Source organism: Leptolyngbya sp. FACHB-321 (assembly GCF_014695975.1).
Lineage (GTDB): Bacteria > Cyanobacteriota > Cyanobacteriia > Leptolyngbyales > Leptolyngbyaceae > Stenomitos.
The window spans coordinates 114,767-230,109 of record NZ_JACJPI010000058.1 but is presented as its reverse complement, the minus strand read 5'-3'; the positions used below and the strand labels follow the sequence as shown (position 1 = coordinate 230,109).

Sequence of the window (115,343 nt, the reverse complement as noted above, 5' to 3'; positions counted from 1 at the left end):
CTGCGTTTAGCAACAATCGGGAAGTTTCGTGCTAAAGGACCCCACTTAACGCTTGCAGTACCTTTAAGCGTATCGCCTTCAATGCGTCCCTTAAATTGAATAGCGCCTTGCTGTCCCTGGATTTTTTCAGCGCGGCTAAATGAGAGTTGATCGCCCGTCAGCGTAATGTTGGGGATGCTGTACTTCTTGCCATCCGCGATCGCATCGCCCTTCACCTGCTGGAACTGCTGTGTAAACCGCAAGGTATAGGGTTGGCTGCGACCAGGCGCAAATTCGACCCGTCCCTGCCAGTCGCCCGCAACACGTTCAGGGACAACCCAATAATAGATATTGCGTGGCAACGAAGAGCCAGCGCTTGCAGGAACAGTAACCGTTTTATCTGGTTTCCAGTCGCCCATTGTGAAAGCGTGGGAGACAAGACGGGTGCCGGGTCGTAGGTCGTTTAAGAGTTTGGGGCGCAACTTCAAATTGATTTCAGGCAGTAGGTAAAGTGTTACCACGCTGGCATCACGAAGGTTAGTTTGAAAGAGATCTTGCTGGAGGAATTGAACGCGATCGCTCACTCCTGCTTTCTGTGCATTCTCATTACTTAAGCGCACTAGCCCTGGATTGATATCTACCCCTACCCCACGTCGGGCACCATAATCTTTAACGGCTGTAACCACTAGCCGACCGTCGCCAGAGCCGAGGTCATACACTACATCCTCACGGCTCACACCTGCTAGCTTTAGCATTTCTGTGACAACCGTTTCGGGTGTTGGCACATAGGGCACATCTGGTTTGATAGGAATAGGATTTTCTGTAGGGGTTGGGGTTGGCGCTGTTTGAGCGATCGTTGCAGTGCGCTCACTCCCTCCAAGAAAGGCAAGCGATAGGCTGACGACCGCTCCCATCACTCCTAAACCGATCTGTTTGCGTAACACCACAGGCTTTGCTCCCGACGAGTAGACCCAAGACAAATTTCTCGTAGCGTATCCTTTTATCGTTGCTTAGACATCTACTTCTGCATAGAACTGATCGACTGTTGATTAGTTCCCAAATACTTTCAACAAATTTAGTGCCACGATCGCAAACCTCGGACCGCTTTTTGCTATGCTGAGTAAGTCTCAAAGCAAACCAAACCTCAAGTTTGCGCCAGTTGAGTCATTCTTAGTCGAGTGGCTTGCTGTGTTACCTGATGTTGAAGGTTTTTTAATCAGAAACATCAGACTCAGAGACGTTGCTTAGAAGAGACTGGTTTTTGGAAGCCAGCTTGTGCGGATGTGGCGGAATTGGTATACGCGCACGCTTGAGGTGCGTGTGGCATAGCCCTTGCGAGTTCGAGTCTCGCCATCCGCATCTTTTTACGATCGTTATTTTTATCTGGTTGTAAGCCTAAGTTGTTTAGTTCAAACAGCTTAGGCTTATAGCTGTATTTCGCCTTGACATATCTTGCTGACGCTGCTTCCAGCAAACTCAGGGGATTAAAAGCGTTACTGCAATTGGTCCAAGCTCTTCAACAGTCGGTTCAACCGCTAGAGCGTTGTCATAGCTGGACTAGTTTTTCGCTGCGCGATCGAGTCTGCGTAAGGCAACGTGCTTGTACCAAGCCCAGTAAGAGTCTGGCTTGAACCGATCGCAACTTACAATATCCGTTGCCGAGCTTCAGCATCGGTTTAGCATTTTTGAAATAGACACCGTTTCGATCGCCTGTACAGCGATCGTTACGTGTGGTGACAGTTTATGCTTCGCCTGTCGCATCTCAGGCTAGACGGGTTCATACTCACTTAGTGAAAATGGGCTTGATTGCTCATGGTGCTCGTATAGATATTACGTTTCAGGGTATTCCAAAACCTGAGTCAGCCAAATAGCGTAAGAACCGACAACTCCAAAGATCGTAAGATCGGTTCCAACACTAGCTGTCGGCTTCAACACCAACGGCTGCACTTTTACCTCTAGCTTCGTTGCATTGTCTCATCTACCAATGTCACACGTTCCATTTATAGATCTGCTGCTTACGATCTGTGCCTAACCAGGAGCAAGCCAGTAGGCAGTTAGCACCCTGCGGTAACGTCACTTGCAAGACCTGTAGAGCTAGAAGCATAACGCAGGGTAAGCACGTCATTAAGCACAATGCACGCTTCCTTAACAAAAGAAACTGGCTAGGATTGATGTCTGCTCTTATTTCTAACCGTTAGCTATTGTTGCTTGCTAATCCGATTCATGACTCAACCACTACCAGAACCTCCGTTACCCTCGGTTCCTTTGCCTACTCATGAAGCGGAACGCTTAAAAGCATTGCGACGGTACAACATTCTTGATACACCGCCGGAAGCAGCATTTGATCGCATTACTGCTTTAGCTGCACGCTTGTTTGGGATGCCGATCGTGCTCGTTTCCTTAGTTGATGAGTCGCGGGGTTGGTTCAAGTCGGCTTACGGTTTTGATATCCAAGAAGTGCAGCGAGATGCCACTATTTGCAGTCTGACACTGTATTCCAGCGACGTTTTAGTTATTCCCGATACCCGCCAGGACGATCGCCTCCTTTGCAACCCCTTTGTGCAGAATGAACCTGGTCTACGGTTTTATGCAGGTGCACCCTTACTAACTCAGGATGGCTTTAACCTCGGTACCCTTTGTTTGTTCGATACTCAACCACGCACGACGTTAACTGACGAGCAGCAAGCTGTGTTGTCCGATCTTGCTGCAATGGTGATGGATGAACTAGAGCTACGCTTGGCAGCTCGCAAAGTCGCCCAGCTTGATACAGCATTGTTAGAAATCACGCAGGGGGTTTCTGTTGCCACGGGTGAAGCTTTCTTCTCGGCTCTGGTACAACATTTCACCAAAACTTTGGGGATAGATTACACCTACATTGGTCTGGTGGATGGGGCAAACCGGGATGCTATTAAGACGATCGCTGCCTGCGCCAACGGTCAAATCATTGCCAACTTTGAGTACTTACTGCGCGACACACCTTGCTGGCAGGTGATTCAAAAACAAAAGTTGTGTTGCTATCCCGATGGCGTGCAAGCGCAGTTTCCTCAAGCGCCGCTGCTAGCCCCTTTCAGGGTAGAGAGCTACGCGGCAATTCCATTCTTTGACTCGGCAGGTACACCGCTTGGGCTGCTGGGCATCATGGACAGCAAACCTTTAATCAATCTTCAGCTTGTAGAGTCTCTACTGACTATCTTTGCGCTGCGGATTGCTACTGAATTGGAGCGCCAACAAGCGGAGGTTGCCCGGCAACAAGTGCAGCAAGAGTTGCAGCGCCAGGTAGAACAACGAACGACTGCATTGTCTAAAGTAAACCAACGCCTTCAACTAGAAATTGTCGATCGCCAGCAAGCAGAAGCTGCCCTGCAAAAAGAACAAGAAATGCTGCGGGTGTTGCTAGATAACGTGCAGGCAGGTATTGTCGCCTGTAACGCCGATGGACTTTTAACGCTCTTTAATCGGTCAGCACGAAGATTTCATGGACTACCAGAGCAACCGCTCCCCCCTGACCAGTGGGCAGAATATTATGACTTGTATCTGCCGGACGGCAAAACGCGGATGCCTAAAGACGAGATTCCGCTGTTTCGTGCCTTACAGGGAGAAACCGTTGCCAACGTTGAGATGGTGATTGCCCCCAAAGCAGGAATGACGCGAACCTTGCTCAGCAGTGGGCAAAGCATTGCTGATGCTCAAGGCAATAAACAGGGCGCAGTGGTGGTTATGCACGACATCACCGATCGCAAACAAGCAGAAGCCGTTCGCTTAAGCCTTGCAGAGGAACGTGCCCAACTAATTCGAGAGCAAACTCAGGAACAAACGGCTCGTCTGGAAGCTGAAACGGAGCAGCGACGATCGGCTTTTTTGGTTGATGTCAGTACAGCACTGGCATCGTCATTGGATTATGAACAAACGCTTCAAAGCGTTGCCAAGTTAGTCGTACCTTATTTCGCAGACTGGTGTTCTGTAGATTTATTGAATGATGATGGCACCATTAGTCGTGTTGCAGTTGCGCATGCCAATCCCGATAAGGTGCAGTTGGGTTGGGAACTAGCACAACGCTTCCCCAGGCACTTAGATGATGGGTATGGCATCTCTCAGGTCATGAAAAGCGGGCAAAGTGAAATTGCGATCGACATTACCGATGAACAACTCACGGCGACTGTATTGAATCCTGAGTATCTAGCAATCTTGCAAAGTGTCGGCTTAAGGTCGTGCATTATTACCCCACTGCAAGCGCGTGGACGAGTTTTAGGCAGCATTTCTTTTGTGTTTACTGAATCAAATCGCCGCTATAGCCTCACAGATCTTGCTCTAGCTCAAGATTTGGCGCGTCAAGCCGCGATCGCCATTGACAACGCGTACCTTTATCACACCGCTCAACAGGCAAAGCAAGCGGCTGAAACCGCTGCTGATCGCACGACTCGCTTACAAATGGTGACAGCCGCCCTCTCAGAATCTCTGACACCCGTTCAAGTAGCGGCGGTGATTGTAGAGCAAAGCACTGCGGCTCTAGAAGCAGATGCAGCACTCATGGCACTTCTAAGCCCGGATGGAACCGTTTTGGAAATTGTGCAAGCAGTCGGGTATGCCGTAAATCCAGTAGAAAGCCATCGGCAATTTCCCCTCACTGCACCCTTTCCCTTAGCGGACGCAGTACGAAATAAGCAGCCTGTTTGGTCAGAGCCTCTAGCGGAACGCCTTGCCCGCTATCCTCATTTAGCAGAAATCTACAAGAGTCTTCCCTTCCAGGCATGGATTTCGCTGCCCTTAATGGTTGACGGCAGAGCGGTGGGAGGGCTGTCGCTTTCCTTCAAACAGTTCAAGCAACTCAGCCAGGACGATCGCGAGTTTATGCTCACTCTTAGCCGTCAGTGTGCTCAGGCAATCTTCCGCGCTCAATTGTACGAGGCAGAGCGCAGTGCTAGAGCAGAGGCAGAACAGGCAAGCCGGGTGAAAGATGAATTTTTGGCAGTGCTCTCCCACGAATTGCGTACTCCGCTTAATCCCATTTTGGGCTGGTCAACGCTCTTACAAAAACAGCAGCACGACCCTGCCACTCTGGCTCGTGGCTTGCAAACAATTGAACGCAATGCCAAATTGCAAACGCAGCTCATTGAAGATTTACTGGATGTTTCCCGCATTTTACGTGGCAAACTCATCCTTGATGTGGCTCCAGTAGACTTGAAGTTTACGATTGAAGCCGCAATGGAGACTGTGCGCCTAGCGGCAGAAGCGAAGGCAATGCAGATTCAGACCTACTTTGCCCCAAAGGTGGGATACGTTGCAGGGGATGCCAGCCGTTTACAGCAAGTAGTTTGGAACCTGCTAGCGAATGCGATCAAATTTACCCCAGACGGCGGACGAGTCGAGGTGCGGTTAGAGCAGGTCGAGCATGGGAACGTGGAGAATTGGGTGGGTGGGAGTGTAGATCAGCCATCCACTCATCACTCTTATGCTCAAATCACTGTCACCGACACTGGCAAAGGCATCACACCAGAGTTTTTTCCTTATATCTTCGATCGCTTTCGTCAAGCAGACAGTAAAACCACTCGTCAGTTTGGTGGCTTGGGCCTGGGTTTGGCGATCGTACGGCAATTGGTTGAACTGCATGGCGGTACGGTTCATGTAGAAAGCTCCGGCGAAGGGCAGGGAACCACGTTTACGGTCCACCTACCGCTAATGAAGGATCAAGCTAGACAGGTAAATAGTGAGACAAAGAGCCTTCAGCCTGCCGATGTTGCCTCACATCCTTTAGAAGGTGTTCGAGTGTTGGTGGTAGATGATGAAACTGATGCCCGTGAGTTAGTAATTTTTATCCTGGAGGATGCAGGTGCAATGGTTGTTTCAGCCGCATCTGCTGTAGAAGCACTGGAGGCATTAAAGAAGACAGAGGTTGATGTGCTGATCAGTGATATCGGGATGCCTATGATGGATGGCTATACGCTGATGCAGCACGTGATCGCTCAATTTGCAGAGAAAGGAGAGCCGCTTGCTGCCAGTAACCTGTTACCAAAGGCAATCGCCCTTACCGCCTATGCAGGGGAAATAAACCAGCAGAAGGCTCTTGCTGCCGGATTCCAGCGCCATCTTAGTAAGCCGATCGATCCAACTGAACTCGTTGCAACGATCACAAGTCTTAGTCAATCAGCTTAGTTGCTCGTGACTACCTTAGTTTTGGGTGGCACGAGTGATCCCACTTGTCGCCATTGGCTAAAGTCAACGACTTTGCAGACAAGGACTTTGCAGACAACTGACCAACATCCGTCAACGCAAATAGACAGGTGGGGCTGTGGTTGTGGTTAATGGCAGAACAACTGTAAAGGTAGCGCCCTGTCCTTCGCCCTGACTCTCTACCTGAATATCACCATTATGTAACTCGACCAGTTGCCGTACGATTGCTAGCCCTAAGCCCAAACCTCCATGTTGACGCGTGGTTGAACTATCCGCTTGGCGGAAGTAGTCGAAGATGTAGGGGAGAGCTTCTGCCCGAATTCCTTGTCCCGTGTCGCTAACTTGAATCACCGCCTCATTGTTCTGCTGCGCCAACCGGATCTCAACCTGCCCACCTTGTGGAGTGAATTTGATCGCATTCGAGAGCAGGTTTTCTATTAACTGTCGCAGACGATCGCCGTCACCAGAGACTTGCCCTACCGTCTCATCTAAGTAAGCATCTAAGCGGATTGACTTAGCTGTAGCGCTTGGTTGCACCGTTTGAATCGCCGCTGCAACCACTGCGCGTAGAGGAATAGGGTGCTTTTGCAGCAGCAGCTTTCCACGCAGTAGACGGGAGATGTCGAGCAGATTCTCAATCAGTTGAGTCTGCAAGCGGGCATTGCGCTCGATCGTTTCTAACGCACGGGCAGTAATGATTGCATCGAACTGGTGAGTCCGCAATGCTTCCGCCCAGCCCAGAATAGAGTTTAAGGGCGTACGAAGTTCATGAGAGACGATCGCTAAAAACTCGTCCTTCAAACGGTTGGCTTGCTCCAGTTCCTCAGCCTGATGTTGAAGCGCATTCAGGGCAACTTGTAGCTCTCGTCGCCGCAAGCTCACCTCTTCTACCAGCGCTTCTAAACTGTGACTCTGGCTGGCAAGCTCTTGTTGCAACAAGTCACGCACTCGCTTCACTGCGATTAAATTACCAACTCGCGCCTGTAACTCCTCAACCGAAAAGGGTTTCATCAGGTAGTCTTGAGCGCCCTGGCGCAACAGTTGCACCCGCAGTTCATCATCAGCTTTGGCAGTGAGCATCACAACTGGAGTCGTATCCAACTCTGGGTAAGTCCGAATCTGTTGCACAAGCTGAGCACCGCTGAGGTAAGGCATCATCACATCACTCAGGATTAAATCAGGCTTGAGCGCGATCGCCTGCTCCAAGCCCTCTTGTCCATTGACAGCAGTAGCAGTGCAATACTCAGATGCCAACGTTGAGGTGATGAACTGATTCATTTCTAGATTGTCTTCCACTACCAGCACTAACGGTTTGCCGACTGCTGGTGCCTGAAGCTTGGAGTCGATTGGCGCAACCGTCCGGAGTTCTTCGACTAATTGGTTTGCGATCTCTTCACCCTGATTCAGCTCAGTGGTTGAAGCAGTAATGCTGCTGCCAGACGGCATTAGCAAAGGTAACTCAACAGTGAATTGTGCGCCGCCTTCGGGTGCATCACTTATACCAATGGTGCCGCCTTGTAGCTCGGCGAATTCTTTTGCGATCGCCAAGCCTAAACCAGTGCCGCCAAAGCGACGGGTTGTGCCCCCCTCCCCCTGGCTAAACCGCTCAAAGATCGTTTCCCGTAAAGCAGCCGAAACACCCGGACCGCTATCGCGAACAGAAAGAATGGCTCGATCGGCCTGGACTGGCAAGTTGGTGGAACCACCGTCGGCAGCATTCATCTCAGCTTGATTGCTTTCCAGCGTGCAAGAAATGATGCCACCATTAGGTGTAAATTTGAACGCGTTGGAAATCAAGTTAAGTAGAATTCGCTGTACTTTTGCGGCATCAATTTCAGCAGGCAAAGATTCTGGTGCATCAATAGTTAAGGCAATGTTCTTTTCTTGTGCCAAGCCATCAAAGTTCGCGGCAGTAAGGCGCACCAGTTGAGCCAGATCAACTTGCGTAGAGTGTAGTGCCATCTTACCTGCCTCCAACTTAGAGACATTAAGGAGATCATTGACTTGCTTGAGTAATAGGCGAGCATTACGATCGACAATCTTTAAATCATGCTGGTGCTCCTGGCTCAGTGCTCCATGTTTGAGCAGTTTCTCAATAGGTCCCAGAATTAGGGCAAGCGGCGTTCGGAGTTCGTGACTAACATTGGCGAAAAACTGCGTCTTGAGTTGGTCAACCTCCTTAAGTTGCTCGTTCATTGCCTCTAGCTTATGGTTAGCCGCTTCCAGATGCGATCGCCGTTCTTCTGAAAGCTTGGCAGACTCGACCAGAGCTAACGCTTGGGGAACGAGAAAGGGAAGGATAAAGGCTGTAGTGACAGAGGCGATCGCCGTAATCACCTTTAACACTCCCGAAAGCCAATAAGTCGGATGCCATAACGTCCACACATCCATGAAGTGGGTACTGGCACAAGCAATAATGAAGGAGCCAAACGCCAAAAACATCCAGTGAAAGGGAATCTCTCGGCGAGTCTTGTAAACCAGGTAAGCCAGGGTTGCCGAAATAGCAACATAGGCAAGGGCAATAAACGAATCTGAAAGGACATGGAGCCATACCAGCCCTGGCTTCCACAAATAGCAATGCCCATGAGGAATAAACCCGTTGACTGCTAAAAGGGCGTTCCACCATCCCGGAAAGACCAGCAGGAGTAGGAGGGCAACAATGAATGCCGTTGCACCATAACTCAGGGTATTTCGATTAATGCTTATCATCAGTCTTAAATTTAGGAGCCCAGTCTCTTACTTATTCTGTAATTATTTTTACTTTCAAGCCCATAAGTCAGCTTTACGCTTCATAAAGACTAAATAAAAGAAAGTATTGCAGTAGAAATACGTATCTACTGCAACTTTGAAGCTCTTAATGGAGCGATAACAAAGCTTTCCTTATCACTTAATGTTAACCATAACTATCGTGTTAAAAACCTTATATATAGCCATCTGTAAAGGTCTATCCATTGATAGATAAGCAGACCTTTGCTTTTCAGGTAAAGCAGGAATCGCTCAACGTCATATGCCTGAAGCCGCTGTCTAGGCGTAGGAGCTAAAAATTGTCATAAGTCCATAAGCAGTCATAAATCAGTTGTGAGATTGAGAGGCTTTGTGAGCAAGAACTCCAGTGGAATCCTTGCTCACGATCCAGATAGGATCGCTACAGGAGCTAACGCTTTAGGTTATCGGGATCTGGAATGACGATCAACCTGGTTAAAGCTGAATGTAAACTGTTGAAGCATAAGACAACTAGTGAGTGATAAATGGGCGATCGCAAGTGACCCAACGGTGAGTTTATAGACCGCTGCGCTTACCCTTTTGATGAAGATGCATAGCCTCGCACTCAAGGCGTGGCATCACCATACACCTCCATTCATCACTTTCTTGCGAAACGTCAAAAAGAGATTAAAAGTTGACTAGAGATCACGAAACAGTTGAGCAAATTTTTAACGCTCGAGCACTCCTAGTGCTTTCAGCAAGCCGACGCAATGAACGACTGACTGCCTAACACTTCTCTCTGCTTGGCGTAGACTGCCTAACTGTCTTCAACCCTTGACGAGAAACTGCTACCTAAAAAAGCGAAGGTATCATCGTCCCAACAGGGTTCTGGCAAGAGCGACAGTAGCTTGTGTTTCACATCAGCTTCGATCGCATACATATCATCTCGCTGAAACAGTGCAGCCAGCGCTAAAATGTCTCGCTCTCTAAGGGGTGACAGCGGTGCCGCATAGCTACCTAACGACTCACTATCCTTCAGGTTATCAGGCGAGGTGGGTAAGGCAACCCTGCTCCACTTATTCGGTTGTGGTCGCCTTACTGTCTGCCGTTTTGCGACCTGCCGCAAGGCGTAGAGTCCATCTAGATCAGTTTCTGGCAGGCTCGTATTTTTTAGTGAGGCACTTTGATGGTGGGGTGACTGCACTAAGGACGAAGGCTGCACAACTGATCGGCTGACTGGCATCTCATAGCGATCGCCTGCCAAGAGCTTTGAGGCTATCGTTGCCGTTGCAGCTATGGGTGATGCTGGATCACGCTCCAAGTTGCTTTGATAGCCTGCGGTTAAGCCAGGCGGCTCTTGAGAAAGTTCAATAGGCACAAAGGCTCTATCGTCCTCTGGTGAAGTAAACAACATGGTAAGCACCAAAAAAACTCTGCCGTTGCGACCACTAAAAGGCGCTCGCGTCCCCTAGCCCAAAGACCGAACGTACGACAAGAGCAATTACAGAAAGCAACGTAATTTTCAGTAGATGCGCTGATTTCACGTAACAAACCAAGCATTTAAGCCTTTACACCCAGTGAAAGCTAACGTACTCATCCAGCAAACTTCGCCAATGCACCAGACCTCTAAGTATGACAGTTTCGTACCGAAGCAAAGGCCAACCTTACTACTCTGTAATCATGACTTTAACAACCACTACTACAGTCAATCTAAGATCGTTCAAGTGCTGATAGAAACCATCATCACTTTATTAAATATAGCGGTTATCAATTGTATGCACTACATCCCACAGCACTGTAGCATCAAAGCTAAGATCCGCTGCCTGAGCCATAAAAGAGGACTTTTCAAACGCAATTAATAGCTTAAATCTTACTAAGTTTTTGCACTTTTCATGCTTAAGAGGTAGGAGCACTTTTCATACTTAAGAGGTAGGAGCAACATAGTACGCACGTAGAGCAGTAGAAAAGTATGGCAGTAATCCAGTGATCATGCGGTTATGTCTTCAAGATGGGCACTCTAAGGTAGAAACGGGGGTTAGTTTCTGGCAGCGCTAGCCAGAGTTTGCCTTTATCGACAGAACGCTGACAAAAACTCTTGCATAGAGTATCTACAACCAAAGTGTCTGCCAACAATGCTTGCCCTTCAACGGTCATCAAACCGCTTTGGACACTAGGATGAAAGAAGATATGGAGGCAAGCAATGCTCTCAGTCGAGACAGACGCTTTACTAATAATGCTCATCCATCTGTCTAGTGCTGCACGTTCAAGCGCCCGTCTTAAATTGTGAGAGAAAAGTGCTTCGGTCTCACACTGCCTACATTTGGGGTTAGCTATGCTCGATTCACAATCATTGGCTGAATACTCTTCACAAGTGCTGAATGCCTCTGGCAATGCCGAGCTGGAGCAGCGCTTGGGGCTATACCGCGTCTTTTTGAAGCTTTATGAGCATCATCGCAGCCTGTTGGATGAAATCCTGGATTTAGAAAATACTGGCACAAAGTCACGTAAGCACACCGCCTTGCAGTATGTGCAGGGCTTTGTACAGGACCAACAGGTTCGCATTGTTACAAATTTACTTAATGGCAAGACGCAATCGGTGCTGCAACCTCAAAGCATTTGGGTGATCGGGCGCGATCGCAAAATGGCACTATCAATCCAAGATAAGCGCCTGTCTCGTCGTCACGCTGCAATTCAACATATTGCAGATCAAGGCTTTTACCTGATTGACTTCAAAAGTACAAACGGTACCTTTGTTAATGGTGAACCTGTGCAGCACTGCGTCTTGCTCAAAGATGGCGATCAAATTCGTCTGGGCAGTCTTGCATTTACGTTCTTTATCTGCCACAAACCCAAAATAGCGGAGGCACTGCCAGATAACCTGATCAATCAGGTGAATGACGCTCGGCACACGTACCACAGCAGCACGAATGATTCAACGGTTACAGAGTCTGGGTTGCCTTATCCCTCCGCTGACTGGGAAAAACCACTGACCGCTGATGCAAAAGAGACATCTATTTTCCTACGATCGCCAGGTTCCGGTAAGGCTCTGCCGCCAGAGCCACTACCTTACCCTATTAGCATGACCGAGCAGGCGGACATTTTAGACAGATTTATGCACCGCCCTACACCAGATAACCGCAACTAAGCACTTCACTGACTGCCTTTATTCATCGTCGTCGAGCAGTTCATCGTCTTCGTCGTCCACCTCAGCCGGGGCGACCGAGTTTGCCGAGACAACGGCACCAATTTCTAGCTTATGGCGCACTTCTTCCTCAACTTTTTGGGCAACCTCAGGCTTTTCTTCCATATATTTGATAGCGTTATCGCGACCCTGGCTGATATTCTCGCCGCCATAGCTGTACCAGGCTCCTTTACGAACCAGCACGCCTGTTTCTTCGGCAAGGTCAACGAGACAGCCGATCGTAGAGATGCCTTTACCAAAAATCACATCAAATTCAGCAATGCGGAATGGCGGCGCAACTTTGTTTTTAGCAACCTTCACCTTGACCCGAATGCCAAATTCGTCTGTCCCTTTTTTAAGGGTTTGAATCCGGCGGGTATCCAAACGGACGGAGGCATAGAACTTGAGTGCTTGACCACCAGTCGTGGTTTCGGGGCTACCATATGTAACACCAATTTTTTGCCGCAATTGGTTGATGAAGATGACTGTGCAGCCCGATTTACCCATGTTGCCCGCAATTTTTCGCAGGGCTTGGCTCATTAAACGTGCTTGCAAACCAACGTGAGAATCACCCATTTCACCTTCAATTTCAGCGCGGGGCACTAACGCTGCAACGGAGTCAATGACAATGATTTCGATCGCAGACGATCGCACCAACTGATCAACAATTTCGAGCGCTGCCTCACCTGTATCAGGCTGAGAGATGAGTAGATTGTCGATATCAACCCCAAGTGCTTTAGCATATACCGGGTCAAGAGCGTGTTCAGCATCCACAAAGGCAGCGATCCCGCCTGATTTCTGAACTTCTGCAAGGGCATGAAGCGCTAGCGTCGTTTTGCTTGAACTTTCGGGACCATAAATTTCAATTACCCGACCTTTAGGAAGACCGCCACCGAGGGCAAGATCCAGCGTTAGCGCTCCGGTAGAAATCGTTTCGACTCGCATTCGGGTCGCATCACCCAAACGCATAATGCTGCCTTTGCCAAAGTTACGCTCAATCTGAGTTAGGACGAGGTTTAAGGCTTTGTTCTTGTCGGAGTTATCAGTTTTAGTAGCCATGAGCGCCTCAGTGCGGATTTAGTAAAGCGGAGAGAGGGAGAGAGATCAAAGCCTTTAGACAACGAACCCTATGGCAGTTAGCAATTGCAATTCTACATACCCAACTGTAGAGGGAAAGGCTTTTGTCCTTCAGGATGACCGATGCCAGCAAGCATTGCTATGACAGCTTGGTTAGGCTAGCTGTCAGTCGAGCCATTAGTTGAAAAAACATGACTGATGCAGAGTCTATAGTTTAGGACGCGATCGGGGATTAGAGGCATTCTATGCTAACTGGTCAGCCGTGAACTGCTTACAGACGGCGATTAGTAGAGGGCAAGTGTACTATCGCAAGGCATCAAGTTTGGCTAGTCTAAAAGAGATGAATGGTAAGTAGGATCGTTTCACAACTCCTTAACGATCTTGCTGCCGTTGCTCAAGCTGCCATGCCAAGAAAACGCTGGTAGAACTGTATTAATGCCATTAGCAAGCCTCCAAATTACATACAATGACCTCCTATCTCCCTAACTTATTGATACCAGATACAGCGCTGTCGGTAGAAGGAATCACTGCTTATATCCAGGCATTGCTGGAGCAAGACAACCACCTCCAACAAGTTTGGGTGACAGGGGAAGTCTCTAGCGCCACCCGCTATCGCAGTGGGTTGTTCTTTACCCTGCAAGATCCTGATGCCAAAGCCGCCATCAGTTGTGTGGTTTGGAACAGTCAACTAGAGCGACTAACGACACTGCCTGCGCAAGGAGAGCAACTCATTGTGCTAGGGCGAATCCATGTGCATCCTCAACGGGGGCAGTATCAACTCATTGTCTGGCAGGCTTTACCAGCAGGCGAAGGTCTGCGAGCATTGCGCTACCGCCAATTACGATCGCGGCTGGAGGCAGAGGGTCTCTTTGATCCAGCACGCAAACGCTCGTTGCCAGTACATCCCCAAACGATCGCGGTTGTTACATCACCGCAGGCAGCAGCATGGGGCGATATTCAGCGGACGTTGCGGCGACGGTATCCGGGTTTGCACGTGTTGTTTGCTCCAGCGTTAGTGCAAGGTGATCAGGCTCCAGTCTCGATCGGCAATGCCATTCGACACGTTGGACGAGACGGTAGAGCGGATGTACTAATTCTATCACGTGGCGGCGGTGCGATCGAAGATATGGCGTGCTTCAATGATGAGCGTGTAGTCAGGGCGATCGCTGAGTGCCCTATACCTGTCATTGCTGGAATTGGGCATCAGCGCGATGAGACGTTAGCAGATCTAGCAGCCGATGTTTGCGCCCACACACCCACTGCTGCCGCAGAGCAAGCTGTGCCCCAGCTAGCTGACCTTCGGGCGGCACATCAAGAGCGCGTAGTAGCGCTTAGAGACACTATTACTGATCGCCTGCAAGCGGCACAACGGCAACAGCAACGGCTCGGCGATCGCCTGTCCAAACTGCGACTCGATCGCAAGCTTCAGCAAGAGCAACAACGACTTGATTGGATGCGTAAACGCTTGATGCAAGGTAGTGCGCTGCAAATTCAACAGGCAAACCAGCACTGTCAATCGCTCCGACAAAAACTAGCCACGCTCGACCCAGCAGCCGTCCTCAAACGTGGTTATGCAGTAGTACGAGCAAATGGCGCGATCGTCCGTACGGCTCAGGCAGTGGCACCCGGACAAACACTCGACCTTCAGCTAGGTCAGGGTCAAGTTACGGTTCAGGTGACAGCAGTCCTACCACAATCGCCAGAAAACGAGTAATACTAATTCCCTTTTGACACGCTACAAAGCAAAATCCCTCTGCCTGCGACTTCTATTAAGGGCAATAGAGGAGGATCAAGCGCGGGAAGCTGTAGGCAGCATTTTTTGAGTTGGTATTACACGCTCAAAAGAAACCTTAAGCAAATCTGCCAGGAGCAGCAAGAAGAGGTTTGTGCTTTCCAGGAGTGCCTGCACTTTAAGAGCGTTCCTCTGCTATATCAGCTTCCAAGGCTTCAGGGTTAGGCACATTTGCTGTAGGAAGGTCAGTAGCCTCTGAGCTAGAGGTACCAGGAACATGCTCCTCTGCTGTGCTAGGGGCAGGACCGCCAGAAGCGTTTGGACCTTCTCCTGCTGCTGCGTTCTCCCCTTCTTTGAGTGAAATTGACGGATCATGATTAACAGCAGTTGTTCTAGCTCCGGCATTTTGAGCAATATTATCTGGAATACCTTGATCGTCAGACGTTGTATCGGTTGCCATTTATTTAACCTTCTAATGCGAGTAAAGACACTACAGACGAAGCATTGCTTATCTATAGAAAAAGCAACGCTGTTGGGCAGCGATCGCAGGCGATGCGCTTTCTAAACAAACGTTTTTAGTTAAGACGTGTGCGTATTTAGAAAAGAAAGTTAACTAAAGCCCAGTAGCTGACCAAGCTGAGTAAAACAGCAAGCCAGATATATAGCGTCTTCATAGCCAACAATGATCAAATGAGGAGTGCATGAGTTCTACTCTCAGGGTAGAAATGGAAACCAATCGCTTCATCTCCTAAAAGATAGGGGTGAGCAATTCAAACAACTGAGGCACATTGTTTAGCCATGCTCTCAGTCCTTCAGGTCTAAACAGAAATAATTAAGTCGCTCTCAAAACCTTAGGTTACTCCTAAGATTGTCAATTTTTGTAAAGCAAAGTTTGTCAGAATAAGGGTAAGCAACATCGTCCCTCTTCATCCTATGACCGTCTCCTCATCGCTTCCGCCGACAAATTCTCCAACTGCGACTCAAACCTGGATGTGGCAAGGCTTTCCCATCACCTATCAGGCTCAAGGTACACAGGGAGCCGCCGTTGTGCTGGTACATGGCTTTGGGGCATCGCTCGGTCACTGGCGCAAGAATATACCTGTGCTAGCAGAAAGCTGCCGAGTGTACGCGATCGACCTCATTGGCTTTGGTGGTTCTGCAAAACCGACTCCAGGTGTACTCAAACTAGGCAAACAGGTGGAGTACACCTTTGAAACGTGGGGACAGCAGCTTACAGACTTTTGTAAGGAAGTTGTTGGAGAGCCTGCTTTTTTGGTCGGCAATTCAGTTGGCTGTATCGCCGTGATGCAAGCAGTGGTAGATCATCCAGAAATTGGGCGATCGATTGCCTTATTAAATTGTTCACTGCGCCTGCTGCACGATCGTCGTCGGGCAACGCAACCCTGGTTTAAGCGTATGGGCACACCGATCCTTCAGCGTGTGCTTAAGAATGAATGGCTGGGTCAGACGTTTTTTAACCAGCTTGCTAAGCCTGCAACAGTACGAAAAATTTTGCTGAAGGCGTATCGCAATGCCGATATGGTGACGGATGAACTGGTGGATCTGCTGATGTCTCCTGCAAGTGATGTGGGTGCAGCGGCAGTATTTATCGCGTTTACAGGCTACTCCCAAGGACCGCTGCCAGAAGATTTGCTGGAGAAACTGCCCTGCCCTGCGATTATCTTATGGGGCGACGCTGACCCCTGGGAGCCAATCGCGCTGGGTAAAGCGTTTGCCGACTATCCTCAAGTGGAGCAGTTCATACCGCTAGAAGGGGTGGGTCATTGTCCTCAAGATGAAGCGCCAGCATTGGTGAACCCAATTTTGCAAGACTGGATTGCGAGGCGATCGGTGCTTTAAACTTACGTTTGCTTAAGGAGCCGTTGCTGACAGGCACTCTTTATTTTGCAGCCCTGATTTCACAGCGATCGCTCTGACCCGATCAATGCCCGATAGAATGAGAGAGGGACCGTCAATTTAACGTGTGAGATGCGTGCCAGGTCGTGAATCTGGTGTCATCTGTAGGTTTATGTGCAAACGGTAGCCCGCTCTGGATGACCGCACCTCTACATCTTTGGCTATGACTGCGAACCTGCAACGCCTATTCATGCAACGTCCCCTTCTTGTTGGCGGTAGCCTGCTAGCACTGAGCGCTGGGGGTTTGGACATTCTCCATCACCTTGCAGGCGAATGGGGTCTTTATGCGGTGTTTGCGCTGTTGGGCGCAGCTGGTGTGCAGTGGTCGAACAAACGGTCAGAGCAGAAGCGAACAACCCCTCAAGCACCGCTGATGGTTGATTCTGCGACCATGAAGCGAACGCTGGCAGAGGTCAAGCAGGTGATTACTCACCTTAAAGCAGAGATTGATGATCCAGCCGAGAAAGTTAGTTGCGCGGCAGCACAGCCTCGTGTGTCGCGACTACAGTCCCAGGTCGCTCAACTGACCAACGACCTGAATCGGGAGGAGCTTCGCATTGCCGTGATGGGCGCAAAGGGCACAGGCAAGACCACTCTCTGCCAGTTGTTGCAGTCAGCCTGGGGTAACGAGGTGTCGCAAACACTGCATTTTACTGAGGTGCCTGGTTTTGATGCGACTACAACGATCGGCTTAACTGCTGACCTTTTGGCACTGCAAGCGGCGATCGGGGCAGATTTAGTGTTGTTTGTGATCACAGGCGACCTTACCGAGTCGGAACTGCAAGTTGTAAAACGCTTGGCTGCTAACAAGCGCACGGTGCTGGTCTTTAACAAGCTGGATCAATACCTGCCCACCGATCGCCAAATAGTCCTGGAGCAACTCCGCCTGCACATGGGGGCAGTACTCTCTGCTGGGGATGTGGTCACGATCGCTGCTGCACCCAACCCCATCAAAGTGAGGCAGCATCAGCCCGATGGGGCAGTGAAGGAGTGGCTAGAAGCACAACCGCCCGCTTTAACTGATCTGACACAGCGGCTAGAGCAAATTTTGGCACAAGAAAGCCAGCAACTGGTGCTAGCAAGCTCTCTCAATCATGCGGTCACTCTTAAAACCCAGGCAAAAACAGTGTTGAGTGATGTCCGTCGTACCCGTGCATTGCCTGTGGTGGAACAGTTTCAGTGGGTGGCAGCAGGCGCGGCGTTTGCTAGCCCAATCCCAACGCTGGATGTGCTGGCGACGGCTGCAATCAATGCTCAGATGATTCTTGACTTAGGCACGCTGTATCGACAAAAGTTTTCGCTCCAGCAAGCGCAGAAAATGGCAACAACGCTGGGTAGCCTGATCCTGAAGCTAGGTCTGGTAGAGCTTTCGACTCAGGCGATCGCTAGCCTGCTAAAAGTCAATGCCCTTACCTACGTTGCTGGTGGCTGCATCCAGGGCGTCAGCGCTGCCTACTTGACCCGTATTGTTGGCTTGAGCCTGATTGAATATTTCGATGCTCAGGAGCCAAATCTCACGCTTACGGAGGCTAGCCCGTTGGCGATCGAGCGTTTTAGTCAAATTGTGCAATCGGTCTTCCAAAAAAATCAGCAGTTGGCGTTTCTGCAAAACTTTGTCTGGCAGGCAATGGAGCGAGTTGTTTCGCCAGCAGCATCCCAGCAGGCTCCGCTTACGGCATTGCCGCCGCTCTCTACACCGACAGCACCAGCAGAACCCTTACGTCTGCCCCTAAAAACGGTGGTTGCCTTAAGTGAAGCGCTGGGTGAACGTCAAGAAGTTAGTATGCTGGATGAGAATAGATCTAGCGTTCGTCTTTCGGTTTCCAGCCTTGACCCAACCTCTATTGCCTCAAACTGAATTGCCTCCAACTGACCAGACGCCGCGATCGGGGTCAGCCATTGACCTGCAAGAATCGTACCTGAACCGCGCCCGGAGCAGTTTACGGCAGGCATTGACTCGCTACAACGCGTTCTTTCGAGCTGACAAAAATCGATCGCCCAGCGGCACCGATCGCGAAATGCTTCGCAGCGACCTGGAGCAACTGACCGTGACGCTAAATAAGCTGGAAAGCCAGGTGGTTCGCGTTGCTGTCTTTGGTTTGGTCAGTCGCGGCAAATCGGCAGTGCTGAATGCGCTGCTGGGTCAAAAGCTGCTGCCGACTGGACCGCTCAACGGCGTAACTCAGGCACCGCAATCGATCTATTGGTCGCCAGGAGGCACTGTGGAGAGCGCTGCAACGACCGTTGGCACGATGGCGCTAGCCTCTGATACAAAGAGCCTCACGGTTGAACTGATCGACACGCCAGGGCTGGATGAAATCGACGGGCAGGCACGGGCAAAAATGGCGCAGGACATTGCGCGGCAGGCGGACTTGATTCTATTTGTCGTCGCTGGTGATATTACACGCACTGAATATCAAGCGCTCTGTGATTTGCGTCAGGCACAAAAGCCGCTGCTGCTAGTGTTTAACAAAGTCGATCTCTATCCTGACCAAACGCGACAGGCGATCTACCAAAACCTACAGCAGCTTGCCGCCAAGCACGTTGGTGGCATGAAACTTCAGAGCTTGCTATCGGCAAATGAAATCGTTTTGGTAGCGGCTGATCCGGCTCCGCTACAAATTCGGGTTGAATCGCCAGATGGTCGCATCACTTATGAGTGGGAAGCTCCACCTGTAGAAATCGATCGCCTGAAGCACAAAATTCTGGCAATTCTGCGGCAGGAAGGACGGACGCTGCTAGCGCTAAATGCGTTGTTTCAAGCACGGGACGCAGAGGCAGCACTGGCAAGCAAAATTCTTGATGTTCGCAATGCCGACGCTGAGGCGCTGATCTGGAAGTTTGCCCGTTACAAGGCGATCGCAGTGGGCATCAACCCGATCGCAGTCGTCGATCTCCTGGGTGGAGCCGTATCCGATCTCGCCATGATTCGCGCTCTGTCGGAACTCTACGGTTTACCCGTCACCCGCCACGAAGCCCGCAAGCTTTGGCAAACCATCTTCTTAAGCTCTGGTAGCCTTCTTGTGTCTGAATTGGGCAGCGGTCTCTTGCTAGGGCTGGGTAAAAGTGCTGCCGCTGCTGCCGCCGGGATCGAAACCTCCACCAGTTTTTCGGCGTATGCAGGGACAGCGATCGTCCAGGGTGGCATTGCAGGCTACGGAGCCTACGCAGTTGGTCGCGCGGTGCAGGTCTATCTAGAACAGGGCTGTAGCTGGGGACCGCAAGGCTCAAATACCGTCATTCAGGACATTATCAATCAGCTAGAACCTAACACCATCATCTACCGCCTGCGACAGGAATTGAGCCAGCAGCTTGGCTTGCCAGGTTTGTAACCTCTGAAGCACAACACCAAGCAAACGTCCCGCCTTTAACTTTCCCTTCTTAATTTCTTAAGGAAGTAGTATTGTTCCGTAGCTCTGCAAGATAATTCTGAAAAATTAGACTTTTATCCAGCAGATGTGACGCTTAATACATAGTTAGCTAGCTGAGGTATTAATGTGGGCACAGCCATTCGTGTACCTGCTATTCCCACCAATTATCCAAAAGTATTCACAAAGGTAATACAACCCTTGGAATCTGTTTTAGACGCTGAAAGAGTTTATTGGTCTACCGTTAGTTAAACCGTAAAAATTCACTACCGGAGAGTAGTTTAAAGCAACATTCATGAAGGAGCCGCCTATGAATAAAGTTGCTGTATTTGGTAATGCTGGAGGCGGGAAGTCTACGCTCAGCAAACGCTTAGCAGAAATAACAGGTTTGCCTATGGTCGCTTTAGACCTTTTGAAGTATAAACCTGGCGATGGAGAAGTTCCCTACGAAGAATATAAAGCTGCTCATGATCAACTCCTCCAGCAAGAGCAATGGATCATTGATGGATATGGATCATTGATGGATATGGATCATTGGATACGGTATGGGAACGACTAGAGGTTGCGGACACCTTAATATATGTAGATATGCCAGTTCTCCAGCACTATTGGTGGGTAACAAAGCGATTCTTGAAAGGCTTTCTAGTTCCACCGGAAAATTGGCCTAAGAATAGTCCGCTCTTGAAGGGTACGCTGAACAGTTACTATACGGTTTGGCTATGCAATAAGAAGCTCACGCCAAAGTATCGAGAGTATGTGGACAAAGCGAAGGAAAGCAAGCGGGTCCATCATCTTCAGTCTCTTAAGCATGTGAAAGAATTCTACCGAACTGTCGAACTAGAACGCGCAAAATAAAGGTTATTTGCGGTACTCAAAAATGCTCAAAGAGCGATATACCGTCCCAAAGCTACTCATAAGGTTATCCGTCAGATAGTTATGGAGAGCAACGTTTTGTCACATTCGGTTTGTTGTAAGGGCGCCGTTGTCCATCCAGCACCTCTAGGGCACACAAGCAACTGTTGGCACGATCGTACACCTCTAAACCCCAATGAATCTTGATCTAGAGTATCTGTGAGGGAAAAGGCAAAAACACATTCCTCCTTCTCTTCCCAGCCTCTCTCAAGGCGTGCCATAATGATGCGACTGTCGTCCGAGCACGCTAATGGTACAAGCACCCCCAAGTTTAGACGCTATCCATAGCGTTTCTAGAGCCTTTGAACCGAATGTCGATATGCACTTTCGGCTGCCTGACCCAGAAGATGAGCTAATCCCCGAACTGGATTTTCAGGAGCAAGTGGAGCAGGCATGGCAGGTCTGCGATCGCTTCGACCTACAAACCAACATCTGGCGCGGGCGCATCTTGCGGGCAGTGCGCGATCGCGAAAAGCGACATGGCGATGGACGTGGCACAGGGTTTCTTAACTGGCTGAAAGACCGAGAAATCAGCAAAAGCCAAGCGTACTCAATGATTGAGTTGGCAAACAGCGCCGATACGCTGCTGGATGGCGGCTATCTAGAGCCAGAGGATGTCAACCAGTTTAGCAAACGCGCCTTTGTCGAAACGGCGCAGTCAGCTCCCGAAGTGCAGCAAATGGTCAGCGATGCAGCGCATCGGGGCGATCGCATCACTCGTCGCGAAGTCCGTCAGCTTTCGGATGACTGGACTGCTATGACCTCAGATTTGTTGCCCACAGAAGTCAAGCAGAAAGCGGCTGATCACACGATTCCGGCAAAATACCTGGCTCCGCTAGTGAAGGAAATGCAGAAGCTGCCAGAAAGCCACCAAATCTCCATTCGCGACGCGGTTGCCGAAACGCCCGATGTAGATACGCTGAAGCAAGCCACCTCCGAAGCCCGTTACCTGTGGCGCTATCTCGAAGCGGCGACGAACGTGCAGGCGCTCAATAACCCATCCCTAGATCTAGAATTGGCGCTCGAAGAAGCACTCCGTTTGGGTTGCCTTAGTTCCGCTGCCGATCTAGTCAACCATGCAGCCCAGCTTGAGCAGACAGTGACAAAACTCTACCTCACCTGGAAACGCCTCAATGCCTTGTCAGAACGGCTCTATCTCGATAGCGGTGCCAGTACGCCTCATTTGCGATCGCTCTTGAGTTGCCTTTCTCCGTTATCCGGTGACATCATCGAAACTGCCCTCACAGGAGGCGGCGATCGTACGATTCGCTTGCAGATGTTGACGGATACAGAAGCCGCTATGGCTTGAGCTACTGTTACGTCCGACTAAAACACGTCTGACACCAGACCGATACGGGCAACCGCTGTTCCTAAATTGGGAGCGGTTGCCCCGCCTAAAGTTCGCCTTGCCTAGCTCTCGTAAGCCTCCATCGGTAAGCAAGTGCAGACGAGATTACGATCGCCATACGCCTGGTCAATGCGCCCCACTGCTGCCCAGAACTTATTGTCGCGCGCCCAGGCGGTTGGATAAGCGGCTTGCTCGCGAGTATAGGGACGATCCCAGTGATCAGTGAGCAGCGCGGCGGCGGTGTGAGGAGCCTGCTTCAGGAGATTATTTTGGCGATCGACTGTGCCTTCTTCGATCGCGCGGATCTCGGCACGAATAGCGATCATGGCATCACAGAAGCGATCAATCTCCTGCTTCGATTCGCTCTCGGTTGGCTCTACCATGATAGTGCCTGCCACAGGCCACGACACGGTAGGCGGATGGAAGCCATAGTCAATCAGCCGCTTGGCAATATCATCCACTTCAATTTCAGCCGTCTTTTTGAACTGGCGCAAGTCTAGAATGCATTCGTGTGCCACCAGACTGTTTTTACCCTTGTAAAGCACAGGGTAGTGCCCCTCTAACCGTTTGGCGATGTAGTTTGCGTTCAAAATGGCAACCTGCGTCGCTTTGGTAAGCCCTTCGGCACCCATCAACGCAATGTACATCCAGGAAATTGGCAGAATGCTGGAACTGCCCCAAGGAGCGGCTGACACGGCACCAATGCCCTGCTTGCCCCCAACCGAGACGATCGGATGTTTGGGCAAAAAGGGTAGCAGATGCGCTGCCACGCCGATCGGTCCCATGCCAGGACCACCCCCACCATGAGGAATGCAAAAGGTTTTGTGCAAATTCAAATGGCAGACGTCTGCGCCAAAATCACCGGGACGGCACAGCCCAACTTGCGCGTTCAGGTTGGCACCATCCATGTACACCTGCCCACCATTGGCATGAATACATTCACAAATCGCCTGAATGCCTTCCTCGAAAACGCCATGCGTCGAGGGGTACGTTACCATCAGCGCGGCTAAATTGTCCCGATGCTGCTCGGCTTTTGCCTTCAGGTCTGCAACATCAATATTGCCATCACGATCGCACGCCACTGCCACTACCTTCAGCCCTGCCATCACTGCACTTGCAGGATTGGTGCCATGCGCCGACTGCGGAATCAGGCAAATGTTGCGGTGCGTCTCGCCCCGCTGTTCGTGGTACTGACGAATCACCAGTAGCCCTGTGTACTCGCCCTGAGAGCCTGCATTGGGCTGGAGCGAGATGCCAGCAAAGCCCGTAATTTCTGCCAGCCAATGCTCCAGTTGCCCGAAGAGTGCCTGGTAGCCATGGGTTTGATCCAACGGTGCAAAGGGATGGATCTGCCCAAACTCTGTCCAGGTAATAGGCAGCATTTCAGCCGTGGCATTGAGCTTCATGGTGCAGGAGCCAAGGGGAATCATCGCCGTGGTCAGCGACAGGTCTTTGGACTCCAGGCGATGCAGATAGCGCAGCAGTTCTGTCTCGGAGTGGTACGTGTTGAAAACTGGGTGTGTCAGGTAAGGCGTAGACCGTAGGAGCGATGCAGGAAGGAGGGAGCGGGAGGAAGCAGCCAGCAAGTCTTCTGGAGTAAAGTGGGTGACTTCTGCGCCTGCAAAAACCTGAAAAAGCGCCAGCAAATCATCCGATGAAACGGTTTCATCGAGAGAAATGGTGAAGGTGTGAGCATCCAGTTGCCGCAGGTTAATCTTATGAGAATGTGCCCGCCGGATAACTTCGGATGCTTTGCCATTGGGGACGGTCACTCGCAGCGTGTCAAAGAAGGGTTCGGCACTGGGCGCGTAACCCAACCGCCGCAGACCTTCTGCCAGAATAACTGTGAGCTGATGGACCCGATCGCCAATCCGCCGCAGACCTTCGGGACCGTGGTACACCGCATACATACTAGCCATGATCGCCAGTAGCACCTGCGCCGTACAAATATTGCTAGTAGCTTTGTCGCGTCGGATGTGCTGTTCGCGGGTTTGTAGGGCAAGACGCAGAGCAGGAGAGCCATGCACGTCTTTAGAAACTCCGACTAGGCGACCCGGCAACTGGCGCTTAAAGGCATCCTTCGTCGCGAAATAGGCAGCATGAGGACCGCCATAGCCTAGCGGTACACCAAAGCGTTGAGTGTTGCCGATCGCAATGTCAGCCCCAAATTCTCCAGGCGGCACCAGCAGCGTCAGGCTCAGTAAATCGGCTGCTACCGTGACTAAGGCACCAGCAGCATGAGCGCGATCGCAGAATGCTCGATAGTCGTAGATGGCTCCATCGGTTGCCGGATATTGCAGCAGCACACCAAAGACGGGCTGATCAAACTGAAACGTACGGTGGTCGCCCACAAACACCTCAATGCCCAACGGTCTGGCACGAGTTTGCACAACAGCGATCGTTTGGGGATGACACGCTTCAGAAACCCAAAAGGCATTTGCCTTCGTCTTGCTTACGCCGTAGCTCATTGCCATAGCTTCTGCTGCTGCCGTTGCTTCATCAAGCAGAGAGGCATTCGCAATTTCTAGCCCCGTCAGATCTGTCACCATCGTCTGGAAGTTGAGCAGAGCCTCCAGTCGTCCCTGAGCAATTTCGGGCTGATACGGCGTGTATTGGGTATACCAACCGGGATTTTCAAGAATGTTGCGCTGAATGACAGGTGGCGTAATGCAGTTGGAGTAGCCCATGCCAATGAAAGAGCGGAACACATGGTTTTCCTGCGCCAGTTCCTTCAGTGCTGCCAGTAACTCGTATTCGGCTTTGCCAGCTTCTAGACGCAATGGCTTCCGTAGCCGAATCCCACGCGGAATGGCTGCATCCATCAAAGCTTCGAGACTATCGAAGTCGATCGCAGCTAGCATCTGGTCAAGATCACTGTCGCGCGGACCAATGTGGCGATCAACAAAAGAATCAGTGTAAACGAGGGGGTTGAGTAAGGGATGCGAACTAAAGGATGAGGGCTGATGGGTAGAGCCGCTGACCGTTTTCGGATCGGTGCCCTTGACCTCCGATTGGCGTTCACTCGCACTGGGTTGGGACGGAGAAGGCTCTAACATAGACGGCTCTGGCATTAGGAGGGTAGCGAACAAGTAGCGCTTGATCGGGTGCAGTTAGCAATGCTACACACTACGGCAGACTACTTTCATATTCTGCAATATCTGAGCAAAAAGCGCTGGGAGACAGAGAAAAGGTAAAAACAGTGAGTCCGAAGAAGGAATAAGGCAAGCGAAAGGCTAAGAGGTCAGATTCAGTCAGCAGAGCTGACTCAAACGCTCCTCATCCCTCCTTTCGCCCAACTCAGAACATTTAGCCTTCATCCCTTATCCCTCATCCTTGTATCCCCTCATACGCCTTCAACCTGCTGACGATACTCATCTGCCGAGAGTGCATCATCGACATCACCTGGATCGTTTACTCTCACCTTCAGCAGCCACCCCTCACCATAGGGGTCGTCGGCTAGCTGCTCTGGTGCTTCAATCAGCGGTGCGTTGATATCAATAACGGTGCCAGTAACAGGAGAGTTGAGGTCTTCTACGGCTTTGACTGATTCGACCGTGCCAAATTTTTCACCTTTTGTGATTGCGTCTCCCATCTCTGGCAGCTCTAAGAACACAATGTCGCCTAGTTGATCAATGGCAAAAGCACTAATGCCGATCGTCGCAATCTCCCCCTCTAAACGGGCATATTCGTGCGAATCCAGGTACTTCAAATCACCGGGATAGTCAAAAGTCATGTCGTCTCCTTAAAGCAATTTTGCCTGACAGCTATCGCAAACGGCGGTAGAACGGTTTTTTGACCACTACAGCCGGATAAAGTTTACCGCGAATTTCTACGTCGATCGCCTGACCCGGTTTACTCAAAGATGCAGGCACGTAAGCAAGCGCGATCGCGTGACCCAAGGTTGGAGACTGGGTGCCGCTCGTGACCTCCCCAACAGGCTGACCATCGTGAAACACTGGGTAGCCGTGACGGGCAATGTTGCGTCCCTGCATTTGAAGCCCAACGAGACGTCGCTGCACGCCTGATTGCTTTTGCTGCTCCAGCACCGATCGCCCAATGAAGTCCCCTTTGTCCAGATGCACCAGCCAGCCCAAACCGGCTTCAAGCGGTGTCGTCGTGCCATCAATATCCTGACCATAAAGCGCCATTGCAGCTTCCAAACGCAGGGTATCGCGAGCGCCCAACCCGCATGGGGTCACGCCTGCATTAAGCAGCGATCGCCACAACTCTATCCCTACCGATGGCTCGACCATGACTTCAAAACCGTCCTCACCCGTATAGCCTGTCCGCGCCAGAAAACCAGGTTGTCCTAAGACGTTGCTCTCCAAATGACCAAACGCTGGCACTGGGGCTAGATCAGCCTGCACAAAGGGCTGCAAGTGCTTCACGGCATCGGGTCCCTGCACTGCCAGCAGCACATGCGTTGTGGAAAGATCCTGAAACGTCAGCCGACTCTGATCAAGCTGTTCTAGCATCCAGGTCTTGTCCTTCAGCAGTGTCGCGGCATTGACGATCGCAAACCAGCGTTGTTGACCCGCTGCATCCAACCCCTGATAGTAAAAAATTAGGTCATCGATAATGCCTGCCTGGGCATTGAGCAGCACTGTATATTGTGCCTGACCGGGCTGCAAACGGCTCAGGTCAGAGGGCACCAGTCGCTGGAGTTGGTTTACTAAGCGATCGCCCGTCAGCAAAAACTTGCCCATGTGCGAAATATCAAACATTCCAGCCGACGATCGCACTGCCTGATGCTCGTGGGTAATGCCGCTGTACTGCACGGGCATTTCCCAACCAGAAAACTCAGTCATGCGCGCCTTGAGGCTAATCCCAACATCAAAGAGGGGGGTCCGCGCCAGAGGCAGCGGTATGTCCGGCACCATCGCTGCCTTGTTTTCGTGAGGTGTCACAAGTTCTGTTTCCTTGCCGTGAACACTTTTAATCCTAAAGGAAACCCGGTTGTTATGGCTGTGTATGACGGAAGGGTTGCATTAGGGGTGAAATAGATTATACTAAGCGTAGTCGTTATGAGTTTGTATAGGGCAATGACCACTCCAACCGTTGAAAATGTAGTGATTATCGGCTCCGGTCCAGCCGGATATACGGCAGCTATTTATGCAGCTCGCGCTAACCTCAAGCCCTTTATGTTTGAGGGCTATCAGGCGGGCGGTTTGCCGGGTGGGCAACTCATGACAACCACCGAAGTTGAAAACTTTCCTGGATTCCCAGAGGGCATCACCGGACCGCAGTTGATGGATCGGATGAAAGCACAAGCGATTCGCTGGGGTGCAGAGTTAGTGACTGAAGATGTCACATCGGTTGATCTTAGCCAGCGTCCCTTTGTGGTGCGATCGGATGAACGCGAAGTCCTTGCCCACAGCATTGTGATTGCGACCGGTGCAACAGCCAAGCGACTGGGACTACCGTGCGAAAGCCAATTTTGGAGTCGCGGTATCTCCGCCTGCGCGATTTGTGATGGCGCTACCCCCATTTTTCGATCGGCAGAACTGGCAGTTGTCGGTGGCGGCGACTCGGCAGCCGAAGAATCAATTTATCTGACGAAGTACGGCTCTCACGTGCACATGCTAGTGCGAACCGAAAAGATGCGCGCCAGCAAAGCGATGCAAGATCGTGTCTTGAATAACCCAAAAATTACCATCCACTGGAATACCGATATCGTGGATGTGTTTGGTGAAGCAGACCACATGAAAGGGATCAAGCTGAAAGACACTAAGACGGGCGAAGAGAGCGAGCTGCACGTCAAGGGGCTGTTTTACGCGATCGGGCATACTCCCAACACATCCCTCTTCAAAGGACAGCTAGAACTGGATGATGTGGGCTACATCGTCACCAAGCCCGGTTCGGTTGAAACCAGCGTCGAAGGTGTCTTTACCGCAGGCGATGTGCAAGATCACGAGTTTCGTCAGGCAATTACAGCAGCGGGCACAGGCTGCCAGGCAGCGATGCTGGCAGAACGGTGGTTGTCTGTTAATCATCTGATTCAAGAGTTTCACCAGACTGATTCTGAAAAGCCAGCCGCAGAACCGACTGCTAAGAAAACAGAAGCCGAACAAGAAACCGAATTCAGTGGGGAACGTACCCGGCACGAAGGAGGCTACGCACTGCGCAAGCTGTATCATGCCAGCGATCGCCTGATCATGGTCAAGTATGCTTCCCCGCAATGCGGTCCCTGCCATACGCTTAAGCCGATTCTGAACAAAGTTGTCGATGAGTTTGATGGCAAGATTCACTACATCGAAATCGACATCGAACAAGACCCTGAAATCGCTGAGGCGGCTGGCGTTGTCGGTACGCCAACGATCCAATTCTTCAAGGATAAAGACAAGGTGGCAGAACTAAAGGGCGTGAAACCGAAGAGCCAATATCGCGAAACGATCGCGTCCTACGTGTAGGAGGGTGAAAGGCGGAGGGCAGAAGGCAGAAGGCGGAGGGTAGAAGCAATTCAGTTGCCTGCTTTTCGCCTTAGCTATCTGTAGTTACAGCCGTTTCTGCAATATGCCAGGCTCTTGTACTAATGAGCTGTGAGGGATGATGATCTGCGTGCGTAAAGGGCTGTAAAACTGACACAAATGGAGGATCGCTGTTTAAGCATCAAGAAACCAACCGCTTGTACGTGCTGCTAGCAAATAAGTTTTGCCAGGTTAAGTAAGGGAGACAATGCCCTTTTAGTGCAAGTCAGTAGAGATAAAGCTGTTAAAAAGCAAAACGCAGACGGTAAAATTTTGGACTCTGCCGCAAGTTTGCTTTTACACTTTTACTTTTGCACGTCATGGCTTTTTCCACTGAATTGCTGTGGGCGCTCATTGGTCTCATCCTGACGATCGGGGGTACGTTTTTGGAAGCCTTTATGACGACCCCATCTTTAGGGGCGATAGGCTATCAAACCCACTCGTTAGGAGTCACTTACCAGTTTGGGGCAGCCTTGCTGGTGGGGTGCCTCGGCGGTAAAAATGCGGCTGCTCTGTCCCAAATCGCTTACATCATGCTGGGGTTGACCTGGTTTCCAGTGTTCGCTCAGGGTGGTGGCTTGGGCTACCTTAAGGAACCCAGTTTTGGATACATTCTGGGCTTTATCCCCGGCGCTTGGCTATGTGGCTATCTGGCATTCAAAGCATCAGCCAAGCTAGAGTCACTCGCTTTTAGCTGCTTGTGCGGGCTGCTGAGCATTCATGTGACAGGTATGCTTTACCTGGCGGCTATGTATGGGCTAGGGTTTGTCAACCAGTCTGGCTTGCCGTTGCAGCAGTCGTTGATGAAATATTCGTTGTACCCGCTGCCAGGGCAACTGGCGATCGTCTGTGCTGTGACGGTCCTTGCCTTTACACTGCGTCAACTGATGTTTTATTGATAGTCTGAGATGATTGCTAGTCTGAGAGGGCGTTGAGTGATGAGTTTTGCATTGGTCGCTTTTAATGTTCTTTAAAAACCGCTTCTTTTGGCTTGCTGCTTTGGTTGGACTGGCGCTCGATCGCCTGACCAAGGTGCTGTTCGTCACTTACATCTTTCCGCCCATTTTGAACTACACCATTCCGGTTATACCAGGCGTCTTTCACTTTACGTATGCGTTAAACCCCGGAGCAGCCTTCAGCATCTTTCCTGGCGGTTCAGTATGGCTGCGCTGGCTATCCCTGGGAGTCAGCCTTGGACTGATGGTGCTGGCGTGGTCAAAAAGATTTACGCTCAATCGCTGGGAGCAGGTCGGCTATGGGTTTATCTTGTCAGGCGCGCTGGGTAACGGGATCGATCGCTTTCTAGTTGGTGAAGTCATCGACTTTTTGGACTTCCGGTTGATTCGCTTTCCGATCTTCAACATCGCAGATACGTTCATTAATGTTGGCATCGTCTGTTTACTCATTGCCAGCTTTAAGCCATCGCCACCCCCAGAGCGTGAAATCGTTCGCAAATGAGCGGTAAGCCTTGATAGTTAAGGGTTATAGGGCATGGTGTATTGATGAGAGCGACTAAAAATCCGGCATGATAGGAGTGTGGATTTTGGTAGCTAAGATTATGGGCGAAAAAGGCAATCACGATCTCTCCTCCGTGCCACCTACTGACTCAGACACCGTTCGCTCTCGACCCTGGGGTACTGTAACGCTGCTAGAAGAAAGTAACCACTACCGCATTAACCGGATTGAGCTAGCACCTAGTCAGCACATTAGCACCCAGATGCACTACCACCGGAGCGAGCATTGGATCGTTGTTTCGGGCACCGCTAAGGTTATCTGCGATGGTCAAGAAACAACCCTGACACAAAAGCAATCGACCTATGTGCCGATGTGTACGCCCCATCGGGTTGAAAACCCTGGCGTGATTCCTCTAGTCATGATTGAGGTGCAAAACGGCGAATATCTAGGCGAGGACGACATTACGCGGTTTGGTGATGATCCAGGAGAAGACAAAAAGTAGAAGGCAGGAGGCGAAAGGCAGGAGGCAAGAGGCAGAAGGCAGAAGGCAAAAGGCGGAAGGGAACAGAGGGCAGAAGGCTAAACGCTAAACGCTGAGGGCTGAACGCTAAACGCTAGGGATTGAAGGCTTTACTTTTGCCTTCTTGCTTTTACCTTCCTCCATCCCCTCTATGGCACAATAAAAGACTGTAATCCACTCGCTTTCACTAACATCAGGTAAGTCCGTGAGTCCAACTGCGAATCCCGTCATAGCTGAAAATGGTCGATCGGTGCAGCCCACTTCCACCCGTCGTCGTCCGGTGTTTCCGTTTACGGCGATCGTCGGGCAGGAAGAAATGAAACTGGCACTGCTGCTCAATGTCATTGACCCTAAAATTGGTGGGGTAATGATTATGGGCGATCGTGGTACTGGCAAATCCACCACTATCCGCGCTCTGGCAGATCTGCTACCCGAAATTGATGTAGTGGCAGATGACCCGTTCAACAGCCATCCCCATGACCTAGAGATGATGGGCGATGCGGTGCGACAGCAGGTAGAACAAGGGCTAGATGTACCTGTAGCAAAGCAAAAAGTTACGATGGTGGATCTACCGCTAGGTGCAACGGAAGACCGTGTGTGCGGCACGATCGACATCGAAAAAGCGCTCTCAGAGGGGGTAAAAGCCTTTGAACCAGGTCTACTGGCGAAGGCAAATCGGGGCATTTTGTATGTGGATGAAGTCAACTTGCTGGATGACCACTTAGTGGATGTACTGCTCGATTCCGCCGCTTCGGGTTGGAACACGGTTGAGCGAGAAGGCATCTCGGTGCGGCATCCGGCACGGTTTGTGCTCGTTGGCTCTGGCAACCCTGAAGAAGGCGAGTTGCGTCCTCAGTTACTTGATCGCTTTGGGATGCACGCCGAAATTCGCACGGTGAAAGAGCCAGCGCTGCGAGTCGAAATTGTGGAGCAACGGACAGAGTTTGACCAAGATCCGCAGGTCTTTCTGGAAGCCTGCCAAACGCAGCAAGATGAATTGCAACAGCGGCTAGTGCTGGCTCAAGAGCGACTGAAGACGGTGGCGATCGACCACGATTTGCGTGTCAAGATTTCTCAGGTTTGCTCTGAACTTGATGTAGACGGTCTTCGAGGCGACATTGTAACTAACCGTGCTGCTAAAGCGTTAACTGCCTTTGAAGGTCGGGATGAAGTGACAGTGCAGGACATTCGTCGTGTTGTCACTCTCTGTTTGCGCCACCGTTTGCGTAAAGATCCGCTAGAATCGATCGACTCTGGCTACAAGGTTGAAAAGGTCTTCAATCAAGTGTTTGGGCTGGAGGTCGGAGAATAGTTTTGAGTAGCACTTTGTGCCACTGCGCTCGACAGTATCAAGTTTTGAGTCTCCTGCTTAACTTAAAACCCTTAAGTTAACACTCTTAACTTTATGCAAAAGATTCTTGGTTTAGATCCAGGGCTGGCAACGTTAGGCTTTGGTGCGATCGCTTGTTCGGGTCTGGCAGCAGGCAGCACCGAAGCGCAGGTGTCTGTGCTGGATTATGGCGTGGTGCAGACTCCAGCAGGCAAGGAGATTGGGCAGCGCCTCATTATTATCCATGACGATTTGCATACGCTGATGAAGCAGTGGCAGCCAGATCTGGTAGCGATCGAGAAACTCTTTTTCTACCGGATGGGCAACACGATCGCCGTAGCACAGGCGCGGGGTGTAGTGATGCTGGTACTGGCGCAATACAGCGTACCCTATGTGGAGTTTACCCCCGCACAGATTAAGCAAGCGCTAACAGGCTATGGCAATGCCGACAAGCATCAAGTGCAAACAGCAGTTACGCGCGAACTGCATCTAGACCAAATTCCCAAACCTGATGACGCAGCGGATGGGTTAGCCGTCGCGCTCACTGCTTGGTATCAAAACTAGGCTATTGGCTACGTAACCCTGTGCTCATTCAGTACAAATCGTTTGCCTTAGTTAACTGCATAGGACAGAGTACAAACACAGACGTATCGGTTCCCTCAAGACCAGGCTCCATAACATTCATTACGCTTCCCCTTTATGTACAGCCCAATCGACCCGCGGAGCAAGGCGGAGCGATCGACAGCAGCATCAAGCATTTTCACAAATGCTTGCTCTTTCGCAAGAGGACATGAAGAAGGCGTTTTCGATACATAATGAACACAGAGAATAATCAGGTTAGCCGTTGCTAGTTAGCTATCTTCTTGCAGAGATAGACGAAGCGACAAATAACGCTCGGTCTCAAATCGGGTTAAGATGGAACACATGAACTAATCTAGAGGTTGGTCGTCATGAATATCTTTCGGCGCGTGTGGGATTCGTTTGGCTTCGAGGATCGCTACGACGAGAATGAGTACGAGTACGAGTACGAAGAAGAAGGCTCTCCCGCAGCCTACTACAGCTCAGAGACGATGGATGCTATGCAGCAATCAATGCCGCCTAGCAATGCCAGCAATGTAGTGGGTATGCCAAACCGAAAGACAGTGCATACAGAAATGTTTCTGATGGAGCCTCGATCGTTCGAGGAAATGCCCCAAGCGGTGACTGCTCTGCGTGAGCGGCGATCGATTATCTTGAACCTAAGCCTGATGGATGCTGACGCGGCTCAGCGTTGCGTTGATTTTGTCGCTGGTGCTGCGTTTGCCATTGACGGGCACCAAGAGCGCCTTGGTGAGCATATTTTCTTGTTTACGCCCAGCTTTGTACAGATCAGCAGCTACCCGTCTGTAGCACACCCAGCACCACAGCGAGGAGCTATGCCATTTACGCAGATCACGCAACCTGCACCTGCTTGGGGCAGTATGTCTCAGATGAGCTAGTGGCAAGAGTCTATATAGTAAAACCTGAGATATATACAATCCAGAGTTATAGCTAAGTTACCGTGCGATCGTCTCTGTAAAGTTAGTCGAGGTGATCGTTGCTGTTATGGACATTACTTTCACTATTTAATTACGCCCAGGTACTCACCATCAATCTGTTTGCTTGCTTCGACGTGATCTGCTTTACCACCTCATTGCTGCTGCAAGTGGAACAAAGGTAAGTGCTCAAACCAGATGTCAACGCAGGGAAAAGCTTCTGCTTCGTTCTCCCTTGTTTTCACGAATCTAGAGCATTACTACTCTGGTGCTGTTGTAAGCCGTATAAGCGAAGGTTGAACGTGTTGTCGTGGTTTTAACTACGAGATGCCTTGAGCAGCACGTTACAGCAAACCAGAAAAGGGTGATAAAAAGGCATTGAGTCAAACTCAATCAAATGATTCAGCCGCCTGGTAGATATTAGTAATGGTCTCTTTCGTTACATTTGTACATGGTTTAAGACCGTGCTGAGTGAGCCGATCGCGGGTTCAAACTCAGATAAGATTTACCTTTGGCAACGTTTAACCAGGAGAATGTCCTTGTGATTGTTCATCAGACTCAGAACGGCTGGCAGATCATTTATCATCGTGCTCATGCTTTGCTGGCCGCTCAAATAGCAGGGCATTGGCGACGTAAAGATTCACCCCCTCGACTCTATGAAACCGTAGCAGCGATATCGCATCATGATGATCTAGAGAAAGAGTGGGAACACGACAACCTGACAGAAGCAAAAACACCTAAAGACTTTTTGATGGATGAGGGCGGCTCTTTTGAACCATTACGGGAGCATATAGAGCGTTCTTTGTATCGTGGGCGGTGGGTGGCTTTGTTAAACTCCATGCATCAATCTCACTTAAACGCTAGTAAGCGTGGTACGTCTGCTGAAGCCGATGCTTTTTTGGATGAACAATTAGAAAACCAGACACGGTGGCGTGAAGACCTGTCAATATCGCAAGAAGATGCCGATAGTGCCTATGCATTTATGCAGTGGTGCGATCGCCTTTCACTCATTCTTTGTCAGCAAGAGCTACCAATGGATGAGCGTGCGTTAGAAATTAGCAAAGGTCCCGATGGCCAACGGTACTATGTAATCCAAAGCGATAACGGCTTGGTGACAGTCACGCCCTGGTGTTTTGAAGACGATCGCTTTACGGTCAATGTGGAAGCAACAGCGCTCTCGCAAGTAACCTTTAAAGATAACGAGCAACTAGTAGAAGCCTTAAAACATGCGCCCCGCAAGCTACTGGAATGGACGTTTGTAAAGGAAGCTCCTGAAGTAATGCAAGAGAATCCATTGAGTTAGCACATAACCACACTTGTCATTTGCGTCAGCCACACTGCCATCATTGATTGATTAGCAAGAAAGTGTGGTTGCCGAAACATATTGTCAGAGGATAAGCCATTGCTCAAGTCTAAGTTCGATCGCCTGCCTGCTTCCCTTGCTAACGTCCTGGCAACAACCTCAACGCCCGAAACGCTATTCAATGCTTTGATGCCTGCACTTGGAGATTATTTGGCGTGCGATCGCTGCTTTCTTTATCTGCGAGAGCCAAATACACGCTTGGGCAAAGTACCTTTTTACTGGGTACGCCATGCTGATATTCCAACGGTGTACGACGAAGACTGGAAGCTTGAGCCACCGTCCTTGCCTGATGATGATCCAATGTTTGCTGCTGCTTTACGTACAGAGCCTTCCATTGTGGTTGACGATGTAGAAGCTGCCAGTGCCGACACTGTAAACAAACAGTTTGAGCAGGAAAATTTTGGGCATCGTGCCCTCATTCATGCCCACATTTGCTGTGAAGGACAGCTTTGGGGTGTCCTACAGCCCAGCGTCTTTGGTCAGCCACGGCACTGGACACAGACAGAACAGGAAGCGATCGAGCAAGTAGTACAAGCCATTACACCGAGCGCTGTTGCTTACGTTAAGGCAGCAGTGAAGCCACCAGTGACGCAATAGGGTATCGCCTGATCGTGCGTCTTGCATCACAGTTGCTAAAAAGCGTTCGTATGTTGCGCTGAACCATAAGCGTTATGGAGCAGAGACTCGATCGGGCATGGCAGTGCTGTATCCGATCGAGTGCGATCGCACTCTGAATTTAGGCTGTATGAAAAATAACATTTTCTGGTTTGAGGAAGATTCAATAAACCTCCTGCACAGTCGTTAATGCCTTCTGATCAAAGGTGTTTTTGATTGTGTACATCTACCTATTTCGCTAAAATTGTCTCTACCTTTAGGTAGGAAAGCAGCCTGCATCGCTCTTTCGTTTGCCTGGCTGATTATGGTCCTGATAAATTTCTGTTTATCAAGCGCTCTCCTGAAGACAGCTTGCAAATGCCGCACGGAACCCGAATCAAAGCAGGACTATGACGCATGACATGAGAGTGGGCTTCTTGCAGAGACTGTTCCGGGTGCAGCGCTCTCAACTGTTTTACTATGGCAATGCAGTTGTAGCAGCAACGATCGCGCTCTTACTGACACAGCTACTATGGCCACTGCTAAACCCACTTGTGTTTACGCTGTTTTTTGGGGCAGTGGCGGTAAGCGCCTGGGCTGGCGGCATAAAACCAGGCTTATTAGCGATCGCGCTCTCCACTTTCTACAGCGTCTACTTTTTCATCGAGCCGATCTACTCACTGGAGCTTCCTAGTGTCAGCCGGGTGGTGCAAGTGGCAACATTCTGGCTCGTGTCCTTTCTTATTACTTTTCTCTGCTCACAGTTGCAGGCTGCTAAACGTAAAGCCGAAGCAAGCTTAAGGTTAGTTCGTCAAAGTGAACAGCGCTTTAGCCGCTTGGCAGAATCGAACCTGATTGGCATCATCACGAGTGACTTAAACGGCACACTGGTAGAAGCAAATCGTACGTTTTTGCAGAGTCTTGGGTATACCCTAGAAGACTTGCGTGCTGGACGTATGCAATGGCGATCAATCGCTCCCTCTGAAGCATTGAATCTGCATGAGCCGTTGCAACCACCAACCGCGATCGCCTACGCTACACCGCTTGAAACAACATATCTCCGCAAGGATGGTACGCATGTGCCTGTGCTCACTGGTTCTACCCTGGTAGATGAGGCAACGGTAATGAGCTTTGTGCTGGATATCAGCGCCCTCAAAGAGGCTGAAACTAGCCTACTTGAGACTCAGATCCATCTGGAACAGCAGAATACTGAGTTAACGCTCATCAACGAAGAGTTAGAAACAACGCTGGAAGAACTGCGACTCGCCGAAGAAGAACTGCAACGGCAGAATGAGCAGCTACAAACCGAACAGCAACGCTATCAAGATTTATTTAACCTGGCACCCGACGGCTATCTAGTCACCGATGTCGCGGGGCTAATTCAGGAGGCAAATCAGGCGATTAGAACCCAGTTGGCGATCGAGCTAGCAAGCTTATTGGGGCAGCCGTTGCTCAACTTCATCGCCAGCTCAGACCTGATGGTATACCGCGATCGACTTCATCACTTAGCGACACGGCAGCAGGTGGAACAGCCAGAGCCGCAGTCTTGGACGATGCAGCTACAAACTCGACAAAAGAAGCTCTTTCCGGCTGAGGTAACGGTTGGTTGTGTATATGACTCTACTGGCAGCGTGACTAGCCTTCGTTGGCTCATTCGTGACATCACTGAGCGTCAGCAGGCAGAGACGAAACTGCGCGAGAGTGAAAGTCTGTATCGGGCGATCGGCGAAACGCTGGACTACGGCATCTGGGTTTGCGACCCGGCTGGGCGTAATCTTTATGCCAGCGAATCGTTTCTGCAACTGATTGGGCTGACGCAAGAACAGTGTTCTGAGTTTGGCTGGAGCAAGGCGCTGCATCCTGATGATGCAGAATCGACGATCGCTGCCTGGAAAGAATGTGTTCGCACAGAAGGCACCTGGGATAGGGAACATCGCTTTCGAGGTGTAGATGGCAATTGGCATCCTGTCCTGTCACGAGGCTTATCAGTTCGCAATGAACGTGGCGAAATCATTCACTGGGCAGGCATTAACCTGGATATTAGCCGTCAAAAGCAGGCGGAAATCGCCCTACGTCAAAGCGAAGAGCACTATCGGTTTTTAGTTGAATCCATTCCCCAATTGGTTTGGACAGCTGAACCTAAGGGTATGCTGCTCGACGTTAATCAACGGTGGGTAGATTTTACAGGGTTAACGCTTACCGAGGTTCAGTTGGAGGGTTGGCAAGCGGTTATTCATCCCGACGATATACCAACTCTCAGCGATCGCTGGGTTACAGCTCAACAAAGTGGCAGTTACTACCGTGCTGAAGGGCGCATACGCCATCTTGATGGCTTTTACCGTTGGCATTTGCACCAGGCGATCCCGCTGAAGGATGAGCAGGGACAGGTAGTGAAATGGTTTGGCACTGCAACTGATATTGACGACCAAAAACGGCTGGAGCAGCAGCGTAATCGCAGTCTGAAACAAGAACAAGTTGCCCGCGAAGTTGCCGAACAAGCAAATCGCATCAAAGACGAATTTCTGGCAGTCCTTTCGCATGAACTGCGATCGCCCCTCAACCCCATTCTGGGCTGGTCGCGGCTACTTCAAACACGCAAATTAAACGAGGTTCAAACGACAGAAGCGTTGCAAGTCATCGAACGCAACGCTCGCTTACAAGCCGAACTAGTTGAAGACTTGTTAGACATTTCGCGGATTATGCAGGGCAAAATTAGCTTAGATGCTGTCCCAGTGGCTCTAGCAACCGTCATTCAAGCCGCGATCGAAACGGTGCGTCTGGCAGCGGAAGCCAAAGCAATTCAGGTGCAGATAGCGCTGGCACCGGACGTAAAACCTGTTGCTGGCGATCCCAATCGGCTTCAGCAAATCGTTTGGAATCTGTTGTCCAATGCTGTTAAGTTCACACCGTCTCACGGACGAGTGGCAATTCGACTAGAGCAACTAGAGAGTCAGGCTCAGATCACGATCGCGGATACGGGCAAGGGTATCCCGCCAGACTTTCTCCCCCATGTTTTTGACTATTTTCGTCAAGCAGAAGCAGCCACAACCAGAAAGTTTGGTGGTTTAGGGCTAGGGCTAGCGATCGTCCGCCGCTTTGTTGAACTACATGGCGGCACAGTCGAGGTTGACAGCCCTGGTGAAGGCTTGGGGGCAACCTTTAGGGTTAGGCTACCATCGCTAGAGAATGGCAGCAGCACTCCAGCAGAAACTAATGCTGCTTCCTGCATCACCTTTCACGATCGACCCCTTCAGCACGTGCGGATCTTGGTCGTTGATGATGATGCCGATGCACGTACATTTATCACCTTTCTACTTGAGCAATATGGTGCCACTGTTAAGGCGGTCACGTCAGCAAATGAAGCACTGACTGCGTTAAGCCAGTTTCAACCTAATGTTTTGGTTAGTGATGTTGGTATGCCGCTTACCGATGGCTATATGTTGCTACGTCAAATAAGAACCCTACCGCCAGAGCAAGGCGGTCAAGTGCTGGCGATTGCCCTCACTGCCTATGCTGGAGACGTGAATTATCAGCAAGCAATGGCAGCAGGGTTTCAAGAGCATCTGTCCAAGCCAGTAGAATCAGACACCCTCGTGGCGACGATCGTGCGCTTAATGCAAAGCAAGCAACAACCTTAATTCTCTCAATGTCTCTCCGTACTTCTTAGGACGTGGAGCCACGGGGTGTCAGTTAGAATCAGGGCAACATAATAGCTCGATCGCATGACGTTTTATCAGGCAGTGCAGCGCATTCTTTCGCAAAAGCGTACTCTTTTCAGATCGGCTCCTGCATTGCACCAGCCCAACCCACACCGGACCAGACGCTACTGGCTGGTGGGGGGTAGCACTTTAGCAGCCACGCTACTGTTGTTGGCAAGCCCCACTGCTTACAATGCTTATGTTGAGCGGGGCGTTGCTCTGGAAGATCAGGGCAAATTGGGCGAGGCGATCGCAATCTATGAAACTGCTCTGCGCTTTTACCCTAAGGATGCGTTCACCTACTACAACCTGGGGTCGGCGCTAGAGAAACAGGGGACGCTAGATGGCGCGATCGTGGCGTACAAGGCTGCCATTCAGCACGATGCTCGCTACGCTTTTGCCTACAACAACATCGGGTTCGCGCTGGAGCAACAGGGGAAACCGAATGATGCGATCGCGGCTTACCAAAAAGCAGTTGCCTTTAACCCAACCTATGCGTTTATACACACCAATATTGGTGATCTCTATAGCAAACAGCAGCAGTTTAGTCAGGCGATCGCTGCGTATCGGCAAGCCATTCAGACCAATCCCAAGCACATATTGGCTTACAACCATCTGGGTGTAGCGCTGAGAAAGCAAGGCAAATTACAAGAGGCGATCGCAGTCCATCAATACGTTATCCGGCTTGATCCTCGCTACATAGCTGCATACAGCGACCTGGGCAGCATTTTTGCGATGCAGGGCAAACTAGAGTCAGCGATCGTCGCCTATCGCAAAGCCTTACAGCTCAACCCTAAAAATGCCGCTTTCCACTACAGTCTAGGTGTGATTCTAGAACGGCAGGGAGAGCTAAAAACAGCACAGGCAGCGTATCAGCAGGCGATCGTCCTCGATCCGACAACTGCGGTTTACAAAAGTGCTCTCAGCAAGCTACAGCAGCTTGCCAACTAAAAAGAGTGACAAATAAAAGGGATTTCTTACTTGAGTTCCTGTCTGCGAAGGGCGATCGGTTGTTAGACTGCGCTTGAACACAAGCCGTTAGCCCCCGATTGATTATGTCTGAAGCATCCTGGCACCACGACACGATTCACACCAACGGCATCAAGCTGCATTATGTGACTCAAGGCGAAGGTCCGCTCATGCTGATGCTGCACGGCTTTCCAGAGTTCTGGTACTCCTGGCGACATCAAATTCCAGAGTTTGCCAGAGATCACAAAGTCGTGGCGTTAGACTTGCGTGGCTACAACGATAGCGACAAGCCAGAAGCACAGTCTGCTTATGTGATGGCGGAATTTATCAAGGATATCAAAGGTGTGATTGAAGGTTTGGGCTACGCTCGCTGCGTCTTAGTCGGTCATGATTGGGGTGGCGCGATCGCCTGGTCGTTTGCCTATGCGTATCCAGAGTTGATCGATCGCCTGATTGTGCTGAATCTACCCCATCCCGCCAAGTTTGCTGAAGGATTACGCACGCCCCAGCAATTGCTCCGTAGCGCTTACATCTTTTTCTTCCAGCTTCCTATCTTGCCCGAATTACTGATTCAGTTAAACGATTTTCAAGTGTTGGAAGCCGCCTTTAAAGGCATGGCTGTTGATAAAACGACCTTTAGCGATGACGATATTGAGGCGTATAAGAATGCGTTCGCAAAACGGGATACCTTAACGGCGACACTCAACTATTACCGCAATATGTTCGAACAAGGCTTAACAACCAGCGATTGGGGCATTCTTACCGTTCCCACGCTACTTATCTGGGGCGAAGCGGATGCGGCTTTGGGGAAAGAACTGACCTACGGCACCGAAAAATACGTGCAGGATTTCCGCATCCGCTACATCCCCAATTGCAGCCATTGGGTACAGCAAGAACAACCGCAGTTAGTCAATCAATTGATGCGAGAATTTCTTGGGGAGTCGGGAATAGGGAGTCGGGAATAGAGGTAGAGGCATGGAGAAAGATTTTAAGGGGCTGGCTAACCAGTATAAAAAGGCGCTGCTGGATGATGTGATTCCGTTTTGGGAGCAGCATTCGATCGACTGGGAGAAAGGTGGTTACTTTACCTGTCTCGATCGCGCTGGCAAAGTCTATGACACTGACAAATTCATCTGGTTGCAAAACCGTCAGGTGTGGCTGTTCTCCATGCTCTACAACCAGCTTGAAAACCAGTCTGAGCAGCGTGACCACTGGTTAAAAGTTGCGGCAAATGGTGCGAATTTTCTTGCCAAACATGGGCGCGATGCGGATGGTAACTGGTACTTTGCGCTCGATCGTGCGGGCAATCCACTGGTGCAACCTTACAACATCTTTTCTGACTGCTTTGCGGCAATGGCATTTAGTAAGTATGCGCTGGCATCCAATGAAGACTGGGCAAAAGAAGTCGCGTTGCAGGCGTATAACAACGTGCTCCGGCGCAAGGACAACCCCAAAGGAAGCTACAACAAAACGTTTCCTGGCACCCGTCCGTTGAAATCTCTGGCAGTGCCAATGATTCTTGCCAACTTATCTCTGGAAATGGCTTGGTTGTTGCCGAGCGACCAGTTAGAGGAAGTTCTGGCTGCTACGGTTCAAGAAGTCATGACCGATTTTTTGGATGGCGATCGAGGACTCATGTACGAAAACGTTGCGCCTGACGGTACTCATGTTGATTCGTTTGAGGGACGGCTCATCAACCCGGGTCACGGCATTGAAGCAATGTGGTTTGTGATGGATATTGCGAAGCGTCGTAACGATACCAACACCATTAACCAGGCAGTAGATGTTGTGCTTAATAGCCTCAACTTCGCCTGGGATAAAGAATACAACGGCTTGTACTACTTTATGGATGCAGAGGGTCATCCGACGCAGCAATTGGAATGGGATCAAAAGCTTTGGTGGGTGCATTTAGAAGCGCTGGTAGCACTGGCAATGAGCTATCGCCTGACGGGACGAGAGGCGTGCTGGGAGTGGTATCAAAAACTGCATACCTACACCTGGTCACACTTTGCTGATCCTCAATACGGAGAGTGGTTTGGCTACCTCGATCGTCGTGGCGAAGTTCTCTTAAACCTTAAAGGTGGCAAATGGAAAGGCTGCTTCCATGTTCCACGGGCGCTTTACCTCTGCTGGCAACAGTTCGAGGCGTTAAGTTAGATTATTCAACGCTCAGACGATTGTGTTCGCTATAATCGGGGTGCCTTTACAGAGCGATACATATGAGTACTGCTGTCGTTTCAACCGAACAATTACTGCAACAGCTACATTGGCGCTACGCTACCAAAAAGTTTGATTCGACAAAGACGATTACGCCTGATGTTTGGCAAGCCCTGATAGAGAGCCTAGTTCTGGCTCCATCTTCATTTGGGTTACAGCCCTGGAAGTTTTTTGTCGTCACCAACCCCGAAACTCGTCAGCAGTTACTTGAGCATAGCTGGGGACAAACCCAGGTCGTTGAGGCATCCCATCTAGTAGTACTAGCGTTCAAAAAGGGTTTGAATACAGACGACGTTGATCGCTTTATGCAAAATATGGCGGACGTGCGTCAGGTGCCGATCGAAAACTTGCAGGGATTCGCTAAGGTAATCAACGGCTTTATGGCTAAGCCTCCCTATCCTCTTGATATTGATGAGTGGTCGAAGCGACAGGTTTACATCGCGTTAGGGCAATTTATGACAAGCGCCGCTCTGTTAGGCATTGATACTTGCCCCATGGAAGGCTTCAACCCACCAAAATACGATGAGATTTTAGGGTTGACAGAGCAAGGCTATGCCTCTGTCGTGCTTTGTCCGGCAGGCTATCGAGCAGAGGATGATAAAAGTGCATCGCAGGCGAAAGTACGCTACCCAGCTCAACAGTTGGTACAGTACGTGTCGTGACAGCTGTTAGCTTCAACTCCCTGACATCGCCAGATCCCCAACTTCTTGAAGAAGTCGGGGATCTGAGTAGCGATCGTCCACCCAAAGCAGCACTGATTGTTGGAGCAGGTCAGGGTATTGGGTTAGAGTTTGCGCGACAGTTCTTGCAGGCAAACCGGGTCGATCGTCTCTATGCCACCTACCGCAACCCGCAAGCGGATCTATTGGCGATCGCCGATCCGCGTCTCCGTTGTTTGCCGATGGATATTACAGACGAAGCGCAAATTGTTGCGGTAAGGCAAGCGATTCAAGCAGAAAGCCCAGCCCTGCACTATGTCATCAACTGCGTCGGTGTGTTACATGAAGGCGTAATGCAGCCCGAAAAAAGCTTGCGGCATCTCAACACTGATCAGCTGCTCCATTATTTTCAGGTCAATAGCATTGGTGCTGTGCTGCTAGCAAAACACGTACAGCCGTTGCTCAAGCATAGCGAGCGCGCCGTTCTAGCAACTATTTCCGCAAAAATTGGCAGTATTGGTGATAATCACGTGGGTGGATGGTACGGCTATCGAGCATCCAAAGCCGCGTTAAATATGTTCATGCGATCAACCGCGATCGAATACAAGCGCACCTGCCCACGAGCGATCGTCGTCACCTTGCATCCTGGCACTACCGACACACAGCTATCGAAACCCTTTCAGCGCCATGTGCCGCCAGAAAAACTCTTTACCGTCGATCGCACCGTCAAGCAATTGCTTACCGTACTTGATCAACTTCAAGAAAGCGATAGTGGCGAGTTTTTCTCCTGGGATGGCAGTCGCTTGCCCTGGTAAATGCCTAGAAGCCGAACTTCTTAAAAAATCTGACGTCTGGTTAGCGCAGCAGCAGCACACCACTCTGGAGCAACCCAATTACAAACCCCAGAATTCCACCTAGATTAACGATCGCCTGTAGTTCACTTCGCACAATACCATTGATCGCATTTTCAAGGTCTTGGGGCGATGTCGCCTGAACGCGCTCAATAATCACCTGATCAATATTGAGAATGGGAATCGCTTGCATCACCAATGACTCCAAATCGCGCTCCAAATAGCGTTCCAGGATCAGCGCCAAATCCAGGCTAACTACTTCCAGCGACGCATTTACTACTTCAGACGTGCGTAAGCGATTGAGAATGATCGTGGCTACGTTCTCCCAATCAACAGACTTGCCCAATTCTTCCAGCACATCAGAACCTTTGTCCTGAATGTAAACGCGCACACTGTCACGCATGGTTTTTCGCAGTTGCCGCACGGTTGAAATAGGCAGGTTTTGCAACGATAGATTTTGCAGCCATTCCTGTAGCCGTCGCCGTAGGTTCAGTGTCGAAACCAAGTCTGCAATGCGGATATTGCTGGCTTCTTTCTCATCCAGACAGAAGGTACGGAGCCGTGTTAGAGAGTTGCGGACACCAAACAGGTTGGCAACTACCCAGTAAGTACCACTGGTGCGCTCACGAAAGCCTTCGTCAATGACCTGGATATTGCGATCGGTCAAAAAATCGATCAGCGCCAACCGGATCGAATCTGGCGGTACAACTACTTGCAGCAGCCAATCCGCCAATTTTACAGACTGCTCATCATTAAGCTGAAACTCCAGCAACACTTGATCAAAAACTTGATTCAACTGTGTCTCTAGAAAATCTTCGCGACGGGCTAGCACCTTCAGCAACCGTGGCAACGACTGACCTAATAGATCCTGCAAAATGCTTGCCAGCAATTTCGCTGTTTTTTGTTCCTTATCCGTTTGGATCTGCTCTAGCGCTAGCTTGAGCAACCACGAGATTGCCCCTTGTACCCGCTCTGTTTGTAACAACCGTTTCGCCAGTTTTTGCAGTTCGTCCGGCGTAAGCAACGACCCCATAATGGTGTCTGAAATGCGCTTTGCCAGCCGCTCTTGATTACGGGGAATCAGCCCCGGTGTAAACGGCACCTGTCGTCCGCCAATGTAGCGCGGCGTGTAGGGACGAAACAGCATTTTAATGGCAATATCATTGGTGAAATAACCAATAATGCCGCCAACTACAGGTGGAGCAACAAACAGCCAGAGCGTGGAGAGATTCAAGGAAGAGACGGATAAAGGATAAAGGATGAAGGATAAATACTTTAGTCTTTAGCTTTTAGCCTTTAGCTTTTAGCCTTTAGCTTTAACCTTTCATCACCACCAACACTCCCATCGTACCGCCAGCAATGGGATAGTGTGTGGCAGTAGCGAAGTCAGCCTGACGCGCCAACATTACCTGCTCACTGCCAGTAGGGAAGCGATCGAGGCTGGGAGCGATATAGGCATATTCGTCAGTCAAATCAAACTGCTGTGCGGCAGGTACGACGATCGCCTCTAGATACCATTGCTGAAGGGTGCGTATCATCGCGTTTGACGGACGATGGAAATCGAGAATGGCAGCCTTCGCGCCAGGTTTTAGGACGCGCTGGAGTTCGCGGAGGCTACGTGGAATATCAGTAACGTTTCGCAACCCGTAGCCCATTGTGGCAGCGTCAAAGTGATTAGCTGGAAATGGTAAAGCCAGGGCGTCTCCTTCTTGCCAGGTAACTGATGGCTGGGGGTAACGAGCCTGAGCGCGTTGCTGCGCGATCGCCAACTGTGCCGCTGCAAAATCAATGCCAATTACGTGTCCTTGCAAGCCCACGCACTCAGCTAATAGAAGCGCCAAATCACCACTGCCACAGCAGACATCCAGACAACGATCGCCCGTTGCGGCTCCGCTCCACTTCACTGCCATCTGCTTCCAAACGCGGTGCTGCCCCAGACTAAGTGAGGTATTTAGCTGATCATAAACAGGGGCAATGCGGTTAAAAAGTGTGCGAACGCGATCGGCAGTCATGCTAGCTGAATTCTCAGTACTGGACCTTTAAACAGTAGACGCTAAGTGCTGAACCTTTCGTCTAGTTCAACGCTTACAGTCTACCGTCTCTAGTCTTTGGCTCAGGTAACGGGACGGTAATACCGAACACAGGTTAATGCTAAAGCAACCTGCTGGGCAGAAAGGTGCAGCAAGACGAGTTCATCTTCCCGTAAGGTGCAGGGTTGGTGCCACTGCAACGAGAGTACTGCAAGCACTTCCTCACGGTAGCTAACAGGAACCAGCAAATGCGCTTGCACGCCAGAAGCCGTGTAGTGATCCAGTGCTGCAAGCGTTGCATCCCCCGGAATGTTAACAGCAACCTGCATTTTTTGAGATTCGATCGCCGCGGCTACTAAGGGATCTTTCTCTAGCCAATTGTCTAAAGCACCATTCAGGCTGAACTTGCCCTGACTGGCAACCAAGCTATTGCCTTCTACCAATTGCAAAATGCTGCCGTCTGCCTGGAAGCTTTTGCCAAAGGCTGTCGCGATCGGCTCTAAAGAGGCTTCTAAATGAGTGGCATCTTGGGCAGCTCGCACAATCGTTGTCAGGAGAGCCGTTTGTGCCTGCGATCGTCGGAGTTCTTCGGTACGCTGTTTCAACAGTTCGTAGGTTTCGGCAGCGCGTTGCACTACTGCTTTCAGTTCATTCGGGTCCCACGGCTTAGTAATGTACTTATAAACTTGCCCAGAGTTAATTGCCTCAACCAGATCTTCGACATCTGTAAAGCCTGTGAGAATGATCCGCATGGTATCTGGAAACTGAGGCACCGTACGGCTCAGAAACTCAGTGCCCTTCATCTCTGGCATCCGCTGGTCAGAAATGATGACCGCAACCTCACCTTCTGATGCCAGCAGTTCAAGGGCACGCACGCCGCTTTCTGCCTTCAGCACTTGAAAGTCGCGTCGAAAAGTCCGGTAAAGCAAGTCAAGATTGTCCGGTTCATCGTCAACTACCAGCATTTTTGCTTTTTTAGTCCGATCCAAGCTTGTTAACTGGCGGCTAAGGGTATCGAGATCGGGAATGGCGTAGTCCATAGTTCCAGCTAGCTCCTTTGGCAAGACTGAGAGAGGAAGGTATTCAAAGCTCTGCATAGCCACAGATACAGGGCAGTAAAGCAGTCAGGCAATTGAGTAAAAACGTCTTTATCATAAACGCTGCGTCTTGATGAAACGCAGCACAGCACCAAGTTAAATTACCTGATTCAACACTGTCCTACTGCCTGTATGAAACCTAGTCTTGCCACTTTTGCGACGTTTCTAACTCAATCGCAAAAATAACGCGACAATGCCTACCCTAAATAGTCAAAGCCGCGCTCGCTTCTCCTCACGACAAAGAAAGCGATGCTTACAATCGCTGCGGAATAAGCGCTACTAAGAAAGTGTTTTAAAGGCGAGAAATCACCAAAGCCAAGAGCTACAACCGAAAGTTACAACGATTTCGGCTCGCTGGCTGGGAACGTAAGCGGTGTCAGTGCACCGGACAGAAAAAAGCTGGTAGGGAGTTCGCTACCATCTGCCTCTAAAACCCATGCCGCAGAATCTGTAGAAGCATTACGAGAGTTAGCGATTGGTGCTGTAGCAGTAATATATCCAATGTAGTTGCCCATTAAAAAATAGACTACAAGCATTGCCGCCGCTGATGCCGCAACCAATGTACCAGCCAGCATCAGCGAAAACTCATCGCGATCGACTGCCTGCTGCATTAGATGCAACGAGCAAGCAACCAGAGCGATAACGAAAACGAGAATAAATATCAGCATACTTGAAGTATTGTAACAGATACTCAGATTCCGTCACCATTGCAAAGAAAAATAGACCGACCAACTCTAATCGCTAAAATCAGCTCCTAAGATTGAGTCAGATATAGTCAAGCGACATCGGCTTCAGCAGTGCTGCTGAAGCTAACCCTTTAGGAAGTGCTCGAAGAGTGATCGGGTAGAAAGAACACTTAGACGAGGCGGACAGGCACCTGTTGAGCTGCAAGATGAGACTTAATCTGAGCTACCGTTAGGTGCCCGTAATGGAGCAAAGAAGCAAGCAATGCCGCCTCTGCCTTGCCCTCTGTGAGGATGGAGTGGATATGTTCACAATTGCCTGCACCACCGGATGCGATCACGGGAATTTCTACCTGTTCGGCGATCGTGCGTGTTAGCTCCATGTCATACCCTGCTTGGGTACCATCTGCATCCATGCTTGTTACCAGCAGTTCGCCAGCACCGCGTTGCTCAACGTTCTTTGCCCAAGCGACCGCATCTAAACCCGTATTCTCTCGCCCACCCCGAACATACACATCCCAGCCAGGGTTATCTACATCCACACGACGACGAGCATCGATCGCGACCACAATACATTGGTTGCCAAAGCGATCGCTCGCACGATCAATCAGATTAGGATCACGTACGGCTGCTGAATTAATGCTTACCTTATCCGCCCCAGCTCTTAACAATTGTTTAATAGTTTCTAAGTTTTGGATGCCACCGCCTACTGTCAGCGGAATAAAAACCTGCTCTGCGGTGCGATACACCACATCAAAAATGATGCCCCGGTCTTCATGCGTTGCCGTGATATCCAAAAACACTAGCTCATCGGCTCCAGCCTGGTTGTAGACTTGCGCTAACTCAACGGGATCACCAGCGTCCCGCAAATCGACGAAATTGACTCCTTTCACCACGCGCCCTGCTTTGACATCCAAACAGGGCAGAATTCGTTTTGCCAGCATGGTGTTTTATAAACGGTTGAACTCTATGAATTCTAATGCGTTTAGGGATGCGGGAGAAAAGAGTGGGAAAAGCAGAGAGGCAGGGGAAGCAGAAAAAGCAAGGGAGGCAAGGGAAGCAAGGGAAGTAGTTTAAGTTTCAAAATGCTAAGCGTCCTCTTACTATTCGTACCGCACGTTCTGGCTACCCCTGCTCCCTTTTTCTCCCCCCATCTCCCCTGCTCCCTTTTCTTCTCCAAGCCCCAATTTCTCCCTGACGCTGATACACTAATCCTTGGTTTTAATAGTCTTGGAGTGACGATGGAAGTCGGTCAAAAAGTGTGTGTGTATCGGTTGCGGGATCGCGTGTCTCCATTAATTGCTAAGCGACTGGGGCAGATCGGCGTGGTTCAGGATTACAAGATGACGGATGGAAGCGGCGTTGGATTTTTGGTGAAGTTTACGGACAATTCAGCAACGTGGTTTTTTGAGGATGAGGTGAGACCTGCAACGGGGGACAATTGATCAAGTTTCGGCTCGTTTTTTGGGCTTAAACAGACGATCGCGCCATCGCAGTGCAATCGCTCATGTTTACAGATGTGCCACATTGCAGACAGATGTGTGCGGATTCTGAGCAATCGTTACCATAAGGGGAAATGCTGGCGATTTTTGGCTGGCACACGTTAGGCATTGGGCTTGGGGTTAGACACATGGCGCGAATTTTGACTTTTTTGGGTAAGGGTGGCGTGGGTCGGACGACGATCGCGATCGCGGCGGCTAAACGTTTCGCAGCCCAGGGGAAACGGGTACTGCTGGCATTCCAGGAACCAGAAGCTGCTGTAGGCATTCTTTTAGGTGAGGTCCCTGGTGTTGAGCCGCAGGCACTAGCGCCCAATTTTTTTGTGGTGCAGTTTCAAGCTTCTGCCCTGCTCGAACGCAGTTGGGAAGAAGTAAAAAAACTGGAAGCGCAGTACCTTCGTACGCCATTCTTTAAAGAAGTCTTTGGGCAAGAGCTAGGGGTTTTACCTGGCATGGACAATGCGCTCGTCTTGAATGCTCTCCGGGAGTACGATGCGAGTGGTCAGTACGATGTGATTGTGTATGACGGTGCGGGTGACCAGGCAACACTCCGGCTGTTCGGCATGCCTGAGATTCTAAGCTGGTATACCCGTCGCTTTCGTAAGGTTTTTGCTGATTCAGATTTGGGTAAGACGGTAACGCCCTTTTTGCAGCCGCTTGCCAGTGCTGTGTTGAACGTAAGCTGGACAGACGATCTTTTCAATCAGCCAGCCGCCAAGCAAGCAACCAATATTCTGGAGCAAGGTAGACAGGCATTAGCTGATCCCAACAGAGTGGCAGCGTATTTGGTGACAACGGAAGAGCCAGCCGCCATCGCCACTGCAACCTATCTCTGGGGTGCAGCACAGCAGGTAGGGCTGACCGTTGGTGGAGTCATTCTCAACCGAGCCCACGACAGTGCTGCTGTAGCTCAGACGTTTGCACCCCTCGCAGTCACGCCCATTCCGACGCAAGCAGTCGATGATTGGCAACCGCTGATTGATGCATTACCTGACCTGGAGCAAGCGTCACAGGCTCCCCGACCGATAGCTATTAATGTTGCAGAACGTAAAGTCAGCCTCTTTTTGCCTGGTTTTGATAAAAAGCAAGTCAAGCTCACACAGTCTGGGCCAGAAATCACGATCGAGGCGGGCGATCAGCGGCGCAACATCCTATTACCACCCGAATTAAGCGGCAGACCTGTAACGGGGGCAAAATTTCAAGACAGTTTCCTCATTATTTCTTTCTGATTGCTTCATTTCCTTGTAGCCCCTGGCTTCTAGCTCCTGAATTTTAAGGAAGAGCTTTAGCAAACAAAGTACCTTTAGGTTTGGCACTAAAGCCATTGGCTGCATACGAAGACGCTAGCAATCTGCCTCTAATCAAGCGATACATCTTCAAGCCCACTTAAGTTCTGATGCGGACATTGACACTGTATGACTGAATCGAATCCTGCTCCACTGTCAGACGAACCTGTTGCTGCCGATCTTGCTCCAGAGGCGGCAGTTGCGTCTGTTTCACCTGCGGATGATCGCAGCGCTAGAACACGTCAACTGCTTGGCATGAAGGGGGCGCAGACAGGCGACACCTCGATCTGGAAAATTCGGCTGCAATTAATGAAGCCTATCACCTGGATTCCGCTGATGTGGGGTGTTATCTGCGGGGCAGCATCGTCGGGCAATTTTCGCTGGACGCTAGAGAATGTGTTGATTTCAGCTGCCTGTATGTTTTTTGCGGGTCCGCTGTTGACAGGCTACACGCAGACGGTTAATGAATACTACGATCGCGAAATTGATGCAGTGAACGAACCGTACCGCCCGATTCCCTCTGGCGCGATCGCGCCGTCGCAGGTTGTGACGCAGATCCTGGTGCTGCTTGCCGCTGGCATTGCAATCCCTTACGCCCTCGATCAGTGGGCAGGTCATACGTTTCCAACGCTGACGGTATTGGCTCTGGGTGGCGCTTTCGTTGCCTATATTTATTCTGCGCCCCCTCTAAAGCTCAAACAAAATGGTTGGCTGGGTAGTTATGCGCTTGGTGCAAGCTACATTGCGTTGCCGTGGTGGGCGGGTCATGCGCTATTTGGCGATTTGAACGCGACGATCGTTGTGCTAACGCTGTTCTACAGCCTGGCTGGTCTGGGTATTGCTGTTGTCAACGATTTTAAGAGCGTGGAGGGCGATCGACAGTTTGGCTTGAAATCGCTGCCTGTCATGTTTGGCATCACGACTGCTGCCTGGATTTGTGTTTGTATGATCGACCTTTTTCAAGCTGGCATTGCGGCTTACCTGGTAAGCATTCATGAAAATTTGTATGCGGCAATCCTGCTGTTGCTGGTGATTCCGCAAATTACTTTTCAGGATATGTACTTTTTACGCGACCCTCTGAAGAACGACGTGAAATACCAGGCAAGCGCTCAACCATTCCTTGTATTAGGTATGCTGGTTGCCGCTTTGGCGCTTGGTCACGCTGGAGTGTGAATGATCATAATCAGTACTAACTGCGTTGAGGGCGTTAATCCAACCAACGATCCCCGACTTGACCTCTGCTAGGATTCTGTCAAGATATATCAAACCCCTCTTCTTTTATGAGTGGGGATCTGGCTACGGGTTGAAGCTGTCAGGGTTTGCTAATACCACAGGGTGGAGTTTAATCCCAACCCGTACAATGAAAACGGCGATCGCTTGGTGGTGATGAGGCTGTAGTGTGGAAAACTTTCTTTCAAAGCTCAAAAACTTATCGACCCGCTCAAACGGTGCGAGAGCACTTCAACGCTCTGACAATGCTGCTAATCGATCGCCAAAACCGCCGTCAGAGGCAGTACAGGAGGTCGATCGTCCTGCTTCCATCGCTCGACGCATCAAGCGTTTGCGACTGGGTAAGCTGCACCGTCAGCCCCTTTTCTGGGTAGCGCTGGCGTTAGGTAGTGGCGGTGCCCTAGCTGTTGGCGTTTGGGCAATTGATAAGGGTCTGCCCGATGTTTCAGACATTGCTAGCTTTGCTCAAAATGGGACGCTGACGATTAAAGCAGCTGATGGCGGTGTGTTGCAGCAGCTTGGACCTGCAACACGGCAAAAGCTCACGATCAAGCAAATGCCCGATCATGTTGTTAAAGCCTTTGTTGCGGCTGAAGACCGCCGCTTTTATCAGCACAATGGCGTTGATTATCAGTCGATCGTGCGAGCAGTGGGATCAAACTTGCTTGCCCGTGACCTGGTTGAAGGTGGCAGCACCATTACTCAGCAAGTGGCACGTATTATTTATCTGAATCAAGATCTCAACTTCGGGCGTAAGGTTCAGGAAGCGTTTTTAGCACAAAAGATTGAGCGCACCTTGAGCAAAGACCAGGTGCTAGAGAAGTACCTTAATCTGGTCTATTTGGGATCAGGCGCTTATGGCGTAGCAGATGCCGCCTGGGTTTACTTCAGCAAGACAGTTGATCAATTGACGTTGCCAGAAATTGCGACGATCGCTGGCTTGCCCCCTGCCCCCAGTGACTACTCCCCACTGGTAAATCTGCAAACTGCCCGCCAGCGGCGCGACATTGTGCTTGAGCGGATGCTGGAAGCAGGCTACATCACTGCCGCTGAGGTCGAGCAAGCCCGTGTGCAACCACTCACCCTTAAACCTAGTGCGCCCAAAAAACTCTACAGCGATACCCCGTACTTTACCTCCTACATCCAGCAACAGTTGCCCAAATTGCTCTCGAAAGAGCAGCTAGAAGCGGGTGGGTTGACCGTTGAGACCAGTCTTAATCCCAAATGGCAGAAGGCGGCTGAAAAAGCGGTTCAAGATGCCGTGAAAAACATTGGTCCGGCAGAAGGCTTTAAGCAGGCGGCACTGGTCGCGGTTGATCCCCGCAACGGCGAGATCCGGGCAATGGTTGGCGGAACTGACTTTATCAACAGTCAGTTTAACCGTGCGACTCAGGCGCAGCGGCAGCCCGGCTCGTCCTTTAAGCCGATTCTTTACACAACCGCGATCGCAACAGGCATTTCTCCCTATGCCTCTTATTTAGATGCGCCTTTAACGGTAGATGGTTACAAGCCTCAGAACTACGGCAGAAAATATAACGGTTGGATGACACTACGCGATGCTCTTACCAACTCGATCAATCTGGTTTCAGTCCGCCTACTCATTGAGGTTGGCTTTGATCCAGTGATCAAGCTAGGGAACAACCTGGGCATTCGATCGAAGCTACTGCCTACCTATTCTCTGGCATTGGGCGCATCTGAAGTTAACTTGCTGGAGATCACAAATGCCTACGCGACTCTAGCAGCAAAAGGCATTCATAGAGAATCGCACGGCATTCGTCGCATCCTTGATCGCAAGGGCAATGTCATTTACACGACTGAGGTGAAAGCGAAACGAGCGGTTGATGAAACGACCGTTGCGATCGTGACCTGGATGATGCAGAACGTCGTTAACAGCGGCACTGGGCGGGCAGCGCAGATCGGCAGACCTGTTGCTGGCAAAACAGGGACATCTGAAGAAGCACGCGATCTCTGGTTTATTGGCTTTGTGCCACAGATGGCTACTGGCGTATGGTTGGGCAATGACGATAACAGCCCCACCTGGAGCTATAGCAGCACCGCTGCTGAAGTTTGGCACAACTTCATGACCACAGTTGTCAAAGGGATGCCGCCTGAGAAGTTTCCTGAGCTGCCCAAGCTTGACAACCGTAAAGGAAGCCTTAAAGCAAAACCTGTGCGTCCCGCAAGTATGTATGATGGCGAAGCACCGCAACCGGAAAGTGGTTATTCAGACGGTTATCGCGAAGAGGAGCAATGGTCGGAACCTGCTGCCGAGTCATCAGGCGGCTCCGCAGATAGTGCCCCTGCACCCGAGGCTGCACCCGAGCCTGCACCAGAAGCAGCCCCTGAGCCTGCACCACCTCAAGAGGCTGCACCAGAGTTGCCCCCAGCCGAGCCAGCACCGCCATCGACGACTTCTGGTCCACCTCAAACTGAGCCACTTAATTAATTAACAACGGCTATAGCAAATTGGCTTGCTCTAGGAGGCTACAGGGCAGTTGTCGCTTGCTTCGAGACGCTTCTTCAGCTAATCACTGTACACCTGGTAAAGTTAGGTTGCTGGGTGCAATATTATCTGGATAAGAACCGCCATTACTTAATTCGCAAGGTAGGTGAAGCGGTTTTCGTAGACGATGCGGTCTGCGGTTTAGGAAGCAGCGATCGCCCTATGCCCCTGTTTACAGCGTATGCTAGATTACCGCTGCAACGCTGTTCCATTGAAGCCTGACCATGTTTACAAAGGTGCTGATTGCTAATCGGGGTGAGATCGCTTGCCGGATTATACGTACACTCGATCGTCTGGGTATTGCCTCCGTTGCCGTTTATTCCAAAGCCGATGCTCACTCTGCACACGTTGCGGCTGCAAGTGAAGCTGTTTGTGTAGGGGCGGCACCAGCATCTCAGAGCTATTTGCAGGCAGATACCATTCTGGCAGCAGCACAGTCAACTGGAGCCGATGCCATCCATCCAGGCTACGGTTTTCTGAGTGAGAATGTTGCGTTTGCCGAAGCCTGTATGCAGTCAGGGATTGCCTTTATTGGACCCAGCCCTAAGCAAATCCGGCAGTTTGGGCTAAAGCATGAGGCACGGGCGATTGCCCAGCAGGCTGGGTTGCCCCTGGTTCCTGGCACGCCCTTACTGGATGATCTAACACAAGTGAGACAAGCGGCAGCAGCGATCGGCTACCCCGTGATGATTAAAAGCACGGCAGGCGGCGGCGGTATTGGGATGCAGCTTTGCCGTGAGGAAGCAACGCTGGCAGGACTCTTTGAAACTGTGCAGCGCTTAAGCCGCAATAATTTCAACCAGAGCGGTGTATTTCTCGAAAAATATGTTGAACGGGCACGCCACATCGAAGTCCAAATTTTTGGCGATGGGCAAGGTACCGTTGTGGCTCTGGGTGAACGCGATTGTTCGATTCAGCGACGCAACCAAAAAGTCATTGAGGAAGCCCCTGCACCTAACATTCCCGAGGCGCTGCGGCAGCAGTTGTTTGTAGCTGCCATGAAACTCGGTAAAACGGTAAGCTATCAGTCGGCAGGCACCGTTGAGTTTATCTACGATGTCGATACTGAGCAGTTTTACTTTCTGGAAGTGAACACTCGCCTCCAGGTTGAACATGGCGTGACCGAAGCCATTACAGGTGTAGATCTGGTGGAGTGGATGATCCGGCAGGCAGCAGGCGAAGCGCTGTCCTTAGAGACGTACCGCTATCAACCTAACGGACACTCGATTCAAGTGCGGGTCTATGCTGAAGACCCTAACAAAAACTTTCAGCCTAGTGCGGGGATACTTACCAACGTCCAGTTTCCCAATGCCGTCCGCTGCGATACCTGGATCGCTACAGGAACAGAGGTTTCGCCCTTTTACGATCCATTGCTAGCCAAAGTCATTGTGCATGGAGAAACGAGGGAGGCAGCGATCGCTACCCTCCAAGCTGCCTTGGCTGACTCCCGTCTGGACGGCATTGAAACGAATCTAGAGTATCTACGCCAAATTATTGCGGGTTCTGCCTTTGCCGAGGCTGCTCTAACAACCCGTTTTCTCGATCGCTTTGCTTACCATCCCAGCACGATCGATGTTCTCGTTGCAGGGACTATGACGACTATACAGGACTATCCCGGACGGGTGGGTTACTGGGATGTGGGTGTACCGCCGTCGGGTCCAATGGATTCCCTAGCTTTCCGCCTAGGCAACCGTCTGGTAGGCAACCCAGAGACGGCAGCAGGGTTGGAATGTACGCTATCGGGACCCACCTTGCGTTTCAATACAGACACAGTGATTTGCCTAACGGGTGCCACGATGAAGGCAACGTTAGACAAAGAGCCGATCGCCTTTTGGACGGCAGTTCCCGTTAAAGCAGGCAGCACCTTACGCCTAGGCACTCTTCAAGGCAACGGCTTTCGGACATACCTTACTGTTCAAGGTGGCTTTGATGTGCCCGCTTATCTGGGGAGCAAAGCCACCTTTACCCTTGGTGGGTTTGGTGGGCACGGTGGCAGGGCGCTACAAGTAGGGGATGTGCTGAAGGTTCATCCAGTCTCATCACAGGAACCGCAAACGCTACCGCCAGAACTTATTCCTACCTATCCCACACACTGGGACATTGGCGTGCTGTATGGTCCTCACGGGGCGCCCGACTTCTTCACTGATACGGACATCGACACGTTTTTCAGTACGCACTGGGAAGTTCATTACAACTCGGCACGCACTGGGATTCGGCTGATTGGACCCAAACCCCAGTGGGCAAGGCAGGATGGCGGCGAGGCAGGGCTACATCCCTCCAATATTCATGACAATGCCTATGCCGTTGGCACGATCGACTTCACAGGTGATATGCCGATCATTCTTGGGTTGGATGGTCCTAGTCTGGGTGGCTTTGTGTGCCCTGCAACGATCGCCGAAGCGGAGCTGTGGAAAATTGGACAGCTCAAACCAGGCAATACGATTCAGTTCCATCGCCTCACCTTTAATCAGGCATTGCAGCAAGAGTTGCAGTTAGATCGCCAAATTCAAACTTTGCAACTCAGTCAGACTCTTACAGTGGACGATGACGGCACCCGCGACCGCGCTATTCTCGCCACGCTGCCTGCCACTGAGATGCAAGTAGCTGTCACCTATCGTCAGGCAAGCGATAAGTATCTGCTGATTGAATATGGTCCACTGGTGCTGGATTTGAATCTGCGCTTTCGGGTGCATGAGTTGATGACCTATCTACAAGCCAACCCGCTGGCAGGCATTTTGGAACTCACGCCCGGAATGCGATCGCTCCAGGTACATTACGACAGCCGCGTGTTGTCTCAACAAGACTTGCTGGCGGCACTACAAGCAATTGAAGTAAAGCTGCCTGCGATCGCCGCTTTAGAAACATTACCAACCCGTATTGTCCACCTACCCTTATCCTGGGATGACGAATCAACGCAGTTAGCGATCCAGAAATATATGCAGTCGGTGCGAAACGATGCGCCCTGGTGCCCCAGCAATATTGAGTTTATTCGTCGCATCAACGGGTTAGACAGCATTGAAGACGTGAAGCACATTGTGTTTAACGCCAGCTACTTAGTGATGGGGCTGGGCGATGTTTACCTCGGTGCCCCGGTTGCTGTACCGCTTGATCCCCGTCATCGCCTCGTCACTACCAAATACAATCCCGCTCGCACCTGGACACCCGAAAATGCAGTTGGCATTGGCGGCGCTTACCTTTGCATCTACGGCATGGAAGGTCCGGGCGGCTACCAGTTTGTGGGACGTACAGTGCCAGTATGGAATCGCTACAAGCAAACAGCAAATTTCAAGGATGGCAATCCCTGGCTGCTGCGGTTTTTCGATCAGATCCGGTTCTACCCCGTTTCCAATGCCGAACTGACGCAACTGCGCGAAGACTTTATTGAAGGCAAGTTTAAACTGACGATCGAAGAAACAACCTTTAATTTGCAAGACTATCAGCAGTTTTTACAAAGCATTGCTGAGGAAGCCGCCACCTTCAAAACTCGACAGCAAGCTGCTTTTCGTGAAGAGCGCGATCGCTGGGCACTGAACGCACTCGATGAAAGCACGATCGCTGACGAACCAGACTTGCCGCCAACAGCAACAATCACGGTTCCAGAGGGTTGCTATGCCATTACCGCAGCGACGACCGCTAGCGTGTGGCAAATTTTGGTCAAACCAGGCGAGCGCGTCACCGAAGACACAGGCATTGTGATTCTAGAAGCAATGAAGCAAGAAATGACGCTATTAGCAGAGGAAGCGGGCATTGTCACCGAGATCCTCTGCACTCCAGGTCAACTCGTTACCGCTGGACAGCTGCTGGCAATTATTCAGACCTAACTGCTGCGATCGGATGGGATTGCTTCTGGGGGGATGCTTGTTTGAGACGGACTCGCAAGTACGCTCTGTAGCTCTCGCCAAAGTTCGTCACGACGATGCAGCCCTTCTAACCGATGCACAACCTCACCCCGCTCAAAGAGGAGAATAGTTGGTAGGGTTGTAATGCGATAGCGAATCGAGAGCTTGAAGTTTTCGTCGGCATTGATCCCAATAAGCTTAAACCGCTTGCCCCATTCCGCCTGCAAGCGCGTTAAGAGCGGCTCGATCATCTTACAAGGACCACACCAGGGTGCTCCAAAATGCACAACGACAGGGGTAGGAGATTCCAAAACTTCTTCTACAAAAGTCTGTTCGCCCATTACAACTCTATGCTTCCTTACGATTTATAGATGCTTAATAATTGCCTTGGGATCATCCTACCAGCCAACGCTATTTGTTGCACGGATTAAAATTGGATGTGCCCACCAAAAAAGTAGAACAAAACCACCGACCCCTAGATAGGCAGGACGAAGAAATTCTTGCCATTTTAGAGTTTGCTTCCCTTGCACAATCGCCTGAAAGGGAATGACAGAGGTACGCGCCTTGACCGCTTCAAATGCAGTACCGTACCGGGCAAGCAGCCGACGATCCCCATGCCACACGCCAAACAAATGATGCAGAATTAACCCGATCGAAGTCACGACCATAAACGATGTCCCCACCCATAGCGTGTGCGCTACACACCAAATGATTTGCCCTACCATTTGTGGATGGCGCGTAACGCGAATGATGCCACTTTCAAACAGGTGAACTTCTGGTTTTTGAATCGCTGCTACTTCTAATAAATTGAACGTGGCTGGATAAAGGAAAAGAAAAGAAATTGCTGACAAAAGCCAAACAATGGTTTGTATTCCCGTGATGCCCTGCAACTGCCAGAGTTGTTTGCCATCGTAGCGGTGATTAAAAAAGTAAATAATCAGCACGACTGCCAGACTCAAGCTCACCAGCGCAAAGAAAACCCGGTAGAGTCGTGGACCAATCTGGCTTTCGCCCCAAGGACGTAATGCTGCCAGACCACTGTGAGCGATCGCAAAACTCAGCAGCAAGCCCAACATAATAAAGTGGCTAGGCGTTAACCAATCGAGAGACATAAGAGGCAAAAGGAAGTAAGGAAAGCGGTTAACCGTAATCTATCATTTCTCCTGCCTCTCCCCTCCTGCTTCTGCCACCAGTTGAGCAATCATTGCCTTGAGACATTGCTCTGCTAAGGAATGGGAACTAAATAAGTTCGAGGTAGGGGCGGGTTTTGCTGTCAAAGACATGGCAGGATGCAGTTTAGTCTACTAAGCTCGCCCCTACAGTTTGCGGATTAATCAAATTCACGATCCTAAGTTATTTGGGTTCGCTCCTGTGGTGTTTTCTTTTGAAGACTGCTGTCAAAGCCAAACATAGAGCTTGAGCCTTTAGCGTTCCACTTCTAGCGTCTGGCTTCCTCGATATAATCGATCGAGCTTCAAAAAATACACGTTTCATGACCAACCCTTCGCTTGACTTTGATCTTGCTGTCATTGGTGCCGGCATGGCAGGGCTGACCTGCGCGCAACAGCTGCAACAGGCAGGAAAGCGCGTAGTCATTTTAGAAAAGTCGCGGGGTGTAGGCGGACGGATAGCGACTCGGCGCTTGCATGAGACGTTGGCAGATCATGGCACCTGTTACCTCACGCCCAAAGGAGAAGCATTTCAGGCGTTGCTTAAGCGATTGGTAGCAGCAGGCGTTGTACAGTCCTGGACAGATACAGTACATGAACTGAGTGCCGCTGGCACCCTCAGCGCATCACCTGCGACAGACCGTTATCCTCGCTACGCTGCGCCTGCTGGCATGACGGCGATCGCCAAATGGCTTGCCAAGAGTTTGGACATTCGCCTGAGCCACCTGGTACAAGCGTTAGCGATTGTGGACGACCATTGGCAACTAACGATTCAAAAAACGAATCCAGATGCAACAAAAACAACTGAGACCCTAACGGCTGGGGCGATCGTCCTAGCGATCCCAGCCACTCAAGCTGCTGTTCTACTGCAATCCGTGCCTTCGGAGGTTTTGCCAGAAGCATTTTTGCAGCAGGTAAGAGCGGTCACATTTACGCCCTGCTTAAGCGTGATGGCTGGTTATACGCCCGATCGTCAGCAGGATTGGTTCTCGCAGTATCCTGAAGTGCGATCGCTGACTTTTATGAAGGATGCTAATCTTTCCTGGCTTGGCTTAGACAGCAGCAAACGGTCTCTCGTGCCCCAGACTGCATTGCCTCAAACGACATTATCTCAGACTGTCTTTGTGGTGCAGAGTACAAGTATGTTTGCCGAACAGTATTTGGATGCGATCGATCTGCAAGCGGCAGGCTATCAACTGCTAAAGCGATCGGCTGAAAAACTGGCTCCCTGGCTAGCAAAGCCAGACTGGCTCCAAGTGCATCGCTGGCGATACGCGTTTGCCAAAACACCCCTGTCACAGCCCTACCTTGCAGCAGCAACCCCAGTACCACTTATCTGTGCTGGCGACTGGTGCGGCGGCATGAAGGTGGAACAAGCCTTTTTGTCAGGGTTAGCCGTTGCAGAGCATTTTAACACCTGATAATTCTTAGCCCAAATATCCAGCCACAAAATTACCCGAAACTTTTTAGCTTCGGGTAATTTTGTTATTGCTTTACAGCGGCTTAACCGTTAAAGCTATGGCTGCGATCGCAACCAGAGACCGCTAGCAAACTAAGCAATGGCAAATACGTTTTCTGGCTTAAAAAGCGCTTTTACGCGTCAGCAGCGCCTTCACCAGCCCGATTTGCACCATCTTGATCACCACCCTCAGCCTCGTCACGCCCACCGCCATCAGTGCGTCGTCTACCAAAGCGACCTGTATTCGTTTTCTTACGGAACTTCCGGGCGTACGCCTGATTACGGAGAGCTTTTTCTTTCTTTTGGTTGCGGCGTTTAGCCATGAGTACCCCTTATAAGACAACCGACAGTAATAAGCCAATTAGCGCTCAAATTATCGCTAAAAAACGCAGCCTGTGTTTCAAGCTGGTTGGCGATGGCTTAAAAATTTGAGAAGCAAGATGATCACTTTAACACAATCTGCTGAACCTATTAGACATTAAACGTTGAAATGGTGTGAACTGAAAAACCAATGATGCTTTAGCGATCGTTGCTTCCAATTAGTGCTTTTAGTAGGGACGTTACAGGCATCGTCCTTAGAGGCGATCAACGGAGATTCCAGTACTTAACTCTCTGCGGCTGCAACCCATTGAGCGATCGCCTGAGCTAAACCATCTAGCGTATATGCCTGCGCTTCTGCATCTACTCTGCCTAACAAGCTAGTGCAGGCTTTGGTCGTTTGAGGACCGATCGACGCGATGCAGATTCCATCTAACCAGGCTTGCCAGGAGTTATCTACCTGTGATTGTTCTAACAGTTGACAAAAGTGCTTCACGGTTTTGGCACTAGCGAAGGTAATCACATCGACAGTGCGGGTTTGGAGGGCGGTCAGAGCTTCAGGGGCGATCGCCTCTGGGCAACGCGATTGGTATGCCGCTACTTCGGTAACAGCGGCACCGCGGTCGATAAAATCTTTCACCAACATATCCCGACCACCGCTTTCTACTCTGGGGAAAAGCACTCTGGCTCCCTGCAAGGAACCAGGGAAATGGCTAGCCAGCGAATCGGCAACAAACTCTGGCGGTACGAAATCAGGCTGCAAGCCGCGTTGCTCTAGCTTGTACGCTGTCTTATCGCCAATGACGGCAATTTTTAACCCTGCCAGCGCACGAATGTCACGAATCTGAGTCGCCAAACGTTCAAAAAAGTAATCGACGCTGTTTGCAGACGTTAGCAGTAGCCAGTCGAAGTCTGACAGCCGAGCCAGCGCGTGATCCAGTGGCTGCCAGCTAGAAGGCGGCACAATTTCGAGGGCTGGCATTTCGATGACCGTTGCCCCATCACGCTGGAGGCGTGCGGTAAATTGACCAGACTGGGTTGCCGATCGTGTCACTAGCACCGTTTTGCCAGCCAGGGGCAGAGCGGCAGTGGTAGCATCAGCAATGATCGCATCGGACGTTGAATCTGGAGTAGTAAGCACAGTCGAAAAGGGGGCAAAGGAACGGGGTTGAAGATAGGAACGTAGCTTGACGACTTCACCGATCACAATCACACAGGGAGAGAGTGCTGCGGTTGCAGTTTGCTGCAAGATGGTTTGCAGGGTGCCTTCCCAAAGCTGCTGCTGTGACTGACCAGCCCAGCGAACAATGGCGATCGGTGTTTGGGGCGATCGCCCATGCATCTGAAGGCGACGTAGAATCTCAGGCAAGTGCCGCCCACCCATAAGAATAACCAGGGTGTCGATTCGTGCCAGCGTCAGCCAGTCTAGCTCGTCTGGCTGATGACCACTAAGCACTGTAAAACAGCGACTTAAGACTGGATCAGTCAGCGGAATACCTGCCAGCAACGGTGCCACCAGCGCTGAAGATAACCCAGGCACTACCTCAAACGCACAGCCTGCTGCCGTCAACGCTTCGATTTCGGCATGGCTTCGACCAAAGATAAACGGATCACCACTCTTTAATCTAACCACGTGTTGTCCTTGCAAACAGTGGTGCACCAGCAAAGCATTAATCTCCGCTTGTACCATACTAAGCTCACCACCGCGTTTGCCCACGTTAAGCAGCAAGCAGGTTGGGGGTGCTAGCTGTAGCAAGGCGCTGTCTACCAGTGCGTCATAGACCAGCACCTCTGCCTTGGTTAGTAGCTGCTGTGCCTGTACAGTTAAATAAGCGGCAGCGCCCGGTCCCGACCCGACGAAATAGACGATGCCGATGTTCTTAGCCATGGGTCTCAACACTCTTTGCTTTCAAAAATTCGGAAAACTACGTACGCTATTTGGCGGATGGTCAGTTAGCCTAGACTCAATCTAATCAGCGATCGGGCGCATCTTCACAGGATATCCAGGATGACTACAGTTCCTAAACCTGCCCTGATTGGTTTTGGTGCAGCGATTTTTCTCACGGCTGCTAGTGTTACGGCTGCTACCTTGCACTTTCAACCGTCGTTGGTGGCAGGGCTACAAGCTGTCCGCAAAGCTGCAACAGCACCTAAAACGATTTGCAAAACAATAGCGACAGATCCGTCACCACCGCTGAATGTTCGCTCCAGCCCAGTCGTTGCACCTGATAATGTCGTGGGCACTGTGCGGAATGGCACCCAATTAACGGTTGTTGATCGCAATGAAGGCTGGCTACGGATCAAGCAGCCACAAGAGGGCTGGGTTTATGAGAATTTAACCGTAACAAGCTGCATTTCAGCGGCGGCAGAGACACAGACGAGCACACCCGTTGCAACTGATGATGGTTTAAGCGTTTTAGCCAAAGCAAATGAACGCTATCAAGCTGGCGACCTTGAAGCCGCGATCGCTCTGGCAAAAGCAATCCCCGCGACCAGCGTAGCGTATCAACCCGCTAAAGGTGCGGTCAACCAATGGCAGCGCGACTGGAAGACCGCAGAAACCACCTTTGCAGAAATGCAACGAGCGATCGCAGCTAAACGCTGGGAAGACGTACTGAGCAAAGTCCAAACGTTTCCAGAGAATCGCTTTTGGCGGGCAAAGTTAACCCCGATCGTTAAAGTTGCAATCCAGCGTCAGAAGGGCGGTTAGACAGGAGTCCTTATTCCAGGGCTGGCGCATCTACAGACCGCAGCACTCGACAGGGATTGCCCACAGCGACCACATTCGCGGGAATGTCTTTGGTAACAACGCTGCCAGCACCAATGGTCGTATTGTCGCCGATCGTCACGCCAGGACAGATAATCGCCCCTCCGCCAATCCAAACGTTGTTGCCAATGCGAATCGGTGCGGCAAGTTCGCGTCCTGTCAGCCGCACGGTGGGATTGGTGGGATGATAGGCGGCGTAGATTTGAACATAGGGAGCGCAAAGGACATCATTGCCAATGTGTACCTTGTTGCAATCGAGAATCACACCACCGTAGTTCATATAGAAGCGATCGCCGATCGTAATATGGCTGCCGTAATCGCAGTGAAACGGCGGCACAATTTGGGGCTTCTCACCGATCGCACCAAAGAGCGCTCGTAGGGTCTGAATGCGCTTGTCCCCTTCTGTTTCAGTTGTTTGGTTGTAGAGTCGCAAGAGCCGTAATGCCCGCTGGCTCTCTGCTACCAGCTCAGCATCATTAATGGGAAGGTACAGTTCACCTGCCAGCATCTTTTGCTTTTCGGTTTTTGATGTGTCGCTCATGGTGCTTTGGCAGGTATAGCGATCGTTCAACCATTCGGGGCGTTAGTGATCGTCAAGCTTAACTAGACATTTCCTGAATCAGCACATACGGCTGCACAATGAGCGCGTTGAAGCGCGTGGACTGGTTTATATTCCAGTCTGACAATTGCGTTGGAAACGGCTTATGGATCAGGTTTTCTTCAATCCAGGGTTGGACTCGCGCTGTGTCGTCGTTAGCGATCGCCACAGCTACATCCACCACATCCAGTCCCGACTCCACCACAATCAGAGAATCCCGACGGGCATGAGGGGCAAGCCAGTCCCATTCTGCTTCCGCTAGTGCCTCAGCCAGCTCTGCTCTTAAATCACTCATGTAGCAATCCTTTTTGCTGTATAAACGTTTTTAAGCTGTCAGCGATCAGCTTTCAGCCTTCAGCGTAGAGTTTACTCCTGACTTCAGCTATCGGCTTCCAGGCTTAAATCATACTATTGACCGCTAACCGCTAACCGCTAACTGCTGACCGCTAACACCCTAGCGTCCTAAATCATGCAGAGCGTTAATGGCAGCCGCACATTGCTGAGTAACGGCTTCTAGCGCCTCACGATCGCCCGCTTGCGGTGGTGGAATGACCTCACCAATACGGATCGTTAAAGGCACCGAACGGGGAGCGGCAGAACCTTTGCGAAAAATGGCGTGAGTACCCCATAAGCTAACAGGTAATAACGGAGCCTGAGTTTTGGCAGCGAGCCATGCTGCACCCAGCTTTGGATCAGTTACCTTGCCATCGGGTGTGCGTGTGCCCGTAAGAAAGACGCCTGCTGCCCAGTTTTGCTCTAGAAAACCCATTGCTGCTCGAAGGGCACTGCGATCAGCTGAACCCCGCTTGACCGGATAGGCACCATAAAGGGCGATCGCTTGTTTTAGCACAGGCACTTGGAACAGTTCCTCCTTTGCCATATATGCCACCGGACGACCGACACAGCAAGACAACAGCGGCGGGTCAAAATCGCTCGCGTGATTACTTACCACAACAAGCGGTCCCGTTTTTGGCACATTCCCTGCGCCATAGACACGTCCCCGAAAATAAAGATGCAGCCCTGGACTCACCACTGACCACTTAAACAAGTGGTAGAGCAACAGGCTGGCAAACGGCTCACGACTTCTCGGCATAATAATGGGTAAGTCACTGCTAATGTTTCAATTAGCTTTGATGGGCTGTTCCAGAAGTATTTGTAAGCAACAGTATCAGATTATGGGCGTTCAGCTATTTCCTGTTTTAGAGGGGTATGAAAGAGACTACTTTTTCATTCACCGTTCAGGAGATTGGAAATCAGTAGCTTCAATGTTGGAGGAGCTTGATGGAATAGCTGAGCAGATAGAGATTGAACCAATAAGCGAATTTATAAACTGTACTCGTAGCGAAAGTCCTCTGCCCTTCGATGACGAGGAGCTAGAGGAATTTGAACAATTAGGAGAACTTATAGATGGGGTCTGGTATTACGAAGGACGTGAATTATGGTCGATCGAACCTCAGTGGTCTTTGCCAGAACAAGGACTAAAAACTGTACGTGCATTGATTCATCATTTACGATCTCTTCTGCCTGAGTGGGATTTGCTCTCTAGTGACGATCGAGAATTAGATGAGGATACAGAAGACTATCAGGGGGCGCTTTCCGAGTTAGAGGAACTAGAAAGCGTCTTAATCAAAGCACAAAACGAAGGCAAGCGCTTCAGAATTTGCTTGTCAGGCTGAGCTTTGAGGGATGAAGGATGAGTTAATTCTGACTTCTGACTCCTGACTCCTGACTCCGCTCTTTTCACTAACAACTAACAACTAACAACTAACAACTTTTATAGCAGCGGTAATTCTGCCACACTGCCGATGTTCTCTAACGTCAGACTTGGGCAAGTGCGTTTGATCACACCCGTCAGCACTTTGCCGGGACCAATCTCAACGACACGACTCACACCTTCTTCGGGTAAGCGCAATGAAATTTCTCGCCAGCGCACGCTACTGGTCATCTGCTGGCTCAACCGCGTTTTCAACACGGCTGCATCAATGCTGGGAGTCGGATCAACGTTAGATAGTACAGGGACTTGAGCGGCGTTAAAGACGATCTCATCCAGCGCTGTTTGAAAGGCAGCGGCAGCGGGTGCCATCAAGGGTGAGTGAAAGGCTCCACTAACATTCAGCTTGACTGCCCGCTTTGCTTTGACTTGGCTCAATACGGTTTCAACAGCAGCAGGCGTGCCAGAAATCACCACTTGCCCTGCGTTATTGTCGTTTGCCAATACTACATCTGGGGTTTGCTGAAGCTGCTGCTCAAGCTGTTCCTGATTAAAGCCAAGCAGCGCTGCCATCATGCCATCAGAGGCTTGATCCATTAGTTCTGCCCGTTGCTTGACGAGTCGTAGCCCTGTCTCAAAGTCAAAGACTCCAGCCACGTAAAGCGCTACATATTCGCCTAAACTGTGACCGGCAACAAAATCAGGCTGCTGCCCTCGCGATCGCACAAGGTCTGCCAGAATGCTCTCGATCGCATATAAACATGGCTGCGTGTAGAGGGTACGCGAAACTTTATCCTCTGGATGCTGGCAAAGGTCAGGGATTGACCAACCCAAAATTTGCTCTGCTTGCTCAAATTTCACTGTCGCTTCGGGCAGATCGAAGAGGTCTATACCCATCCCGATCGCTTGTGAGCCTTGTCCAGGAAACACCCATGCAGTCTTAGTCATTGAAGTGATTAGTAGTTAGTGGTTAGTTGGTGAAGAGAGGCAGAAGGCAGGAGTCAGAATTAACTCATCCTTCATCCTTTCCCCTTACCGTCCCCACTGGAAAATTGCCGCGCCCCAGGTTAATCCGGCTCCAAAGCCTGAAGCGACGATCGTATCTCCAGCCTGGATTTTGCCCTGACGTATTTCTTCATCGAGCGCTAAGGGAATGGAGGCAGCAGAGGTATTACCGTGTTTAGCAAGGTTGCTAATGATTTTGTGTGAAGGGATGTTCAGGCGCTCGCCAACGGCATCCAGAATGCGCTGATTTGCCTGATGGAGCAGCAGCCAGTCGATATCTTCAACGCTCAAGTTGGCGCGAAAGAGGGCTTTTTCAATCACCTCTGGTACCCGTCGGATAGCAAAGCGATACACCTCTTGCCCATTCATCGTAATGGGCTGAAAACTGCCTTGCCCGATCGTCACGCCGTCCACTAATTCTTTTGGTTCGGGCTGGTATGCCAGGTTCAGACACTTATTTTGAGTGCCGTCGCTACGAAGCTCAAAGCCAAGGAGTCGATCGTGCTCATTTGCCTGTAGTACAACAGCCCCAGCCCCGTCACCAAAAAGGATGCACGTCCGGCGATCGTTCCAGTCCACCCAGCGAGACAGCACATCTGCCCCAATCAGCAGAATGTTTTGATAAGTACCTGTGCGAATAAACTGTGCAGCCGTCACCAAGCCAAAGACAAAACCAGAGCAAGCAGCCGTCAGGTCAAACGCTACAGCTTTTTGCGCCCCAAGTTCAGCTTGAATTTGACTGGCACTACCAAATAGATCATCAGCAGTTGACGTTGCCAGAATGATCAAGTCTAAGTCCATAGGTGTCAAACCCGCCATAACGATCGCGCCCTGAGCTGCTTGAGTCGCGATCGTAGTGACAGATTCGGCTGGGGTTGCTAGTCGGCGCTGACGAATGCCAGTACGAGAGGCAATCCACTCGTCAGAGGTTTCTACAAGCTTGCTTAGGCCCTCATTATCTAGGGCTGTCAGGGGAGACGCCGAGCCGCTTCCCGTAATTGCAACACCCAGACCTGATTGTTGTAAGTTCATGCTCTATCCATCGCTTGCGGGCTTAACCAGTGTGTCAACCATCATCACACTAACCGTCAGGCTGACCGCTGACCGCTGATTGCTTACCACCCTTTTGATAGCAAGACTGAATCCGGTCTAGCACATGGTTGTCAATCGCCTCTCTTGCCAGTCGCACTGCGTTGAAAATCGTTGGTGCCTGAGAACTGCCATGGCTAATAATGCAAACACCATCCACACCTAGCAGTAGCCCACCGCCGTGCTCTGCATGATCCATCCGTTGCTTAATGCGTCGCAGGTTTGGCTTCAGCACTGATGTTCCAATCTTGCCGCGAACACCCTGAGGTAACTCTTCGCGCAGAATTTGCAACGCGACCTCACCAACCGCTTCTGCAAACTTCAGCAACACATTGCCAACAAAGCCATCGCAAACAATCACATCAAAGTTGCCCGACAGCACATCGCGCCCTTCAGCATTGCCTACAAAGGGAATTTGAGGATTCTCTTGCAGCAATTGATGCGTGCGTAACGCTAGCTCATTGCCCTTACTCGGTTCTTCGCCAATATTTAGCAACCCTACTTTAGGGCTGTTGATACCCAGAACGTACTGAGAATAAACCGTACCCATTAAAGCAAACTGCTCTAAAAACTTAGGGCGACAGTCTACGTTTGCGCCTACGTCCAGGATAATGACAGGCTTGCCCGCAATCATCGTTGGCAACACAGCTCCGATCGCAGGACGATCAATGCCCCGTAGACGACCCAAGCGCAGCAGTGCGGCTGCCATTACTGCACCAGAATGACCCGCAGAAACAACAGCATCAGCCCGTTTCTGTTTCACTAAATCCATTGCCACATTAATCGAGGCGTTGGGCTTACGCCTGAGTGCGCTCAGTGGCTCTTCACCCATCTCAATCGTGCCCTCCGCAGCAACAATCTCAAGCAGAGAGGCGTTTGTATGGTGTTTTACAGCCGCCCGAATCTCCGCTGGATCGCCTACCAGCAACACTTTCACACCCAGTTCTTCCTGTGCACGGAGTGCCCCGGCAATAATCTCAGCCGGAGCATGATCCCCGCCCATTGCATCAATCGCAATCCGCGCCTGCGTCGATCCCATTGGTCAAAGTTATAGAAACCTTAGCAATTCTACCAGATGGTTATGCTTCTATGAAAAACCGAAAACGACCACATATTACCTGTTGCAAAAGAACGCTAATTAAGAGCTTTCTTACAACCACTGTAGGGATGTGCCAGCGTTAGCGGCTGTTAGAGAGCACAGCAGTATCAACGACAAGGCCGACATAGTTCGATGTAGAAGGAGCTTGTGCCAACGCCAGCAAAATTAAAGTAAGCGCAAAAGTACCAGCCTCAAGAGTCTTGATCAGTTCTGATCGTCCAATCTGCATAGGGATATATAAAGTGATTTGCTAAATGTGTGGAGCGAAAATATCGTAAATCGAGTTTAGAGTATTCAGCAACTGACCAAATCAATCTTTAGTGAGACCTCCTAGCCTAGGGCGTTGCAGCTGCACTAGACATAGCGTTTATGGCTGACCAACTCAAAGCATGTTTCAACTGGGTTAACCATAACTTCTTGTAAAGAGAAAAAGGGTTTAAAGAGCAGCCAGTTGCAGGGACGGTAGGTGCAGCTTATGAAGCTGGAGTTGGTCTTAAATAAAGGCTTATCGTTACCTGTACGCCATAATTCTACGTTTGAGAATTATTCAAGACAATTGTGCTTCTGACTGACTGCGTGGGCACTCTTGTACGAGAGAACGTTGTCTCAACCAAGACTGATCTACCGTTGCTACCGGTCCAATCGTGCCTCTATTACATCTACATCATCGTCTTCAAAGTTCACTCGCCGTCTTACTAGCTCTTAGTGTTTCTGCCTGCCAGCAGGGATACTCTCAGCCTGTCCGTCCTACGCCCCTCCCCCAGGATGACTTGATTCAGGTCTATACAAATCATGAACCTGCCGCACGCTACACCGAGCCATACCGTAAGCAGACGCGCGATGGAGATGACCTGGAACAAAAAATCGTTGACGCGATCGCGGCTGCCCAAACAACTGTAGATGTAGCAGTACAGGAACTACGTCTACCCAAAATTGCAGCAGCCTTAGCAGAGCGAAGCGCCGCAGGCGTAAAGGTGCGCGTGATTTTAGAAAATACTTACTCACGCCCCTTTAGCACAGTAACACCAGAAGAGATTGCTAAGCAGCCAGAGCGCGATCGCGGACGCTACGAAGAATTTCGCCAACTGGTCGATCGTGATGAGAACGGACAACTGAGCCAGGAAGAAATTGCTCAAGGGGATGCACTGGTTATCCTTGATCGTGCCAGAGTACCTCGTCTCGATGACATGGCTGATGGGTCGGCTGGTAGTGCCCTAATGCATCATAAATTCGTTGTGGTCGATGGTCGCACTATCATTGTCACCTCAGCAAATTTCACTACTAGCGATGTACATGGTGACTTCAAATCGCCTGCCAGCCGTGGCAATGCTAACAACCTGCTGCAAATCAACAGCCCCGAGTTAGCAGCACTATTTACACAGCAATTTAACGTTATGTGGGGCGATGGGCCTGGCGGCAAAACAGACAGCAAGTTTGGAGTCAAAAAGCCCTTTTACCCAGCGCAGCCAGTCAAAATTGGCGCAACCCTGGTTGAAGTCCAGTTTTCGCCCACCCGCGCCTCCCTTCCCTGGAGCAGCAGCAGCAATGGCTTGATTGGCAAAACCCTAAGTAATGCCAAAAAATCAGTAGACCTGGCGCTGTTCGTTTTCTCTGACCAAAAACTGGTCAACTTGCTAGACCCCATTCGCAAAAATGGAACCGAGGTAAGAGGATTGATCGAACCAGGCTTTGCCTATCGCCCGTATAGCGAAGCGCTAGATATGTTGGGCATTACGTTAGCGGATGACTGCAAAACTGAAGCAGAAAACCGTCCCTGGCAGAACCCGATTACTACGGTTGGCGTGCCCCGCTTACCACCAGGAGACTTGCTGCACAATAAGTTTGGCATTGTCGATCAAGAAACTGTTATTACTGGCTCTCACAACTGGACGGATGCTGCCAACACAGGCAATGACGAAACGGTGCTGGTTGTACATAGCGCGACCGTTGCTGCCCACTATCAACGGGAATTTGAACGGCTTTATACGAACGCCATTCTTGGCATACCACCCGCCATCCAAAAGAAAGTAGAGGCTCAACGACGGCAGTGCCAGTTAAATCAACCTAGCCCTCAACCTTTAAAGACGATCAAGCGCGCTCAAGTTGCAACAGCACCAACTCCTACTAAAGTTACTAGAGTCGCTAGGGAGCAAAAGCAGCTAGTCAATATCAACACTGCGACTCAAGCCGAGCTTGATGCAATTCCGGGTATCAGCGCTAAACTAGCAGCGCGTATCATTACTGCTCGACAACAGCGTCCAATTAAGTCCCTGGACGATTTAGACCGTATTTCTGGCGTAGGTCCCAAACTGCTGAAGCGATTAGAAACACAGGTAACATGGTGAAACGCTTGCTAAGGTGTAGTTCACCTCGAACTACACCTAGCCGTAAATTGCCTTAAGCCGCAAAGACATTGGCAATCCTGTACGAGAAGCAAATGCCAAAGCGCTGATTCTGCCCTGCATTGAATGCGATGGCTTTAGCCGTGGTGCTGTCCAACGGGTGCCACCACCAACTCGGCGACCCGGTACACCCTCTCTCTCCGCTGCTGTCGCAGTTGTCGCAAGCGATAGCATGAGGGTTAGCAAAGAAAAACAAATCGTAAGTTGACGCATAGGTAAGTGACGATAGGGATAGATGCACAGTATGTCTAGAATTACAGAGCTGAGTCTATCCTGCCAGCGTTGAACCACTGAAATGCTTACGTCTTTAAGGAAAGAACCTGCTTCATAATTGAACCTTGCCAAGTAGATACACGGTTTAGCTGCAAATTGCTAAGCGCCTTACAATAACGTGAGTTCGGGTTAAGCCGAAGGCTAAAACCCCTACTATGAATAGCTTGAGTTAAGTAGCCAGCCAGTCACCCTTTCTCAATAAGACCTGCTACTGCAAGTATTTGCAACTGTGAGACTTATTGACAAGAACTTGACCGAGAGCGTGGTGGCAAGCCGCAGAAAATCAGGGCTTCTAGCGATTCCTTATCCCGAACTCACGTTACAATAATTCGCAGATGGATGAAGTATGCTTCATTATTATTTGTTATTTAGTTCAACTTACTCCGACAGCTATCGTTGAAGCATTTTTCATGGGCTGTTCCGCTGCATAACCAACAGCAAACAGTTTTGTCCAAGGGTCTTTGGTTGAAAGACTTTGCTCAAAAGCTCTAATTAGTATTATTTCAGAGAGAATATGAGCTGCTTTGTTGCTCCGTCGTACAATGGCGTTGACAAATCGTCAGGGTTCTTCCCCAGCATTCTGTTTTCTAAAGGCACTCGCAGAGAGGGCGCAATTGTTATCCTGAAGGGGCAGCGTTAACAGCAGCCCCTGCGCCATCAGAATTCATGACTCAACAACCTGCCCGTATTTGCATTCTTGGTGGAGGCTTTGGTGGTCTCTACACAGCTCTACGCCTTAGTCAGTTGCCCTGGACAAAGCAGGAGAAACCAGAGATTATTCTGGTTGATCGCAGCGATCGCTTTCTCTTTTCGCCCTTGCTCTATGAATTGATGACAGGCGAATTGCAAACATGGGAGATTGCGCCACCGTTTGAAGAATTGTTAGCTGGCACTGGAGTGCGTTTTCATCAGGGCCATGTTACAGGTATTGATCTGTCAGTAAAACACGTACAACTTCAGGAAGGGCACGCATTACCCTACGATCGTCTGGTGGTAAGCCTGGGTGGTGAAACGCCGCTTGACCTAGTGGCTGGATCGGCAGAACATGCCTTACCCTTTCGCTCGATTGCGGATGCCTATCGTCTAGAAGAACGACTGCGGCAACTGGAAGAGTCTGAGGCTGACAAGTTACGAGTGGCGATCGTGGGTGCTGGTTATGCTGGCGTGGAACTGGCTTGCAAGCTTGCCGATCGATTGGGCAGCCGTGGACGCATCCGACTGGTTGAGCAAACCGATCTCATCCTGAGAACGTCACCCGATTTTAATCGTACTGCCGCTACAAAAGCCTTGGATGCAAGAAATGTATGGATCGATTTGGAAACGTCTGTAGAGGCGATCGGTGCTGACAACATTTCCCTGCTTTATAAAGGTAACGTCGATACTATCCCGGTTGACCTTGTGCTGTGGACAGTAGGCACTCGCGTCGCTGAAGTCATCAACGCTCTACCACTTAAGAAAAATGTGCGGGGACAGGTTGTGGTATCTTCCACGTTGCAAGCAATTGATTACCCGGATGTTTTTGCTTTGGGCGACCTTGTTGATTGCAAAGATGCTGACGGACAACAAGTGCCCGGTACAGCACAAGCCGCCTTCCAACAGTCCGAGTACGTGGGTTGGAATCTCTGGGCATCGCTTACAGAGCGTCCGTTACTGCCGTTCCGGTATCAGCATCTGGGCGAAATGATGGCTCTGGGCATTGATAACGCAACCTTGACTGGCTTCGGGCTTAAGCTAGACGGTTCTCTTGCTTACGTGGCACGTCGGCTGGCTTACCTCTACCGGATGCCCACACTCGAACATCAGGTTCGCGTTGGATTGAACTGGATTGCTCAACCTTTGCGTGATGCAGTAGCCGCGATCGATGATTAATTTATGCCATTGCTCTAGTAGTGGCACAGTCTGTTGCAAGCGTATTTGTGACGATCATAGAGAGTTCATCCATCATTACGGGCATACTGGCTAAGAGAACTAACGTCTTCACACGACAACTAGATCCTGGGCGAGCCGATCAAGCAATCTTCCACCCAGAAAGCCCTATTGCTGATGGTGGATGTTGACCCTGCTGCCGTTCCGTTTAACGCTACTTGAACGGACATTCGCTTAGTCAAGCATTTTAGCCCCTAACGCTTAAGACTTCCAAAGGTAGCAATTTCCTTAAGCTCTATTGTGAAGATTGTTGTCGCTATCCAGTCATTTTAGTCATAGGTGAGGTGAGAATTAGGCAAATTTAGACAGCACACATACTGAATTCAAAGAAGCCAGGGGCAAATACCAAAAGTATTGAGGGATAGCTAGATGCGTGCGAGTGAACTCCTGAAGCGTTACGCCGCAGGAGAAAGAGACTTTAGCCAGATTAGTCTGTGGGGGGTCAACCTAAGCAAAGCCAATTTGAAAGGCATTGATCTGCGCCAAGCTGACCTGAGAGGGGCAAACTTGCGCGGCATTAACCTGCGGGAAGCGTCCATCAATGGGGCAAAGTTGGCAGAGGCAGACTTAACTGGAGCCGAGCTTTGGGGTGCCGATTTACGCGGTGCCGATTTGCAAGGCGCAAACCTGACCGAAGCCAATTTAGCCGGAGCAGACCTGCGAACAGCGTGTTTAGTGCAAGCCATTCTAAACAAGGCAAACCTGAACTCAGTCAACCTTAGCGAAGCAGACTTAAGCGGTGCTCACCTTTGGGGCGCAAACCTCTGTGCGGCGAAACTGATTGATATTGATTTACGCACTGCTAATTTGCGAGGTGCTTACCTCTGCCAGGCAATTTTAAGTGGCGATTTGCGTGAAGCAAACCTGAGTGGTGCTAACCTAAGCTGGACAATTTTGGTAGGGGCAAACTTGCAAGATGCCATCTTAAGTGAGGCAGAACTGAGCAGTGCCAATCTCTCTGGTGCCAATTTGACTAGCGCTAAACTACGAGGTGCCGATCTGCGGGGTGCGGATTTGACCGATGCCAACCTCAGTGGGGTGAACCTGAATGAAGCCAATCTCTCCATGGCAAAGCTCACGGGCACCATCCTCAGCGGTGCCACCCTCAGCGGTGCCGATCTGCGCGGTACCAACCTGACTGAAACTAATCTTACCGCCGCTAACCTGCTTGGAGCCAACCTGCGCGGTGTCGTGATGCCAGATCTGCCAACGCCCGGTTAATGGAAACGGAGCGAGAAAGAGCCTGTTTTTATTAAGAGCAGAAGGTGGCAGCTCTTTGGAATATTGTGCATGAAGCGCTGGCATTCATTACACGAGCCAGACTATCGATGTCTCTTGCCCTCAGCGTATGATGGGGTCAGGCTATAAGGAAGAAGTAGCCAGGTTGATGAACCTTAAGCTTCATCCCAACCCTAGTAGTGAAAAAATGGCTCAACATGGCAAAGCGCTATACCCAAGATGTCTAAGCCGATGAGTGAGCGAAGCAAACTTCCAAACGTGATTTTTTTGGATGCGGTTGGTACGCTGTTCGGTGTAAAAGGGAGCGTGGGTGAAATCTATGCTGAAGTGGCGCAGCGGTTTGGGGTTGTAGTCCCAGCAACGACGCTCAATCGATCGTTTTCTCAGAGCTTTCGGGCAGCGGGAATGCCAGCCTTTGGGAGCACCGATCGCATAGCCAGACAAAGGCAAGAGTTTGAGTGGTGGTTAGCGATCGCCACCAATACATTTCAGCAAGCAGGTGTGTTAGAACAGTTTGCTGATTTTGCCGAGTTCTTTGCTGTACTCTATGCTCACTTTGCCACTGCTGACCCCTGGATTGTTTACCCTGACGTACTGCCTGCGCTGGAACGCTGGAAACACCTTGGAGTACCCCTTGGCATTCTCTCTAACTTCGATTCGCGGCTGTATGCAGTGCTAGAGACGCTTGCTTTGGCAGAGTTTTTCGCATCGGTAACAATCTCAACGGAAGTGGGTGCCGCAAAACCGGATCCGAGGGTGTTTGCGATCGCTCTGCAAAAACACAATTGCTTGCCCAGTGGTGCATGGCACATTGGTGACAGCTTTGAAGAAGACTACCAAGCAGCAAAAGCCGTTGGAATGCGTGGCATCTGGCTACGACGCCAGTAATTTTTAAGTGTAGAGTTTGTTTTTTTGGGTGTAGGGTAGTAGAGACTGACTGGAACGCCCGTACTGATAACGATTCTGTCCTACCGCTGCTTATGACTCTGAAACCGTCTCAAATCCTTAGCTTACTGAAAGAGAAGCGGGATGACTTTGCCTCGTTTGACCAAACGACAGTACAGGCACTAGAGAAATACCGCCGAGCTTTAGCATCGGCATCGCAGGAAACGAGTGAGGATCTGCTAGAGCGGTTGGCGGAGTATGTGGCGTACGATCGCGGTGCTGAACCCTTAGAAGCATTGGGCAATTATCCAAATTGGCAAATGACCTCTGGGCTTTCGTGGCAGAGTCGTGAGGAGAGCCATGAGTGGGTGCGTGCTTGCCTCACAGGCATTGCGACCTTTGCTGTCGATGGTTCCCAAATTTATCCCAGCAAAGATTTTTCGATTCCTGTGGCGCTGGTGCAAATCGGTTGGTTTGAAAATCGGCACCAACCAGGTGGGCAATACGAGAAGGATATCGCTGTAGATGTAATGACTCCAGCGGATCTGAGAGCAAATACCAGCGGCGATCCAGTCGATCGCCGAGTCAATATGCGCCGCTTTGAGATGGAAACAGAGCGGTTAGTACAATACATGGAAGACCGGGCAGGCTGTGGCACCTGTCTGGCGTTTTTGGATGGTTCACTGGTGGCAACGTTTGCCGAAGCCTTTGATGAAGCGACGCAGCAACACTACATTGATTGCGTCGTACGCCTCCTGCAAGCAAGCGAAAAGTATCAGGTACCACTAGTTGGCTATATTGACACGTCTTATGCACGTGACCTGACCCTGATGCTGCAACGGGTGTCACCCGGCTTACCCGATGCACCCGCTATTCATGATGCGTCGCTGCTGCGGGGAATGCAGTGGGGTGATCGCACTCCCTTATTCCGCTGTAGACGACCCGGCATTTTAAGGCAATACCCCAGTGCGATCGCCAGTCGAATCGGCTTTACCTACCTGAAAGCACACGATGGCTTTCCGGTGCGGCTAGAGTTGCCTACCTGGATTGCTGACGCAGGTTTGCTAGAAAACGTACTTGATTGGGTACGTGGCGAAGTGATCATCGGCAGCGGCTATCCCTATGTGATTGAAACCGCTGACCAAACCGCTGTGTTGAAGATGGACGATCGCCAAACGTTTTATCGTCTGTTGCAAGATTGGGCAGAGGACGAAAAGCTGCATTTGCGGCTTTCGCGCAAGATGGTGAGCAAGGCAAGGAGAAGGTAGAGGGAACGACACAAAGGGATGGTTACTAGCGATCGCCCAGCTTTAGAACTTCAGCTTGCCAAGCTCTTTCCTGGTTCCTGATTGATTCATAAAAGGCAAGATCGCCCTTATCGGTACCGCCACTATTTAGCTTGTTACAAACAGCTTTGCAGCACTAGGTTTACTACAAATAACCGTGCTCTGCTAAGAAGGTTGGCGTGAGGCTTTCTGGTGCAGATGGCTCTGACATACTTCCGCTACCCTTAGCGTGCCGCAGACTCTTCTCAACGTACTTACCGAGGATGTCACCCTCTAGGTTCACAACACTGCCCGGTCGGAGATAATGCAGATTCGTTTCGGCGTAGGTATGGGGAATCACTGCTACCATGAACCAGCTTCCCGCCGGGCCGCAGTCCGCTATGGTAAGGCTCACACCATTTACCGCAATACTGCCTTTTGGAATGATGTAGCGAGCAACCTGCTCCTGATCAGTCGTAAACGTCATTTCCCAGGAGGTAGCGGTTTGCACAGACGCTTGTAGGTAGCCGATGCCGTCTACATGCCCAGTGACAAAGTGCCCGCCCAGCTTACTTCCCACCCGTAGGGATGTTTCTAGATTGACTGGGACATCGTCGCCTTGCCCCAGGCTGGAGCGATCGAGCGTTTCTGGTGAAGCGTCTGCCATAAAGCCCTGCGGCAAACACTCAACGACAGTGAGGCACACGCCATCCACCGCCACACTATCGCCGATCGCCAAGTCTGACAGAATAAGCCCCGACGTAGAAGGCGCACAGGTGATCTTTAATCGATCAACTCCCAAGGGTTGCAGCGTCCCTAAACTCTGAACAAGACCAGTAAACACAGTTTTTCTCAGCTTTTGCTAATTTACAATTCGTTTTGCTCTATTTGCGCCAAAATGCCGCCCTGATCGATGCTTGAGAAACTTTTTCAGATTGTCAAATTTATCAATTGATCCATTAGGATCAGGGCAGAAATCAGGGCATACTTAAGATTAGGTTCCTTTCATCATGACATGGCTGGCTTCCGTCGGTCTTAGCTCTGTTCTTCTCGGTGCTAACGGTTTCTTTTGACCTCATGCCTTGGCTCATTTGGCTCCGCCTGCCTCGACAGGCTTCAAAGGTGGCTAAGCCCTAGAACGAAGAGTAAATCGGTTTAAGCCTGTGTTTCGTCCTGCTGCTTGGGTTGGTTTCGTTACTTGGTTTCCCGTTTGTTTCAGGTATTCTAGAGGCTAAGACAATGATTGAAATGAAAGTCGCTGGAATTGCATTGGATGCCGCTACGCGCAGCCCCATTGTGCTTCTGAGAGATGCCACCGAGCGGCGACAGTTACCAATCTATATCGGTCAGGATCAGGCAAAAGCCATTATTAATGCTTTAGAGAATCAAACGCCACCCCGCCCGTTGACCCACGACCTGTTTGCCAACCTCCTCGAAGAATGCAACATGAGTCTGGAGCGAGTGGTGATTCATTCTTTACAAGACAACACGTTTTACGCTGTGCTCACCGTGACTCACGGTGAAACCAAAAAAGAAATTGATGCGCGACCCAGCGATGCGATCGCGATCGCCCTCCGCACAAACAGCCCTATCTGGGTACTCGAAGAAGTCGTTGCCGATGCCTCTATTCCGGTCGATCGTGATGCCGATGAAGCCGAGCGCAAAGCCTTCCGTGACTTTTTGTCCAACCTTCGTCCCGAGGACTTTCTACAGCGTGGCAACCTCAGCAGTGAGGAAGCACAGTAAAGGAAGACGCACGACGGAAGGATCTGTTGGAGAGGATGCTTTAAAAGTCCAAGTTCCTGTGGCTTTGGCTAAAGTCGCAGCGACACAAACATTAGCGCAGCCATGCCCAAAGGGCTATAACCTACCGATATAGGCTGCAAGACCTTCGTGTTTCAGTAAGCCGCGACGATGAACGTTGTTTCTGTAGTCGCGGTTTTAACCACTAAATACTTATTCAAGCAGCCTCTTACAAGCAAGCTGCATCGCCTGCCATCGGTACGTACCACCATCCGCTAGAAATGATAGTGCTGCTGCAATTGCGGGGTAATCGCTTTCAGTGAGCTGTTGGTGTTGTCCTTAATTTGTAGGCAATTAGCTCCAGCTCGGAAATTGTTAGGTCGAGCCGCTCCCATTGCTGTGGGTCTGGCTGAAGCTGACCAAAAGCAGCTTCCGTCAGCAGCACTTCGCCCCGCCGAGCGAGATCTTCTCCCAATTTGCACGCTAGATTCATCTCGCTACCATACAGATCGGTTTCATCTATAACCAGCGTTTTGCCGTAGCCAATGCCAATACCAGCATACAAATCTTGCTCGTCAGGTAAACGAGTATTTACGGCAGCAAACCCTTTTAAGATCGCAACCGCGCTGTCGATCGCTCCTTGCACCGTTGGAAAGACTGCAAATAGATTATCTGCTTCTTGTTTGACGATTCTTCCGTGATGCTGCTTTACAAGGGGTGTAGCGATCGCGTTCATACGATGCACCATTGCCAAGAAGTGGATGACACCATAGCGCAAAGTAAGCCGCGAAAAGCCAGACAGATCCAAAATGAACATGGCGCAGTCTTGCTCAAAGATCGCGCAGATTTGAGTATCGATCGCAGTCGATCGCTCTGGGTAGTCGTTACGCTCTTGCAGCAATCGGTTAAGTTCAGCGCGGGTGTTGTGGAAGTGCGGCATGGGAGAAAGGTATGAAGTAACTGAAAGCTAAAAGTACTTTTTAGCCTTTAGCTTTTAGCGTTCCCTCTCTCACCGTCCGTTTCTACAAGGAGAAGGCAGCACCATAGGTTTCGCCAAAGCAAACTTGTTCCGGGCTGAACCGACCACCAAAGGCTTTGAATGGCTTGTCGGCATAGCCCAAACATAAAATACAGCAGACATCGACTGTATCAGGAATGTTGAACGCAGTTTTGACTTGAGCGCCCACAAACCCCTCCATCGGGCAGCTATCGACCCCAAAGCTTTTTGCCACAATCATCAAGTGGGCAACGGCGAGCATTGTATGGCGATTTGTCCAGGCTTCGAGGGACTCAAAACTGGGGTGATGTTCAAAAAAGGATGGGATTTGCGATCTCATATACTCCGCAAATGTCTCTGGCATCGCGTTGTTTGCCTGCCCTAGCTTAATGACGGCTTCGATATTGTCACTGTTGCCAGCAGTGCGATCGCCACAACAAAGCAAGACAACAGGCGCTTGGGCAATTTGGGTTTGATTAAAGGCAAAGTTTTGGAGCGTTTCTTTGCTCTGCTGCTCCCTTAAAACGACAAAACGCCAAGGCTGCAAATTGTACCCTGAGGGCGATCGCAGCCCAAGATGCAAGATTTGTTCGAGAATGACTTCTGGAATGGGATCTGAGAGAAAGGCACGAGCAGCACGACGCTGTTCAATCGAATCTTTTAACCCGGTCGTCGGCTGTAAATCAATAGTCATGCCAATCCTTTCGCAACGCTATCTGTTAGTTAAATCTGGACTATAAATGTTAGACGTTTTGCAGCCCTTTGGTTCATCTTTTGTGTTTTACCCTTGGAGCAAGCGTCTCAAGCCCCTAAGATTAACGTCAACAAGTCACGGCTGACCATTATTCTTGAGCCAACGTCCTGCTCAAGACACCGCTAAACGCGAGATTGCACTATGTTTCTCTATCTTTCCAAATTACTACCGCTCTTTCTTTACCCTTTGGGGTTGACGTGTTTGCTACTGCTGCTGTCATTGGTGTTGCTTTGGCGACGATCGCGGTGGACAGTCCTGCCGATCGTGCTATCGCTGGTCCTGCTGCTAGGGGGTAGCAATGGCTGGGTTGGCGAATGGCTGGTGCGATCGCTAGAGTTTCAACATCTCCCACTGACCGAAGTGCCTCAGGCAGACGCGATCGTCATTTTGGGTGGCTGCACCAAGCCAGCCGTACCGCCACGGCCCTGGGTAGAAGTCAGTGAAGAGGGCGATCGTGTGCTGTATGGAGCTAAACTGTATCGAGACGGCAAAGCGCCCCGTATCATTCTCAGCGGCGGTCGGGTTGTTTGGAGAGGGGACGGTGGGCTGTCAGAAGCCAATGATATGGCACAACTGATTGAGGCAATGGGAGTGCCCAAAACGGCGATTTTACAAGACCCATCCTCGCTTAACACGTACGAAAACGCAGTCAATGTTAAGCAAATTATGGCAGCACAGGGCATCCATCGTGTCTTGCTAGTGACATCGGCAATGCATATGCCACGATCGCTCCTGATTTTCAAGCATCTGGGCATTGAGGCGATCGCCGCGCCCACCGATTTCAACACGACCGAGCGCGATTGGCAGACGATGCAGGGCAGTACCCAAGCAATGGTACTTAGTGCTTTACCAGAAGCCGATCGTTTTAGCCGCACAACACGAGCTTTGAAAGAATATCTGGGGCTAGTCGTTTATCGTTTAAGAGGGTGGTTATAAACTCACGTCTCGCTATGAACAATGACCCAAAAAACGTTTCAAATATTTACTCTTTTTAGAAGGCTTTCGTGTTAATCCAAAACCCGCAAACGTTCTTTTCTAAACGGTGGGGATCACACTGTCATAGGTTATGCAGCAGTTGGGAACTATAGAGAAAAGCAAGGGGTTGTCCTATTTCGCTGCTGTCACAGACGTTACTATCACTGACAGGATTACTGAAGAAACAAACAGCTTTTATTACAACATTGCTTTTTTAACGATCGGTGCGATCGCACCTTTACTGAGAGGAAAAATCTTATGCTACCCGGTTCAATTTTAGCTGATGCCAATCAACGTCTGGAACAAGCGTTGAAATACACATCCATTTCAGATGATGCCGTTGAAACGCTGAAATTTCCCCAAACCAGTCTCACGGTCTCGATTCCTGTTCGCATGGATAACGGTACCCTCAAAATTTTTCAGGGTTATCGTGTGCGCTACGACGACACTAGAGGACCTGGCAAAGGGGGAGTGCGCTACCATCCCCATGTGTCGCTGGATGAGGTGCAATCGCTAGCATTTTGGATGACCTTTAAATGTGCCGCCTTAAACCTTCCGTTTGGTGGCGCTAAGGGTGGCATCACGGTGAACCCAAAAGAACTGTCCCGAATGGAGCTGGAGCGTCTGAGCCGTGGCTACATTGATGCAATCGCCGACTTCATTGGACCTGACGTTGATATTCTGGCACCCGACGTTTACACCAATGCCATGATCATGGGCTGGATGATGGATCAATACAGCATCATCAAGCGCCAAATTTGTCCTGCGGTGGTTACAGGCAAACCCGTCAGTATGGGCGGTAGTCTGGGGCGTGAAGCCGCAACGGCAATGGGTGCCTTTTTTGTCATTGAAGCGACGCTACCGAAGTTCGATCGTCATCCAAGCAATACAACTGTAGCCGTGCAAGGGTTTGGTAACGCCGGGGCGATCCTTGCAGAATTGCTCTTTCGAGCAGGCTATAAAGTCGTTGCCGTCAGCGACTCTCAAGGAGGTATCTACAGCAAAAATGGGCTAGACATTCCCAGCCTTCGTCAGTTCAAAGACGCGAGTCGAGGTGTCAAAGCGCTCTACTGCGACAGTACGGTTTGTCATACCGCCGCCGAAGAGGTTCTCACCAATGCCGAGTTGTTAGCCCTGGATGTGGATATTCTGGTGCCTGCTGCCCTCGAAAATCAAATTACCGAAGCGAATGCCGACACTATTCGGGCAAAACTGATCTACGAAGTTGCCAATGGTCCTATTACCTCTGCTGCCGATCGCATTCTGACCGACAAAGGCATTTACGTCTTTCCAGACATTCTCGTCAACGCGGGTGGTGTGACCGTCAGTTACTTTGAATGGGTGCAAAACCGCAGCGGTTTGTACTGGACGCTAGCCGAAATCAACCAACGGCTGAAGCTTCGGATCGTGGAAGAAGCTGAGTCAATCTGGTTAGTTGCCCGCGACTTATCGATCGACCTGCGAACCGCCGCCTACGTCCACGCGCTCACTCGCCTCGGTGAAGCTATCAGCGCGAAAGGCACGCGGGACTATTATCTAAATGGTCATTAGTGGAAAGCAGGGAGTAGGGAGGGGGGAGTAGGGGAAGTAAGTAATCAAAACTTTCATCCTTCACTCCTCTCCCTTCACTCCTTACTTCTCTCCTCTTACTCCTCACCTCCAGATTGTCCATCTTCACCCTAAGCGTAGTATTTTGGAGAAATACGTTTCTTAGAGCGGTACTATGCAACGCCTCCTCAACCAATGCCATTGGAAGCACATCGGTCAACGCCTACTGCTTTTTGTGGCAGTTTTTGTTTTGGCGACACAGCTTTTTGTGACTCCTGCCCATGCTACAGGTGTGAGCGAAGTACCCAAACCCAAAGCAGGCACGTGGATTGTTGACCAGGCTGAGGTGCTTAGTCGCTCTAACGAAGGCAAAATTGCCACCGTTCTAAAGGATTTGGCAAAGCAGACTGGTAATGAGGTGCGCCTAGTCACAATCCATCGATTGGATTATGGCGAAACGATCGAAACCTTTACCAACAAGCTCTTTGACCTGTGGTTTCCAACAGCAGAGGCAGGCGCAAACCAAACGGTGCTGGTGTTAGATAACCTTACGAATAACGTAGCGCTGCATGCGGGTGAAACGGTCAAAACAAAACTGTCAGACGATGTTGCTCAAAGCGTGACGCAAGAAACTGTACTTATTCCGCTTAAAGAAGGAAATAAGTATAATCAAGCGCTTTTGGGTGCCAGCGATCGCCTCGCGGCTGTGCTATCTGGTCGCCCCGATCCGGGTCCGCCAACGCTCACTGACAACATTCAGGTTGAAGGCACGTTTGCAACACCAGAAGAAACCAAAGAAAGCAACGCTACTGTCTGGGTCATTGGCTTCCTTGTCGTAGCAACCGTCGTACCAATGGCAACCTACTATTTCTACCTCTTCCTCCAATCACGAGAGGGATAGCTGATAGCTTTTGGTTGTTAGTTGTTAGAGAAACCCGACTTCCAACTGTTGGCAGTTCATACTTTGGTTAAGTGGCTGTCAATTATCTCTGCTTCCACATAGCAGTTCTGTTGGAGCGGGCTGTTATGTGAGGGACTACTTCTGAACGGCTGTGAAGCCACCATCGACGACTAAGTTATGCCCAGTCACAAAGGCAGCTCCATCAGAACACAACCAAACGACTGCCTCAGCAATATCTTCTGGCATACCGATTCGCTGTAGTGGAATCCCGGCTGCAACTTGATCTAGCATTTCAGGTGGTGCTTCTGCCCACAAATCAGTTTTCACTGCTCCAGGGCTAACGGTGTTAATCCGAATGCGATCCGCAGAATATTCCGCTGCTGCTGCACGAGAGAGGGCGATGACTCCCGCTTTTGCCGCTCCGTAGGCTCCATAGTTTGCAACACCAAGGAGTGCGCCTTGGGACGAAGTATTGACGATCGCGCCGCCTCCTGATTGCTGCATCACAGGAATTTCGTACTTCATCGACAGCCACACCGACTTAAGATTCGCATTAATCTCATAGTCCCAATCTGCTTCTGACAGCTCAGTAATTTTGCCAGAAGTTCCAGAACCAGCATTGTTAAAGGCGTAGTCAAGACGACCGTAAGTTTCGACCGTCTTCTTAACCATTGCTTCAATATCAGAGGCTTTGGTGACATCTGCCTGAACAAAGATCGCTTCACCACTAGTTTCTGTAATCAGTCGAACGGTTTCTTCTCCCTTGTCGGCACGGCGAGCCACAACCACAACCTTTGCTCCAGCTTTGGCAAAGGCGATCGCAGTTGCACGACCAATCCCAGAGCTTGCCCCGGTAACAATTGCCACTTTACTAGCCATTGAACTCATAGTTTGCGCCCCCTGGTGGTCACAGCTCTTTGAAACTACTCTGCTCATCCTAATGCAGCTAGTCAAATTTGTAGATGAGCTGACCGAATTGGAGCGAAAGCTGCTTTTGAGGCTGAACTTTGATAGCTCGATCGCATGGCTTCTAAAAGCTATCCTTGCAGCCCTTGCCGCTGAAATATGCCTTCACCAACTTTTTCAATCCTGCACGTATTCCTGCCCACTCAGTAGCGCTGCCTCCGCCCGTTGAAACTCTCGCCCTAGGTACGAGGCGTGGTCAAGTAGTGTAATGGGGCAGGGTTTTGCCTGCTCAAAAAGCTGTACACAAAGCTCTTTCGCCGTTCTGCCCGTAAAAATCTGGGTTGGCTGCCGTTCAATCTTGCCGCGGATGGGGATAGGCTTGCCAGTTTCCGGGTCGCAGGCGAGACCCCGATCGTCAATAAAGTTTGTGAAATGCTTGGCGCAAATTAGCCCTTGTTCATAATCGAGATAGATGATGACATAGCCGCCAGGATCAAGGTCAATGTGACGCTTAGACAGCTTTTGATCGATCGCGGTGGCATCGGCAAGAGCCTGGTTCATGGTCTGCATCAAGTTCAAACTGTGATCTAGATAACGTTCTATCTACCATCTTAAAGGGTCTTGCAGCACTGACTCATCCACTCGGTAGACCAATGTGCTGTCAGATTTCATCCCTACTTCACCCTCTTTTTATCATTACAGAACAAAAAAGTGGCTGGCAAAAGCCATTCTAATAGAGACGGCACCTATACCTTTAGGCGTAGAACAGCCGCTCTGTCTTGATAAGGGGCGTAAGCCACTTGTCTGTACTGATAAATTCATGTCAACTGGCTGTAGTTTTATTCATCCTTCAAGCATTTTGAAGGAATTTTACGCTTATGCTTGACTCCTTTATTCCAGTAGAACTTGCAGTTGCGCCCAATCCGTTGGGGCTACCGTTTAACCTTAAACTCACGACCATTCCCATTGATGCTCGTACCTGCTTTGAGCTTTGGATGCCCGACGCACACAAAGCGCTTTTACCAGAAGAGGCAATGCTGTTACGGGGCGATCGTGCCCGTCTTGAAGAAATTTGTGCCAAGCTGACAGACTTACTCGGTGCTTCGCTCAGCCATGATGAGTTACCACACTATCAAGTAACGGTCGATCGCTGGCAAGGGGTACGGAGCGCATTGTATGATGCTGGAGCTGATTTTGATGCCATCGGCGTGACCTATGTGCCACAGAGTCTTTACCCCAGCCCTACCAGCAAGGGGGGGTTAACTGCCTGGACATTGCAAGAGGCACGGTGGGATGTTTCCTTCCTCAATCTCCAACCGTTGCCGCTAGGTTTTCGCGCTCAGACATTGCCCTTCAAGGTGACGATCGCCTTTGGTCAATCCATCACCAAGTTTGTCCAGACGGCTCCAGTCCTAGCTCGTCGTGCTTAAGGAAAGGTAAGCGTCTGCATGGCTGCTAAACCAATCATTATTGACTGTGATCCGGGAGCCGATGATGCGATCGCGCTCTTTCTGGCGCTGGCGTTTCCCGAAAAGCTGGACGTGCTCGGCATTACGACGGTGGCTGGCAATGTACCACTGCACTTGACGCAAAAGAACGCTCGTTGCCTATGTGAACTGGCAGGCAGGGCTGATTTACCTGTTTATGCTGGCTGTCCCCGTCCGTTGCTGCGCCCGTTGATCACTGCCGAAGACGTACATGGCAGAACGGGGCTGGACGGCATTCATTTGCCAGAGCCGACGATGCCGTTGCAAGAGCAACATGCGGTGGATTTTTTGATCGATACAGTGATGCGATCAACTGGCAACATAACGCTTGCTACCCTGGGACCACTGACCAATCTTGCCGTAGCGATCGTCAAGCAACCTGAGATCTGCCAGCGCCTTCAAGAAGTAGTGATGATGGGCGGGGCGGCGACTCAGGGCAACATTACACCGTCAGCCGAATTTAATGTCTACGTTGATCCTCATGCGGCACAGGTTGTCGTTACTGCCGGCATTCCCTTGACGATCGTGAGTTTGGATGTGACACACCAGGCGATCGCGACACCAGAACGACTCAGCACCATTGAAGCGATCAACTCTCCGATCAGCGCTGCCGCCATCGGTTTGCTGAATCACTATGGCGCGTATGATATGCAGCGTTATGGCTTTCCCGGTCCACCGCTGCATGATCCGTGTGTCATCGCCTATCTTTTGCAGCCTGATCTGTTTACCAGGCGCCGTGCCTATGTCGCGATCGAAACGACGAGCGAACTCACAATGGGGCGTACTGTGATCGATCAATGGCACGTGACGAACCAGCCAGCCAACGCCACTGTGATCGAATCCATTGAAGCAGAGGGGTTTTACCAACTGCTGACCCAGGCGATCGATCGCTTTAAGGAACATGGCTCCTGAGATCTACCTGAGCGGTGCTGCCATCTTAAACCCAATCCACCACCGACTTTTTCCGATTCAGGACACGACGAATCACCGCTCCTTAATCGAGTGCAGTTTCTGCCAGTGGCTCTTGCCTACGATCGCTTGAGCCATAGCAGACGTCGCCTACTTTCCGGTTGGAGCCGGATGATTCATGCCTGGCATCTTGTTTTGACTATCGTTTGGTTTCTGTGCCGCCATTTTCTTGCAGCAACTGCAGCAACCCATTGGCTCAGTTTGAGCGGCAGGTTTCTGGTTCTCTTGAGCCGCAGGCTTGGGCGTGTCTTGAGCAAAAGCATCACTGGCTGCGATCGTTGTCAGGGAAAGCAGCGCGATCGCTCCAGCAGCTACAACCTTAATTCCGTGTAATTTATGCATATCCACTCCTAATTGAATGAGCAAGAGCTAGCAGTAGCCTTTGAGAACAGCCTTACCTTCCGATGAAGGCTAAGAAATCAAATCCAGATGAAACGCAGCTTAGTGTCACTGCTTAAAGGTAAACCGCCCATTCACCTTCTCACCGCTGATGTCTGACAGAATAGCAACTTTGTATTCTCCTGGGACAACATTAGGCAAGATGGCTGTGTAGTGTTTATCGCTTGCATCATACGTCATAGGCAAGGACTTCTGGCTGCCATCGGGCAACTGCACTTGAGCCGTTACCTTTGCATTGGAAATGGCTTCGTGGTTGTCGCCTTTTTGCAAGAAGAAGTCGATGTGTGTTCCGGTTGATTCTTTTGCCGTGACCAACTCTAAGTGATAGGGACCAGATTCAATCACTTGTCCACCTTGCCCACCGTGATCACCACTAGATTTGGCAGCAGGAGAAGCGGTTGTAGACGGTTGAGCTGCAGGCGTGGAAGCCATAGGGCTACTCGTGGTCGTGGTGGGCTGATTGCCACTGCCGCAAGCACTCAAGCATAGAAGCCCGATCGCCGAAAAAGCTATGACACCAAATTTCAATTGCATGATTTTCCTCTTAAGTGAATGAACAAAATTAACTCAAACGGCTAAGCTTTACCTTGGATTTGCTCTAGCGTTGGCTGAGGAACTTTTCCGTTCTCAATAGCCAACCGTTTGGGAAAGAGAGCTTTGCCGAACCTGGCATAGAGTGCGGGTAAGATCAGCAACGTCAGGGCAGTGGAAGTGAAGAGTCCACCCAGCACAACGATCGATAAAGGTTGCAGCAATTCTTTTCCGGGTCCGCCCGCGATCACCAGGGGTGCTAAGCCTAACGCTGAAGTAAACGCTGTCATGAGAATGGCGTTGAGCCGTTCCATTGAGCCTTGAATCAGCAGATCGTTTAGCGGCATTCCAGCGGCGAATTTAGTGTTGTAGTTGTCTACCAGCAGCAACCCATTGCGGGTAGCGACTCCAAATAGGGTGACAAAGCCCACAAGCGAAGCGATCGACAAGATACCGCCCGTCAGCGCAACCGCAATCACGCCACCAACCAATGCTAGAGGCAGGTTGATCATGATCATGGCAGTGGAAGCGACCGATTTCACTGAGAGATACATGATGATGGTAATGACGACGAAAGCGATCGCGCTGAAAATCAGAATATTTTGGGATGCTCGTGCTTCGGCTTCAAATTGTCCTGCGTACTGGATGTAGTAACCAGCGGGAAGCTGCACCTGCTGTTTCACTTTAGTCTGGATGTCATTCACGACCGATCGCAAAGGTCTTCCCTGTGCGTTAGCAGCCACGACGATCAAGCGAGAGACATTTTCACGATTAATTGTGTTGGGTCCTGTGCTATCTCGCACCATTGCCACCTGTGCCAGAGGAATTTTATTGCCACTGGGCGTATCAATCATGAGGTTGCCGATGGTGTCCAGACTTTGGCGGGCTTCTGGCTTGAGCCACACCACCAGATCAAAAGTCTGCTGCTGTTCCAACACCTGCGAAACCACTCGCCCATTCAGCGCTGTCTCGATCGTGTCTGACAGTTGCCCAATCGTTAAGCCGTACCGAGCAGCCGCAACGCGATCGAACTGAATCTGAATTTGCTCGACCGGAATTTGCGGTTCAAGTTGGAGATCGACAATGCCTTCCACCGCTTGCATGGCATCATTCACTTGCTGTCCAAGAGTGCGGAGCTGCTCCAATTCAGGACCAAAGATTTTAACGGCGATCGCGCTTCTGACACCCGACAGCACTTCATCCATCCGGTGAGAAATAAAGCCTCCCACATTTGGTGCGGCTCCCGGCACTTTGGCAAACTCCTCGCGCAGCAATGCCACGCTTGCTTGACGATCTTTCATGCCTGACTCGCTCAACTCCACATCCACATGAGCCAGGTTCACGCCTGCGGCATCGGCATCACCCACTGCCCGACCCGATCGCACTTGAATGCTTTGAAAGTTGGGATTGTCTTTCAGCTTATGTTCCAGCACAGAGGCGGCACTGTTTGTCGCTTCCAGCGATGAGCCAGGATACAGCAAGAGCGTGTTGACCAGCGATTGCTCCTGAAACTCTGGCAGAAAGATGCGTCCAAACGATGGCACGACGATCGCGGCTGTTACCAAACTTGCCGCCGCGATGCTTAAAATAACGGTCGCTCGTCGCATCGAAAAGTGCAGCAACGGCAGATAAAGTCGTTTGAAAAAGCGAGCCACCCAGGGTTCCCGTTCAGGCAAACGACCATAAGGCAGCAAAAGCGCGCAGAGGGCAGGTGTGACGGTGAGGGCGACGGCGCTAGACGCTAATACTGCCGCTAAATAACCCAATCCCATCGGGATAAAAATGCTGCCTTCGACACCCGTCAGCGCAAAGATCGGCGAGAAGACGACGATCGTAATGATGGTGGCTCCAAACACAGAATCGCGCACTTCCTGGCACCCCTCAAACACTACCTCTAAAACGGGGTGGGGCTGGGGAGAGTACTTATTTTCTCGCAGGCAGCGATAGACATTCTCGGCATCGACGATCGCGTCATCGACCGCAGACCCGATCGCCACTGCCAACCCGCCTAAGGTCATCGTGTTCAAGCCTTGTCCGAGCCAGTTGAGCGCCAGTACTCCGACCAATAAAGATAGTGGTAAAGCCGCCAAGCAGACCGCTAAATTGCGCCAATTCATCAAGAAGGGAATCAGGATCAAGGCAACAATAATGCTGCCTTCGATTAATGCCTCTCGCACATTTGCGATCGACGCATCAATGTAAGCTTCCTGGCGAAAGGTCACGGCAACCTGAATCCCTTCTGGCAAGCCTGCTTTCACCTCGTTCATCGCGGCTTCTACAGTGCGGGTAACGGTGGGTGTATCAGCTAGGGGCTGTTTGTTGACGATCGCTACCACTGCTTTCTGAGCGTTGACGCTGGCATCTCCCCGCTTTACGGCTGCGCCAATTTTGACCGCAGCCACGTCTGAAATCCTCACAGGTGTGCCATTGCGAGCCGTAATTACAGACTGCTCTAAGGCTTGAATATCTTCAATCCGCCCAATGCCTCGGATCAATTTTTCGCGATCGGGCGTGATCAAGTAACCTCCTGGCGCATTGACGTTTGCCGCTGCCACTGCTTCTGATACGTCCTGGAGGGAGATGTTGAATGCTTGTAGTTTTTCAGGCGCAACCAGCACTTGATACTGCCGGACATCGCCACCAAACACGATCACCTGCGTCACTCCCGGTACTGCCAGCAAGCGGTTTGTGACTTGCCAATCCACAATGCGCCGCACCTCCATCAAGTCATTGGTTTTGGATGTGAAGGCATAGGTGACGATCGTGCCAATGGGTGAACTAATGGGCGCAATTTGCGGAGTCTCGATCCCCGCTGGAAGCTTGCTTTGAGCCGACTGCAACCGTTCTGTCACAAGCTGTCGGGCTTGATAAAGATCAGTGCCCCAATTGAACACCACTCGCACCACTGAAATACTGGCTGCGCTCGAAGACCGCACTGCCGAAATTCCCGGTGTACCATTGACGGCGCTTTCGATCGGCAACGTTACCAGTGATTCCACTTCTTCGGGAGCCAGTCCTGGCGCTTCGGTTTGAATCTCAACCTGCGGTGGTGCAAAAGTGGGAAACACATCCAACGGCATTTGGCTAATGGTGCGAACAATCCAAATCATCAGGATAATCGCGCCTAAAATCACTAACCAGCGTCGGGCGATCGCCCATTGAATAACGGAACTCAGCATAAGGCTTTCATTAGTAACCTTCCTGGTGACGTAGTTTCACCACCGTGACAAATAGAGATGAGATCAGAATGAAATTGAGCGGTTTCATTCGCCTACTAAAGACAACGTTTCTGCATAAAGTTCACCATGTACCCAAAATCCATTTGCAATCAGAGCATCAAGAAGCGGTTTTACTGTCGTAACCACCTTCTGCTGTTTTGCAGCCAATAAAATGCCTAATAGCCCTGTAACTTTGAGACCTGCTTGTATCGCTTGTTGTCGCCCTCGCCGCTCATCCATCAGCAAGCGATCGGCGGTTAGTTCAATGGCTAGAGCAATGACTTCGGCTTCACCTACATCTAGGATTGTCTGTAGCGGCTGAAGTAAAGCAGCGTTGGTAACAGAACGAATTTGAATCCAATCAAGCGTTTGAATTGCCAACACTGCGGGATCTTCAGAACCAGAATTAAGCAGTTCTTGATGGACGGCTGTTGGAATGATGACTTCGCTATAAAGTTGTTGGAGAATGACCAACTGTCCGATCGCCGCTAAGTTACTAATCGGAGATGTGTCGCTAACAACAATCATCGCCAACCCGATGCTTTTAGGCTTTCCACGTCCTCTCGCAACTCAGCCAGATCGTAATGTAAAGGGATGTGGCGATCGGCAAGGAGTCTCTGGAATCGCAATTGATTCATCTCAGCCAATCGACTCGCTTGTCCCAGGGTAAGTCGTTCCTGCTGAAATAGTAGGACAGCAATCTCTTGCCGTAGTTCTGCTTCTGTCATCTGCGCTGATTGTAGAAGTTCGTCAGAAATCAAAATACTCATCGTTTTCTGGCTGGTTAGTGGCTCTGATTCTAGAATAGGGGATACAAACCATTCCCCTCCAAAGCAGCATTTTGAGCAAGGTTATAAGCTGGCGGCAGGTAATCTCAAAAGCGTATGACTACGAAAGACCTGATTATGCAAGCACTGAACGACGTTCCTGAGTCCGCACTGCCAGAGATTCTGGAGTATGTGCGAGATCGAAAAGCTCAACATTCTAAACCCTTTAGTTCGCAAAGAAGTCTGGGACGCATACTTAGCTTCAGAGCGTGAGCGCAATGAAGTCTATCGTCGTCTTGCAGACTCCTGATTTTCTGACGCTGCCGGAAGGGATTCTTCGATCGCCGACTTTAAAGCAGGGGTTGGCTTGCCAGCATCGTCAGTTAGGCTAAAGTCATCGACGGATTCATGCTGGTTATGACCATTAGATGGTGAAACGAACGCCTTACGGTGACGGCGATTTGCCCACACCATGCCAGCGGCAAATGTCCCCGCCATCATTGCTCCTCCTAGGGGAACACCAATCCACCAGGGAATTGAGGCTTGCGGGTTAGAAACAGGCGCAGCGATCGTTTCTCCGTGATCCTCGGTTGGCTTGCCACCTCGCAGCGATTGAGCATAGAGCTGATTTGCACGCTGAGTCACAATGCGATCGCCATCAAACAACCCGTTTTTGACCTCAACGAACTCGCCTGCGTCTCGACCCAAGGTGACTTCTGTCGGTTGAAAAGTAGTGCCATTTTGCACAAAGACGATCGTCTTTTGATCGTTGGTTGTCACTAAAGCAGACTTAGGAATTGCCAACCTAGCAACGGGAGTTCGATCTGTGAGCACTTCCAACTCCGCGAACATCCCTGGTTTCAGCACTCCATCAGGATTGTCGAGTTGCGCCTTCACGGGCACCACGCGAGTTTCACCTTGAACAGTAGAACCAATGACGCTAATTTGTCCTTGAAACATTCGCTTGGGCAAGCTAGCAACTTTTAGCTGGACTCGTTGCCCAGTTTGGATGCGATCGAGGTCTTTTTCATAAACATTGGCGCTCACTTGAACGCTGCTGCCGTTGATGATGGTCATTACCTTTTTGCCCGCATCCTCACCCGATTCGCCCGCCGTGGTTTCGCGATCAGCAACGGTGCCTGAAATGGGAGCCGCGATCGTGATGGTGCCATCCTGGTTTGCTCTCGCGCCCAGTTGACGTAGGCGAGCTTGATACGTCTCTGCACTCAGTTGCACTTGCGATCGAGCCACCTGTACGGCGGCTTCTGCCCGTTGCAGTTGGGCAGCGGCTTCGGAGACCTCCAAGCGGCTGGTAGCTTTGGTCAGAGCCGCTTTTGCTTCCGCCAGTTTAGTTTCGGATTCTAGAAAGGTGCGTCGGGGAAGGGCACCACTGGCAGCTAGCACCTGATCTTTGTCGAACCGTTCTTGGGCAAAGCTGAGTTGGGTGCGGGCTTGAGCGATGTCCGTTGCCGCAATTTTCTGTTGTTGAGCAACGTTTTGCTGCGCCAGTCTCAAGTCTGCCTGTGCCTGTTGGGTCGAGCCGATCGCCTCCGATCGACGGTCTAACGCCGTGGTTCGCAGTTCTGCTAATTCTGGGCTGGTCATAATTGCTACTGCCTGACCGGCACGCACTCGATCCCCAGGCTGCACCAAAAGCTGCGTCACCGTTCCCTTAACTGGAGTTGTCACTTCCACCTGTTGGTTCGGTAGTGATTCAATCTGACCAGTGGTTTTGATGCCAAACGCCAAGCGTTGACGCGACACGGCTTCAACCTTTAGCCCCAACCGTTTCGCTGTTTCTGCATCGACCTGCACAGCATCAACAGATTGAGCCGCATGACTGCCGCCCTGAAATTCGTTGCCGTGACCCGCATGAGCCAAAACGCGCAGCGGAGCTGCTAGAAGCAGCAACATGAGTAGAGAGACTGTGATTTGAGTCGGGGATCGTTGAGAGGCATGAGTCATTGGCAGGTTCCTCCACAAGCACTTAATTACCAGCGTTTCAGGTAGCAATGAAAGCAAGATGAAAGCTCGTAGCCAGAACTATTGCTTGTACCAGGCTTGTTTCCACTGCTGCATTTGCTGGATTTCAGCTTTCTGAGAGTCAAGGATTTCCTGCGCCAGCTTTTTAATTTCGGGTCGCTTCGATTTATTCAAAGCATCCTGTGCCATCACTACAGCACCTTCGTGATGAGGAATCATGGCGTTGAGAAACCGCAGATCAAACTGGTCGTCTGCTGCCCCCAAAGACACACTCATCATCATGCTCTTGATCTGGTCTTGAGTCATGGGCATGGAGTGTTTCATCTCAGCGTGGTAGGCGATCGGCTCGGCACTGGCTTTGGGATACCAGGCTTGCCGCCACTGCTTCATCTGGTTCAGCTCTTTGTCCTGAGCCTGAATGATGTTAGCCGCCAGCTTTTGCATTTCAGGACGTTTGGATTTCTGCTGTGCCTCTTTTGCCATTTCGACGGCTCCCTGATGGTGCGGTGTCATAGCATCGACAAAGCGCAGATCAAACTCAGCATCGGCTGGACCCAGATCCATCGACATATGGTCTCCGCTGCCATGGTTCATGCGACCGTGATGCATATTGCCGTGATCCATTTGTTTGGCTCCAGCAGTAGTGGCAGTAGGGCTAGCAGTTTGAGTTTGGTTTTGGGCAGTGGTGGAGCAAGCGTTGAGAAAACTGGCAGTGGCGATCGCCCCTACTATGAGAGCGAGAGAACCTTTTGCAAAGAAGTAATGTGACATAGGTTTCTTTTGCCTGCAATAGAGGATCAGAAAAGTGATGTTGTTATTCTGGACTCTCCAGCTGACCAGAGAGTCAAGCAATTAATGCACCTAGTTGAGAAACTGTTTAAAGCGTGAGTTGTGGCACCCTGACACCCCTCTTAAACGTGGCATAGAGTTAGGGGATCAGGATAAAGTTGCCGTCCTTTTGTAAATCATGGCAAAAATCCTCTTTTTGATAGGTTGCCTTGCTGTATTGAGGAGAAATATAGTCCCTACAAAGTATCGGAAGCACAGGGCGATTTTCTATGGATGTTGGCGCTTTTTATCAGGGCGATCGCTGTCAGTTTACAGTTTGGGCACCACGGCATGAGAAGGTTGCAGTTAATCTTGTTTCTCCCAGCGGGCGCTTGTTGCCGATGGAGCCTGTTGGCTCAGGGTATTGGCAAGTGACTGCTGAAGACATCGCTCCGGGAACACAGTACTTTTATCAGTTGGGTAACGATATCGAACGCCCTGATCCTGCCTCGCACTATCAGCCAGATGGTGTGCATGGTCCCTCTGAGGTGGTTGATCATGCGGCTTTTGACTGGCAAGACCAGCAGTGGTCGGGCATTCCGTTAGACGAACTCATCATCTATGAGCTACATACCGGCACGTTTACTCCTGACAGCACGTTTGATGCCATTATTGACCGGCTGCCCGATTTGCAAGCACTGGGGATCAATGCGATCGAACTGATGCCCGTTGCCCAGTTTCCTGGCGATCGCAATTGGGGCTACGACGGGGTTTATCCCTTTGCAGTGCAAAACTCTTACGGTGGCGCCGAGGGCTTAAAGCGTCTCGTCAATGCGTGCCATCAGCAGGGCATGGCGGTCGTACTGGATGTCATTTATAACCACTTTGGACCAGAGGGGAGCTACTTCAGCGATTACGGACCTTACTTTACCGATAAGTACAACGGCGTTTGGGGTAGTGCGCTGAACTTTGATGACGCCCAAAGTTACGGAGTCCGCAATTACTTTCTGCAAAATGCACTGTATTGGTTTGAGACGTTTCACATTGATATGCTGCGCCTAGATGCGACGGATCACATCATTGACCTGAACGCCAAACACTTCCTTCAAGAGTTGGCAGAGCGGGTGGCTGAGTTTTCCCAGCAGCAAGGGCGGAAGTTCTACCTCACAGCTGAGAATGATGTGAATAACGTCCAGATTTTGCGTGGGTTGGATGAGGGTGGCTATGGGATGGATGCCCAATGGAATGATGGGTTTCATCACTGTGTTCATACCCTGCTTACAGGCGAACAGATCGGCTACTACCAGGATTACGGCACTTGTGGGCAGTTAGCAAAGGCAATCAAGCAAGGCTTTGTCTTTTCTTGGGAATATTCGCCGTTTCGCGATCGTTGGCATGGTAGCGACTCTAGCGCTTTTCCAGGTCAGCAGTTTGTCGTCTGTATTCAAAACCATGATCAGGTAGGCAATCGGATGCTGGGCGATCGTCTTACGCATCTTGTGTCCTTCGACGCGCTGAAGCTAGGTGCAGCCGTCCTGTTGCTGTCGCCCAATGTACCACTACTGTTTATGGGCGAGGAATATGGTGAAGACGCACCGTTTCTTTACTTTGTTAGCCACACGGATGCAAATCTAGTGGAAGCCGTAAGGGCAGGCAGAAAACGCGAATTTTCGCACTTTCATTTGGAAGGTGAATACGTTGATCCACAAAGTAAAGAAACCTTTGAGCGATCGCAGCTACGGTGGGAAAAACGTAACGAAGGTCATCACAAAACCTTGCGTGAACTCTACCAGCATCTCATTCAGCTTCGGCGCACCATCCCTGCTCTCAAAAAGCTGGATAAGCAGAATTTAGAAGCGACTGCCTTAGAAGATCAAAAACTGATCTTGCTGCACCGCTGGTCTGCTGATAGCCAAATTTTCTGCATCATGAATTTCAACCAGGAAGCAGTTAGCTTCGAGTCCAAACTTCCTGATGCAAAATGGCAAAAGATTTTGGATTCGGCGGATGAAAAGTGGTTAGGAACAAAGGCAAGCTTACCAACCGCATTAGAGTCTAATCAGCTCCTTACGATTCCTGGGCTGAGTTTTGCCCTTTATCAAGCATAAGCTGATTTTTCCTTTACTCAGGCATAGCCTCATTTCCTTTTGATCACGCTATGCCTGAATCTACTGAATGAGTCAATTAACGAGCAACCATGTATGAGAATTCCAGTTTCAACCTATCGCATTCAGTTTCGCCAAGAGTATGACTTTGCTGCTGCCACGGCGATCGTACCTTATCTTGCAGCGCTAGGTATTTCTGATCTGTACGCATCTCCCATCTTTAAAGCTAGAGCGGGAAGCAGCCACGGCTATGACGTTGTAGACCCAACTCAACTTAATCCCGAACTAGGCGATCGCGAAGCATTTGATGCTTTAGTAAGCGCTATTCAACAGCATCAAATGGGTTGGCTACAGGATATTGTGCCCAACCACATGGCGTACGATAGCCAAAATTTGTGGCTCATGGATGTGCTGGAAAATGGTTCCGATTCGGATAGTTTTGACTATTTTGATATTGACTGGAATCACATTTACGAAGAGATTCGTGAGCGTGTACTGGCACCACTTTTAGGTAACTTATACAGCGATTGTATTGAAAATGGCGAAATAAAACTTGCGTATGATGAAACAGGCTTAAGTGTTAATTACTATAGTTTGCGGTTGCCTGTTCGTATTGAATCGTATGCACGCTTCATCACCTATAATTTGGGGCAGCTAACGAAGGCTTTAGGTAGACGGCACCCAGATTTTGTCAAACTGCTGGGCATCCTTTACTTGCTCAAAAATCTGCCAGCAGAAGCAAAGGGTAGAGAACGGTACGACCAGGTGGCATTTGTGAAAGGGCTACTCTGGGAACTGCACGAACAAAATGAAGCTGTCAAAGAATTAATTGCAGCTAATGTGCAGTCTTTTAATGGTGAAGTCGGTAGCCCAGAAAGCTTTAACCTACTCGATAGCTTGCTCAATGAACAATTTTATCGGCTTTCCTTTTGGAAGGTTGGAGCAGAAGAAATTAACTATCGTCGCTTCTTTACTGTCAATGAGTTGATTTCAGTCAGAGTGGAAGAGCTTAAAGTTTTTCATAAAACACATTCGCTCATTGCTCAACTCGTTGAAGACGGTATTTTTACCGGAGTACGCATTGATCACATTGACGGTCTTTATAATCCAGTCGAATATTTAGAGCGGCTTCGTGAAAAAATTGGTGATGTCTATATCACAGTCGAAAAAATACTGGAACTAACAGAGTCATTGCCAACAGGCTGGCAGGTTCAAGGCACAAGTGGCTATGAGTTTCTTAACTACGTGAATGGGCTTTTTTGCGATGCTAATAATGAACCTGCGTTCGATCGCTTTTACACCACGTTCACAGGCGTAGCGTCTAGTTACGATCGCCTCTCAGCCGAGAAGAAATGGCTCATTATTGAAAAGAATCTAGCGGGTGATGTCGAAAATCTTGCTCAACGGCTGAAGCGGATAGCAGGGCAAACGCGATCAGGCGGTGACTTTACTGCCTATGGCTTGAAACGTGCATTAAGTGAAATTTTGGCACTCTTTCCAATCTATCGAACCTACATTACATCTGATGCAGTGAGTGAAACCGATCGTCAGGTTATTCAGACCACGATCGCCGCAGCGAAGAAGCAAGTACCGCTCTTACAACGAGAGCTTGAATATATCGAAGCCATTTTGCTACGAAACAATGAAGACTATCTGACTGACGAGCAAAAAGCCGATCGCTTGCACTTTGTGATGCGGATGCAGCAATTGACTGGACCGTTGATGGCAAAAGGCATTGAAGACACACTGCTTTATGGTTATAACCGCTTACTGTCTTTGAATGAAGTGGGCGGTAATCCGAGCCATTTTGGTATTCTTCCAGAGCAGTTTCATACCTTTAATCAGCAAAAGGTAGACCATTGGCTGCATTCAATGAATACAACATCCACTCACGATACAAAACGTGGTGAAGATGTTAGAGCGCGCTTAAACGTGTTGTCAGAAATACCGGATGCGTGGGCAGAGCAGGTTAAGCAATGGGCAGACATTAACTTTAGTAAAAAAGAACGGCTGGGTGGTAGAACCATACCTGATCGCAATGATGAGTACTTTCTGTACCAAACATTAGTTGGTTCTTTTCCCTTTGATGAGGCAGAGTTTCCAGCCTTCGTTGAGCGTCTCAAAGATTACTTGATTAAAGCAGTCCGCGAGGCAAAGGTTCATACTGCTTGGTTGCGTCCTGATAGCGAGTATGAGAATGAGTTTATTGCTTTTGCAGAAAAGTTACTAGATGCACCTGAAACGAATGAGTTTCTTGCTCAATTTAGACCCTTCCAGGCAATGATTGCCGAGTATGGCATACTCAATTCACTCTCACAGGTTTTACTGAAAAATGCGGCTCCTGGCGTACCTGATTTGTATCAAGGCGACGAGTTCTGGAATCTAAGTTTTGTTGATCCTGATAACCGTCGTCCGATCGACTATCAGCAACGTATGGCGGTACTAGATCAGCTTAAGACCAAGTTGCCGCATAACCCTTTAGCGCTGATTGATGATCTCTTTGAAACACGGGCAACAGGCAACATTAAATTGTTTTTGACCTATCAGTTACTGCAAGCCCGGAAGGCCTTTGCCAACTTGTTTCAACAGGGTGATTATCAACCGCTTGAGGTGGCAGGCGACTTGCAGAATCACATTATTGCGTTCGCTAGAACGGTAGGTGGACAGGCAGCGATCGCGATTGCCCCTCGCTTCTTCACCCCGTTGGTTCAGCCTGGAGAACGTCCGCTTGGTACGGCAGTCTGGAAAGACACCCATCTCATACTGCCGTCGGGCTTACCTTCGACCTGGACAAACGTCATTACAACTCAGTTGCTGCAAAGCCAGAACACGATCGCCATTGGTGATGCACTTCAGCATTTTCCAGTTGCCCTTTTGGTCAGCAGTTAAACCCAGGCAGTGTTTCCAATAGGAGGTGAGTCGATGAGCGGTTTATCGGCTCACCTGTATAAACAGAACGCTACAGCGTATAGAGCAACAGCAGCACCAGACAAGCATAAAGCAGCCAGGAAACGCCAGCAGGAACACTCAGTAGAGCAAGCAGGGAAACGATGGCAAAGCCCAGCAGCAGTAGGGCGATCGCGATCGCAGCCCACACTGCCCAGCACAGTTTCGACACCATAGCCACAACATTGGACTGTTGTTTGACGAGAAGCGTGTCTTCTCGCACAACTTCGCCGGTCAGCGCAAAGTGTGCCAGCGAGTTGTGGTTTTGCGGTTGCAGGGCGGCACCATGACCACCCTTGAAGTAGGCAACCGTATTTTTCTTGCCTTCGTGAGCGGCAAAGCCGTTATGTCCTGCGGTGCCCAAGTCACTGAAGCGCAAAAGTTCAAAAAAGCCGGGAAAGATGCTCATAATCCAATCGGCAGAGGCAACATCATTGCGAATGGTTTGGACACGCCCCTGCCTCACTAAGCCATCCCAATCATAATCACTACGGACAACGCTGCCAGCAAACGCAATACGATCCATTGTGCAGGCGCGGTATCGTTCTAAAGCGCTGGCAATTAAATAGGTGCCGTTACTATGACCGATATAGCTTAGGGCAGCTCTGGGATGGCGGGCGATCGCTTCAGTATATTCGTCCATAAACCAGTGCACATTCGTTTGCCGTGCACCTAGCAGCAAAAACCGTAGCATGGGGAAATAGCCATAGCCCGCAACACTGACATAAGCCGTTTTTTTCTGCGCTTCAATAGCTTGGCGTACAGCGTTTGTCCATAACCCTGTATCGCGGATGCCATGCATGATAAAGACAACCTGGTCTACCGATAGATCAACGGTTGCATCTGGAATGATGTCGCCTTCGATGGCTTCAAAGGGGGTTGTAAGGGCGTGTTGAAACCGGGCTTTGCGATAGGCTCCAATCTCTGGTTCCTGAAAGCGCACGATCGATTCATGCCCGGTGTCTCGGACTTTGAGATACTTAAAGTTCTGATCGGTTGCAACATCAACGTTATCTTCTTCACAGACAACATCATCCAGATCGCCGAGAAGCTGAATCGTCTGTGGTAGTACAGCGGTGGAGTTTTGACTAAGCCGAATCCAGTCAATCCGTAGATTGGCAACAAACGGGCTACCTCGTTGCAAGCGGCGGATAAATCTTCCAGTGTTGGTGAGGGCGAGGAGGGCGAAACCTAGCCGCTGTAATTGAAACTTGATCCAGTTCATATCTTCAGGTCGCTGCGCCAGCGAAAACCCTCGATTAATACTAGCCATCAAAATAATGCGATCGACCTTCGTTGCCCATGCGCGCTGAGGTATCTTGCCCAGCATCACATGGTCACTGTCATACCCCATTGCCATGACATAGGTTTTGCGAAGGATGAGCGCCCCAGCACTATGCCCAACCAAAAGAATGCGATCGTACGATTAGTAGTCTAATCGGTTGGTTCGCTGCGTGACGGCATCCTCAATATGTTGCACCAAATTCTCGGCAACTCTGCTAGGGTTTGTATTCGCGAAAATCCCCGCTGGATAATCAGGCACCAGCAGATCTGCATTGGGTAAGGACTCTTTCACCGCCGATCGCACCTCGTCTATCTGCTGAGATGTATGCGTATACGCATGAAGAAGGACAACCAGTTGACTGGAACTGCCATTCTCTTCACACGTTGTATTGGTTAGCAGCGTTTTCTTTGGCATTTGCTCTTAAGCGGGCGATCGACCATCACAATGTAGTTAAGGGGGATCTTATCCTGGCAACGCATCCTCACGTCACTGATTAGGTGGCGCAGCAACATAATGCAATTTATTTTTACTTGTAAGGATGAATAGCTTTGTGACTCTGGACTCTGGTATTGCTTTAAGGCTCTTGATCAGCCGTTGGAACTTGGTAAAGCTAGCCGTCTAACTTAAACTAATTGCCACCTAGATAGTTCATTTGTACTGAAGTAATCTATGATATTGATGACTATTGGTTGCGTCGTTGACAAACAACCCGTATCATTTGCCTACATAGCCGCATGGCTGAGGGGATCCCCATGAGCGTTGAGCAGACTACTCAGTTAATCCAACTAATTTTGAACTCGGTGCTGATGACGTTTGCCTGCGTGCTGCTGTTGAATCGCGTCAGTCTACGCCAGACAGCACTCGAAGAAACGCTGCAAGTCGCTAGTCGCCAGTGTCTTGATTTGCTGGAGGCTAGTGATATGCGCGGCAAAGCAAGAAGCGATAGCAAGGGAGTCGATCGCAGCACTAATCGCATCCTCCAAGCCAAAAAGTCTCTCCGTCAACTACAGTATCGCTACCAAGTCGTGCGGTACGGGGTTTTGGCAAATGCTTATGCGTTGTTATGTGCGATCGCCAGTACCTTCGCGCTAGCGTTAAGGACGTTGATCGACCTGGAATGGCTCGTGCCCATGTCGTTGGGTCTGTTTATGTTTGGTGTCACGCTGCTGTTATTAGGGGTTATCCTGGTACTCGTCGATCTCCATACAGCCGATCGTTCGCTTTGGGATGAAATCTCTAATCTGCTGAGTCCTGTGAGGGTCGATAACCCGCTCCGGTCAAGCTGGCAGCAACGGTCTAAAATTGCCGATCGCTTTATGCGTAGTCAGGCTTCTAAAATGCGACCATCGTCTAAAGCAAGGGTTTCCTGAGTGCATCAAGCTTGCGCTTGTAGCTAGTTAAGACTGGGGTGGAATCACGGTAATTTGATTAGTCGCACTATCGCGCACAATCCAACCAATCTTTTTGTCCAGATTCGTCGCATCCTCAGTGACGCTGAAATAAACCTTGCTGCCTTCCCGCGTTTCAACAGCAAAATCGGCGTTTTGGGCATAAATGACTTTGAAGCCACGATCGCGCAAGCAGTACATTGCCCAGCCCTTTAACGTTTGCTGCTCTGGCTTAAACGGAATCGGTGGCTGACTAAACAAGGCTGCGATCGCTGTAATGAGTGGCATTGTAACTCTTAATCCCTGAAATGAACCTTAGTGAATCTCTGGCTTATAGTCCCGTAGCATCAGTGCTTCGACGGCAGCCTGTGGTGTAATATCGCCCTTGAGCAAGCGATCGACCTGGTGTGAAATGGGTACGGCGATCGCTTGCTCGTTGGCTAATTTTATCAAGACCTGGGTCGTGTTCACGCCTTCTGCTGTGCCCTGAAGTTGGGCGATGACATCGGTGAGTGTTTTGCCCTGAGCCAGTTGGTAACCAACCTGGTAGTTGCGACTAAGCGCACTGTTACAGGTTGCCAGCAAATCACCCAAACCAGACAAACCGTAGAAGGTTTCTGGTTTCGCGCCCCAGTAAGTGCCCACACGAATAATTTCGGTAAGTCCGCGAGTGACTAGCGCTGCTTTCGCATTTGTGCCCAGTTGCAGACCATCACAGGCCCCCACCGCGATCGCAATCACGTTTTTGAGCGTCCCACCCAGCTCAACGCCCAGCATATCGGGATTGGTATAAACCCGAAACGCATTAGACGAGAGCGCTGCCTGCACCGTTGCTGCGGCGGCTCGATCGTGGCTGGCAACAACACTGGCGGCGGGTAAGCCCTGCTGAATTTCTTGGGAGAGATTGGGACCTGACAGCACAACAATAGGATGCGATGGTAAGGCTGCCTGCCAGATTTGGGACGGTAGCAGGGGCATGGTGTCAGCGCTGCTAGTGGCTGCCAGCCCTTTGGTTGCAGTAACAAAAACCGTATGCGAGGCGATCGCCACCTGCCCCACTTGCTCGACTACTGCACTCACTCCCTTCATAGAGACAGCCGAGATGACAAGATCAGCGTCACCGAGAACAGTTTGCAAGTCACCCTGTTGGCGTGACCACAGATGTACACTGTGCCCTTTTGCGGCTGCCAATCCCGCTAACGTGATGCCCCAGGCTCCAGCACCTAGAATAACGATCGTACGTTGTGACATAAGCTAAGGCGATCAGCTCTCAGCGTGCGATGGTTTGATCGCAGACTGCGGTGGGCTAACCGCTTGAAGCCGATCGCCTCTTTCCCGTGGAAACCGTTCCATTAGCGCTCTGACTTGCTCGGCATGGTAGGAACTGCGCGTAAGCGGCGAAGCGACTACTTGCAAGAAGCCCAGCGATTCACCATAAATTCTCCAAGCGTTGAACTGCTCCGGTCGCACAAACTCTACAACACCGAGATGTTTTTGGCTGGGCTGGAGGTATTGCCCGATCGTCAGAATGTCACAATCGACTGATCGCAGATCATCCATCACCTGCCGCACTTCAGCATCGGTTTCGCCCAAGCCCACCATAATGCCCGTCTTGGTGTAAACCCAGGGAGCGAAAGCACGAGTATGCTGCAAGAGTTCGAGCGATCGCTGATAGCTACCTTGTGGGCGCACCCGACGATACAAGCGCGCGATCGTCTCGGTGTTGTGGTTTAACACATCTGGGTTTGCTTGCAAGATGGTTGCTAACGCATCCCAGTTGCCGCAGAGGTCAGGGATCAGCACTTCGATCGTGGTTCCTGGTGACGCTGCACGGATAGCACGGATACAGCGATCAAACTGAGCTGCGCCACCATCGGGCAAATCATCCCGATTAACCGATGTAACCACCACATGGTTCAACCGCATTCGACGCACTGCTTCTGCCAATTGCTCTGGTTCTGCCGGGTCAAGCGGTTTTGGCTTTTTCTCAAAGTCAATATCGCAGTAGGGGCAAGCACGGGTGCAAGCAGGTCCCATAATCAGGAAGGTGGCAGTGCCGCTGTTAAAGCACTCGCCAATATTGGGACAGGATGCCTCTTCACAAACTGTGTTCAGCCCCAAATCACGCAAGATTTCCTTAACGTTACCGACCCGCTCCCACTGCGGCGCTTTTACCCGTAACCACTCTGGCTTAACAACCACGTTTGATGCCGTTAGTGAAACAACCTATCGTCCATCCTATCAGGCAAACGTTAGAAGGCAGTAGCTCTAGCGGCTGCAACCCAGTTTTTACCGCACAGGGCTACGTTCGGGTGGTGACATATTGCTTGGCATTGCCGTACTCTGCTTGCCACTGAGCGTTGATACATTTTTCTGGCTAGCCTTAGCAGTTGCCGCTTGAGCAGGAGCCGTTGACGGCTCGACTGTTACTGGTGGTGGCATTGGTGCTGAATTTACCTGCGGGGGGGCGGCTTGCTGCGAAACCCAGGCGATGCCGCTAGCCATAAGGGCTGCATACCCTACATAGATGTGCATCGAGTCCAAGCGTAACCCAACGTGCGTTTTTGGCTGTTGCCATGACGGTATAACAGCTGTTGCAGTCTCGATCTCCGGTAACGATGCTGCCAGGTGGTTGCCATCCAAACCCAAAGTATTACCAATCTGGCGAATAAAGCCACGCAGATAAATGTCCTCTGGTAGTCGATCGATACGCCCCATTTCCAACGCTTCTAATTGATGAACGGGAATTTGGGTCTTCATATGGAGATGGTACGGAGACCAGGCTTTTTCTTGCCGCGCCTGCCGGATCACTTGACCCAATTCTCGCAGGCAAGCCTCGCGTGCTTGTAGCGCTGACTGTGCTGCCAACTCTTTTTTGCTACGCTTTTTAGGCATATTGGCTCTGAGTTGCTTTGTTGTCGGCATCGCTGGCGGTGGGTAAACGGTAATATGCCCATTCAGGAGGTGGGTTGGAGGGCTATCTGAAGGTGCAGCAAGTACAGTGGTCGGAGGGTGGTTGTGAGCGGGCGCGGTCATAGCTACCTCATTAAGGCTAGCGTTCGGTGGTGGCGGTGCAGGTGGTTGTTGGAGTTTGGGTGCAGCCACTGATAACGTTGAGCCGCTAAAGCCTTGACCGCCTGATGGCATAAGCCCTGCCGGTTTCTTTCGCACCAGCTTACGTAACGCCAGTCGAATCGCTTCTCTACCGACTGCCCGCACCATGCACTGCACTTGCCTCGTTAGATCCTCTGGCAATGCCTTGATGCTTGAGAGCATCTGCCCATAAATTTCACTTTGATAAAGCTCCGTCTCTACCTGACCCAAAATGGCTCGCAGTCCATTCAGAGACATCTCGGCATTGCCTCCAGGAACACCCACATAGTAAGTAGACTCGTGTGCTAGCATCAATCGCCTCCCCTAGTTAAAACATTAAGCACTCAATAGCACACCCCAAAGCAACTGTGGCGGCAGCGGCGATCGCACCAGCGCCTAACCTGCGTTTACATTTAGTTGGCTAAACTATCTTCATATCTTCATTCGGGGGCTTCATCCATTCTCCGGATGGATAGGACACTTTTCCAAACAAAACGGCAGAGCAATCGCCCTGCCGTCAACATATAAATCTAGACATTACCGCTTTAGTAGCGTTTATCTTTTGAGGAACATTCTTGAACCAGACAACGCTCGAACAGTGCAATTTGATGCAAACGGTAAAAGTGACGCGGGTTAAGTACAACCTTAAACCTGGAGTCAAAGACTGGCTGGGTCAGAAATTGTCGGAATGGGAAGTAAAGCTTTGCGTGTTGTAAGGAAAACATAAGAAAAATTCCAGGTAGCAAGGGCGGGCAACACCCACGACAGGCAAGCAAGGCGCTGCTTGGTGATTTGCCACTACAACCATGCCAAAATTACGCCTAAAACCCCCTGTGAAGATTGCGGATCTTCCTCCATCATTTTTTTTGATGTCTGTATTTCTATGGAGAAAGGATCGGTGATCAGCTATCTAAAGGGCTTAAAGTAAGCACAAACGTTGTTCAGCCCTTGCCTCTTTTAACAAAGTAAGAGCGCTACCTTACATTATTTGACATCCTCTGCCCCTCTTCTGCTCTGCTCCGCTGCCTAAGACTTTGGATTCCATGGCAGCCCTGCTGTCCAGGGGAGCTTGTGCATGACGAATTTGCAGAGTATATAGACACGATCGCCACTGACCGTTCCATGCGGACCCACAATGCGAAATGCCAGTTCGAGGAAGAAGGTCAGATCGGTATAGCGTTGCATAAACCGCGCGTATCGTTCTTTTGCCTTAGCAGGTGCCTTTATACCTGGCTTTGATAAGTCGATCAGGGGTTTGGTCACCTCAATTTCCAGGTTTGCTGGAGACGTACTATCAAGCTTGTCTGCCTTTCGTTCGCCTTTTCGCTGGAGTAAATCTTCAGCCGTGATAGTTTCCTTAAGTGTACTGTTAGGCGTAATCGTGCTAAACACTTGATTTTGAAAGAGATCTACAGTGGTACCAGGCATTAAACGGGTGACCCGGCGCGATCGACCATCTAGATCCGTGAAGGCACAGTAATCCCAATCCACATAGAGCGAAATGCCGTGCGGTTTATCATCAACGGGTTCATAAGCTGCTTGATTTTTGATGCTAATCGCCAGTTGCTTAAGCTTGTCAAACTCATAACGGCTATCAAATTTGAAGCTGATGTCAATTAAGCCCTCTAGGTTCTGATTCTCTAACTGTTGCCTGAGAAAATCTGCATCTAAATGAATCGTAAACTCATCGTTGAAGGCATCAACAATCAGGTACAGAAAATAGGCAATACACAGCACATAAGCTGTCAGAATAATCGGATCAACAGGGTTCATCGGCGCATTGAAGAATGAAGCTGTTTTTGTTCAGCAGTGCTGCTTTTAGCGCTGACCGTCGAGAAATTCTCAAACCATCCTCGCCGCCAGAAAAGGAAGAGCATACTCACACCAATCAGTGCCATTAATACCATGACTAGCGGGTAACCCCAATACCAATTGAGTTCAGGCATATTCACTGGTGATTTTTCAGTGTTAAAATTCATGCCGTAAATCCCGGCAATAAACGTAAGCGGAATAAAGATAGATGAAATCACGGTTAGCAGCTTCATAATTTCGTTCATCTTATTGCTAACTGACGAGAGATACACATCCATCAAACTGGCTGCCAACTCACGATAGGTTTCTACCATATCAAGCACCTGAATGGCATGGTCGTAACAATCGCGAAGATAGATATGTACATCGGGACTAATTAAATCACTGCCATCACGAATGAGTGCATTAATAGCATCACGCTGGGGCCAGATGGCACGTCGCAAGCCTAATAATTCGCGTTTAACGGTGTGAATTTTTTCTAGAGTTTGACGCGACGGACTCTCGACCACTTCATTTTCCAGTGCTTCAATCTGCTCGCCATATTCTTCCAAAACCGGGAAGAAGCCATCAATAATCGAGTCCAGCAGACTATAAGCCAGATAGTCTGCGCCTTGCTTGCGGATGTTACCTTTGCCAGTACGAATACGCTCACGAATGGGACCAAAGCAGTCGTATTCTGGTTCTTCCTGCACCGTCAACAGGTAGTGCCGACCCAAGATGAGACTGACTTGTTCACTAATAAAACCATTGCCAGATGACTTCAGCGTCACCATGCGCGCAATAACCAGCAGTTGATCGTCATAATCCTCGATTTTGGGACGCTGTGGAACATTAACAATATCTTCAAGCACAAGTGGATGAAGGTTAAACACATTTCCCAAACGGCGCAGCACATCTTCGCTACCCAGACCTTTTACATCCACCCAGGAGACAGATTCAGTATCCAGGTAGGGAATGCAGTCTTCGGGCGTTTCAACTTCTAGCCGAGTCGCTAGTGCTTCGTTATAGTCGATCAGCACAATGACAGGCGGAGACGCATCCGCTTCGATGTTGAGCGTTCCCGGCATACTGCCTGGAGTGTCGTAGAAATAGTCGAAGTGGGAATCGTCATCGGATGACGTATGAACTGATGGCAGGGTAGTAGTAGAAAAGCGATGCTCGACCATCTAGTAGTTCCTCGTAACGAGTTGACTGAGTGTCTTCCCTATTTAATCAACTTTGCTCGATAAATGATGGTCTTACAGCATTTGTCAGGTTGCTTAGTAACGGTTTTGGGAGCTTAGGGGTTATGGCAAAAGGATGAAGGATAAAGGATGAGGGAGGAATAGAAGCTCTGGTAGATACAAATGAACCGTCTGTAAGCGGGCTAAGCGATCGCCAGCAAAAAAGCAGCCTGTCGTTAACAAGCTGCTCTAAAGAATCCTAAAGGGATGGATCTAGCGCGGTTGGACTACATCATGCCCATACCGCCCATGCCGCCCATACCGCCCATGCCACCCATACCGCCCATGCCACCCATGTCAGGAGCACCGCCGCCAGCACCTTTTGGTTCAGGCTTTTCGACGACCAGTGCTTCGGTGGTGAGTACCATGCCTGCGATCGAGGCTGCATCTTGAATGGCAGAGCGTACGACCTTAGCAGGATCAACGATTCCCGCTGCAATCAGGTCTTCATAGACATCGGTGAGAGCGTTATAGCCAGTGTTGAAGTCAGAATGACGGACTTTTTCGACGACAACGGTGCCTTCAACACCAGCATTGTCTGCAATTTGACGCAGAGGGGCTTCTAGTGCCTTGATGACAATATCGGCTCCGATTTGTTCTTCAGCGCTCAAGCTGTTTCTAAACTCAGCCAGTTTGGGGATGAGGTGGATCAGCGTGGTGCCACCACCAGGAACGATACCTTCTTCAACGGCTGCTTTAGTCGCGTTGAGGGCATCTTCAATGCGGAGCTTGCGGTTTTTAAGTTCCGTCTCAGTTGCGGCACCGACTTTGATGACCGCTACGCCACCTGCTAACTTAGCAATGCGTTCTTGCAGTTTTTCTTTGTCATATTCAGAATCGCTGCGATCGAGTTCCTTGCGGATTTGCTCAACGCGCTGGTCGATGTCCTTTTTGTTTTCTTCCCCAGAGACGATCGTGGTGGAGTCTTTAGTGATGGTGATTTTCTGTGCTTTACCCAGCATTTCGAGGGTGACAGTATCAAGGCTGAGTCCGATTTCTTCGGAAACAACTTGCCCACCCGTCAGAACGGCAATGTCTTGCAGCAGCGCTTTACGACGTTCGCCAAAGCCAGGTGCCTTGATTGCGGTTGCGTTGAGCACGCCACGGAGACGGTTGACGACAAGGGTTGCCAGCGCTTCGCCTTCTACATCTTCGGCGATGATCAGCAGGGGTTGCCCTGATCGCGCGATTTTCTCCAGCACGGGAATCAGATCCTGGATGGAGCTGATTTTTTTGTCGGCGATCAGAATAAGGGGATTGTCCAATTCGGCAATCATCCGTTCGCCATCAGTGACAAAGTACGGGGAAATGTAGCCGCGATCGATCTGCATCCCTTCTACCAAGTCCAACTCAGTGCTGAGGGATTTGGATTCTTCGACGGTGATCACGCCATCTTTGCCAACTTTATCCATCGCTTCAGCGATCATGGAGCCGACTTCTTCATCGTTACCCGATGAAACGGTAGCAACTTGGGCGATCGCGTTTCCTTCCACAGGTTTAGCGACTGCCTGAATTTCTTCCACCAGTTTGATCACAGCTTTCTCAATGCCGCGTCGTAGGGCAACTGGGTTGGTGCCAGCGGCGACATTTTTCATGCCTTCGCGAATCATGGCTTGGGCGAGCACGGTAGCAGTGGTAGTGCCATCGCCTGCCAGATCCTTCGTTTTAGACGCAACTTCACGGATGAGAGCAGCGCCTGTATTTTCCAGCGGATCTTCTAGCTCGATTTCTCTAGCGATCGTCACACCGTCGTTCACAATCTGGGGTGCGCCATACTTCTTTTCCAAAAGGACGTTTCGACCTTTGGGACCCAGGGTCACGCGAACGGCATCTGCCAGCGCATTCACGCCTCGCTCTAATGCCTGCCGCGATTCGTCATTGAAGACAACAATTTTTGCCATAACTACTCGCTCAGTTCTCCACATTGACTTTAGCACTCTCTGCGATCGAGTGCTAAGGAATCAGGAATTCCGTTGCGAGTTAGATTTTTGAGTCAAGCGGTGGTGTCTGCCGAGGCGCGATCGACCGCATGGACTTGCTTCTGCTGGGTCAACTGGCTGGTATATTGCTCACCCCATGTCCGCATCAACAGCAAAATTGGCTCCAGGCTACGACCAAATTCAGTGAGTGAATACTCAACTTTTGGCGGCACCTCAGCATAAACAGTCCGCAAGACTACGCCATCCTGCTCTAGCTCTCGCAGTTGCAGCGTCAACATACGCTGAGTGCAACCATCAATCAGCCGATGGAGTTCATTAAAACGCTTTGTGCCTTCTAAAAGGTGAAAAAGAATCACACCTTTCCAGCGTCCGCCAATGACATCCAGAGTAGCTTCTACCGCACATCCGTAGCGGCAAACGTTCTGTCGTTTTCGCATAGCAGTTCTCAGACAGGATACTTTTTGATAGTACTCTACAAAAATGTGCGTACTTGGCAAAATGTAGGCAAACCTCCAAAATCAAGGTGTTCGGAGGACTAAGGGGCGGAAGGGGCAGAGGGAGCAGGGGAGGCAGAGGAGCAATCAAATCTCTCTCTACTCAAAATGCAAAGCATAAAACTTAAATCTTCCCTTGCTCCTCCCGCTTTCCCTGCGTCCCCTGCTTTCCCCCTCCCTTACCCTTATTAGGAGATTTCTATGCAAGCGTATGAATTACGTAATGATCAGCCGGGATTAGAGGCACTAACTCTAGTAGAGCGACCTAATCCGCAGCCGCAAGTAGGGCAAGTTTTAGTGAAGATGCACGCTGCCTCATTGAACTATCGGGATTTACTGGTGATAAAGGGAGCGTACGGTTCCCAAGCGATACAGCCGATCGTGCCGCTTTCGGATGGTGCAGGCGAAGTCGTTGCCGTAGGGTCGGGCGTGAACCGTGTACAGATTGGCGATCGCGTAGCAGGAGCCTTTATGCAAACGTTTCTGGCAGGCGAACTGACCTCAGAAAAAGCAAAATCCGCGCTGGGTGGGGCGATCGATGGCGTGCTGGCAGAATACGTGGTGTTTAGTGAGCAAGGCATCGTTAAAATTCCCGCTCATCTTTCCTATGAGGAAGCCGCAACGTTACCGTGCGCGGCGGTTACTGCCTGGAATGCGCTGGTAGCTGAAGGGCAACTAAAAGCGGGCGACACCGTTTTACTGCAAGGCACGGGCGGGGTCTCACTCTTTGCACTGCAATTTGCCAGGATGATGGGGGCAACGGTCATCATTACCAGTAGCAGCGATGCCAAACTGGAGCGGGCAAAGCAATTGGGAGCCGCTGTTGGCATTAATTACAAAACGACACCCCACTGGGAGGAAGCGGTCTGGGCACTGACAGACCACAGAGGCGTTGATCATGTGATTGAGGTGGGTGGCTCAAACACCTTGTCTCAGTCGTTGAGAGCCGTTCGTTATGGGGGCAGAATTGCTTTAATTGGCGTGCTAACGGGCACGGCTGGAGACGTTCAAACCAGCGCTATTCTGCATAAACACGTCCGCGTTCAAGGCATCTATGTTGGCTCCCGCGATTTGTTTGAGACAATGAATCGGGCGATCGCGTTGCACAAAATGCAACCCGTTATCGATCGGACGTTTCCCTTCTCTGCTGCGAAGGAAGCCATGCGCTATCTAGAAAGCGGCGCACACTTTGGCAAAGTCGTGATCAGCATTTGAGCAATTTTTTAGCTTTCAGCCGTCAGCGGTCAGCTTTTAGCCTTCATCCTTTAGCCTTCTTCTTTACTTCTGCCCTCTGCCCTCAGCCTTCTTCTGCTCTCTGCCCCCTAAGCCATCACCATCCCACCATCAACATTCATCACCTGTCCTGTGATGTAGGCAGCAGCAGGGTCAGCCGCCAGGAAGCGAATCAGCCCCGCCACTTCTTCAGGCTTGCCGTAGCGTCCTAACGGAATAAATTGCAAGATAGCATCTGCCTTAACGTCAGCCGTCATGTCTGTTGTGATAAAGCCAGGAGCGACTGCATTCACCGTGATGCCGCGGGTTGCCAATTCTTTTGCGACTGTTTTGGTGAAGCCAATGACACCTGCTTTAGCAGCGCTATAGTTTGCCTGACCAGGATTGCCCATTTGCCCTGCAACAGAGGTGATGTTGACGATGCGACCCGATCGCTGCTTCAGCATAATTTTGCTTACGGCGCGGGTACACAAAAAGACACCTGTTAGGTTGAGGTCAATAACTGCCTGCCAGTCCTCTGGTTTCATCCGTAGCAGCAGCGTATCGCGGGTGATGCCAGCATTGTTGACCAACACATCCACCTGCCCCCACTTCTCCATGACAGCGTTGATTAACCCATCCACCTGATCGGCTTTAGACACATCTGCAGGAAGGGCGATCGCGCTACTGCCCAAAGCCTCAACCTCTGCCACCACCTGATCGGCAGCTTCCCGAGAACTGGCATAGTTAACCACAACCGTTGCCCCTTCTGCCGCCAACGCTAGAGCCGTAGCACGACCAATGCCGCGTGAGGCTCCGGTGACGATCGCCACTTTTCCCTGTAGTCGTTGCTGGCTAGTTGGCAGTGCTTCCATAGTCCTTTCTCCAAATGTCGCTCAATGATCATAGAGGAAAGGGGGAGTAGGGAGTAGGCTTCGACGTAAGGGCTTAGCCGAGCGGGAGTAAACAAGGAGGGCAGACGAGGCAGAGGGCAAAGGGCAAAGGGCAGAGGGGGCAGGGGAAACAAAAGAAGGGGGAGCGAGCCGACGGGATGAGGGGCGATCGGTGTTAGCAGGATTAGGATAGAAGAGTGGCACTTGGAGAATTTGAATAATGGCAGTAAACAAGCAGTTTGATAGCTTTGAGGAGTTGCTTTCTGGCTCAGAATTGCCCGTTTTGGTAGATTTTTATGCAACCTGGTGCGGTCCTTGTCAAATGATGGCAGGCATTTTAGAGCAAGTAAATGCTCAAATGAAGCATCAGGTAAAGGTCATCAAGATTGATACAGAAAAGTACCCTCAATTAGCATCAGAGCACCAAATTCATGCGCTGCCAACGTTGGTGCTGTTTAAGCAGGGGCAACCTGTAGAGCGCATTGAAGGCGTTGTGCCTGCGGAGCAATTAATTCAACGGCTGAAAGCGCTGGTGTAGGCAATGAAGGGTAAGGAGTAAGGGGTAGGAAAGGTTTTGAGTTTTGCCTTGCCCTGCGTTACCAGTGAATGAGGCAGAGCACGGCTTATGTGGCTTTAGCAGCAGTTCAGTAGTTCAGCTTTGCCTTCCGCCTCTGCTTCCCTAGCCTCTTGTTGCTAGCCGCTATCCACGCCCCAAAGCCTTTATCTATATGGCTTTCTTATAGCTGCGGGTGTCTGGAATTAGCAAAAAAGTCTCAAAAGCCACATATCTTAAAGGTTTCGCCGATCCAGAGCGAATGGATCGCTTTAGAATAAGGCATTAAAAGTTCGAGTGCGTCGGTGTTTCAGCCGTTTTATAGAAATTCAAGCAGAATCTTTAATTGCTGGATTTCGCTCGAAACCCCGATAAACACTGCGTTATGCCCTAAAAAACTAAGGAGAACCTATGAATAAGGGAGAGTTGGTGGATGCTGTGGCAGATAAAGCCAGCGTGACGAAAAAGCAGGCTGATGCGGTGCTGACGGCTGCTTTGGAAGCGATCGTCGAAGCCGTGAGCGAGGGTGACAAAGTAACGCTCGTTGGCTTTGGTTCCTTTGAGCCACGGGAGCGCAAAGCCCGCGAGGGACGTAACCCCAAAACGGGTGACAAGATGGATATTCCTGCGACGAAGGTGCCAGCATTTTCAGCCGGAAAGCTGTTTAGGGAGAAGGTTGCTCCTGAAAAGCAATAACGATTCGGCGATTGCGCCTTTGCCTGACCGTCCGCAGCATGGGGGAAATTTAGTTTGGGCAGCATCGCTTGCTCACTGTTCCCCCTCTGCCATTCTTGATTTTTCTGCCAGTATTAATCCGCTAGGTCCCCCAGAATCTGCGATCGCTGCCATTCAAGCGCACTTGGGCGACCTGAAGGCGTACCCTGACCCTCAATATAGTGCGTTGCGATCAGCGCTCGGTGCATTCCATCACATGCCACCAGAGTATATTCTTCCTGGTAATGGTGCGGCTGAACTGTTGACCTGGGCGTGTCGTGATTTAGCGGCGTTGGACGCTACTTGCCTGTTTACGCCTGCCTTTAGTGACTATCAGCGAGCGCT

General features: G+C 50.5%; 98 protein-coding genes, 1 tRNA gene and 2 pseudogenes (2 of these 101 running past the window's edge). 53 read left to right on the top strand and 48 right to left on the bottom strand.

Features of this window, described 5'->3' with window-relative positions:
* Positions 1–926, bottom strand: partial view of a class I SAM-dependent methyltransferase gene (locus H6F76_RS11840; RefSeq protein ID WP_347276007.1) — the 5' portion only. Its footprint begins 22 nt before the window's first position; the window shows 926 of its 948 coding nt (coding positions 1–926); its start codon is at positions 924–926; the stop codon falls past the left edge of the window.
* Positions 927–1,256: 330 nt separating this feature from the next.
* Here H6F76_RS11840 and H6F76_RS11835 point away from each other — a divergent pair.
* Positions 1,257–1,338: transfer RNA gene (locus H6F76_RS11835), tRNA-Leu, on the top strand.
* 864 nt (positions 1,339–2,202) lie between these two features.
* Complete coding sequence (locus H6F76_RS11830) at positions 2,203–6,129, top strand: GAF domain-containing protein (protein WP_190508394.1); 3,927 nt, start codon at positions 2,203–2,205, stop codon at positions 6,127–6,129.
* Positions 6,130–6,240: 111 nt separating this feature from the next.
* Here H6F76_RS11830 and H6F76_RS11825 read toward each other — a convergent pair whose 3' ends face one another.
* From H6F76_RS11825 to H6F76_RS11815, 3 genes are all read right to left on the bottom strand, one after another.
* Positions 6,241–8,856 (bottom strand): ATP-binding protein, encoded by a 2,616-nt coding sequence (locus H6F76_RS11825; RefSeq protein WP_190508392.1) that lies wholly within the window; start codon positions 8,854–8,856, stop codon positions 6,241–6,243.
* A gap of 811 nt (positions 8,857–9,667) precedes the next feature.
* Positions 9,668–10,264, bottom strand: a complete 597-nt coding sequence (locus H6F76_RS29710) for a hypothetical protein (RefSeq protein ID WP_199322060.1) — start codon at positions 10,262–10,264, stop codon at positions 9,668–9,670.
* A 581-nt stretch (positions 10,265–10,845) separates the two neighbouring features.
* Complete coding sequence (locus H6F76_RS11815; RefSeq protein WP_190508390.1) at positions 10,846–11,091, bottom strand: hypothetical protein; 246 nt, start codon at positions 11,089–11,091, stop codon at positions 10,846–10,848.
* 91 nt (positions 11,092–11,182) lie between these two features.
* On the opposite strand from H6F76_RS11815, the gene H6F76_RS11810 reads away from it, so the two are divergent.
* Entirely contained in the window at positions 11,183–11,995 is an 813-nt protein-coding gene (locus tag H6F76_RS11810; protein WP_190508388.1) for an FHA domain-containing protein, read from the top strand.
* A gap of 18 nt (positions 11,996–12,013) precedes the next feature.
* Here the strand turns inward: H6F76_RS11810 and recA are convergent, their stop codons facing one another.
* The gene (gene recA, locus H6F76_RS11805) at positions 12,014–13,090 is read right to left on the bottom strand and encodes a recombinase RecA (protein WP_190508386.1); all 1,077 of its coding nucleotides are present in this window, start codon (positions 13,088–13,090) and stop codon (positions 12,014–12,016) included.
* A 484-nt stretch (positions 13,091–13,574) separates the two neighbouring features.
* On the opposite strand from recA, the gene xseA reads away from it, so the two are divergent.
* Entirely contained in the window at positions 13,575–14,822 is a 1,248-nt protein-coding gene (xseA, locus tag H6F76_RS11800; RefSeq protein ID WP_190508384.1) for an exodeoxyribonuclease VII large subunit, read from the top strand.
* Positions 14,823–15,018: 196 nt separating this feature from the next.
* Here the strand turns inward: xseA and H6F76_RS11795 are convergent, their stop codons facing one another.
* A complete protein-coding gene (locus tag H6F76_RS11795) occupies positions 15,019–15,300 on the bottom strand; it encodes a hypothetical protein (protein ID WP_190508382.1) in 282 nt (93 codons plus the stop codon).
* Positions 15,301–15,773: 473 nt separating this feature from the next.
* Between H6F76_RS11795 and H6F76_RS11790 the strand changes: the two genes are divergently transcribed.
* The 5 genes and pseudogenes from H6F76_RS11790 (at position 15,774) to H6F76_RS11770 (ending at position 22,346) form a co-directional block, all read left to right on the top strand.
* The gene (locus H6F76_RS11790) at positions 15,774–16,700 is read left to right on the top strand and encodes an alpha/beta fold hydrolase (RefSeq protein ID WP_190508380.1); all 927 of its coding nucleotides are present in this window, start codon (positions 15,774–15,776) and stop codon (positions 16,698–16,700) included.
* Positions 16,701–16,947: 247 nt separating this feature from the next.
* A complete protein-coding gene (locus tag H6F76_RS11785) occupies positions 16,948–18,615 on the top strand; it encodes a DUF697 domain-containing protein (RefSeq protein WP_199322059.1) in 1,668 nt (555 codons plus the stop codon).
* Between the two features lies 1 nt (position 18,616).
* Complete coding sequence (locus tag H6F76_RS11780) at positions 18,617–20,089, top strand: GTP-binding protein (RefSeq protein WP_347276020.1); 1,473 nt, start codon at positions 18,617–18,619, stop codon at positions 20,087–20,089.
* A gap of 346 nt (positions 20,090–20,435) precedes the next feature.
* Positions 20,436–20,980 (top strand): annotated as a pseudogene (locus H6F76_RS31470) (adenylate kinase).
* Between the two features lie 307 nt (positions 20,981–21,287).
* On the top strand, positions 21,288–22,346 hold the full coding sequence (locus tag H6F76_RS11770) for a hypothetical protein (RefSeq protein ID WP_199322058.1): 1,059 nt from the start codon (positions 21,288–21,290) through the stop codon (positions 22,344–22,346).
* 101 nt (positions 22,347–22,447) lie between these two features.
* Here the strand turns inward: H6F76_RS11770 and gcvP are convergent, their stop codons facing one another.
* The 3 genes from gcvP to gcvT all read right to left on the bottom strand — a co-directional run bounded on the left by gcvP (position 22,448) and on the right by gcvT (position 27,265).
* The gene (gene gcvP, locus H6F76_RS11765) at positions 22,448–25,441 is read right to left on the bottom strand and encodes an aminomethyl-transferring glycine dehydrogenase (RefSeq protein WP_190508374.1); all 2,994 of its coding nucleotides are present in this window, start codon (positions 25,439–25,441) and stop codon (positions 22,448–22,450) included.
* A gap of 287 nt (positions 25,442–25,728) precedes the next feature.
* Positions 25,729–26,118 carry a glycine cleavage system protein GcvH gene (gene gcvH / locus H6F76_RS11760; protein WP_190454878.1) on the bottom strand — a complete coding sequence of 130 codons (390 nt, stop codon included), beginning with the start codon at positions 26,116–26,118 and terminating at the stop codon, positions 25,729–25,731.
* A gap of 31 nt (positions 26,119–26,149) precedes the next feature.
* Positions 26,150–27,265, bottom strand: a complete 1,116-nt coding sequence (gene gcvT, locus H6F76_RS11755; RefSeq protein WP_190508960.1) for a glycine cleavage system aminomethyltransferase GcvT — start codon at positions 27,263–27,265, stop codon at positions 26,150–26,152.
* 162 nt (positions 27,266–27,427) lie between these two features.
* Here gcvT and trxB point away from each other — a divergent pair, with 162 nt between their 5' ends.
* The 15 genes from trxB to H6F76_RS11680 all read left to right on the top strand — a co-directional run bounded on the left by trxB (position 27,428) and on the right by H6F76_RS11680 (position 43,986).
* Positions 27,428–28,795 carry a thioredoxin-disulfide reductase gene (gene trxB / locus H6F76_RS11750; RefSeq protein WP_190508958.1) on the top strand — a complete coding sequence of 456 codons (1,368 nt, stop codon included), beginning with the start codon at positions 27,428–27,430 and terminating at the stop codon, positions 28,793–28,795.
* A gap of 377 nt (positions 28,796–29,172) precedes the next feature.
* A complete protein-coding gene (locus tag H6F76_RS11745) occupies positions 29,173–29,751 on the top strand; it encodes a biotin transporter BioY (RefSeq protein WP_190454871.1) in 579 nt (192 codons plus the stop codon).
* Positions 29,752–29,815: 64 nt separating this feature from the next.
* Positions 29,816–30,310 carry a signal peptidase II gene (gene lspA / locus H6F76_RS11740; protein WP_190454868.1) on the top strand — a complete coding sequence of 165 codons (495 nt, stop codon included), beginning with the start codon at positions 29,816–29,818 and terminating at the stop codon, positions 30,308–30,310.
* A 100-nt stretch (positions 30,311–30,410) separates the two neighbouring features.
* Complete coding sequence (locus H6F76_RS11735) at positions 30,411–30,809, top strand: phosphomannose isomerase type II C-terminal cupin domain (protein WP_190455360.1); 399 nt, start codon at positions 30,411–30,413, stop codon at positions 30,807–30,809.
* 268 nt (positions 30,810–31,077) lie between these two features.
* Positions 31,078–32,139 carry a magnesium chelatase ATPase subunit I gene (gene bchI / locus H6F76_RS11730; RefSeq protein ID WP_190455357.1) on the top strand — a complete coding sequence of 354 codons (1,062 nt, stop codon included), beginning with the start codon at positions 31,078–31,080 and terminating at the stop codon, positions 32,137–32,139.
* A gap of 93 nt (positions 32,140–32,232) precedes the next feature.
* Positions 32,233–32,721 carry a crossover junction endodeoxyribonuclease RuvC gene (gene ruvC / locus H6F76_RS11725; RefSeq protein ID WP_190454865.1) on the top strand — a complete coding sequence of 163 codons (489 nt, stop codon included), beginning with the start codon at positions 32,233–32,235 and terminating at the stop codon, positions 32,719–32,721.
* A 386-nt stretch (positions 32,722–33,107) separates the two neighbouring features.
* The gene (gene sepF, locus H6F76_RS11720; protein ID WP_190508372.1) at positions 33,108–33,635 is read left to right on the top strand and encodes a cell division protein SepF; all 528 of its coding nucleotides are present in this window, start codon (positions 33,108–33,110) and stop codon (positions 33,633–33,635) included.
* A 577-nt stretch (positions 33,636–34,212) separates the two neighbouring features.
* Positions 34,213–34,974: a DUF3891 family protein gene (locus H6F76_RS11715; protein WP_190455353.1), complete on the top strand. Its 762-nt coding sequence runs from the start codon at positions 34,213–34,215 to the stop codon at positions 34,972–34,974.
* 99 nt (positions 34,975–35,073) lie between these two features.
* Positions 35,074–35,631, top strand: a complete 558-nt coding sequence (locus tag H6F76_RS11710) for a GAF domain-containing protein (RefSeq protein WP_242036616.1) — start codon at positions 35,074–35,076, stop codon at positions 35,629–35,631.
* Between the two features lie 407 nt (positions 35,632–36,038).
* Positions 36,039–39,266 carry a PAS domain S-box protein gene (locus tag H6F76_RS11705; RefSeq protein ID WP_190508370.1) on the top strand — a complete coding sequence of 1,076 codons (3,228 nt, stop codon included), beginning with the start codon at positions 36,039–36,041 and terminating at the stop codon, positions 39,264–39,266.
* 84 nt (positions 39,267–39,350) lie between these two features.
* Complete coding sequence (locus H6F76_RS11700) at positions 39,351–40,277, top strand: tetratricopeptide repeat protein (RefSeq protein ID WP_190508368.1); 927 nt, start codon at positions 39,351–39,353, stop codon at positions 40,275–40,277.
* A gap of 98 nt (positions 40,278–40,375) precedes the next feature.
* Positions 40,376–41,260, top strand: a complete 885-nt coding sequence (locus H6F76_RS11695; protein WP_190508366.1) for an alpha/beta fold hydrolase — start codon at positions 40,376–40,378, stop codon at positions 41,258–41,260.
* Between the two features lie 10 nt (positions 41,261–41,270).
* The gene (locus tag H6F76_RS11690) at positions 41,271–42,452 is read left to right on the top strand and encodes an AGE family epimerase/isomerase (RefSeq protein ID WP_190508364.1); all 1,182 of its coding nucleotides are present in this window, start codon (positions 41,271–41,273) and stop codon (positions 42,450–42,452) included.
* 62 nt (positions 42,453–42,514) lie between these two features.
* Positions 42,515–43,174: an NAD(P)H-dependent oxidoreductase gene (locus tag H6F76_RS11685; protein WP_190508362.1), complete on the top strand. Its 660-nt coding sequence runs from the start codon at positions 42,515–42,517 to the stop codon at positions 43,172–43,174.
* 62 nt (positions 43,175–43,236) lie between these two features.
* Complete coding sequence (locus H6F76_RS11680) at positions 43,237–43,986, top strand: SDR family NAD(P)-dependent oxidoreductase (protein ID WP_190508954.1); 750 nt, start codon at positions 43,237–43,239, stop codon at positions 43,984–43,986.
* A gap of 40 nt (positions 43,987–44,026) precedes the next feature.
* Here the strand turns inward: H6F76_RS11680 and H6F76_RS11675 are convergent, their stop codons facing one another.
* The 5 genes and pseudogenes from H6F76_RS11675 to hisF all read right to left on the bottom strand — a co-directional run bounded on the left by H6F76_RS11675 (position 44,027) and on the right by hisF (position 48,776).
* Entirely contained in the window at positions 44,027–45,256 is a 1,230-nt protein-coding gene (locus tag H6F76_RS11675) for a DUF445 family protein (RefSeq protein ID WP_190454838.1), read from the bottom strand.
* Between the two features lie 82 nt (positions 45,257–45,338).
* A complete protein-coding gene (gene ubiE / locus H6F76_RS11670; RefSeq protein ID WP_190508361.1) occupies positions 45,339–46,034 on the bottom strand; it encodes a bifunctional demethylmenaquinone methyltransferase/2-methoxy-6-polyprenyl-1,4-benzoquinol methylase UbiE in 696 nt (231 codons plus the stop codon).
* Between the two features lie 101 nt (positions 46,035–46,135).
* Complete coding sequence (locus H6F76_RS11665) at positions 46,136–47,092, bottom strand: response regulator (protein ID WP_190508359.1); 957 nt, start codon at positions 47,090–47,092, stop codon at positions 46,136–46,138.
* Between the two features lie 530 nt (positions 47,093–47,622).
* Positions 47,623–47,817 (bottom strand): annotated as a pseudogene (locus H6F76_RS31465) (hypothetical protein); the annotation flags it as partial.
* Between the two features lie 188 nt (positions 47,818–48,005).
* Positions 48,006–48,776 (bottom strand): imidazole glycerol phosphate synthase subunit HisF, encoded by a 771-nt coding sequence (gene hisF / locus H6F76_RS11655; protein WP_190508357.1) that lies wholly within the window; start codon positions 48,774–48,776, stop codon positions 48,006–48,008.
* A 297-nt stretch (positions 48,777–49,073) separates the two neighbouring features.
* Between hisF and H6F76_RS11650 the strand changes: the two genes are divergently transcribed.
* From H6F76_RS11650 to uca, 6 genes are all read left to right on the top strand, one after another.
* Positions 49,074–49,277: a DUF2862 domain-containing protein gene (locus H6F76_RS11650; protein ID WP_190454826.1), complete on the top strand. Its 204-nt coding sequence runs from the start codon at positions 49,074–49,076 to the stop codon at positions 49,275–49,277.
* 185 nt (positions 49,278–49,462) lie between these two features.
* On the top strand, positions 49,463–50,560 hold the full coding sequence (locus H6F76_RS11645) for an ArsA family ATPase (RefSeq protein ID WP_190508952.1): 1,098 nt from the start codon (positions 49,463–49,465) through the stop codon (positions 50,558–50,560).
* A gap of 186 nt (positions 50,561–50,746) precedes the next feature.
* A complete protein-coding gene (gene chlG / locus H6F76_RS11640; RefSeq protein WP_190508355.1) occupies positions 50,747–51,790 on the top strand; it encodes a chlorophyll synthase ChlG in 1,044 nt (347 codons plus the stop codon).
* Positions 51,791–52,016: 226 nt separating this feature from the next.
* The gene (locus tag H6F76_RS11635; RefSeq protein ID WP_190508353.1) at positions 52,017–54,293 is read left to right on the top strand and encodes a PBP1A family penicillin-binding protein; all 2,277 of its coding nucleotides are present in this window, start codon (positions 52,017–52,019) and stop codon (positions 54,291–54,293) included.
* Between the two features lie 114 nt (positions 54,294–54,407).
* A complete protein-coding gene (locus H6F76_RS11630) occupies positions 54,408–54,572 on the top strand; it encodes a hypothetical protein (protein ID WP_190508351.1) in 165 nt (54 codons plus the stop codon).
* Between the two features lie 2 nt (positions 54,573–54,574).
* The gene (gene uca / locus H6F76_RS11625) at positions 54,575–58,171 is read left to right on the top strand and encodes an urea carboxylase (RefSeq protein ID WP_190508349.1); all 3,597 of its coding nucleotides are present in this window, start codon (positions 54,575–54,577) and stop codon (positions 58,169–58,171) included.
* On the opposite strand, the gene H6F76_RS11620 is transcribed toward uca, so the two are convergent.
* Together H6F76_RS11620 and H6F76_RS11615 are read right to left on the bottom strand one after the other, a co-directional pair.
* Positions 58,168–58,530: a thioredoxin family protein gene (locus H6F76_RS11620; protein ID WP_190508347.1), complete on the bottom strand. Its 363-nt coding sequence runs from the start codon at positions 58,528–58,530 to the stop codon at positions 58,168–58,170. The genes uca and H6F76_RS11620 overlap by 4 nt on opposite strands.
* A gap of 57 nt (positions 58,531–58,587) precedes the next feature.
* Positions 58,588–59,301 carry an NnrU family protein gene (locus H6F76_RS11615; RefSeq protein WP_190508345.1) on the bottom strand — a complete coding sequence of 238 codons (714 nt, stop codon included), beginning with the start codon at positions 59,299–59,301 and terminating at the stop codon, positions 58,588–58,590.
* 380 nt (positions 59,302–59,681) lie between these two features.
* Here H6F76_RS11615 and H6F76_RS11610 point away from each other — a divergent pair, with 380 nt between their 5' ends.
* Positions 59,682–60,779 (top strand): FAD-dependent oxidoreductase, encoded by a 1,098-nt coding sequence (locus H6F76_RS11610; RefSeq protein ID WP_190508342.1) that lies wholly within the window; start codon positions 59,682–59,684, stop codon positions 60,777–60,779.
* Between the two features lie 172 nt (positions 60,780–60,951).
* Here the strand turns inward: H6F76_RS11610 and H6F76_RS11605 are convergent, their stop codons facing one another.
* Positions 60,952–61,140, bottom strand: a complete 189-nt coding sequence (locus tag H6F76_RS11605; RefSeq protein ID WP_190454804.1) for a hypothetical protein — start codon at positions 61,138–61,140, stop codon at positions 60,952–60,954.
* A gap of 281 nt (positions 61,141–61,421) precedes the next feature.
* Positions 61,422–63,023: a uroporphyrinogen-III C-methyltransferase gene (gene cobA / locus H6F76_RS11600; protein ID WP_190508340.1), complete on the bottom strand. Its 1,602-nt coding sequence runs from the start codon at positions 63,021–63,023 to the stop codon at positions 61,422–61,424.
* 120 nt (positions 63,024–63,143) lie between these two features.
* On the opposite strand from cobA, the gene H6F76_RS11595 reads away from it, so the two are divergent.
* Positions 63,144–63,845 carry an SH3 domain-containing protein gene (locus H6F76_RS11595; RefSeq protein WP_190508337.1) on the top strand — a complete coding sequence of 234 codons (702 nt, stop codon included), beginning with the start codon at positions 63,144–63,146 and terminating at the stop codon, positions 63,843–63,845.
* A gap of 10 nt (positions 63,846–63,855) precedes the next feature.
* On the opposite strand, the gene H6F76_RS11590 is transcribed toward H6F76_RS11595, so the two are convergent.
* The 3 genes from H6F76_RS11590 to H6F76_RS11580 all read right to left on the bottom strand — a co-directional run bounded on the left by H6F76_RS11590 (position 63,856) and on the right by H6F76_RS11580 (position 65,593).
* Positions 63,856–64,443, bottom strand: coding sequence for a sugar O-acetyltransferase (locus tag H6F76_RS11590; protein ID WP_190508335.1), 588 nt, complete (start codon positions 64,441–64,443; stop codon positions 63,856–63,858).
* 58 nt (positions 64,444–64,501) lie between these two features.
* A complete protein-coding gene (locus H6F76_RS11585; RefSeq protein WP_190454792.1) occupies positions 64,502–64,795 on the bottom strand; it encodes a DUF2288 domain-containing protein in 294 nt (97 codons plus the stop codon).
* A 159-nt stretch (positions 64,796–64,954) separates the two neighbouring features.
* Positions 64,955–65,593 (bottom strand): lysophospholipid acyltransferase family protein, encoded by a 639-nt coding sequence (locus H6F76_RS11580; protein WP_190508333.1) that lies wholly within the window; start codon positions 65,591–65,593, stop codon positions 64,955–64,957.
* 22 nt (positions 65,594–65,615) lie between these two features.
* On the opposite strand from H6F76_RS11580, the gene H6F76_RS11575 reads away from it, so the two are divergent.
* Positions 65,616–66,176: a hypothetical protein gene (locus H6F76_RS11575; protein WP_190508331.1), complete on the top strand. Its 561-nt coding sequence runs from the start codon at positions 65,616–65,618 to the stop codon at positions 66,174–66,176.
* 98 nt (positions 66,177–66,274) lie between these two features.
* Here H6F76_RS11575 and fabD read toward each other — a convergent pair whose 3' ends face one another.
* The 3 genes from fabD to plsX all read right to left on the bottom strand — a co-directional run bounded on the left by fabD (position 66,275) and on the right by plsX (position 69,344).
* Positions 66,275–67,159: an ACP S-malonyltransferase gene (fabD, locus tag H6F76_RS11570; protein WP_190508329.1), complete on the bottom strand. Its 885-nt coding sequence runs from the start codon at positions 67,157–67,159 to the stop codon at positions 66,275–66,277.
* Positions 67,160–67,243: 84 nt separating this feature from the next.
* On the bottom strand, positions 67,244–68,248 hold the full coding sequence (locus H6F76_RS11565; protein ID WP_190508327.1) for a beta-ketoacyl-ACP synthase III: 1,005 nt from the start codon (positions 68,246–68,248) through the stop codon (positions 67,244–67,246).
* A 49-nt stretch (positions 68,249–68,297) separates the two neighbouring features.
* Positions 68,298–69,344, bottom strand: a complete 1,047-nt coding sequence (gene plsX / locus H6F76_RS11560) for a phosphate acyltransferase PlsX (RefSeq protein WP_190508324.1) — start codon at positions 69,342–69,344, stop codon at positions 68,298–68,300.
* A gap of 704 nt (positions 69,345–70,048) precedes the next feature.
* Here plsX and H6F76_RS11555 point away from each other — a divergent pair.
* Positions 70,049–71,749, top strand: a complete 1,701-nt coding sequence (locus H6F76_RS11555) for a phospholipase D-like domain-containing protein (protein WP_190508322.1) — start codon at positions 70,049–70,051, stop codon at positions 71,747–71,749.
* Between the two features lie 36 nt (positions 71,750–71,785).
* On the opposite strand, the gene H6F76_RS11550 is transcribed toward H6F76_RS11555, so the two are convergent.
* Positions 71,786–72,019 (bottom strand): hypothetical protein, encoded by a 234-nt coding sequence (locus H6F76_RS11550; protein WP_190508320.1) that lies wholly within the window; start codon positions 72,017–72,019, stop codon positions 71,786–71,788.
* A gap of 726 nt (positions 72,020–72,745) precedes the next feature.
* On the opposite strand from H6F76_RS11550, the gene H6F76_RS11545 reads away from it, so the two are divergent.
* The 4 genes from H6F76_RS11545 to H6F76_RS11530 all read left to right on the top strand — a co-directional run bounded on the left by H6F76_RS11545 (position 72,746) and on the right by H6F76_RS11530 (position 77,397).
* A complete protein-coding gene (locus tag H6F76_RS11545; protein ID WP_190508318.1) occupies positions 72,746–73,948 on the top strand; it encodes an NAD(P)/FAD-dependent oxidoreductase in 1,203 nt (400 codons plus the stop codon).
* A 426-nt stretch (positions 73,949–74,374) separates the two neighbouring features.
* A complete protein-coding gene (locus H6F76_RS11540) occupies positions 74,375–75,226 on the top strand; it encodes a pentapeptide repeat-containing protein (protein ID WP_190508317.1) in 852 nt (283 codons plus the stop codon).
* 249 nt (positions 75,227–75,475) lie between these two features.
* A complete protein-coding gene (locus tag H6F76_RS11535) occupies positions 75,476–76,132 on the top strand; it encodes an HAD family hydrolase (RefSeq protein ID WP_190508315.1) in 657 nt (218 codons plus the stop codon).
* 92 nt (positions 76,133–76,224) lie between these two features.
* Positions 76,225–77,397: a DNA double-strand break repair nuclease NurA gene (locus H6F76_RS11530; RefSeq protein ID WP_190454758.1), complete on the top strand. Its 1,173-nt coding sequence runs from the start codon at positions 76,225–76,227 to the stop codon at positions 77,395–77,397.
* A 163-nt stretch (positions 77,398–77,560) separates the two neighbouring features.
* Here the strand turns inward: H6F76_RS11530 and ribE are convergent, their stop codons facing one another.
* Positions 77,561–78,238 carry a riboflavin synthase gene (gene ribE, locus H6F76_RS11525; protein WP_190508313.1) on the bottom strand — a complete coding sequence of 226 codons (678 nt, stop codon included), beginning with the start codon at positions 78,236–78,238 and terminating at the stop codon, positions 77,561–77,563.
* A gap of 395 nt (positions 78,239–78,633) precedes the next feature.
* On the opposite strand from ribE, the gene H6F76_RS11520 reads away from it, so the two are divergent.
* Positions 78,634–79,140: a bifunctional nuclease family protein gene (locus H6F76_RS11520; RefSeq protein ID WP_190454751.1), complete on the top strand. Its 507-nt coding sequence runs from the start codon at positions 78,634–78,636 to the stop codon at positions 79,138–79,140.
* A 313-nt stretch (positions 79,141–79,453) separates the two neighbouring features.
* Here the strand turns inward: H6F76_RS11520 and H6F76_RS11515 are convergent, their stop codons facing one another.
* Complete coding sequence (locus H6F76_RS11515; RefSeq protein ID WP_190454749.1) at positions 79,454–80,077, bottom strand: adenylate/guanylate cyclase domain-containing protein; 624 nt, start codon at positions 80,075–80,077, stop codon at positions 79,454–79,456.
* Positions 80,078–80,159: 82 nt separating this feature from the next.
* Entirely contained in the window at positions 80,160–80,828 is a 669-nt protein-coding gene (locus tag H6F76_RS11510) for a nitroreductase family protein (RefSeq protein ID WP_190508311.1), read from the bottom strand.
* Between the two features lie 201 nt (positions 80,829–81,029).
* On the opposite strand from H6F76_RS11510, the gene H6F76_RS11505 reads away from it, so the two are divergent.
* From H6F76_RS11505 to H6F76_RS11495, 3 genes are all read left to right on the top strand, one after another.
* Positions 81,030–81,824, top strand: a complete 795-nt coding sequence (locus H6F76_RS11505; protein WP_190508309.1) for a YdcF family protein — start codon at positions 81,030–81,032, stop codon at positions 81,822–81,824.
* Positions 81,825–82,121: 297 nt separating this feature from the next.
* The gene (locus H6F76_RS11500) at positions 82,122–83,414 is read left to right on the top strand and encodes a Glu/Leu/Phe/Val dehydrogenase (protein WP_190508307.1); all 1,293 of its coding nucleotides are present in this window, start codon (positions 82,122–82,124) and stop codon (positions 83,412–83,414) included.
* A 172-nt stretch (positions 83,415–83,586) separates the two neighbouring features.
* The gene (locus H6F76_RS11495; RefSeq protein ID WP_190508305.1) at positions 83,587–84,312 is read left to right on the top strand and encodes a TPM domain-containing protein; all 726 of its coding nucleotides are present in this window, start codon (positions 83,587–83,589) and stop codon (positions 84,310–84,312) included.
* A 135-nt stretch (positions 84,313–84,447) separates the two neighbouring features.
* Here H6F76_RS11495 and H6F76_RS11490 read toward each other — a convergent pair whose 3' ends face one another.
* Both H6F76_RS11490 and H6F76_RS11485 read right to left on the bottom strand, forming a co-directional pair.
* Positions 84,448–85,200 (bottom strand): glucose 1-dehydrogenase, encoded by a 753-nt coding sequence (locus tag H6F76_RS11490; protein WP_190508303.1) that lies wholly within the window; start codon positions 85,198–85,200, stop codon positions 84,448–84,450.
* 195 nt (positions 85,201–85,395) lie between these two features.
* Entirely contained in the window at positions 85,396–85,779 is a 384-nt protein-coding gene (locus H6F76_RS11485; protein WP_190508301.1) for a DUF4346 domain-containing protein, read from the bottom strand.
* Positions 85,780–86,096: 317 nt separating this feature from the next.
* Between H6F76_RS11485 and H6F76_RS11480 the strand changes: the two genes are divergently transcribed.
* Genes H6F76_RS11480 through H6F76_RS11470 form a run of 3 tightly spaced genes read left to right on the top strand, consistent with a single transcriptional unit; the run spans position 86,097 to position 87,747 of the window.
* Entirely contained in the window at positions 86,097–86,648 is a 552-nt protein-coding gene (locus H6F76_RS11480; RefSeq protein WP_190508299.1) for a hypothetical protein, read from the top strand.
* An 18-nt stretch (positions 86,649–86,666) separates the two neighbouring features.
* Positions 86,667–87,617, top strand: coding sequence for a nucleoside hydrolase (locus H6F76_RS11475; protein WP_190508297.1), 951 nt, complete (start codon positions 86,667–86,669; stop codon positions 87,615–87,617).
* Positions 87,607–87,747: a hypothetical protein gene (locus H6F76_RS11470; RefSeq protein WP_190509049.1), complete on the top strand. Its 141-nt coding sequence runs from the start codon at positions 87,607–87,609 to the stop codon at positions 87,745–87,747. Before H6F76_RS11475 ends, H6F76_RS11470 begins: the two co-directional genes overlap by 11 nt.
* Positions 87,748–87,764: 17 nt before the next feature.
* Here H6F76_RS11470 and H6F76_RS11465 read toward each other — a convergent pair whose 3' ends face one another.
* The 7 genes from H6F76_RS11465 to H6F76_RS11435 all read right to left on the bottom strand — a co-directional run bounded on the left by H6F76_RS11465 (position 87,765) and on the right by H6F76_RS11435 (position 95,343).
* Positions 87,765–88,016: a hypothetical protein gene (locus H6F76_RS11465; RefSeq protein ID WP_190508295.1), complete on the bottom strand. Its 252-nt coding sequence runs from the start codon at positions 88,014–88,016 to the stop codon at positions 87,765–87,767.
* A 105-nt stretch (positions 88,017–88,121) separates the two neighbouring features.
* A complete protein-coding gene (locus H6F76_RS11460) occupies positions 88,122–88,607 on the bottom strand; it encodes a hypothetical protein (protein ID WP_190508293.1) in 486 nt (161 codons plus the stop codon).
* A gap of 41 nt (positions 88,608–88,648) precedes the next feature.
* Positions 88,649–91,783: an efflux RND transporter permease subunit gene (locus tag H6F76_RS11455; protein WP_190508292.1), complete on the bottom strand. Its 3,135-nt coding sequence runs from the start codon at positions 91,781–91,783 to the stop codon at positions 88,649–88,651.
* An 84-nt stretch (positions 91,784–91,867) separates the two neighbouring features.
* Positions 91,868–92,350 (bottom strand): DUF3368 domain-containing protein, encoded by a 483-nt coding sequence (locus H6F76_RS11450; protein WP_190508290.1) that lies wholly within the window; start codon positions 92,348–92,350, stop codon positions 91,868–91,870.
* Entirely contained in the window at positions 92,347–92,592 is a 246-nt protein-coding gene (locus H6F76_RS11445) for a UPF0175 family protein (protein WP_190454707.1), read from the bottom strand. The genes H6F76_RS11450 and H6F76_RS11445 overlap by 4 nt, the downstream gene beginning before the upstream one ends.
* Positions 92,593–92,874: 282 nt before the next feature.
* Positions 92,875–94,554 (bottom strand): efflux RND transporter periplasmic adaptor subunit, encoded by a 1,680-nt coding sequence (locus tag H6F76_RS11440; RefSeq protein WP_190508288.1) that lies wholly within the window; start codon positions 94,552–94,554, stop codon positions 92,875–92,877.
* A 78-nt stretch (positions 94,555–94,632) separates the two neighbouring features.
* Complete coding sequence (locus H6F76_RS11435; RefSeq protein WP_190508286.1) at positions 94,633–95,343, bottom strand: DUF305 domain-containing protein; 711 nt, start codon at positions 95,341–95,343, stop codon at positions 94,633–94,635.
* Between the two features lie 287 nt (positions 95,344–95,630).
* Between H6F76_RS11435 and treZ the strand changes: the two genes are divergently transcribed.
* Both treZ and treY read left to right on the top strand, forming a co-directional pair.
* Positions 95,631–97,448, top strand: a complete 1,818-nt coding sequence (gene treZ, locus H6F76_RS11430; protein WP_190508284.1) for a malto-oligosyltrehalose trehalohydrolase — start codon at positions 95,631–95,633, stop codon at positions 97,446–97,448.
* Between the two features lie 93 nt (positions 97,449–97,541).
* Positions 97,542–100,334 carry a malto-oligosyltrehalose synthase gene (gene treY, locus H6F76_RS11425; protein WP_190508282.1) on the top strand — a complete coding sequence of 931 codons (2,793 nt, stop codon included), beginning with the start codon at positions 97,542–97,544 and terminating at the stop codon, positions 100,332–100,334.
* Positions 100,335–100,404: 70 nt separating this feature from the next.
* On the opposite strand, the gene H6F76_RS11420 is transcribed toward treY, so the two are convergent.
* Both H6F76_RS11420 and H6F76_RS11415 read right to left on the bottom strand, forming a co-directional pair.
* Entirely contained in the window at positions 100,405–101,799 is a 1,395-nt protein-coding gene (locus tag H6F76_RS11420; RefSeq protein ID WP_190508280.1) for a hypothetical protein, read from the bottom strand.
* An 18-nt stretch (positions 101,800–101,817) separates the two neighbouring features.
* Positions 101,818–102,090, bottom strand: a complete 273-nt coding sequence (locus H6F76_RS11415; protein WP_190508278.1) for a hypothetical protein — start codon at positions 102,088–102,090, stop codon at positions 101,818–101,820.
* Positions 102,091–102,428: 338 nt separating this feature from the next.
* Between H6F76_RS11415 and H6F76_RS11410 the strand changes: the two genes are divergently transcribed.
* Positions 102,429–103,046 (top strand): DUF2721 domain-containing protein, encoded by a 618-nt coding sequence (locus tag H6F76_RS11410; RefSeq protein WP_190508276.1) that lies wholly within the window; start codon positions 102,429–102,431, stop codon positions 103,044–103,046.
* Positions 103,047–103,073: 27 nt separating this feature from the next.
* Here the strand turns inward: H6F76_RS11410 and H6F76_RS11405 are convergent, their stop codons facing one another.
* The 4 genes from H6F76_RS11405 to H6F76_RS11390 all read right to left on the bottom strand — a co-directional run bounded on the left by H6F76_RS11405 (position 103,074) and on the right by H6F76_RS11390 (position 106,469).
* The gene (locus H6F76_RS11405) at positions 103,074–103,352 is read right to left on the bottom strand and encodes a hypothetical protein (protein WP_190508274.1); all 279 of its coding nucleotides are present in this window, start codon (positions 103,350–103,352) and stop codon (positions 103,074–103,076) included.
* Positions 103,353–103,379: 27 nt separating this feature from the next.
* Positions 103,380–104,315 (bottom strand): NAD(P)H-dependent glycerol-3-phosphate dehydrogenase, encoded by a 936-nt coding sequence (locus tag H6F76_RS11400; RefSeq protein ID WP_190508272.1) that lies wholly within the window; start codon positions 104,313–104,315, stop codon positions 103,380–103,382.
* A gap of 12 nt (positions 104,316–104,327) precedes the next feature.
* Positions 104,328–105,266, bottom strand: a complete 939-nt coding sequence (lipA, locus tag H6F76_RS11395; protein ID WP_190508270.1) for a lipoyl synthase — start codon at positions 105,264–105,266, stop codon at positions 104,328–104,330.
* Between the two features lie 87 nt (positions 105,267–105,353).
* Positions 105,354–106,469, bottom strand: coding sequence for a helix-turn-helix domain-containing protein (locus H6F76_RS11390; protein WP_190454677.1), 1,116 nt, complete (start codon positions 106,467–106,469; stop codon positions 105,354–105,356).
* A 263-nt stretch (positions 106,470–106,732) separates the two neighbouring features.
* On the opposite strand from H6F76_RS11390, the gene H6F76_RS11385 reads away from it, so the two are divergent.
* Positions 106,733–106,873, top strand: a complete 141-nt coding sequence (locus H6F76_RS11385) for a hypothetical protein (RefSeq protein ID WP_190508268.1) — start codon at positions 106,733–106,735, stop codon at positions 106,871–106,873.
* Between the two features lie 310 nt (positions 106,874–107,183).
* Here the strand turns inward: H6F76_RS11385 and H6F76_RS11380 are convergent, their stop codons facing one another.
* The 4 genes from H6F76_RS11380 to H6F76_RS11365 form a co-directional block, all read right to left on the bottom strand.
* A complete protein-coding gene (locus tag H6F76_RS11380) occupies positions 107,184–107,930 on the bottom strand; it encodes a hypothetical protein (RefSeq protein WP_190508266.1) in 747 nt (248 codons plus the stop codon).
* A complete protein-coding gene (corA, locus tag H6F76_RS11375; protein WP_190454670.1) occupies positions 107,927–109,135 on the bottom strand; it encodes a magnesium/cobalt transporter CorA in 1,209 nt (402 codons plus the stop codon). The genes H6F76_RS11380 and corA overlap by 4 nt, the downstream gene beginning before the upstream one ends.
* A gap of 284 nt (positions 109,136–109,419) precedes the next feature.
* Positions 109,420–111,093 carry a chaperonin GroEL gene (groL, locus tag H6F76_RS11370; protein WP_190508264.1) on the bottom strand — a complete coding sequence of 558 codons (1,674 nt, stop codon included), beginning with the start codon at positions 111,091–111,093 and terminating at the stop codon, positions 109,420–109,422.
* Between the two features lie 92 nt (positions 111,094–111,185).
* On the bottom strand, positions 111,186–111,569 hold the full coding sequence (locus H6F76_RS11365) for a helix-turn-helix domain-containing protein (protein ID WP_190508262.1): 384 nt from the start codon (positions 111,567–111,569) through the stop codon (positions 111,186–111,188).
* A gap of 258 nt (positions 111,570–111,827) precedes the next feature.
* On the opposite strand from H6F76_RS11365, the gene H6F76_RS11360 reads away from it, so the two are divergent.
* Complete coding sequence (locus tag H6F76_RS11360) at positions 111,828–112,841, top strand: NAD(P)-dependent alcohol dehydrogenase (protein ID WP_190508261.1); 1,014 nt, start codon at positions 111,828–111,830, stop codon at positions 112,839–112,841.
* Positions 112,842–112,948: 107 nt separating this feature from the next.
* Here H6F76_RS11360 and fabG read toward each other — a convergent pair whose 3' ends face one another.
* On the bottom strand, positions 112,949–113,713 hold the full coding sequence (fabG, locus tag H6F76_RS11355; RefSeq protein WP_190454658.1) for a 3-oxoacyl-[acyl-carrier-protein] reductase: 765 nt from the start codon (positions 113,711–113,713) through the stop codon (positions 112,949–112,951).
* A gap of 238 nt (positions 113,714–113,951) precedes the next feature.
* Between fabG and trxA the strand changes: the two genes are divergently transcribed.
* The 3 genes from trxA to cobD all read left to right on the top strand — a co-directional run.
* Positions 113,952–114,269, top strand: coding sequence for a thioredoxin (gene trxA / locus H6F76_RS11350; RefSeq protein WP_190454652.1), 318 nt, complete (start codon positions 113,952–113,954; stop codon positions 114,267–114,269).
* Between the two features lie 426 nt (positions 114,270–114,695).
* The gene (locus H6F76_RS11345; protein WP_190454649.1) at positions 114,696–114,980 is read left to right on the top strand and encodes an HU family DNA-binding protein; all 285 of its coding nucleotides are present in this window, start codon (positions 114,696–114,698) and stop codon (positions 114,978–114,980) included.
* 19 nt (positions 114,981–114,999) lie between these two features.
* On the top strand, positions 115,000–115,343 hold the 5' end (the start) of the coding sequence (gene cobD, locus H6F76_RS11340; protein ID WP_190508259.1) for a threonine-phosphate decarboxylase CobD. Its footprint extends 745 nt past the window's final position; 344 of the gene's 1,089 nt are visible here — the first part of the coding sequence; the start codon lies at positions 115,000–115,002; its stop codon lies off the right edge, out of view.

Coding starts and splice junctions, on each gene's coding strand:
- H6F76_RS11615 (WP_190508345.1), bottom strand. CDS start 59,301: ATGTCTCTCGATTGGTTAACGCCTAGCCACTTTATTATGTTGGGCTTG.
- H6F76_RS11515 (WP_190454749.1), bottom strand. CDS start 80,077: ATGCCGCACTTCCACAACACCCGCGCTGAACTTAACCGATTGCTGCAA.
- H6F76_RS11480 (WP_190508299.1), top strand. CDS start 86,097: ATGCTTGACTCCTTTATTCCAGTAGAACTTGCAGTTGCGCCCAATCCG.
- H6F76_RS11575 (WP_190508331.1), top strand. CDS start 65,616: ATGTTTCAATTAGCTTTGATGGGCTGTTCCAGAAGTATTTGTAAGCAA.
- hisF (WP_190508357.1), bottom strand. CDS start 48,776: ATGCTGGCAAAACGAATTCTGCCCTGTTTGGATGTCAAAGCAGGGCGC.
- H6F76_RS11795 (WP_190508382.1), bottom strand. CDS start 15,300: ATGGCAACCGATACAACGTCTGACGATCAAGGTATTCCAGATAATATT.
- H6F76_RS11585 (WP_190454792.1), bottom strand. CDS start 64,795: ATGAGTGATTTAAGAGCAGAGCTGGCTGAGGCACTAGCGGAAGCAGAA.
- H6F76_RS11590 (WP_190508335.1), bottom strand. CDS start 64,443: ATGAGCGACACATCAAAAACCGAAAAGCAAAAGATGCTGGCAGGTGAA.
- H6F76_RS11360 (WP_190508261.1), top strand. CDS start 111,828: ATGCAAGCGTATGAATTACGTAATGATCAGCCGGGATTAGAGGCACTA.
- H6F76_RS11490 (WP_190508303.1), bottom strand. CDS start 85,200: ATGAGTTCAATGGCTAGTAAAGTGGCAATTGTTACCGGGGCAAGCTCT.
- H6F76_RS11410 (WP_190508276.1), top strand. CDS start 102,429: ATGAGCGTTGAGCAGACTACTCAGTTAATCCAACTAATTTTGAACTCG.
- gcvP (WP_190508374.1), bottom strand. CDS start 25,441: ATGTTAGAGCCTTCTCCGTCCCAACCCAGTGCGAGTGAACGCCAATCG.
- H6F76_RS11500 (WP_190508307.1), top strand. CDS start 82,122: ATGCTACCCGGTTCAATTTTAGCTGATGCCAATCAACGTCTGGAACAA.
- lspA (WP_190454868.1), top strand. CDS start 29,816: ATGTTCTTTAAAAACCGCTTCTTTTGGCTTGCTGCTTTGGTTGGACTG.
- H6F76_RS11520 (WP_190454751.1), top strand. CDS start 78,634: ATGATTGAAATGAAAGTCGCTGGAATTGCATTGGATGCCGCTACGCGC.
- treY (WP_190508282.1), top strand. CDS start 97,542: ATGAGAATTCCAGTTTCAACCTATCGCATTCAGTTTCGCCAAGAGTAT.
- H6F76_RS11380 (WP_190508266.1), bottom strand. CDS start 107,930: ATGAACCCTGTTGATCCGATTATTCTGACAGCTTATGTGCTGTGTATT.
- H6F76_RS11705 (WP_190508370.1), top strand. CDS start 36,039: ATGACGCATGACATGAGAGTGGGCTTCTTGCAGAGACTGTTCCGGGTG.
- sepF (WP_190508372.1), top strand. CDS start 33,108: ATGAATATCTTTCGGCGCGTGTGGGATTCGTTTGGCTTCGAGGATCGC.
- H6F76_RS11645 (WP_190508952.1), top strand. CDS start 49,463: ATGGCGCGAATTTTGACTTTTTTGGGTAAGGGTGGCGTGGGTCGGACG.
- fabG (WP_190454658.1), bottom strand. CDS start 113,713: ATGGAAGCACTGCCAACTAGCCAGCAACGACTACAGGGAAAAGTGGCG.
- H6F76_RS11620 (WP_190508347.1), bottom strand. CDS start 58,530: ATGGGCGAACAGACTTTTGTAGAAGAAGTTTTGGAATCTCCTACCCCT.
- H6F76_RS11825 (WP_190508392.1), bottom strand. CDS start 8,856: ATGATAAGCATTAATCGAAATACCCTGAGTTATGGTGCAACGGCATTC.
- H6F76_RS11815 (WP_190508390.1), bottom strand. CDS start 11,091: ATGAGCATTATTAGTAAAGCGTCTGTCTCGACTGAGAGCATTGCTTGC.
- H6F76_RS11545 (WP_190508318.1), top strand. CDS start 72,746: ATGACTCAACAACCTGCCCGTATTTGCATTCTTGGTGGAGGCTTTGGT.
- H6F76_RS11505 (WP_190508309.1), top strand. CDS start 81,030: ATGTTTCTCTATCTTTCCAAATTACTACCGCTCTTTCTTTACCCTTTG.
- H6F76_RS11405 (WP_190508274.1), bottom strand. CDS start 103,352: ATGCCACTCATTACAGCGATCGCAGCCTTGTTTAGTCAGCCACCGATT.
- chlG (WP_190508355.1), top strand. CDS start 50,747: ATGACTGAATCGAATCCTGCTCCACTGTCAGACGAACCTGTTGCTGCC.
- H6F76_RS11550 (WP_190508320.1), bottom strand. CDS start 72,019: ATGCGTCAACTTACGATTTGTTTTTCTTTGCTAACCCTCATGCTATCG.
- H6F76_RS11510 (WP_190508311.1), bottom strand. CDS start 80,828: ATGACTATTGATTTACAGCCGACGACCGGGTTAAAAGATTCGATTGAA.
- corA (WP_190454670.1), bottom strand. CDS start 109,135: ATGGTCGAGCATCGCTTTTCTACTACTACCCTGCCATCAGTTCATACG.
- H6F76_RS11830 (WP_190508394.1), top strand. CDS start 2,203: ATGACTCAACCACTACCAGAACCTCCGTTACCCTCGGTTCCTTTGCCT.
- H6F76_RS11665 (WP_190508359.1), bottom strand. CDS start 47,092: ATGGACTACGCCATTCCCGATCTCGATACCCTTAGCCGCCAGTTAACA.
- H6F76_RS11530 (WP_190454758.1), top strand. CDS start 76,225: ATGACTCTGAAACCGTCTCAAATCCTTAGCTTACTGAAAGAGAAGCGG.
- H6F76_RS11445 (WP_190454707.1), bottom strand. CDS start 92,592: ATGAGTATTTTGATTTCTGACGAACTTCTACAATCAGCGCAGATGACA.
- H6F76_RS11485 (WP_190508301.1), bottom strand. CDS start 85,779: ATGAACCAGGCTCTTGCCGATGCCACCGCGATCGATCAAAAGCTGTCT.
- plsX (WP_190508324.1), bottom strand. CDS start 69,344: ATGGGATCGACGCAGGCGCGGATTGCGATTGATGCAATGGGCGGGGAT.
- H6F76_RS11440 (WP_190508288.1), bottom strand. CDS start 94,554: ATGACTCATGCCTCTCAACGATCCCCGACTCAAATCACAGTCTCTCTA.
- H6F76_RS11810 (WP_190508388.1), top strand. CDS start 11,183: ATGCTCGATTCACAATCATTGGCTGAATACTCTTCACAAGTGCTGAAT.
- H6F76_RS11610 (WP_190508342.1), top strand. CDS start 59,682: ATGACCAACCCTTCGCTTGACTTTGATCTTGCTGTCATTGGTGCCGGC.
- H6F76_RS11535 (WP_190508315.1), top strand. CDS start 75,476: ATGAGTGAGCGAAGCAAACTTCCAAACGTGATTTTTTTGGATGCGGTT.
- H6F76_RS11690 (WP_190508364.1), top strand. CDS start 41,271: ATGGAGAAAGATTTTAAGGGGCTGGCTAACCAGTATAAAAAGGCGCTG.
- H6F76_RS11450 (WP_190508290.1), bottom strand. CDS start 92,350: ATGATTGTTGTTAGCGACACATCTCCGATTAGTAACTTAGCGGCGATC.
- H6F76_RS11785 (WP_199322059.1), top strand. CDS start 16,948: ATGCAACGTCCCCTTCTTGTTGGCGGTAGCCTGCTAGCACTGAGCGCT.
- ruvC (WP_190454865.1), top strand. CDS start 32,233: ATGCAAAAGATTCTTGGTTTAGATCCAGGGCTGGCAACGTTAGGCTTT.
- H6F76_RS11400 (WP_190508272.1), bottom strand. CDS start 104,315: ATGTCACAACGTACGATCGTTATTCTAGGTGCTGGAGCCTGGGGCATC.
- H6F76_RS11540 (WP_190508317.1), top strand. CDS start 74,375: ATGCGTGCGAGTGAACTCCTGAAGCGTTACGCCGCAGGAGAAAGAGAC.
- uca (WP_190508349.1), top strand. CDS start 54,575: ATGTTTACAAAGGTGCTGATTGCTAATCGGGGTGAGATCGCTTGCCGG.
- H6F76_RS29710 (WP_199322060.1), bottom strand. CDS start 10,264: ATGTTGTTTACTTCACCAGAGGACGATAGAGCCTTTGTGCCTATTGAA.
- H6F76_RS11460 (WP_190508293.1), bottom strand. CDS start 88,607: ATGCAATTGAAATTTGGTGTCATAGCTTTTTCGGCGATCGGGCTTCTA.
- H6F76_RS11565 (WP_190508327.1), bottom strand. CDS start 68,248: ATGAACTTACAACAATCAGGTCTGGGTGTTGCAATTACGGGAAGCGGC.
- recA (WP_190508386.1), bottom strand. CDS start 13,090: ATGGCTACTAAAACTGATAACTCCGACAAGAACAAAGCCTTAAACCTC.
- H6F76_RS11745 (WP_190454871.1), top strand. CDS start 29,173: ATGGCTTTTTCCACTGAATTGCTGTGGGCGCTCATTGGTCTCATCCTG.
- trxA (WP_190454652.1), top strand. CDS start 113,952: ATGGCAGTAAACAAGCAGTTTGATAGCTTTGAGGAGTTGCTTTCTGGC.
- H6F76_RS11495 (WP_190508305.1), top strand. CDS start 83,587: ATGCAACGCCTCCTCAACCAATGCCATTGGAAGCACATCGGTCAACGC.
- H6F76_RS11465 (WP_190508295.1), bottom strand. CDS start 88,016: ATGCATAAATTACACGGAATTAAGGTTGTAGCTGCTGGAGCGATCGCG.
- treZ (WP_190508284.1), top strand. CDS start 95,631: ATGGATGTTGGCGCTTTTTATCAGGGCGATCGCTGTCAGTTTACAGTT.
- H6F76_RS11650 (WP_190454826.1), top strand. CDS start 49,074: ATGGAAGTCGGTCAAAAAGTGTGTGTGTATCGGTTGCGGGATCGCGTG.
- H6F76_RS11470 (WP_190509049.1), top strand. CDS start 87,607: ATGGCTCCTGAGATCTACCTGAGCGGTGCTGCCATCTTAAACCCAATC.
- H6F76_RS11475 (WP_190508297.1), top strand. CDS start 86,667: ATGGCTGCTAAACCAATCATTATTGACTGTGATCCGGGAGCCGATGAT.
- ubiE (WP_190508361.1), bottom strand. CDS start 46,034: ATGACTGCCGATCGCGTTCGCACACTTTTTAACCGCATTGCCCCTGTT.
- H6F76_RS11770 (WP_199322058.1), top strand. CDS start 21,288: ATGGTACAAGCACCCCCAAGTTTAGACGCTATCCATAGCGTTTCTAGA.
- groL (WP_190508264.1), bottom strand. CDS start 111,093: ATGGCAAAAATTGTTGTCTTCAATGACGAATCGCGGCAGGCATTAGAG.
- gcvT (WP_190508960.1), bottom strand. CDS start 27,265: ATGGTGCCGGACATACCGCTGCCTCTGGCGCGGACCCCCCTCTTTGAT.
- cobA (WP_190508340.1), bottom strand. CDS start 63,023: ATGGCTAAGAACATCGGCATCGTCTATTTCGTCGGGTCGGGACCGGGC.
- H6F76_RS11365 (WP_190508262.1), bottom strand. CDS start 111,569: ATGCGAAAACGACAGAACGTTTGCCGCTACGGATGTGCGGTAGAAGCT.
- H6F76_RS11435 (WP_190508286.1), bottom strand. CDS start 95,343: ATGTCACATTACTTCTTTGCAAAAGGTTCTCTCGCTCTCATAGTAGGG.
- H6F76_RS11345 (WP_190454649.1), top strand. CDS start 114,696: ATGAATAAGGGAGAGTTGGTGGATGCTGTGGCAGATAAAGCCAGCGTG.
- H6F76_RS11790 (WP_190508380.1), top strand. CDS start 15,774: ATGACCGTCTCCTCATCGCTTCCGCCGACAAATTCTCCAACTGCGACT.
- H6F76_RS11735 (WP_190455360.1), top strand. CDS start 30,411: ATGGGCGAAAAAGGCAATCACGATCTCTCCTCCGTGCCACCTACTGAC.
- H6F76_RS11700 (WP_190508368.1), top strand. CDS start 39,351: ATGACGTTTTATCAGGCAGTGCAGCGCATTCTTTCGCAAAAGCGTACT.
- H6F76_RS11455 (WP_190508292.1), bottom strand. CDS start 91,783: ATGCTGAGTTCCGTTATTCAATGGGCGATCGCCCGACGCTGGTTAGTG.
- trxB (WP_190508958.1), top strand. CDS start 27,428: ATGACCACTCCAACCGTTGAAAATGTAGTGATTATCGGCTCCGGTCCA.
- fabD (WP_190508329.1), bottom strand. CDS start 67,159: ATGACTAAGACTGCATGGGTGTTTCCTGGACAAGGCTCACAAGCGATC.
- xseA (WP_190508384.1), top strand. CDS start 13,575: ATGACCTCCTATCTCCCTAACTTATTGATACCAGATACAGCGCTGTCG.
- H6F76_RS11595 (WP_190508337.1), top strand. CDS start 63,144: ATGACTACAGTTCCTAAACCTGCCCTGATTGGTTTTGGTGCAGCGATT.
- H6F76_RS11390 (WP_190454677.1), bottom strand. CDS start 106,469: ATGCTAGCACACGAGTCTACTTACTATGTGGGTGTTCCTGGAGGCAAT.
- H6F76_RS11685 (WP_190508362.1), top strand. CDS start 42,515: ATGAGTACTGCTGTCGTTTCAACCGAACAATTACTGCAACAGCTACAT.
- gcvH (WP_190454878.1), bottom strand. CDS start 26,118: ATGACTTTTGACTATCCCGGTGATTTGAAGTACCTGGATTCGCACGAA.
- H6F76_RS11605 (WP_190454804.1), bottom strand. CDS start 61,140: ATGGCTAAACGCCGCAACCAAAAGAAAGAAAAAGCTCTCCGTAATCAG.
- H6F76_RS11415 (WP_190508278.1), bottom strand. CDS start 102,090: ATGCCAAAGAAAACGCTGCTAACCAATACAACGTGTGAAGAGAATGGC.
- H6F76_RS11580 (WP_190508333.1), bottom strand. CDS start 65,593: ATGCCGAGAAGTCGTGAGCCGTTTGCCAGCCTGTTGCTCTACCACTTG.